Genomic DNA, 115,343 nt, shown 5'->3' with positions numbered 1-115,343 from the left:
CCGCACTACTCAGCGGCGAAGGCCGGCGTACTCGGGCTCGCGAAGGCCATGGCGCGCGAGTTCGGCGCTGACGGAATCCGCGTCAACTGCGTCACGCCGGGCCTAATCGGCACCGACATCACGTCCGGAAAGCTCACCGATGAAATGCGCGCAAAGATCCTCGAAACTATCCCGCTCGGTCGGGTGGGAGAGGCAAAAGATGTCGCCGGAATCTACACATTCCTCGCCTCTGACCTGTCCGCCTATGTCACTGGCGCCGTGATCGATGTCAACGGCGGGATGCTCATCCACTAGCTCAGCGAAGGAGAGAAAAATGGATAGCGCGAAAACGCTCGCCAACGCACCAACCCTGGTGCAGCGCGCCCGCAACATTCGCCGCAATGCGTTGCGGATGGGCGAGGTTCAAGGTCAGGGATATATTGCGCAAGCGCTCGACATCGCGGACGTCTTGGCTGTCGCCTATTTTCACGCGATGCGCGTCCGTCCGGAGGACCCGACGTGGGAAGAACGCGATCGTTTCCTTCTCTCGAACGGTCACTATGCGATCGCGCTCTACGCCGCGCTGATAGAAGCGGGCATCGTTCCCGAGGCTGAGCTTCAGACCTATGGGTTTGACGAAAGCCGTCTTCCGATGTCAGGCATGGCCTCCTATACGCCCGGCATGGAAATGTCCGGAGGTTCTCTCGGTTTGGGGCTGGCCATCGCCGTCGGCATGTGCCTCGCTCTGAGGCGCAAGGGCTCTGATAGCCGCGTCTACACGTTGTTCTCCGACGGTGAGCTTGACGAGGGCTCGAGTTGGGAGGCCATGATGTCGGCGACGCATCACGAGCTCGACAATCTGATTGCGATCATCGACGTCAACAATCAGCAGGCCGACGGCCCCTCGAAGCAGATGATGGGGTTTGAGCCGTTGGTCGACAAGCTCGAAGCATTCGGCTGGTTCGTTCGTCGAGTTGATGGGAACGATCTTGATGCAGTCGTGGCGGCCTTCGACGAGGCGCGCGCTCATAGCGGCCCGCAACCGCGCGTGATCGTAGCCGACACGCTGATGGGTAAGGGAGTTCCCTTCCTGGAGCAGCGCGAAAAAAATCATTTTATCCGGGTCGAGCCGCATGAATGGCAGCTCGCGTTGGCGGAACTCGATGCGGGAGACAAGTCATGAAGTCAGCAACCCCAGCCACGCCCGGGAAACCGCGGCTCACCACCTCGGCAATGATCGCATCGATCGCGTCCGAGGGACAAAGGACGAAGCCGGCGCCGTTCGGTCACGCGCTCGTCGAACTGGCCCGCAACCGGCCTGAGGTCGTCGGGCTGACGGCCGATCTCGGCAAGTACACAGACCTGCACATCTTCGCGAAGCAGTTTCCGGATCGCTACTACCAGATGGGTATGGCGGAGCAACTGCTGTTCGGCGCAGCCTCGGGCCTGGCGGCCGAAGGTTTCATGCCGTTCGCGACCACCTATGCGGTGTTCGCGTCACGACGTGCATACGACTTCATCCACCAGACGATTGCCGAAGAAGACCGTAACGTCAAAATCGCCTGCGCTTTGCCTGGCCTTACGTCCGGTTACGGCCCCAGCCACCAGGCCGCCGAGGACCTGGCTTTGTTCCGCGCGATCCCGAACATGACGGTGATCGATCCTTGCGACGCGCACGAAATCGAACAGATCGTTCCCGCTATCGCGGCGCATAAAGGACCGGTCTACATGCGGCTGCTGCGCGGCCAAGTACCGCTTGTCCTGGACGAATACAATTACCGCTTCGAGCTCGGGAGAGCTTCGCTGATCCGCGGCGGCCAGGACGTCCTGATCATCTCCTCGGGGATTATGACCATGCGGGCTCTGGAAACCGCCAAAGTGCTCGCGGATGACAAGGTGGATGCGGCCGTACTGCACGTCCCGACGATCAAGCCGCTTGATCACCAAGCGATCCTAGACGAAGCGAGCAAGCCAGGTCGCCTTGTGGTCGTGGCCGAAAACCACACCGTGATCGGCGGTCTCGGCGAGGCCGTCGCGGCGTTGTTGCTGCGTTCGGGCATCTATCCAGCGTTTCGTCAGATCGCATTGCCCGACGAATTCCTTGCCGCGGGGGCCCTTCCGACGCTGCATGACCGCTACGGCATATCGACTGCTGAAATTGCGCGGCAGATCAAGGGGTGGCTGCGCTAGTCGCGCAGCGCCAATCGTCGAACTCGACCGAGAGAACATCGCTTGCGCGGCATTCGCCGCGGAAAACGATGACCGCTGCCCCGCGCCGGCGCCCGAGAGCCGGCCAGGGCTTCCTGTGCCGATCGACCGATCAATTTGCATCAACAAGGAGGAAGCAATGACCCAACGTAAACCGATTGCCATCTCTCGCCGCAAGTTGCTCCTGGCCGGCGTAGCCGTTCCTCTGTGCGCGGTCCTCACCCGCCCTGCCGCGGCGGCAGAGTTCACCTACAAGCTTGCGACCGGGCAAGACCCGACGCATCCCGTCAACGTTCGCGCCAAGGAAGCGGCAGATCGCATCAAAGAAGCGACCGGCGGACGTCTCGAGATCAACGTTTTTCCGGCCAATCAACTCGGTTCGGACACCGATCTTCTGACGCAGGTCCGCAACGGTAGCGTCGAGTTTTTCAACCTTTCCTCTCTGATCCTCGCAACGCTCGTGCCGGCGGCCGGCACGGTAAATCTCGGCTTTCTCTTCCCAAACTACGATGCCGTCTGGAAGGCGATGGACGGCGATCTCGGCGCCTACATCCGCGCTCAGATCGCCAAGACGCCGATTATGGCCGTATCCAAGCCTTGGGACAACGGCTTCCGGCACATCACCTCGTCCGGCAAGGAGATCAAGACACCGGAAGACCTCAAGGGCTTCAAGCTCAGGGTGCCTGCCGCGCCGAATCTGACTTCATTGTTCCTCGCGCTTGGGGCAGGCCCGGCGCCGATCAATTTCAACGAGGTCTATTCCGCCCTGCAGACCAAGGTCGTCGATGGCCAAGAAAATCCCCTTCCGATCATCGCGACTGCACGACTGTACGAGGTACAGAAGACTTGCAGCCTGACTGGGCACGTCTGGGACAATTACTGGATCCTCGGCAACAAACGCGCCGTCGAGAAGCTGCCGAAGGACGTGCAGGAAATCGTGACGCGCGAGTTCGATCGCTCGGCCAGCGACGAACGGGCGGACATCGCCAAGCTCAGCGAGTCCCTGCGAGCCGATCTGACCGCCAAGGGCATGCAATTCCTCGACGTGGACCGATCCATCTTCCGCCATGTGTTGGCGAAGACGAGCTTTTACTCCGACTGGAAAGCCAGGTTCGGCGATGAAGCCTGGGCTCAGCTCGAGAAAGCTGCCGGCAAGCTGGGGTGACCGCCATGGAACACGGACATATCGAAGGGCCGACTCTCGCCCTTCCGGAACCGGCTTGCGGATGGCGAAAGGCTATCGTGAGCTTGAACAAGGCACTCAAGCCAGTCGTCGCGATTCCTGCCGCGCTACTGGTCGTCGCGGAGGTAATCGTCCTCTTTGTCGGCATCGTATCCCGCTACTTGCTCCACGCACCGATCGTCTGGTCGGATGAACTCGCCGGCATTCTGTTCCTCTGGCTCGCCATGTTGGGATCGGTCGTCGCTTTCCAGCGGGCCGAACACATGCGGATGACGGCAGTCATCGGCATGATTCGTCCGGAAGCAAGGTTGTTCCTCGACGTGTTCGCGACAGCCGCATCTTTGGCGTTCCTGTTGTTGGTCATTCACCCGGCGTACGAGTTCGCGGCCGACGAGGTGTATGTGACGACGCCCGCTCTGGGAATAGTCAATTCCTGGCGCGCCGTGCAGGTTTTCGCGCTCATCGACGGCACAAATTCGCTGCAGCAAGGCAACGCGGACGCCATCGCGGCGCATCTTTTCATCGGTCTGACGGAGCCACATCACAGGCACTCCGGCATGGTCCATCCTGCAAAAGCGCATGGCCACGAGCAAGATAGCGTGCGCTCCGTCGTCGTGGATCTGCACCAGGTCTCATCCGCCAGTGGCGGAGCTCCGTGTTCAAATCGCTGCGTTCATTCACCTCAATTGAGGCCTCAAAAGCCGTCCGCGGACGTCATGCGTGAGCTCTTCAGCAGCTTGCGTTCCTTGGCGGCAGCCTTCGCCTTCACGTCCGCCTGCGAGGCGCCCGGATCACCGCAATAGAATGTTCCGTCAACCCACATCGCATGCATGATCACGGCGAGTTTGCGCCACCGCAACGGTCGCCTTGGCCAGCGCCAGACCCCAGCTCTTGACCTTATCTTTCTTCTTGTAGCGGGTCAAAAGCGCGTTCGCCTCTTCATACAGCGCGCGACGCACGTCGGCGTCGCCAGCCTTGCTGATGCGCCCCTGCACGTCGATCAAGGTGCCGGACTGCCAGCGCCGCTGCGAGGTCAGGCCTTCGCCGCGACGTCGCGCGAGCGCTTAAATCGGGAAGGATCGTCAACCGCCGTCATGAAGCTCCAAGCCGCGATCGGGCCGACGCCGGGAATCTGCATTGCGCGAAGCGCTGCTTGTTTGCGAACTCGAACGCCATCTTCTCATGCGCGCCACCTTGTTTCCGCGCCCCCCGGGACTGAATAGCTCGTTTTGCGCTACAGCGGCATCGCTCTGAAAATGGCCTCGCCCGCGCAACCGGTCGAAGGCGACCTTGTGTCCATTGGACCCTGAAACTCGGACTTATTTGGTCGGAGGGTCTCAGGTCATCCAAGCTATTGAGCTATCTTTGTTCAACCTAATGAATGCTCTTCTTAAGCCTAACCAGGATCGACGACATCCTTTGTTGTGCTTCGCACAATGAGATACATGCAAGCTACGAGATCGTTTTTACAGTGCGGATCACCGCTACGAGTTTCTCGTGACAAGCGCTTGCTTCTGCGCGGTGCCCTCCTCCAGCTCCTGGATAGAAAGAGCGGAATAGCCGGGGCGATCGATCGTGCAGAAGAACCATCGGCACGCTGCCAGCTACCTAAATACCAAGTTCGATTTCCACTCGTCTGTCCACAGGGCGTTCACGTCCTTGTCGAAAGCTGAATGGATGAAAGTGACGATATCCTTATAGCGCTGACTAGTATGTGAGACATGACCCTTATTCGAAAAGACATATGTGTGGGCGGCGACCGCCGAGAGAAAGCGGTTCAAGTCGGCGTGCGCACTGGAATGTTCTTTTGGAAACCATAGATGATGTGGCCATTTCATATAGCCTGCGGACAGCGATCCCGGCGGCAGGGAGACAAGCATCGTCCTCATCGTGCTTGCGCTAATGTCGTCGGTCAAAAGCCAGCTAGTGCCCCTGTTCACGAGTTTGACCACGATCCCAGCATCGTTCGGCTCCTTGCTGTCCAACACATGATGCAGGGTAATTGTTGTATCGTTGCCGGGATAAAGCGTGAAGGTCTCAACTCCATCTCTTTCGACTACATTCTCCAGATTGATCCAAGGCGTGACGCCGTCGCGAACGAAGTGACCGATGGAATCCGTCGACCGGTCGTCGTATCCGGCGCTCTTCAAACGTTTTTGTAGATTGGCAATCATCCCATCGTCCCCCAAGTCTTGAATGGATTTGCCGACTACAATCTCATCAATGCGGAATCCAGCATCAATGAGAGCGTCAAGCCCGCCGATATGGTCCTGATGCGAATGGGTGACGATCAATTTGATCTGCGGTTTCTCATTCCTGTAGTTCCGAGCGAGAAACTTCCTCAATTGTTGGACGATGTCGCGGCTCCGTCCTGTATCGACTATGACGATTGAGCCGTCCTCCAGCTTTATCACGCCTGCATCCCCATTTCCGTCCAGCTCGAGTATGGAGACGTCCGTGGAACGCTCCCCTGCCTGAGCTCGCTGCACGATCTCAACATCGGGCTTTTTGCCCGGCTTTCCTGTCGGCATTCGGACAGAACTTGCGGCGAGCCGCAATCTAGCATTGATGAGATTTTGAGCTTCAGCGCCGGCCGCGCTGAGCAGCTCATCCAGGGCGCCGTCACTTCCGTCTGTGATGAATACGGCGGGCCCGAAGCCTGACACGAAGCGGCCTCCGAATTCCTTTCGCGGTATCTTCTTTGTATTCAGCTTACCATGATCATCGAACCACTGGAAACAAATATGCGTATCGCTGCTCGACACCTTCACCTTGCGCGATTTAGCAAATTCGTCGGCGTAGAAATGCAGTTGACGAGCCAAAGCCTGCAGCGGAACAATTGATGTGGCCGCAGCCTGTTCGTTACGAACGAAAAGCCTGCCGCCAAAAAGGCCGGCAGCTGCATCCTCTCGATCCAATTCAGTCGCGCATTGCAAATCCTGCAGTAGATCGTATTCAACCTGACCGCTTGCCACATCAAGGGGATTGAATCGCTGATAGGCTGCGATCCGAAGCGACCTTGCAAAAGACTGGCCGCCTTGGGTCCGGGTGGCGTAAAACGATGACAGAATGCCTGGACCCGAGGCGAGACCGACCTCGCTGCCAGTAGAAAACATTCGAGAAGGTTGAAGCGCCCGAGCACGATCCAGCGGCATCAGTCTGTTGACGTTGGCAAGCATCGAAAGAGTTTCGGGCTGATCGATGTCATCCGGCAACGCGATTTCCATGCCGATGTCCGACATCACTCGCGAAAGCTGCTCTCGCTCAGAGGCAGGCACATTGCCGCCCCTTGCAAACGTTATCCAGTCGCCACGATCGCGCGCCTTCAACACGGCGCCTCGGGGCGCAAAATCCGCGGTCATTAGCAGGTCGACTGCGGCCCGAACTACAGGCAAATTCATCTTGGCGCCCGCCACATCCGCACCGGACGATTGGCCTCCGAAGAAATGCCACTCCAGCCGCTGCCTCACGTTCTCAATCCTATCGAGAGTCTCGTATGGATCCGGTGCCGATGCAACGATCGTCCTCATTACATCGAAGGCGCTGGAGACCTTCAGAACTCCTTCATTGCCCCTCCACTCCTGGGAGGACTTGGCAACATCGTTGGCGTCGGTCCCTGCAATAGCCAAGCCCTGGACGTGGACGGCGTAGTCGTAGCGATTATCAAGCGGGGTTATCGCAATTCTTCTTGCAGATCCCTCTTTGCCCTCATTATCTTGCCCGGAGACAGAGACCCAGGGCATTGCTCCCGAAATCGCGTCGGCAAATGGCTTCTCTCCGACGAACCGGCCCTTTTCGTACCGCTGAATTCGGATGTCACCATTGAACGCCGTGATCGGGTGACTGCTGTTTGGTGCCGGTCGCCCCTTGTCGATGCAATAGGCGGGCATGCTGAACGCGGAACGCCCGTCGGTATTGGCCGTGCGGTTCAGTCTCAGATGCCCCGAGGGGACGTCGCCGCCTCCGCCGCCCCCAATCCAATAGCTACCGACCGGCAGCCGCATTCGTTGCGGCAGGTCGTTGGCGTATGCTGACGTGGCTAAAATCGGCAACGCTACAAAGATGGACAGAAACACCGCAAGTGGCCCGAAATGGGCCGTGATCCGACCGAACATATGGATTTCCTGAAATCGCAATAAATCGACAAAATGGCTTAGAGTTTATGCTAGGTTGTGCGGGACGCAAAAACAACCCCCGAAATGAATGCAATTGAGGGTACGCGTTGCCACCATCCGATTCTGGATTGCCATGGCCCGCGGTGTCTAACGGGTTAGTGTGGCAGCGGCACTCTCCCTGTTCTTGGCATCTACGACGCGACAGCCCAAGGCTTCTGGAACGCTCCAATCTAGAACAAGCTGGGGTTACGCCGAAATGTAGCTTGGCCATTTCATCATGTCGCTGAGGGGATTCATGATCTCTAGTCCTGACAGACGACATAGCCGTGCGCATTCATTTCCGCGCAGGCTGAGAAAAACGACATCAGAAGCCAGTAGAGTTGAACGAAATAGGGGTCTGCGGCGTGACCAGCCTTAACGCGCGCAAGAGCAGCTTCGACCGCACCTCGGCTGAGCGATGATGTCACGATAAAGACCCGGCGGATTGCATCGGGAGCAGTTCGCGCACGTGCAAACTCGGTGGCGAGCTGACCTACGCTTCCGCGGAGGGTCCGCGGGATCTTGGTTGTTGCGCCGTCGTTGATATAGTTCTTCTCCCACCTGCGGATTTTTGCCCCCATCGCATCTGCCGGCAAGCTCATGCGCTGCAAATTCTTGATAGCTTGGCTGACCGAAATATGAAATGGACCGGCGCCGAGCGAAGGCTGCCCGTGTTTAGCATGATAGAAAGTGATGCGAGGTGGACTGCTCGAATTATTCAACCCAATGAAGTCCGCCCATTCGTCGCCCAAATCATCGCATACAAGAACTTCGTCTCCATCAGCGACACATTTATCGATAACTCCGAACGTTGAGTCGGAATCAAACGTCGTATGTGCAGCCGTAAACTTTCCCTTCTCATCGACAACATCGCCGAGGAGGGTGTTCGCGCGCAAGTAACGTAGCAAAGACGCGCCGCCGTCGGTGAACCCCTCATCCCTGAACAGCGTACCGTCTATATACGCCAGCGAGGGCGTATCGAACAATATGATGAAATAGTCCTCGCGTTCTAGGTAACGTCGAAGCGAGATTCGATCTGGATCTTCGCCCAGCGGACGATCCGGATCTTCAATCTCAACATCGGCGCTAAGAGGCAGGCGTAGGTCACGCAGCGCAATCCGGCCCTGATTGATCGCTATAGCGCCGACCTTGCCGTTGGTAGCGCTATCGACCAGATCCAGCAGCTTACCTTGGCCGCCGACCTTTAGCACGCAGTCCAGCTCCGATAACACCTGGTCGATTTCGGACTTTGAGAGGATGACATATTTCTCGTTGATCTCACGCACCAACCTGATATCGCCTCGCTCGTGGACGGCGTCTGTGAGGCTAGCCACGTCAACCGCAAATGCGGTTGGACTGACGCTTCCTTGGATGCTCGACAGGTCAATCGCACGGGCGAATGTACCGATGAATGTAGCCGGAGCTCCCTGAGCGTCGACCAGCTGATCAATTACCGACGTCGCATAATCGATCAAATCCTCGTGGCCGACACGATCGGATCGTTGACCAATCCGGCCTGTGCGAGGGGTTGTCGAATAGTGGCCGGCATTCGATCGGACTGTGTAACCTTGTGGCGCGTAACGGCTCGCCCCGGCCGGTCCCACGACGTTGCTTAGATCGTTAGCCTCGAATGTCTTGCTTCGCATCACGTCTTTTGAAATCGACATGTTGCGGAGCCGGATCTTTTCGAACACGGCATCATTTCGCGCGACGGCGACGTCGACTCGTTCGGACGGCACCCGCGCGAGGTATCGGGTCGAGAAGTTCGCGGGGAGATCAAGCTTCGATCTGAATATGGCGACGTGGCCTCGGTGCTCGACCAGCAGGAGAAACCCACAAATCCGCTCCTGAATGCCGGCCCCCTCAGACATGAATGCCGCTGGACGCTCGTAAAAAAACGAAATCGCTGACCAATAAGTCGCTCCCACCAAAACGCGGCGGTGGTGGAAAACATTCTGGGACGCGGATGGCTGCCGGGCGCGAATTCGCCGGAAAAGATCGTCAACCGCGGCGTTGCTCAGCGAGCGCTTCAGACTATGAAAATTGGCTGTTTTTGCCACGCGAAGTGCATTGATCATCTAATCCCCAGCAGTCTCAAATAACATTTTCGCAGTCTATTAGCACGGCCGATCACACTCCCATCCTGCCAACCAGGCTGGCAAGGCAAAGGGCCTCAAACATTTCATTCGAGACCTCGCCTAACGGCCATGCTTGCCTTGATCTCATCTCGCTTCAGGCAACAGTCGTGGCGACGCAGCGAGCCCAAGGCGCGGAAGGCCATATCCGCAATGAGAACCTCGAGAAGCCTCCCGCCAATCCGGCCAAAGGCGGCCACGCGCCGTCACTAACAAGGTCCAACTCTACTGTTATTCCCGAGAATTCTCTTCCGCGCCCCCATTTCCTCGCCTTCACGCAATTTGCCGCGCATGCCTTCAAACCCAAATCTAGGCTCAGCCGCTAAGGCAGTTACGACCCCACAAGGCTGTCGATGCGTTTTGTTAAGGCACTCCAGTCAGTTGGCCGAACACCCGGCCATCCCGCACACTCATTTTGCAGGTACCACCGAAAGTAGCCGAAGGCCGACGCAGCTTATCTGCATTTTTTTACACGTATTGATTGAAATCCTCAAGCAACCTATGCAACACTATCGCTGTGGTTGAGCCTTACGCAGCCCCGCATAAGCGGTTTCGTACGTCGACATAATTGATCGAGTCGCATTTTTTACAGCGCTGGAGCCACGGATGTTTGGCGGCACTTGAGCCTTGCGTCACACGTTTTCAGTAAACCATTCAGATGCCACGTCCATTCCGCAGTCTTTCTGATTTGTTCAGTCAATCACTTCCCGTGCAAGGCTCCCCACGCCTCAGATCTGCTGAACGAAATCAAACCAGCGGTTGGACGTGATCCCTCGATTTGCGATTTGACCTTGCGAGGACGCTAGCAGCTGGGATCTCAAATGGAAGAAGTACTTATTGATCCGCATAAGCAGTCTGTAGCTATCGAAGATGGCGTCGCCCTGTCGCTTTCGGGTGGCGGATATCGTGCCATGGTCTTTCACGTTGGAGTCCTTTATCGGCTCAACGAGATCGGACTGTTGGGAAAGCTGAAGAGGATATCCAGCGTCTCGGGCGGATCCATCACTGCAGGTGTGTTGGGATTGCTCTGGGACGAACTGCAATTTAGCAACGGAAAAACAGCAAAGTTCGGTCTGCTTGTTGACCGCATTCGCGCAATGGCAGACACCACAGTCGACGCCGGCGCTGTCATCGGGGGAATATTCTCTTCACTTTCGATTAGCGAAAAGGTCGCTCAGTCGTATGACGACGTACTATTCAAGGGTGCAAAGCTACGGGACCTTCCCGACGATTCGCAAAACAAGGCTCCACGCTTTGTGATCAATGCGACAAACGTCCAAAGCTCGGCACTCTGGCGCTTTTCAAGGCCGTATATGGGCGATTATCTCGTCGGCTTGGTCAAGGATCCAGACGTATCGCTTTGCAGTGCGGTTGCAGCATCATCCGCCTTTCCGCCCATCCTCTCGCCCATGGTGCTGCCTATCAGGCAAAAGGTGGAAGCGCCGCCCGGCAGTCAGCTCAACCATCCTCCATTCACGACACAGGCCGTACTCAGCGATGGCGGTGTCTATGACAATCTCGGCCTGGAAACGACCAAACGTTTCAAGACGCTGCTGGTGAGTGATGCCGGCCAAAAGATTGCGCCCGAAGAGGATCCGCATCATGATTGGGTACGCCACTCCATGCGTATCCTCGACACGATTGATAACCAGGTCCGCAGTCTTCGCAAGCGACACCTGATCGACGCTTACAAGCGCGGTGACCATACCGGCGCGTTCTGGGGGATTCGTACCTCATTTTCAGATTACCAGCTCGCGACTGACCCGCTGAAATGTGCGATCAGAAAACCCGCTGCTTTGGCTGAAGTCGCCACCCGTCTGGAACGGATGCCGCTGAAACTTCAAAATCAGCTCATGAATTGGGGGTATGCGATCTGCGACGCCGCACTGCGTAAGCATATCGCTCCCGGATTGCAGACAACACTTGACATACAGATTGCTGATCCCACGGGCTTTCCATTTCCCGACGAATACTGAGGGTCAAGCGAGATAGCGGCAACGCGCACCCAGCGCAATCCTGCTCTTGTTCTCGCTCATTGTGAGGCAACATAATGAGACGTCCATCTCTTGTTTGCGAGGAAGTCCGCGATCAGGGCGAGAGTGGCGAGCAATCGCAGGCTTTGGCACCTTCCGATATCTATACGTCATCGGAGATACCGACACCGAGCGAGCGTCCGCTAAGCGTTTACGCATTCGACCCAAGCGCAGGTCGCCTTGTTGGAAACTACATGACCGCATCGGTACGCTATGAAGCGGTCCAACCAGGTCCGATCGGCGAACGATTTGCCGTGATCGACTACGACGGAGCGAATAAGACATTTTATCAACCCGTAGACCTAAACGATCCGAGACTCTTGATCCGCGGGGGTCTCTCGCCATGCGAGTCGGACCCTCGCTTTCACCAGCAGATGGTCTATGCCGTGGCAAGCGAAACACTGCAGCGGTTCGAGTTCGCACTGGGACGTCGTATCCATTGGCGTGGCTTCAAACGCTCGGCTGATGCCGCTCCAGTTCCCCATGGCGCGTCTCGTTGCCTCAATCTGTTTCCTCACGCCATGTGCCAGGCGAATGCGTTTTATAGTCCCGAAGCGCACGGAATCCTGTTCGGATATTTCAGAGCCAGTCGCACCAATCCGGGAAGCAATCTACCGGGCCAGACCGTCTTCACTTGCTTATCACACGACATTATCGCTCACGAGACCACGCATGCGATCGTCGACGGTATAAAAAGCTTCTTTACTGAGCCCACCAACATCGACGTTCCGGCATTTCACGAGGCGTTTGCGGACCTCGCCGCCTTGTTCTCGCATTTCTCGCACAAAGAGTTCCTGCTCGATACGCTGGAGAAGACTGGCGGCAGACTGTTCGATTCGCGCCTTAAGCCAGAGGTCGCGATAGCGGCGGATTCGAAGGAACCGGTCATTCAGTTGCAGATCGAAAAAGCCAATCCCCTCGTCGCCCTGGCCACCCAGTTTGGTGAAGCCGCCGGCATGCGCGGCGCCCTCCGCAGCGCGCTAGGCACACCGCCCAATTCCAGTGACATTAATGTCAAGACTGAACCCCACGATCGCGGATCGATTCTGGTCGCTGCGGTATTCGATGCGTACTTCACCGTCTATACCCGCAGGACATCGGATCTCTTTCGAATTCATCGCGCTGGAGGCGGCAATCTCGACCATGACGATCTGCCGACTCCTCTTGCCGAACGCCTAGCGACCGAGGCAAGTCGCACGGCGGAGCAGTTTTTCGTCATCTGTGCACGAGCGCTCGACTATTGCCCTCCGGTCGACATAACCTTTGGAGATTTTCTGCGGGCCGTATTGACTGCGGATCTTGATCTGCATCCGAAGGACCCTGACGGTGTACGGGACGCAGTGATGCAGGCCTTCCGGCTGCGCGGAATCATTGCGGATGGCGTTGCTTCATTTTCGGAAGAATCGCTATTCTGGCCGAAAGTCCGGCGTGATGCGCTCCCGACTGTCGATGGACTTCAGTTCGGTGATCCGAACGGATTGACCAAGTCCGAGAAGGACCACAACGGGGACGTGCTTCGCGCTTACGCGCAGAAATACGGCGACCTGCTCGGGTTTGATCGTAGTCTTGGCAAGATCCAGGCACTGTCATTTCATCCGATGTTTCACATGGGCGAAGACGGTCGTCTGTTTGTGGATATGGTAGCCGAGCTGGTTCAGACCGTGCGAACGCCGTTCGGTGATGCTGGCTCAGGTACTTTTCCAATGCGGAACGGCGTGACGCTCCTGATTTCTCAGGACCCGCCGCAAGCGGACAAAAGGCCGCCGCCGAGAATTCGGTTTGTGATTGCAAAGCTTCACAGCGCTGAACGCGAGGATCGCGTACGGACATACTATGCTTCAAGCGGCCGCGCGATCAGCCAAAAAATTGAAAGGGGCGAGGTCGGTGAAGCGGGAGACGACGCACGCTTCCAGCTTGATTTTGGTCTACTGCACGCCGGAGCTTAATCATGGCCCCCACGAAAAAATCCGCTCCCAAAATTCGGAACAAAACGGTAAAGGCAACCGCCAGAAAGGGCGGCAAGGCCGCAAAGATCCCTACGCGTGGAAACAACACGAGTTCGCCTACGACCGACGCTTCTTCGAACGAAAGCGCCCAAGGTTTACGGGTACGAATGTTTCGAGTTGGTTTTGGCGATTTCTTTCTCTTGACTGTGCCGACAACCGGCGGGGCAAGCGAGCATGTTCTTATAGATTGCGGCGTTCACGCGCAGGACCTGGGGAGCATCCGGGATGCGGTGCAGCAAATGGCCAACGATTGCGGCTCTAAGCTCGCGCTCGTCATCATGACGCATCGACATGCCGACCACATATCGGGCTTTGCGACCTGTAGCGACATTTTTAGCGGCTTTACGGTCGAGCGTGTTTGGATGCCCTGGTTCGAGGATCCAAAGAACGACAAAGCGATGGCTTTTCAAGCAAGCCTCACTGCGATCGCGGATAATCTTTCGGTGAGATTCGCCGCGCGAGGCGGCAATGATTCGTCGATGCTCAAGAATATGGTCGACAATATCACTGGAGGGATGGCAGCCGCGGGCGGTGGGTCAAAAAATCAAAAGGCCTTGGACGTCCTTCACGGCGGCTTCAAGAACGAGGCGAACCACGATTACTACAAGGCCGGCGACCACCCCATCTTGCCCAAGAGTCTCACTGATGCCGGTCTATCCGCCCAGATCCTCGGTCCGCCGATTGATTCCAAGCTCATCTCGCAGATGACCAAAGTGAACCAGCAGTATTTGTCTGACGAGATCGAGACAAATGACGAAGTGGTCCGGCCGTTTCCCAAGGCATTTTACACCGACAAGAACGGCTATCCCAGTGACGCTTTCAGGATTTATGACGATCAAACGATAATCCGCCTGATCGATGGCGCGCAGCCCGATCTCTTAGCGGCTCGCGCCAAGTCCGCGGATAACACCTTGAATAACCAAAGCCTCGTTGTCTTGTTCAGCTTCCGAGGAAGGCATCTGCTGTTTGCCGGTGACGCCCAATGGGGCAATTGGGAAAACTTTCTGTACGGCGGCGCATATGGGACTCCAGGCCATACTGAGCTGACCAAAAATGCCAAGTCGATCCTGGGGAAGATCGACTTCTACAAAGTAGGTCACCATGGCAGTGCCAATGCGACGCCCAAGGATGCGGTAGCAGCTATGAGGCTCGGCTGCGTTGGGATGTGCTCTACGCAGATACACGCATACAACCAGGTTCCTCGAGAACCCTTGCTGGACGCTCTGCGCGGACGAATGGAAGGTCAACTGGCAAGGAGCGATCAAGTGGCCGCGCAAGAGACCAAGGCTGAGAAGACGGCTGGCGAGCTCCCGGATCAGTTCAAGATCCCAGCCACGGGCAAATTGTTTATTGATTACGAGTTTAACTAGCGAGCCGGCATTCCCCCATGAAACTGAACCACTTCTTCCTGCCTGAATGCGCTTTTAAGGTTCCCGGCAGAGTCTACGCGCGACTGATCGAGTGGGATCGGTCAGAGTACGCGCTGTTTGATGCAGTCGACGCCGACTGGTTCGACGGTGAGAACTCCTCATCTCAGGGGCCTCTGACCACCGGCCGTTGGCCTTCGCTCTCAATGCGGGCCCCTGTTTACGCGATCGAGATCAACTCACGGCTCGGCGAAGATCTCGCGGCCCTGGAATGGCTCGACTTTTGGTCGGGCAGACTTCCGACGTGGTTAGAACTTCAAATATTCGAAGACGAACGTGGCCCAGCTAATCTATACGGAAACATAAACGGGCCAGCCGTGCGTGTGCGCTTCTCTCAAAGTGGTATCACACCGCATGTTCTAAGCAGCTTGAAGAGAGTAACCGACTTGTCGCCCTACGCAAAATCAGGCGATGAACTCCGTGAAGCTCTGCCGACCAACAGTGTTGAGAGAGTTTTCGTTCTGGATGTTGGACAAGGCGCAGCCAACGCGCTAGTTACGAAATCGAAGAAGGTATTGGCTTATATTGATCTTGGAGCGGGCGTTCTGGCGGACACCGGCACATGGCCGGCTGCAATGACCGGGATATGTCTGAAGGACGATCCCGTGGTGGTGCTTACTCATTGGCACTACGATCACTTTCATGCCGCCAACAAGTTTACGACAGCGCTCAACAGAACCTGGATCGCCCCTTTTCAGAAGATAGGACCTGGCCCGCAATCCGCTATGGCGAGCAGTATTGCTCAAAATGGAAACCTGTTGATCTGGAATGGAAAAGGCATTCTGAAGAAGGGAGCGATCGAGCTCGAGCGCTGCACGGGATCGACGGGGAACTTCAATCGTTCCGGAATCGCCGTTTGGGTCAATGGGCCGAACGACCAGGACGATCCAATCCTGCTGCCCGGTGATGCCGGATACTCCGACATCCCGTCCCTGAAGCGCTCAGTGCGGGCGATCACGTCATTAGTTGTATCTCACCACGGCGGACGGGCTCCAGGCAAGGCGCCCGCAAAACCAAACCTATCGACGGCCCGCGCTGCAATGTCATTTGGAAACAAGAACAGCTATAAGCATCCGCTTGCGCCGTCTATCGCAAAATTGCAGCGAGCCGGATGGCTGATCGGCTTTCCGAAGCCAGTACAGGACGATCGGCGTACAGAGGATCGAGGCTTGAATGGGCTCGGCACAATCGATCTCCGCTGGAGTGGCTCGGCTATCGGCCCGTATCAGTGCAATTGTGGCTGCTCGATTGAGCCGACGCAGTAGGTTGCTGTGCCGCTCAGTGGTTGCGGTCGCTTGACCGACAGGTCACCTCGCCAGCTTCTTTAGGCGAGAATAGCAATTTCCCTTGGGCGGCCGGTCGCGGCACCTGTCCCCATCGCAACGGCTATTTCTCGTCCAAAGCTCCATGCCGCGCAACAGCACTTTTCGACCAAGCCGCCGAAGAAAGCCGCACCTTGCGTGATTGCGTCTTGATGGTACTCCTCGTACAGTCGCAGCGAGCGGAGGCAAACCTCGCTCTCACGTGCGGTCATATTCCCGCCGCAGGGGGATCGAGAACTATAGGATAACGCATGACGTTCGAGCCAACTTCAGCGGCTATCGGTCAAGCAGCGGGTCGCTCGACAATCCGTGTTCAAGAAAACGGTTGTGACGGCGCACCCGGAAAGGCAACGACTTTCACATGGGAAAGGGTGGAGCCTCTCGGCTATGCCGAGCTGGTCGCTGCCGATCTTAATCACGGCCCAACGATTCCGCTTGTGTTTCAGGGCTGCAGAATCATCGACACGGATACCGAACTGGACCGTGCTCAGGTCCACACCGTGCGACTGACGCTCGAAAGCGCATTTAGGTCACGCACGATCGGTCTGGTCAGGAATGGCTGGCTGCCTTCGGCACTGGCTGCCGATGTTCCGGACACGATCATTTTGCTCGACCGCAATGTCGTAAGCGAAATCGTTGGTCGGTTCGAGGGCGGCAAGATGACGGGCAGTCGGTCGGACTTTCTGGATCTTCTTGCCAGCAAGCCTATGCGGATCAATCCTGTCCTTTTTGCCATGGAAGGCAATGTCAGGGCAATGCCGACGCCGGCACTTGTGCTGCAGCAACTCGAGGAGGTCGCGGCGAAGCTGCGAAGGGCATTGCCGAAAGCTCAGCTTGTGCTCGGCTCGGACAGCCTAAGGGGCGCGATGGGCCTTATTGAAGAGTCCCGTCAAGGCTTTAAGCGCAAGCAAGCGTTCCTGATGCAACTTGCGCCCGCTCTGACCGCACCGGTTGGTCGCAAGAACGCGTCAGCGCGATGGATCGAGGTCTTTGCCGCGGCCGACGCGTGCAAGGTGCCGCGCTCGTCGCTGGTCGTGCTCGCAGCCTTAAGTTCAATTGTTGTCCCGAATGGCCAAGGTCCGGCAAAGCGCCTTCTCAAGTTCAAGACGAACTACACCGAAGAGGACGCCTACAATGCGCTCGCGGATTTGCGTTCGCTGGAGTTTCTGATTTATCTCTTTTCCTGGTTCGCAAGCGTGCCGACGACATTCTTCACGGCAGACAAAGATCTGGCGTTGTTCTGGTGTGGACTGTGCGCATCGGAATTTGAATCCCGAGGTCGCGGCGTCCACTGTAGCCTAGCTCCGGATAAGCTGCTTCCTGGAGAGTATGCCAGTCAATGGCGCTCATGGGTAGCCGAAGTTCCCACGCAGGAAACACCCCTTGATGAGGAGCGGCCATGATGTCACTCGGCGTTTTGCCGCGTCAGCGTTACTCCAGGCAAGTACAACCGGTCAGATAGGACAAAATACCACCTATCAGCTATTTGCAGATCGCTCGAACTCTGTGCGGCGCTCCGTCAGTTCGTCAAATGGCTCGGCGTCATCTGGAAGGATGCCCTCCTCCCAGCCGTTTTCTTGTAGCCGTCCTCGAACTTCTCGCGGGTCTCATCATCAGGCAACAATAGGGCAGCCGGACAACCGCGTGGTAATCGATGGCATTGCCTGTCTCGCGCGAGGCACTTTAGCTTTCCTGTGCTATTGCCCGGGCTGGCGCGGTGTCATTGAACGCGTCCTCAGCAAATCCGTATCGTCGAGCCGCACTGGATCGGATCAGTGGCGCGAGAGTCGGTTGCCAGCCTCGATGACCTTGCAGGCAAGAATACATGTGCGGCGGTCGCTTTTCCAAAGGTGCGTGTGGGCAGCCAAATGCACGGGTGACCTTCAGGGCGCAAAGCGGCTCGGTTCACGACAGTCCTTCCCCCACGTGCGCACGGGGAAGGAAGCCGTCAAGACTTGAGTCGGGAGCTAGATTTCCTCACGCCCATCCATTTCGAGCGTGTAGCCGGAAATCGACAATTTTTCGGCGGCCAACCATCTTGGCTCGACTCATATGTCGGTTCGAGGCTCTCTAGCCGAGCCGTCGGACAGCGCCAACCGCCGTTGCGGAGCAGCAGCAGGCAGCGGGCAATTGACCTGCACGCTTAGTCGGCTGGGCGCATAAATTTAGCGAAAAGAACCTGGATCACGAGCCACCTGGCAGAACGCCGAAAAGCTGCGCAACTATATAGAAGAACGAAGCAAACCTTCCCTATGACATCGTACATCTCTACCCGTCCCTGCCGGCCGCAAGTCGCAGGGCGTACCCAGCACGCGACCATTAGATCCGCACAACCTTTTTGAACATATTTGATTGCTGGGCAGGGGTGACTCGGTTTGACTGCATATAATTTTAAACCCAGGCGATTTCTTGAACGGCTTTACTTTCTTGATGGCGCAAACCCCGTCGATGCCATCTGTTGCGCGGGTTTCGAGCTGAAGGCCTGGCGCTGCATTCCGTTCGCGGAGCATCTGATCGAGTGGCTCCCCGAATATGCCTTGCCTGAAGATGAGCTCGCGATCACGCATGCCAATATGTATGTGAAGCTGAAGAAGGCGGCTGTTCGGGTCTACACGAGCGAGAAGTACGCAAAGCGCGGTGAAGCCGGCGAGATCGCGCTTCATGCGATTTGCCGTGAGTATTTTAATACCACGCCAATTTCAAACCGCGTTTTTTACAAGAGCGCCTCGAATGACGTGGTGAAGGCATTCGACATGGTGCATGCCCGTTTTCCTCAAGCGGGCGGGGTTGAACTTTGGCTCGGCGAGTCAAAGCTATATTTGGACACCATAGACGCCATTACCGAGGCTCTGAAGTCCGTGACGGAACATCTGGATCAAGGATTTCTGAAGGAGCAAAAGCTTCTTCTCGGACCTCAGATACCAAAAACCACACCGCGATACGATGAATTGATGGAGCTCTTCGAGCCTCAAACGAGCCTCGACAAATTCATTTCGTCCGGGGTGTTCGTCATCGGCATTCTGTCCAACAGCAAGGCGTGCGCCGGTGCAACGCAAATCACGGACAGCTATAAGGCCGCTCTCTCGAAGGAATTCGACGGCATTAGCGCGCGACTTGCCAAGTCCGGCCTGACCAAAAGGATACGCATGGTTTTGCTGTACGTACCGCTAGCCGACAAGGATGGCTTTGTCACCGCATTCGATGACAAGTTGAAGGGGCTGCAGTGACGGTTACCCAACAGCAGTGGCACGAGATCGAGAGCCTTCACGGTTCTGAGCTCAAGGAGCGTGTATTTTCCATCCTCCAGGAAACCGCTCGGGATATTCAAACACTTGATGTCGACGATCCCGGCGTTCTCACAGTCGTCCCTCGCCTTGCCAACCTCCTGGAGGCGCGGCCTGAACTGGCTTCCTACCGCGAGGTCTTCAGCGCCCTGGCGCGCGCCGTGGGACTATGGAACTACATCGACAAGGACGCCGCGGACTACCGCGATGCGGCAGTTGCGGACGCAGTCACTTCCGATGAATTGGATGGAATCACGTTCCATAGAGAACAGATAGCAGCATTAAACACGCTTCTATCCGGTAACAACCTGGTCTTGAGTGCACCGACGAGCTTTGGAAAGAGCCTGTTGATTGACGCACTTCTTGCCACCGGCCGATATAAGCGGGTTGCCATCGTCCTGCCGACAATCGCCCTGCTTGACGAATTCCGCCGAAGAATAGAGCGACGGTTTGGCGGCAAGTTCGCATTGATCATGTACCACTCGCAAGAGGCTCCTGCCGATCAAAGCGTAATTTTCCTCGGCACACAGGAACGGCTGATCAACCGCAAGGATCTGGGCACAATCGATCTGGCGGTCGTGGACGAGTTCTACAAGCTCGACCCGACCCGCCAGGACGACCGCAGCTCGACATTGAACGCGGCGGTTTATCAACTCTTGCGACGCTCCAAGCAGTTCTTCTTTCTCGGCCCGAACATTGAGACGGTTCGTTACTCGGCGGATAACCGCTGGAAGTTCGAGTTTCTCCATACGCGCTTCTCAACCGTCGCGGTTGATACGTTCGATCTGACCCGGATCAAGAACAAGGAAGAACGCCTCACAGCGGAGCTAAAGAGCTCAAGCAATTGGCCCTCGCTTGTCTTCATTTCCTCGCCCGATCGCGCGAATCAGCTTGCGAGCACGCTCACGAAAGAAAGCAGTTTCGCAAAGCTTGGCGACATGTCGGCGTGGATCGACGACAATTTCGGCGAGGGCTGGGAGCTGAGCGAAGCTGTTGCCGCCGGCGTGGCCGTACACCATGGACGTATACCGCGGTCATTGGCCTCTCAATTCGTTCGACTGTTCAATCGCGGCGAGTTGCCGATCCTGATCTGCACCTCGACACTGATTGAGGGAGTGAATACAGCGGCGAAGTCCGTGCTCATTTACGACAAGCAAATCGCCCGAAAGGACTACGACTTTTTTACCTTCTCGAACATTCGCGGCCGCGCAGGCAGGCTCGGTCAGCATCACGTCGGCGCGGTGTATCTTTTCCACGCCCCACCGGACCAGGAAGCCATCGAGGTTGAGCCCCCGCTCTTCGGCGATCTTGACCAGGCACCAGACGAACTCGTCGTCCACATCTCCGACGAGGACAGCTCCCCTGCCATAAGCGACCGGGTCGCGGAACTCGCCCGCACGATGGGACTGTCGCCCGATGAGCTCCGTCTCGCGTCGTCCGTCGGACTCGAAGATGCAGCAGCCCTCAAACAGCAAACCCAGATTGCGTCGCGTCAAGGGGCTCGCGTGCACTGGAGCGGACCACCAAAATACGATGATATTCTCGCTGTATGTCGAATCATTTGCGGCGTTCGGAGCGCGAACGAATTTGGTGTTCGCAGTGCGGCACAGCTCGCTGTCTACCTGACAAACTTGCGTACTCACGGGACATTGCGAGGCTTCTTTCGCTGGCACAGCAGCTCATATCGTGGCGCCCCGCGCGGTCAGGACAACGTTTTCCGCTTTCTCCGCTCCTGCGAATACGGGTTGCCACAACTGTTCTCGGTGGTTGAGCTCTTTGCCAAACGCATTCAGCCGAAAACCAATTACGGCCTGTTTGTCGCCGAGATGCCTCGCTGGTTTCGAATGGAGGTCCTCAAGAACCTCGACGAACAGGGAGTACCGGTACAGATCTCGGAGCGCTTCCTTGTGCGCGACGATACCATCGACAGTTTGCGTCGGCGATTGATCCAGGAGGCGCACAGCAGCCGCGATCGGCTTACCCCGCTCGAGAAGCAGTGGGTGCTTGATGCACTAGCCGTTTGAGGCAGCCGGTTCCGCCATTGGCGCCCCACGAGCGACTTTGGCGCGCTCTAACGAAACCTTATGCCGCTCGGCGCGGCGCCCGAGCCCCAAGAAGATACGTGCAGCAGCACCTCAAAGCTCGGCGTCCTCTGCTGGGATCATAGGCAACTTAGGAAGCTTATTGGCATTTTAAGGACGCCGACTTCACACCTGCCGGTACGCCACTGTCCGCTGCGGCCCCAGTGGACTTCGTCACGCAGCTCAAGCTGATGATCGCCGCGCTGCCGGCTTCCTCGGGCGGATCCGACGATGTGCGCTCGTATGACCTCGTCTGGATCCTTCATCTCGTCGGCGACGCCCATCAGCCGCTGCACGCTGCTGCCCGCTTACAGGCATGAGATCCCGGACGAAGATGCCGGAGGCAATGCGGGTTCGGTGATGCCGGCGACTGGCTCCAGCATGGCTCTGCACCCCAACTGGGACGCCATCTTCGGCGGTCACTCCTCGCCCTACGGCGTCATCTTCGATGCCGACGACAAGGACGGGCTGTCGAGCGCCGGCGTCAACGAGGTCGAGGCGCAGATCGACGATCCTGCCATCTGGGCTCAGGAAATCGCGGATCTCGCCAAGCAATACGGGTTACGCTTTGCCGATAAGCACTGGAAAGAATCGCGTACTTCCGACGCGCGACTATGAGACGAAGGCCAAGATCCTGGCGCTCCGGCCCGGGCAGCCCTTGCCGCCGTCCAACTGGCCAGCCTGATCGAGACAGCGCTGAAGTAAAGTTTTTGCCAGATGCCGGCAGACGATAATTTGGAAAACGAAACCAGTCGAGACCTGTCGCATCGATCGCCGGGTCCATTCTCTCTCTCTGTGCGCCGCTTTCGCGGCGTCGCCTTTTGGCGCAGGTGACGTCGAGTTCCGGTACCGCGGTTTTCTTCAATCCCAGGCGCATCAACCGCGTTCACTTCGCTCCCGCCGGTCAACGAGTTCATCGTGAATGCCGAGACGTTCCGCCTTTGGCCGCAGATATTCTTCCCGATGTACGTCCGAATCGATCGATCGCTCCGAAGGCGCCCCTCACGCAGGTGGTAGGCGTCTTCGCGAACTTGATGCCGATCAAGAAATCGGTAGACGACGTTCTAAGGCTGGCTGGGCGTGCGCCTCCACGATCGGGTAGGTCTCCCATGAACTCCCCGCCGCGGCGATTCCCAATGCCGGGAGCTTCGCCGACTCGGCCTTGCGTCCCCTTGTCACCTCGATTTGAAAGAGCACGTCGCGTACAGAGGCCAGAGCGACGACTTCCTCTTAGCGTCATGGCATGAAATCATCGCGGCGGAAGGAAGCCGCGAACTCAGCTTGCAGCGCCTCTGCCGACAGAGGAGAAATCCAGGGCAGTCTCCCTAACCAACGCACCCGGCCAACCTCGCAAATTGCTCTCAGAGCATCCGGATTCTTTTCCCCAACAAAGGCAATTCCGAGCACATCGATCTGACGTCTTCGGAGAGCCTCTATGGATAAGAGTGCGGAATTGGGCGTCCCGAGCGCCGTGCTAGCGCAGAGCACAACAGGGAGCCGCCAACGTTCGAAGATGTCAATGTAAAGGGTGCCGCAGTTCAGCGGCTCCATCAGTCCGCCAGTCCCCTCGATCACCAGCGGCTGCTCACCGGAGGCCGGCACGTCGAGCGAATCCGTGTCGATGCGAACCTCGTCGACCTCTGAGAAACCGTCGGACGAAACGGCCGCCTGCAGGCGATAACGCTCTGGCAAGATTCGTTCGGCTGAAAGACCACCGAGCCGAGCGACGCGCTCCGTATCGGTCTCCCCTTCCAGGCGAGCCTCAATCGGTTTCCAAAACTTCGCACCCAGGAGATTAACGAGCCCTGCGCAGAAAACCGTCTTTCCAACCCCGGCGCCCGTACCCGCCACCACAATCCGCTGCGGGCTCATCGAGCCTGACCTCTTATCCCTTCGTCCAGAATATCCAGTATGGTCCTCACGTCCCCTCCCCCATGACATTCAGCGTTGGTGAAATTCAAAAATACCGCCAGTCGAGAAGGCCGCCTGTCGTTAGTGACGGTCCGGCAGCCTACAATCGGGGTACGGTGACCCCCAATGGAGCACAGGTGGCTCAGTCGCCCTTACACCTCGCCTCTACTGATTTGCACAGCGGCCAGGAGTTAGGCGTCGCATTGGGCCAAAAGGGATTCCCCGTATGACAGATGTTGAGCTTCGAAATTTGTCGCGCTTAGCACCGCCTCTTCCCAGAGTTGAGCTTGCTGTGTTGTGTCAGGTTAAGATTGCTATCGGCCTACAAATATTGTCCGGATCGCACAAAGACATCCACGTGAGGCAGGATGTGTCCTTACAGATGCAGAACGGTACGCTTCGGACATAAGCCCCGCGCGAAAATGGCTGAGTTCGCCTGCTTTAATAGCGAAGACGTGCTGCATGGCCCTGACATTTACAAGTTCGCAAGGGCTCAACGAAGGGATTTGTTGCTCGTTCTCGGCTTCTGCGCAACGACTGTCCCATGAAGAGGCCGAGCCGACTCGCTGGTTCCCCGAATCAACTGCCGCGGTGATCCCCGGAACTACTCGCCTGCGCCCAAAAGAAGACGGGGCGCGATCCCAAGGCAAACTTTCTGTCGCCTTCACAGCGTTGCGTGGGGCTTGATCTCGATATAGGAACGCCCCGAGGCTACTGCGTCACGCTTATCGATCATCATGATTCGTCACATCGTCTTCTTCACAGCCAAGGATGAGGCCGGTATCGACCAGATCGTCGAAGGTCTGTCGATACTCACCTCAATACCTTATGCAAGCCGGCTCGAGATTGCGCTCAACCGCAAGAGCGATCAACTCGGCAACGATATCGACGTCGTTGTGTATGGTGAGTTCGACAGCGAGAGCGATCTGGCTGCATACAAATCGCACGATTTGTATCGAGAAGCGATCCGGCGCGTACGACCACTCCGGGAGCTGCGGCTTGCCGCTGACTACGAGCCATCAACAGATGTGCATTTCGCCCGGACGTCAGGGTTAGGCCAGATAGCACGGCCCAGGCGACCACCTGGCCGGGGATAACCCGATGAGTAGCCTAAGGGCGCCGCAGACGGGTCGAAAACTGCTCATTTTCAGGACGGCATCACCTTTAGTTCGGGCTTCACAACGTGCTGCCCTTGGGTAACCGATAACCTCATGCACGTCCTGGAGATGCCGTGGATCGATCCAGTCAAGGCGTTGCGATGCGCTGCGCAGCGGCCGCACCTTACCTTTCTCGATAGTGCGACAGAGCATGAGGTGCTTGGGCGCTACTCCTATCTGGCCTGCGAGCCGTTCAGCACATATTTTGTGTCGAATGGACAGGCTAGTTGGAACGGGAAGATCGTTGCAGGTGATCCATGGGCCGTGCTCCGCAACCTTCTAGCCAGATATCGAGAGGCGCATCGCCCCGATCTCCCGCCGTTCCAGGGCGGCGCTGCCGGCTTCCTTGGTTACGATCTGAACCGAACGCTGGAGCGGCTGCCGCGGCCGTCGATTGTCGGTCTGCAATTGCCTCAAGCGGTACTAAATTTCTACGACGTGGTGGTCAGCTTCGATCACCGGGACCGCAGGTGCTGGATCATCTCGACCGGATGGCCGGAGCAGGCCTCCGCTCGGCGAACTGAGCGTGCGCGCCGTCGCGCCGACGAGTTTGCGGCGCTGCTAGCCAGGCCAAGGTTGCCGCCGCTCACCATTCCCAGCACGGCGGGCGCATGGCATTCGAACTTTGGCCGAGAAGGCTTCATAGGGGCGGTCCAGCGCGTCGTCGAGTTGATTCTGGCCGGGGATATATTCCAAGCGAACATCGCACAACGCTTCAGCGCCAAGGTATCGCCCCTGTTCGATCCCCTCACCTTCTATTGCCAGCTGCGGTTATCGAACCCGGCACCATTCGCTGCCCTCTTGCGCTACGACAAGATGACGATTGCATCGAGCTCTCCCGAGCGATTTCTAAAACTCGACGGACGACAGGTCGAAACTCGCCCCATCAAGGGAACAATCGCGCGCTCCGCGGATCCGGAGGAGGATCGGCGCCACGCCGAAATCCTCCTTGCATCCGAAAAGGACCGCGCCGAGAACATCATGATCGTCGACCTGCTGCGCAACGATCTGTCACGCGTTTGTACAGACAATTCGGTCGAGGTTACGGCATTATGCAACCTCGAATCCTACGCTTCAGTGCACCACCTCGTCTCCGTTATCGGGGGCGCACTTGCTGCAAATCAAGACGCCGTCGGTCTGCTTAGCGCCTGCTTTCCAGGCGGCTCCGTGACCGGAGCTCCGAAGGTGCGAGCAATGGAAATCATTGCGGACATTGAGCAAGTGGCACGAGAGGTCTATTGCGGGGCGATTGGCTTCATCGGATTCAATGGACAGATGGATACCAACATTGCGATCCGCACCGTGATGATTGACGACGACCAGGCTGTGTTCCATGCAGGGGGCGGAATAACGGCGATGTCGGATCCGGAAGCCGAATATGAAGAGACGCTTGCCAAGGCCCAGCGAGTGTTCGATGCCTTTAATGCCGATCCATCCGGTGTATTTTGATCCTCATCATCGACAATTACGACTCCTTCGTTTTCAATATTGCGCGCTACTTCCGCAAGCTTGGTGCAAAAACGGAAGTTGTCCGGAATGACGCGATCCGCTGCGCCGATCTTGTTGCGTCCAGGGCACGGGCAATCGTCATCTCTCCCGGCCCCTGCACGCCAATGGAGGCCGGGATATCCACAGCGGTTGTCCGCGAACTTTCGGGGCACATCCCAATTCTCGGCATCTGTCTCGGGCACCAGTGTATTGGGAGCGTTTTCGGCGGCCGGGTTGTGCGCGCCCGTTGTCCGATGCACGGCCGGGCTTCCGACATAGCTCATGATGGCCGAGGATTATTTAAAGAGCTCCCGTCTCCACTTTCTGTTGGACGTTACCATTCTCTGGCGATTGAACTCGGTGAGTCGGACAGGTCGCCTCTCATGGTGACAGCCCGTTCAAATGAAGGTGAGATCATGGCTTTGTCCCATCGGCATCACCCAACCCATGGCCTGCAGTTCCACCCCGAGTCAGTGCTTACCGAGCAAGGTGACGCGCTGCTTATCAATTTCTTGCGCTTAGCAGAGAGTTTCCGAGCGTGAAACCGGAGATTTTATCGCGCAAGTGGCGCCTACTCCGCAAGATCGAATGGCAGGCTGCGCGCCTTTCGAATCTAGCTCGGTAAAACGACGAAACAGCTTCGACTTGTTGAAGCTGTAACCGAAAAGCGGAAAGAGCCCAATTGGTACGCCGCGTACGCAACTTTTTCTTTTGCTACAGGCTGAATTGAATTACTTGAAGCCAGCACGCGTATAACTCTTCGCATCACCTTCATTCGGTGAATCGGGATCATCCTTTAGCCAAATTGCAGATTTGTTTTGCGAGATCCGCCAAGAGATTGGCGGTGCCTAAGCGGTATACTCTCCTACCGCTGCCCTAACGGGCGTTTCCTCCCTTGACTTGGCCGCCGGTCCTATGGATCGGCGGCTCACTTCGGTATCGGGTCAACGCTTTAGGATCGAGGGCATCATAGATCAATCTGCAGCTCGACGACGACGGCGCTGGGGGGCCATTGTCTGTCAGGATTGAACTTATTTATGCAGCATAGAGGTGTGCAATTCAGCATTCGCGAAGTATTGCCGGGCGAGTGGCGCTACAGTTTCGAAATCGATGGCAAGACGATCCGTGGCAGAACCCGAACGAGATTGGAGCTTCTCGCGGTTCGTCGGGTCAAGGATCGAATCAATCGTGAATTGAATCGCAGCGCGGAACATGTGAGTTGATATAGGGGGCGCTCTCCTGTCACGATGCCATTGAAGAGATGCGAAGCCGAGGGGGCGGATCCACCCTTCCGCGATCCAGGCAAAACCACTATTTGGGGCGTTTAACTCACCTATATTGAACCAATCGTTTGGCTTCCCTGCAACGCGCGGTCGGTGAAGGCTAAGCTGACTAGATGGAACAAAAAGTGGCGGGCCGAAGCTGCGGAGTAACGCGCATGCCGGCAACAAATCTACTCGAAGCATCCGAAGGCGATGCCCGTGATATTGACGACTGAGGAGGAGGGTAAAGTCTGGATGCGCGCGTCTTGGGACGAAGCGAAGGCGCTGCAGCGCCCACTTCCTGAATGCTTCGTACAAGGGGCAAGCACTCGATCTTCTCGTCTTCGCCAGGGCTGCACGTTCGATCTTATCGACTTTTCCCTGGCTGAAGTTGTCGTCCCGGCCCTGAATCAGCTCTGAGTGAGGTCGCATCTTCTCGAGCATTTACGTCTCGACGATCGCGCGTTTGTCCATGTCTTCAAGCACCGGGATGCTCAGACTGCGGGATGATACTTTCGGCACAGCAATATCGGATGCCGCCAACGCCACATTTCGGAATTCCTACCTGAGCCATCGCTAGAACGATCAAGTGCTTCGCGAAAACGCGGTCGCTTACTGGTTGCATTGGGGAATTAGCTGACAAATGTCCACCATCTGAGTGGGATTAAGAAATGGCGCATTTATCGGAATGGACGAGATGCAGGGCGCACCTGGTTCAATCGATGATGTCTCTGCTTGTCCTCGTGGCCTTCATGTCGACAAACAGCGACGCACAGGACCAAAATGCGCGTTCAATCATGCTGAACCACGTCAAGCAGGCCGAGGCTCAAATGAAAGCCGAGTTTGGGCCGAAGGTATTTCTTGGCCGCGCAGAACTCGACGGACCTCACGGTCACGAAACGATCGGACAAGCGTGGGCGCGGGTTTTGATCGCAGCTGGCGCCCCCGCCACTGTGCGTGGAAGGGAGGAATTGGCAAAGAAGGCAGGGCTCGATCCCCAAGCATCAATGGCATACGCGGCTCCACTGGCAAACTTGGACGCCATCGAATATTTGGAAACTGAACTGGAGAAAGCCCATTGAACGCCGATGAACCAAATGTCTAACGGCTAGGTTGTTCAACGATTTTGCTGCAGGATTCGTTGAATATTGCTTCATACTCTCGACATGCGTCTTGCACGCTCTTTGCGCCGTTGACATTGGTTGAAAGACCGCCCTTGGAAATTGCCTCTTCGTACTTCCAGCGAGCTTGACGCATGACGGAGAGCTGCAACTCGCAATGCTGGGCCTTCAGGGTCTCAGCCATCGTCGGACAATAGTCGGTTTCGGCGGGACTTCGATATGAGAGAATGCCCCCGGTTGATCTACTTCCGAAGAAAACGTTGTGACCTGATTGTTGCATCAAAGGGATCTGGAATCCGTCGGCCATAAGTCGACCGTATCCAGCCTGAGCGCAACCGGAGCTATGGTCGGGGGTGGTTATTGCGGGGAGCGGTCCGCCTGCGCAGACGATTGACCAGTCAATAACATCTCCTCTTTTTAGCGTGAGAGGGTCGCCTCCATCAAACGCAAGTTCGTCATAGCGCCTGTCGATCTTCTCAGCGGGGACCCGCGCGAATCCGGCCATGTTCAAGGAGCCATCCAGGCTAGCTACGAGATAGTCATTTTGCCTTGCAAGCACCTTTAGCTGGCCAATCGAGAACAGCATGCCATTGTGGGCATCCTTGATTTTCTCCTCCAAGCCGCGCTGCGTGGCATCGGCCGTTGCCTTTGAGTTCACGCCATCCGAATAGGTAATCCATTCATTTGTGGCGAGGAGCGCCAAGGTTATGATTGCACAGACGAGTTTTGTGACTCCTGCCGGGGTCAAGCGTTGCCACCACGGCTTTGGATTTTCGAAATCCTTTGGCCGGACGCCCTTGATTTCGGTAACGGCCAGAACAGCAACGATCATCGCGAAAACGCCGACGGCAATTTTCAGAGCCATTTCCCATCCGGCCATCACATGTCTCCAACAGGTCTGTGGTGAGCCTTCGCTGGCACAACCTTGGCGATAATAACAGACTGGGGAAACTTCTTTCAATCGGATGATGCATGGGTCGGCCAAGGCCAGGCTTGCCGCCTCCTATGATGCGATCGTAAAGGCTGCTCGTTAGCCTCGTGCCTGACGCAATGCGGCTTCGAGTCGTTCTTTGTGCTCTTCCCAACGCGATTGTTCGGCTTGCGCCTACTCCTCGAGACGCTCAAGTTGGGCTTGAATGCCCGCAGGGTTATTTTCATGCGCTCGACTGACTGCATCCAATGCGCTTTGCGCTTCTTCAACGGCGCGCTGGCGACACTCGCGCTCCCTTGGTCCGGGTAGCCTCTTCCTTGGCGCGTTCGCGATCGCGATGCTTTCGTTCCTTCTCGAAAGCGAGTGCGGCCTTCCGATCGGCCGCGTGGTCGGCGGCCCTCTTCAGATGCTTCTGCACCTTGCGGCTCGGCGACTTGCGGTATGCCTTCTTCCAACTGTCGTCTATGGCGAGACCAGCAGGCAGCTCGGCGTTTTCTTTGAACTTCCCACTTGAGCCGACGGGACGCTTCAGAGCGACGCCCGGTGCCACCGTGGTCGCTGCGATGACGTCTGGATCCTCGCTTTTCTTCGCCGCGCCCTGATGGAAAAGATTGCTGTCCGCGCCCAGGCTTTCAGAGCCAGTGTTCATCGACGGAGCCGCGATCGCCAAGCCAAAGAGGCCGAGCGAGGTTTGGTAAGCCTTCAGCTTCCTAGCCATGCCTAAAGCGCGGCGGGACTTTTGACGGGAGACAGACGCAGAAAGAGTTGGCACGGGGCGTCATGAACCCGACACTCCATTTCGGGGCGGCCTAAATTCAAGACGCTTATCTAATCCCGGTTCCGACAGAGCAGGTCTCAAAAATAGTGAGGTCATCGGGTTTTACTGCACTGCACAAAAATCGCGGCGCGAAACTTATCCAACCCTCCCTTTCTCCCGGTTGACCTACACGCTCTAAAGTTGCAGGCTGTTCACTTATTGTTCCTTTCTGATTAAATCAGCACCAAGTCCCTCTGTTGCAGCGGCATTCCATGAGAGTTGATGCACGTGAGCTATTCAAACATGTCACCGCCGAAAAGTCCGAACTTTATCGGAAGATCATGGATGCGTTCGCCGCGGCCAAGCGACAGTTCCGTCTCCATCTCAGACCCGACGAAGTTCTTGGTGAAGCGCAGTGGAATGGCGCACCTCCCAAGATCGAAGATCTTCAAGGCGCGTTGGCGCAACTAACCGAATGGGGCAATCTCGAGTCGCAGCCTGACACGGCCCGTGTCGCTAGCATCAGCGATTTCTATCGTGCGCGTTTCCTCTATCGTCTTTCTGAAGGCGGGGAGGCGGTCGAGTCAGCTCTTGCTGTATTCAGCCAAGCACTAAGGCGGCGAGCCGAGCTTCAGAGCGTTGCGCTCGAAGACATTGCAAAGCAGCTGCAGGTTCTACGAAACCTCGCGCAAGAACCGGTGTTCGACGCCGCGAAAATTCATGAGACGCTGCGTGATTTGGTTCGAGTCTTCGAAGGTCTCGCCGAAAACGCCCAAGCATTCATGGTTAGCATCGGACGCAGCATCGAGCTTCAACATTCGGATACAAACGCAATTATCGCCTACAAGAAGAGATTGATTGACTATCTTGATCGATTCATCGGCGACCTCGTCAGCCGCTCGGGTGGTATTGCGCAGCATCTTGTTGCGCTTGATCCAGTCATTCGCCCGCTTCTACAGCAGGCGTCACAACGCGAATCGCGAGACGCGGCTCCTGTACAAGAAAATGAACAGGAAAAGCCTTCAACGCAGTCGCTTGATGCTTGGACAGAGCGATGGAAGGGACTGCGAGGATGGTTTGTCAGCGCGGGAAATGATCCGCCGCAAGGCGAAGTGTTAAGATCGAGGGCTCGATCTGCTATCCCGCATCTGCTCGCGGTCATCGCTGCATTGAACGAACGCCGCAGCGGTCGCAGCGATCGATCCGCGGACTTTCGTGTCCTTGCCCATTGGTTTGCGGATTGCGCCAGCGAGGACGAGGCACATCGGCTTGCCCGCGCTGCGTTCGCACTCAATCCGGCCCGGCACTTCCTGATCGGCGCGGAAACAAGCGATCTACCGGCTACGACGCCTTGGAATGATGCTCCGCCCGTGCGCATACACCCGCGCTTGCGCGAATATGGCGAGATGGCTCCGCGTGGCCCGCTCCCGCGCGTGCAGGACCGTCAAGCCGAGCGAGAACGACTCCAGGCGCAATTGACGGAAGAAGATCGTGAAATCCAGGAGGCGCGCGCGCGGCTCGCGAGCGGCGAGCCCACGCGTCTGTCCGAGTTCGGCGAGCTCGATCGTCACGGGTTCCAGCTGTTTCTCACCCTGCTAGGTGAAACGCTTCCAGCGCAGACGCACCCCGACGAGGTTGTCGAACGACAAACTGGCGACGGCCTGTTGCGGGTTCGCCTGGAGCCGCTCGACGCAGACTCGACTGCAGAGATCGCAACCGAAACAGGACTGTTCACCGGTCGCGACCACCTTCTCACCGTAACGTCGATGGAAGCGCGACATGAGTAGCGTGACGGAACAGCAGGACGATCAAATCCGGCGTGGCGACGCCGGACGCCCGAATGGCAAGGCGACCCGCGTCCAGAGCCAGCACATTGGACTGCATCAAGCACGCTACGTGCGAGAGGAGATTTCAACCGCGCTTCGCGCTCTCTTAATGACACCGTTGATGACGTCAGCGCATCCTGATTTCACGGCCGTACGTCGACATTGCGAAACCCTCAGAGAATGGTTCGCGCGCGAAACGGGATGGATACTGAATGTCGAGCGCGACTGCGCTCGTCTCTTCAAGCGTCCTGCTGATCTTCTCGATTCCACGCGTGGCTTCCCGGATTACGATAGACGCCGCTATATCCTGTTCTGCTTGGCGTGCGCCGTCCTTGAGCGCGCCGATCCGCAGATCACGCTCCGCGTTCTTGGCGATCGGCTGCTTGCATTCGCCGCGGAGCCTTCACTGAATGCCTTTGGCTTCAGTTTCACGCTGCAGACGCACCACGAACGACGCGAACTTGTGGCCGTCTGTCGCCATCTTTTAGACATTGGTGTTCTCGTTCGCGTCGCGGGTGAGGAAGAGGGCTTCGTGCATCACGTTTCCGAGACTTCCGAACATCTGCATGATGCGCTCTATGACATCCAGCGTCGCGTCCTCGCCGGGATTCTTGCCGCAGTACGCGGTCCTTCAACATGGGCCGCAGAAGAAGCGCCGCAGGATGTAGAACAGCGGTTGCAATCGCTTACCGCTGAACATGTGCCGGACAGCGACGACGGCCGCAGGACCGCTACACGGCGTGACCTGTCGCGACGCCTCCTCGACGATCCGGTCGTGTACACCGACTCACTCGATCCAGTGACGCGCGCGTACTTCTTAAATCAGCGTGGCCCGATGGGAGCTCGCCTTGCGGAAGCTGCTGGTCTCGTTCCCGAACAGCGCGCGGAGGGATTGGCGCTTGCTGACGAAACCGGAACACTTACCGATCTTTCCATGCCGGCGGAAGGCACCGAGGCGCACGTCACGCTCCTGGTAGCTGAGCATCTTGCGGGTACGCTCCGCGATGGAGGCGAGCCTGAACATCAGATCTCAACTGAAGTCGACATCACGAATTTCATAGAGAGGGTGCGAGAACGCTATGGCCGTTATTGGCGAAAATCTGCACGGGAACCAGGCACGCAACGTGAACTGGCACGTATCGCATTGGAGCGGTTGCGCAAGCTTCGTCTGATCTCAATGTCGGCGAACGGTGTCCGTCCGTTGCCTGCAATAAGTCGCTTCGCCGTCGGACAGGCGGAGATTCGGGAAGCCGGCACGGCGCGCAAATCAGCCGGCCAGCAAGATCACGATGCGCAATAACGGAGCCCAGCCGGACCTGCCCGCTCCCGCCCGCGAGCGGTGGCAGCCGCTTCGCCTCGGATTGGTCGATCTCTTTCACTACGACAGCGAGGAGTTCTGGTTTCGCGATGGACACCTGCTGCTTCGTGGGAATAACGGGACCGGGAAGTCCAAGGTGCTCTCCTTGTCGCTTCCATTTCTGTTTGATGCCCAGCTGAAATCGTCCAGAGTCGAACCGGACGGCGACGCGACGAAGAAGATGGCTTGGAATTTGCTGCTCGGGAAGCACGAGCGCCGGATGGGTTACACCTGGATTGAATTCGGGCGCTTGTCAGAGGACGGACAGCCACGGTACCTCACTCTGGGCAGTGGTCTGTTGGCGGTCGCGGCACGGCCGAACGTCGATAGCTGGTTCTTCATTCTTGACGGTCAGCGCATTGGTGAAGACGTGTGGCTCACGAGCCCGCAGCGCGTTGTGCTGACCAAGGAGAAGCTTCGAGAGACGCTGGCCGATCATGGGCAAGTCTACGACACGGCGGCCAGCTATCGCCGTGCGGTAGACGAACATCTCTTCCAATTGGGTCATGCGCGCTATTCGGCGTTGATGGACACACTGATCCAGCTTCGGCAACCGCAGCTATCGAAGAAGCCGGATGAAGGTAGTTTGTCGGCCGCGTTGACGGAAGCACTCCCTCCCCTGTCCACCGATCTCTTGACCGACGTGGCCGATGCGTTCAACCAACTTGAGGAAGACCGTCGCCAGCTGCAGGACTACCAAGCGCTCGCTCGTTGCGTCGGTCAGTTTACGGATCGGTATCGGACTTACGCTAGGACGCAAACACGACGACAGGCGCGAGGCCTGCGTAGCGCGCAAACAGGCTTCGACAATGCCAGTCGTGCGGCTAATGAGGCTCGCTCTGAGCTCGCAGCTCTAGAAGCGGCGGAGGAAGAGGCTAATGGCGCCCATGGCGCTGCAGAAGAGATCGTGGCCACAAACCGAACGCGCTGGGAAGTGCTGCTATCTGACCCGGCGAACAAGGACGCAAATCGACTGGATTCTGCCGCAAGAGAAGCGAGCGATCGCAAACGTGAGGCCGAACAGGCCAACGCAAGGTCAGCGGCATCGAAGAGCCGCTTTGTCAGCGAACAAAGCGCTACATTTGAACGGGGCGAACGCGTCGCCAGCATAGGCGGCCAGGTACTTGAGATTAGAAAAGCCGCCTTGCCGCTCGCTCAGCTCAGTGGCACCGACCAACAGTGGAACCAGGGACCTCTGACCGGGTCGGATATCGCCGAGCTCGCTGAATTGAACGAGCTGGCTTGCGAAGCTTCAAAAAGCGATCTGCGGCAAATTATTGAGCGACGTCTTGGACAGGTTGCGCATGTGAGGAGTCTACGGGGAGCCGTCGACGAGGCCGAGCGGGATCATGACGCGAAGGATCGGTCACATCAGGAGCGGCAGGTGGAAGCGAAGGCAGCCCAGGCCCGACGTGATGCAGCGGATCAGGCCGTGGAAAGTGAGGGACGTGCACATCTTGATGCCTGGGCGGCGCACTTTGGTACGCTGCAGCAATTGACGTTGCGAGACGCACAAGGATCGCTGAACTTGCTCGCGACGTGGGTTGTTACCCTGGAGGGGGAGAACCCGGCGCGCGGTTCGTTGCAAGAAGCTCAGCAGGTCGCCAGCGAGCGCCTCGCCACGCGCCGCTCGGCGCTCATCGCTGAACGACGGGCAATCGAGACTGAAGAGGCGGATTTAGCGGCCGAGCGTGAGCGCCTTGAAAAAGGCGTGGACGCTGTACCGTCCATTCCGCCATTTCGCGCGGCGGGGGTTCGAGTTGACCGCAGTGGCGCACCTCTGTGGCAGCTGGTTGATTTCCACGAGCGTCTTGATGCCTCGGAGCGCGCCGGCCTCGAAGCCGCACTTGAGGCATCGGGACTTCTCGATGCATGGGTCGAGCCTGACGGAACTGTGCACATCCCGAGTGGGCCGCGACGGCTCCATGATACGGAACTCGTTGGACGGCCGCGTCAGGTGGAAACGTTGGCGCACTGGCTGCAGCCTGCGGGAGATCAAGTCTCGGCGGACATTGTCACGAGCCTGCTACTTGGCATGAGCTGCACGGAGCAAGATAGCGGCGAGGCGGAGACCTGGCTATCGCCGACCGGATGCTTCCGAATTGGCGCGCTCTCCGGCGCCTGGTCCAAACCCATTGCAATCTACATAGGTTATGCCGCCCGCGCCGCGGCTCGTGCGCGCCGGCTTGAGGCTATCTCGGTCAGGCTTGAGGAGCTCGCTCAAGCACGAGCTGCTCTCGAAGATCGCTTTTCGGAGCAAGCGCGCGACCAAGAGCGTGCCGCGGAGGAGTGGCGTGGTGCCCCTGGAGACGATTCATTGCGAGCCTGCCACGCCGAAGTTACATCGGCTGCCCGTGAATTTACCTCGGCTTCCGGTCGGCTCGAGCAAGCCGCGCAAAGACTGGCGGAATCTGTCGAGCGCCTAAGCGGTGTGCGTTCGATCCTGCATAAAGACGCTCGGGACCTGCATCTTCCCGACGACTACGCTCAATTGAACGCCGTCGACACCACGCTTGCGCAGCTGGCGGAAAAGGTATTAGCGCTCGCTCATGCGGCTCGCGAGTTGCGCCAGGCTCAATCGGAATTGCTGAAACAACAGAACCGTGAACGAGATGCCAAACAAGAAGCGGACGCAAATATTGCGCACGCAGTCGAGCAGGGGCGCAATGCCAGCGAGGCGAGGATACGGCTGGAGACGCTGCAAGAAACCGTAGGCGCGAAGGTTGCCGAATTACAAGCCAAGCTTGAGGCCGCCCGAACCGCGCTCGAGCTCAGCGAAGTTGATTTGAAGAGAAAGGGAGCAATTGCCCGAAGCGCGAGCGAGGAACGGGCGCGGGCGGAGCAAAAAGTGACCTCAGCCGACGAGCTATTGCAGGAGCGGATTGCAGGGCGTCAACAAGCCGTTGCTCGATTGCAGGGATTTGCTGCGACCGACCTTCTGCCGATCGCCCTTCCTGAAATTGACCTACCTGACTCTCGAGTAGCGTGGACGATTGAGCCGGCGCTGACGCTCGCGCGCCGAGCCGAACAGGCCCTATCAGACGTTCCGCATGATGATGAGGCGTGGAAGCGGATCCAAAGTCATCTCTCTGTGGATTACACCGAACTCGGCCGCGCCCTTAGCGCGCTCGGTCACCAGGCCCAGATGGACCAAACGGCCGACTATGGATTGGTGGTCACTGTCGTCTATCAAAATCGGCCGGAAAGGCCGGATCGGCTTACGGAACGGCTCGAGTATGAAATTGCTCAGCGTCGAGAGCTGCTGACGGCACGCGAGCGAGAGATACTGGAAAATCACCTCCAGGCCGAGATTGCCGCGGCGATCCAGCGATTGATGCAGGATGCGGCTCGGAAAGTCGATGCCATCAACGAGGAGCTGTACAAGCGACCAACGTCGACCGGAGTCCGCTTCAGGCTGCAATGGCTTCCGCTGGCCGAGGGGGCCGAGGGGGCGCCCGTTGGATTGGATGCTGCCCGAAAGCGGCTGTTGAACACGAGCACGGACCTTTGGAGTCCCGAGGACCGCAGCGTGGTCGGAGCCATGTTGCAGGATCGAATCGATATCGAGCGGGCGAACGCGGATGCGACGACGGGCGGTAGCCTTCTCGATCAATTGAGCCGAGCTCTCGACTATCGTCATTGGCACGGGTTCACGGTCCAACGTTGGCAGGACAAGCAGTGGCGCAAGCTGTCCGGGCCTGCATCGAGCGGCGAACGCGCGCTTGGCCTGACGGTCCCGTTGTTCGCGGCGGTCGCCAGCTTTTATAGCCAGAGCGGCTCGCCCCACTCTCCGCGCCTCGTGTTGCTCGACGAGGTTTTTGCCGGCATTGACGATTCTGCGCGGGCCCACTGCATGGCATTGATTCGTGAGTTCGACCTCGACTTCGTCGTAACAAGCGAACGCGAGTGGGGGTGCTATGCTGAACTACCCGGCGTCTCGATCTGCCACCTTCAGAGAATTGAGAATATCGATGCAGTACACGTCTCCCGTTGGACCTGGGATGGCCGCGCCAAGCAGCGTGAAAATGATCCAAATCGAAGGTTTGCAGGCGCATGATTGACGGGGACGGCCGTCTCCAGCGTCTGCTCGGCGGCGATGCGCTGGCTCCACTTAGAAAGCGTCTTCGACAGCGCTTCGAGCGAGGCCCCTTGGATGGCAAGATACAGGGGCTTCGGCTTTCGAATCTCAGCAGCGCCGAGCATGCGGCACTTGCCGGGCTGATGGGTCGACCGGCTCGTTTCTCAAGTTCCATGCAGGTCGATGTGCAAATGATCGACGCCACCCTGAGCCGAGCAGGTGTCGCACCATCACTGCGCGACGCGCTGGAATCAATAGACGGTCCGATCATTCACGCAGAGACGGCTCGGGCCGAGTTGAGAGCAGGATGGTCGAAGGCGCTGTCTGGCGCAACCCACCAGGATCTTTCGAGCTTTCTCCAAACGCCCTTCGGGATGGGCCTGGTGAAGCGGCTCTCGCACGGTGACACAGACGTCGCCACCCGACTTTGCTCGCAGGCAGATATTGTGCTCAAGCTTCTACCAGCCAAGGGTATGACCCGGGCGCAGCTGGCGGCGAAAAGCCTTGGCGACGCGCACGCGCTCGACACGGGACAAGCCGTAGCGACGTTGGTACTCGCGATTTGGCGCAAGGTGAATCTTGACCGGGACATTTGCGACGACGCGCCAGCGCTTGAGAGCGCCAGGGTTCGCGACAATGGCGAGGAGCGGGTTCGTGACATTTGGGCCAAGGCAGGCATTCTGGTCAATGAACTCGCACGGCCTGCCCTGTTTTTGAACCTCCAGATCAGCAGCGGCCGCTTGTTGCCGCTGCCGTCAGGCGAGCCAACTTACGCCTCACTTCGCTTTTTGTTGCGGTCCGATCCCCTCTGGATGGTCAAAGGACAAGACATCTACGTTTGTGAAAACCCGAATGTTCTCGCGATCGCAGCCGACGAACTTGGCGTGAACTGTGCGCCCATGGTGTGCACTGAGGGAATGCCTGCCGCCGCCCAACGCGCCATATTGCAGCAACTCGCAATCGCGGGCGCCCGCCTGCACTATCACGGAGATTTTGATTGGCCAGGCTTGCGCATCGCCAATCACGTAATCCGTGAGTTTGGGGCCGTACCCTGGCGGTTCGACGCCAAGGAATATGTGGCGGCAGTGGCACGAGCGCCGCGACCCGGCTTTGCATTAGCCGGCCTCGAGGTCCACGCCTTATGGGACGATGCTTTGACAGCATCGATGCGAACCCACGGTCTTGCGATCGCCGAAGAGAGCCTGACCGACGACTTGTTACGGGATCTGGCTCGATGATCGTCCCGATCTACCCTCGTCGTACACGGGCCATTGGCGACACGAATGCAGCGTCTTGCGGCGGCGCGCCAGGGAAACATCAGACGTGAAATCCTTACCCTTCCACTTGTCGCCCCACGTCTCGCCGGCGGTTTTATAGCCCGGTAACAACTGGAGTTCTCTATCCTGCGATTCAGGCGGCATTGGCCGCCGGAAGTTTCCAGGACCTCGGTAACGTCCCGAGCCTGCCGGGGATGCCCCGCGCCGTTCATCAGGCGCTCGATCGGTGTGGCGTGCGGACATCGACCTTTCATCCCTTCCCCATGACGTCGATCGCTTTGCTGATTTGTTGCTGCTCGAGACCCGCTTAAGGGAACTTCTTCCTTCCTCCAGGAGACTGCCGCGTGATCTGCGTGACGCCGCAATGTCGCGCGTGTTCCGATCGAAGACCTGCTTGGGCCTGTCACACTGGAAGGGATTGTCGAGATCGATGCGGTCTGGCGCCTTTTGCTTAACGAAATCGCTAGGTTCACTGATCTTGCGTGGGATACCCCTGTCCAGAGTGAGAATGCATGGTTAAAGGGCACGGCTCGCCGTAGAGCGTCAATTGCTCCGGCCAACGGTTCGGCTGGCCACATGCTCCAGCTTGATTTCTGGCGCCGATTTCTGAATGCGCATTGCTTCGCGAGGAGACTGGATCTCTATGGGACGCGGCTCGCCCTCATGCACAGCACCGCCCAAGGCAATCCCTTCAGCTCCGCGGCATTCAAGCGACCATCATCGACGATATGCAACCTGCGGATATATTCGGTTTCATCGTGATAAAACGTATAAACGCTGTCGGCTTTGGTTAGTCCATGTAGCCGTATTCCTGCATCTCTCAGCTCATCGATATCCATCCGAATGGTCCTTAGCATAGACGATCTCATCGGGTTTTCGTCCATGAGGCTGGAAGAGCGCAGGGCAGCTGCAGCGGCGCTGATCAACATGGGGAGATCGTCGATGCCAGCCACTTGGCTGAGCTACGCGGGCTGTGCCGATAGTGGCGACGGCAATTACACGACAACCCCCTGATGGCTCCTTTCACAGACGGCTGTTGACAACGCGCTATAGGTATATTACTATAATCAGGTGAATGATCTACTGCGCGCGATCAAGCCCACGGTTTTCGTGGGTTCGAGCAAAAAGGACCTGCGGGCTTTTCCCGCGGCTGTCCGAAGCGAGATCGGCCAGTCCCTTTTTGAAGCGCAGCTCGGTGAACACCCGCGCAATGCGAAGCCCCTGAAAGGCTTCAGCGGGGTTCTGGAGATTCGCGACAATTTCGACGGTGATACCTACCGCACCGTCTACACAACGCGTTTAGAGGGCGTCCTGTACGTCCTGCACGCATTCCAGAAAAAGTCCACCAGCGGCATTGCCACACCGCAACGACACATTGACCTGGTCCGGCAGCGCCTCCGCGACGCCGAGGCTATCCACAAGGCAACAAAGGGAGACCGATGATGAGCACGAAGAAGAAGCTGCCCGCCCATAGCCGGGGCTCCGGCAACATTTTCGCTGATCTCGGCCTGCCGAACGCCGAGGAGCACCAGCTCAAGGCCGCCCTCGTTGTTCAGCTGAAGCGGTTGATGGCGGAGCGGGAGATTACCCAGACCGAAGCCGCCAAATTGGTCGAGATGAAGCAGCCGGACCTGTCCAAACTGCTTCGGGGGCACTTCAAGCTGGTTTCAGTGGAAAAGCTGCTGCGGATGCTGACAGCGTTCGATCAGGATGTCGAAATAACGGTAAAGCCACATCGGAAGCGTGGCGAGGTCGGCCGGATCACATTCATTCCGGCCTAGTACTACTGCTGAACGGGAGGGGTCATGACATTCAAAGCGACCGCGGCTGGGGACGCGCATGAACCCACAATTTACTGTCCCAATTGCGACCACGAGATTCGGCTCACCGAATCGCTCGCCGCTCCCCTCCTCGCGGAGACCCGGCAGCGTTTCCAGGAACAACTTGCCACTAAAGACGCCGAGGTCGCACGAAAGACCGAAGCACTCCAACAGGAGCGCGAGAAGCTCCAAAAGGATCGTGAACAGGTCGAGGACCAGGTCGCCAGCCGACTGGCGGCGGAGCGAAGCCGACTCGTCGCCTCAGAAGCGAAAAAGGCGCGCGAGGCAGCCGCGGCCGAAGTCCAGGCCCGGACGAATGAGGTAGCTGAACTCCGTCAACAGCTCGATGCGAACAACGCCAAATTGGCGGAGGCGCAGCAGGCGCAGGCCGAACTCATCCGCAAGCAACGCGCACTCGATGAAGAGAAGCGCGAGCTTGACCTGACCATTGAAAAACGCGTTCAAGCGCAGATTGACCCGATCCAGATCAAGGCTAGGCAAGAGGCCGACGAGGCGGCACGGCTGCGCGTCGCCGAAAAGGACCAGACCATTGAATCGATGACGCGCACCATCGAGGAGCTGAAACGCAAGGCTGAACAAGGATCGCAGCAGTCCCAGGGCGAGGTGCTGGAGCTTGAGCTCGAGGAATTACTTCGGGGCCGGTTTCCGACCGACACAATCGAGCCGGTCGGAAAAGGCGAGCTTGGCGCCGACGTGATCCAGCAGGTCAACGGGTCGATAGGCCAGCCTGCCGGCATTATTCTCTGGGAGACGAAGCGTACCAAGACGTGGAGCGACGGCTGGCTTGCAAAGTTGCGGGACGACCAGCGCCGCTCCGGCGCCGACGTCGCCTTAATCATCTCCCATGCCTTGCCTAAACGTATCGAGCAGTTCGACCTGGTCGACGGCGTCTGGGTGGCTCATCCGCGTTGCGCATTGCCCGTAGCGGTTGCGCTCCGCCAAGCGCTGATCGACGTGAGCACCTCGCGCCTCGTCCAACAAGGTCAGCACACCAAAATGGAGCAGGTCTACCACTACCTGACGGGAACGAAATTCCGGCAGCGTGTTGACGCCGTAGTCGAGAAGTTTAACGACATGCGCGAAGATCTCGACAAGGAACGCAAATTTATGGGACGCCAGTGGGCCAAGCGGGAGACCCAGATACTGGCCGTCATCGATTCCACGGTGGGAATGGTCGGCGACCTTCAGGCCATCGCTGGAAAAGCCATGCCGGAGATTCCGAGTTTGGAGGTGCCATTGCTGGAAAATGACAACGAACTGGAGCGAAAGCTAGGATAGCACTGCAGCAGCTGGTGCTCCGGAGCTACACTGCTAATCGCAGATGAATTATGTCAGCTTTCGGAGTCGATCGACCAGTTGAGCGTACCCGACACCGTTTCCGCCGGAGAAATGCCCGCACCACGCGGCAAGGAACTGCTTCTCTAAATCCAATCTCTTTTCGCGCCGTAGAATGATGGCAATGCGCCAGGGATAGTACGGCGCCGGGACTTCGGTACTTGGAAAATGCGTCGGCTCCGCCCTTTCGTGAATATAAACCATGATCCGGCCCCTACCACGCGTAGTTTGGGGCTAGTCTCTTAATCTTCAAGGCATTCCAGTCATTTCATGATTAGATTAACGGCATTTATCTCTTCATGCCCAATGCCTTGTACGCAAAGATAGGATGTCTACCCCGAACCGCGGCCTTGCCCCGGCCGGGCCCGCGCCGCCCGGGCGCTGTTGGCATGGTCTCAGCAGGACCTCGCCACCAACGCCAACATCGCCACCTCGACCGTCGCTGACTTCGAGCGGGGACGGCGAACGCCGGTGCCCAGAACGCGGAAGCCATACGGGCCGCGTTCGAGCGTGCCGGAATTTCATTTCCGGAGGGCGGCGCCGTCATGGGGCCGGTACTGCCGAAGCTTGCCGACCTTACAAGACCGGCGTACCGATCCGATATGTGAACGGCACCCGACCTTGCTCAATGGGCGGAGCGGCGCGACGGCCAGGCCTCCGTGCCGACCTTGATCGCCAAGCTGGTCCGCGCAAGGGGAAGCGCGTCGCTGCATTTTCCTTCTGATGAAGCGGTCCAGTTCGCCAGCTGGATGGCACCACCCACGCAACGGCCGCTCCCCCCGAATCCCTCGCCGCGCTTCCCGCTGAGATCGCCAGTTCGCGGGATCTGACAGTGTGCGTCGCCGAGGTCTCAAAGCTGGCACCAGTCGGAACGGAGCTCCAACTCAAGTTGGCCGCGGCAGAGGATGAAGCCCGGCAATTGCGGGCTCTTGCGACTTCGGACGAGCGAGCGCTGCGAGACTTGCGAGAAAACATTGTCGCGACGCAATTCTTTAACGGGCTTGATCCTGCATGTTGTCCGCGATGCGAAACCAAGGTCACGACCGCGCGAATAAAGAGGGAGAACACGGATTCAGCTGCTCACTCTGTTCCGAACATATACCCGTCGATCAGCTGGAGGGGGTTAGCGATTCCATCGAGGAAGCCGAACGGCGCATGACGGCCTCGCGCGCGGCCGCTTCGCGCACCGCGCGTTTGAATGGGAGCGAGAGTTTCGGCTCGCTATCTCCCTGCGTATGGCTGAGGAGTTCGCGGTATCCATGCACGAACGCCTCCTGAGGGCAGGTCTGCGCCGGGCCCGCAACAGCCACCGGAAAAAGATGGGCTTCGCCTGAATTCCCTAAACTTACGCCGCATCCTTTGACCGGATAAGCGGCGTGAACAGGTTCTTCAGCGCCGTATCGTCAAACACATCGTTCGCTTTGGTCTTTGAACCCGGGAATGACGGAGAATCCGAAACTTCGGTCTCCTCCTCAAGCTTCGTTATGCGATCCTTCACTCTCTCAACGGCGCGCGATACCGCCTGCGAGCTCAGTCCCACGCGCTCTCCGAGCTTATTGATCGTAGCGATATGCTCCAGCAGCGTTGACTCTGAATCCATTTCTTCGACGACCGTCCCGACATTCTCGATTTCATACCGGATCGCGTCATCGACGGCATGGAAAAGCTGGTCGGTCAGATGACGTCTCCAGTCATCGACCGCGTCCGATATTTTCTCCAGCTCTTCGGAGGTCAGGTTCGTTTCAAGCATGTCAACCGCGGCCGCTTCGAGATAGTCCGCCATCTCATCGGCGCGTGGCAGCTCCTCGAAGTAATCGCCATCCCTTAGTTTCGCGATCAATTCAATCGCCTCTCCGCCGTCGCGCCAGGAATCGAGGCCGCTGACAGGTGATTGGGACAATTCAAATGCGGCATCGGAAAACCGCGTGTCGTTCGTCTCTCCCCACCATCTGATCAGTAACTTGATACGATCCGTGTTCGAAAGCCCCTTCGCATATCGCTGTGAGATATGCTCTCTTTTGACGACCATCCACGTCGGCAATTTCGGAAACTCCTGCGCAACATCGGCAAAGCAGAGGGCAAACTTGATGAGCGCGTCACCAGCGAGCGCCACCTTGACGCCAAATCGCCAGACGCCTTCAGCCCAGTCGGTCTGGCGGGCGCTCCGCGCAATCTCCAGAAGCAACGGCTCGTCACTTAGATAGCCCGTGAGATAGTCGCGCAAAGAAGGATTGACGAAACCGACGTGAGATCCCCTGATCGCGACGAAGTCACCCTCAAGGGTTCTTAAGGATTCCTCGAAATCCTTGGGGCCATGACTGTTGCCATATTTGGCGCAAAGGCGGGGGTGAAGGCTCTCGTAAGCATCCCGAAGATCCTCGACGGTCATGCCGTATTCGGACCCGAAAAACAGCGCGATCAGGAGATGCTGGCGTGTCTTGGAGATATGCATGCGAAATGCAATGTCCCACAACTGACCGGGATGATCGAGCGCATTAATGAATGCCGCGGGATAGGCGTCGGCCGCACTGTCGCCGATGCGGTTCACATCAGTCATCCATTCGATGATGCGCGGATTGAAGTTCTTGTGATCGACAATTCTTGCAAGCTCACCGCTGCTGATCAGCGACGCGATATGGTCGGAAGGCGTACCCGCTACCAGCAGATGGTTGTAAAGAATGAGGGCCTTGATACGGCGGGTATAGATGCCGACGTCGAGAACATATCTACTAATATCCAGTCGCCGATCCGCCAGATATTCCGAAATCTGGCGCGCCTCTTCGAAAATATACGCCCTCGTGGTGAGGATGAACCGCGCATTCGGCGAATTGCGGACGCGTTTAATGAATCTCGCCAGCTCTGAATCCTTATGCGCCAGCGCGTGGCGGTCGAGGGCGACCTTCCCGAGAAAATCGTCGAATAGAAAGATCTGTTTGGTTTGATCCTCAATCGCGGCGAGCCCGTCTTCCAGGCTGCGGATGGAGATCAGCCCCCATCCCTCGCCGCTATATGCGTAGCAGAGCATTTCGGCCAGGGTTGTTTTCCCTACGCCCGGCGGTCCCGAAATAATGACGACATGGTTCGATTCGAGCGTATCGCGTGCGCCATCGAAACTTGGATTGGGCGCATAAACCCGGACCTTCGCCTCGATCTCCTTCTTTGTCATCCTGTTGAAGGCATGAGCCGCCGACCGGACGATACGATCGAGGACCGCGGCGTCGGACAGCCAGAGCTTGATGTGGGATTTTACGATATCCGGGTATTTCCTCAGCAGCCCGTTCAGGTCACCGGGTCCAAGGATGTCGGCTTCGCTTTTGAGCGCCGGCCCGATAAGGCCGGCAAGCTCCGACTTATTCAGAGGCGTGAGCGGGCAGGATGTGGCCAGGACGTAGCGGTCCGGATTCAGCTTGGCAATCGATGCGCTCTCGCGCTTTATCTGCGCCTTCAGCGAAGCATACGAAGAGCGTGCATAATGTTTGGCCTGAAGTATCGTGGCCGACGCGCCTTTAGAGTGGCGGCCGTCGACTCCGCCGTCGGGTCCCGGCGCAAAGGCCTCGAATCGGATGCCGAATTCCCGCCCAACAAGATCGCGAACAAGATCCTCGAAATCGACGGGCGACAAATTTCCGAAGTCATAAGCCATGCTACAGCTCGGTATAGAGCGGAATAGACGCGGCATGAGCGTCGATGATATCAACGACCTTCTTTTCAAGCGGCAGGTTTTTCTTTTCAGTCGCCCAGAGCGTCTTGAAACGCTGAACCGTCTCTGCGGCCGTATCGAGCACCAGCTTCTCGCGCAGCCTCGCTTTGGCTGCCAGGTGTTTCAGCTCGTCTTTCGAGAACTCGCTCATCTTTTTCGTGCGCGAGTATTTGAGCGCCATCGTGTCATCCGGAATGTAGGGTATCGTCGAAAGCAGGTCATATGCAGGCGACAGGGTCGGCGTCTTCCCATCGGTGTAAATGAGGGACCAGTTCTTGAGGTGCATGTCGGCGTTGCCGATCAGGGTGCTGAACACGAGCCTGCGAACAAACTCCGCGATATCGGCATCGCCAGTCTCAATGCCCAGCACGCCGGCTATGCGGCGGTAGGTGGCGTGTTCGTATTTGCCTTCCGGATAGATGCTGAACACCTGTGCGAAGTCTTCGATGTGGACGGGCCCCTTCTCGCCGCGATCGAACCGCCTGATGGCCATTGCCTGTCCTTTCACCTCGCCGATGCCTTCCGGCAGTCCGTCGATGGCCTCAAGGTCCAGCAACTCAAGGTCGGGGACATCCATGCCCATCGCTTTCGCGAGAGTCATCATGGAGTACTCGTTCTCCGGGACGCCCGGATACTGTTGCGACGGCAGTTTCACGATCCATGAACCGCCCACGCCTTCGACCGGAATAACGAGCCCGCCTCCCCTCTTTCCGTTCTTCAGCGCCGAGAACTTGAGTTGAACGCCGGCGAGAGAAAAGCGCAGCATGTTTCTCCGCTCTTCTGGCGTCGTTTCTGCTTCGACCTGCGGCGGCAGTTCCTCGCCGTCAGCCGGGCGAACGGACACAGCGCCGGGCAAGTCCTGACCGAGCATCCACAGCAGAAAGAACTCGCCGTGCTCTTTTACGCCGGCCCGTTCGGCGAGGTACTTTCGGAGCGGCCCTTCCGGTAGCAGGTTCGAGAAGAACGACGGAACAACCTGACCGACGGGTTTGAAGTCGGTGATAAGGCCGCCATATTGGTCCTTGAAGGACAGGCTCAGGATCGGCCGATTGGCGTCGTCAATATAGGCCTGATCGAATGCGAAGAGGTTGCGATTGCCCTGCACGTGCGTGATCGTGCCGACGGCGCGGCCTCCTAGCTGAACGTTCAAGACGGATACATCAGGCATCGTCGTCCTCATCGTCTACTGCATATGCTGACCTCGGCGCTTCCGAGGGGTTGTGCACCAGGTGATTGCGAAGGTCGCGCAGCTCTCTGGAAATGGCGGCAACGGTGCCTTTCGATTGCGGGCTTGCTTGATACCGCTTTAGCTTGTTGATGGCATCAACCACAATCTTGAGATCATTCTGACGAAGCGGGGCGCGCTTGAAAAACCGCAGACTTTCGGCAATACGGTCGAGGTCGGCCGAGCTGCCGTACAGGTGCTTAAGTTTGATGACGAGACGTTCACCTCGCTCGATTTCGCGCAGCGCGGCCTCGCCTTGCTCGGGAGAAAAGCGATCCTCGGCCGGCTGACGGATGATGCCCTCCACGGCTGGCAGAAATTTCTTGGGCACAAGCACGACTTCGAGATCGAGCGCGCGCGCGATCCGGAGGAAACTCGACAGCCCTGGTTCGAGGCGGCCTGTCTCCATTTGAGAGATGTGCGCTTGCGACAGGCCTGTGCGATCCGCCAGCGCGCGCTGGCTCATGCCGGTTTTGGCGCGCCGGCTCTGGATCTCATGGACCAGTTCCTCAGACTCGTACGACATCGATACAATATCCTGATCAAATTGCGACTTCGATAAGTATAGTATATCAGCGTGTCGTTGTCGAGACATTGATAAGTATATTTATCAAATGCCGACACTGATAAGTAAACTATATCGATAACGGGGAGGGAAATGAGCAAGACCCAGGAAAAGGAACGGCGGCCCGAGCGCCGCAAGCCATTCGCCTTTAGCGCTCATGGACGACCATCTGGCCGCTATCGGTCAGGTCGCGCTGCGCGGTCGTATCAACCTGATCGAGCTGACCGCCGAGCAGTTGATTCAGCGGCAGTCGCCGGTGATCCGGAAGGAGCCGAGCAAGTTTTCAACCGTCAGAAAAATCGAACTGATCAAGAAATCGGTCGGCTTTGCGATCGGGAGCATAGACATAGGCGACGCCCGGCGGATCGGCGCCGCCCCATGGCCGGTCGTCTGCCGCATAGGCCCAGAGCTGACCGGTCTTGGTACGCCCTCGGCCGGGATCGAGCACCGGCATCGTCCTCTCGTCGGCGAACAGCTTTGGCCGTTGCCTGAGCTTGCCGAGGAGGCGCTCATGCAACGGACGCAGGTGGAAGGCGGCTTGTCCTACCCAGTCCGCCAGCGTCGAACGATCGAGCTCAATGCCCTGGCGGGCGTAAATCTGCGTCTGCCGGTAGAGCGGCGAGCGAGTCGCGCGGGGGAACCTCACCCCCGCGCGCTCCCAGAACCGTACGTGAACCTCTCGGCTCATACGGCTCCCAGCATTCGGCCTTGGCCATAGAGAAGCGGCCAATGAGCGAAGAGTTCGGGCTGAGCCCGGACCAACTGCGCCAGCCAAGCCCGAGCGTCGCGGGGACGCTGACGGAAGCGCTTGAACTTGCGAGCCGCCCATCTGAGGATGCGCGTCTATCCGACGCATCGTCGAATAGAGAGCAGATTGTAGAAGTGGCTGTAGTAGTCGATCCACCCCCGGATGTAGGGATTGAACATCCGAGCGAGATCGTGCAGCGCTTTGTCGCTGCGCCGCTGAAGGCCCCAATTACGCAACGTACGCCGGATATCCTTCAGCGCCGTCGGACTTGCTGCCGGCAAGAACGACACTCCATAGAGGCCGCTTCGCCATTTCGCCAGCCTCGGACGGACCGTATATCCGAGGAAGTCGAAGCTGATACATCCGTATTCGCCTTTTCGGTTGGTATCCTTGCAGTAGACCAGTTTGGTCTTCTGCGGATGGAGGCCCAGACCGCAAGCGGCGAACGTTCATCAACAGCACGCCACAACCTCAGAGCTTCAAGTTCAGTCTGGCAGTGACAGATCGTTCGAACAATATGTCAGGCATCTCCCGCACTATCCAGATGTCGAACGCGTAGTGCAGGAACAGGTTCGCGAGTACCGACCGACGGTACAGGAGAGGAAGAGGGGAGCGGCCTTGGCCATGACGGGTTGAGGGTCGTAGAAGAGTCTTCCGGCGCCCGATACGCAGATTGTTGATGCCAGCCGCCCCCCCCAGCTTCGGTTACAGAGTGGATGTGAGCCGCGGCGAGCGCGTTGGTCGGGTGTCCTCGGAGTGGCTCTGTCGTCCGGCGGATGAGTTATCTGTCACTCAACGAATTGGCCTGCACGATGCGCGATTGCCCGAACCGCAGCCGGACGCGCGTGGTTGACAGCGCGCTCATCCATGTCGAGGCGAGCGGTACCGATCCTGATCCCTGGCCTTGATGCTGTCCAGCTCGGACATGCCGCTCGCCCCGACCCACTGGAGCTTCGGCCAGCTTGCAAGCCAGGTTGGCGCGCCGGCCGCTTACCTGCGGCAGCTTCCCGCGGCACTCGCAGCAATCAACCTGCAATATGGCCTGACCGCCGATCGCGTCGAGCAGATCAAAAACGCTCTCGCGCGCGCGGTAATGTTTTTACCAGCACCGGTCACGAGCGTTACTCGCGTTTCGTTTCGAGAGTTTTTGAATCGCAGAACAAGATACTCTGAACGACAGCCCTGCAGAGTGAGCTCGTTCGATCGAAACAATACGCTTTCGAGAGGGAGTATGAAAGACGGCGGCGGGGCAGTTTCTTCAGCAAACGGTGCCGTAGCAGCCGCTGCACCCGGCTCAGTTTTACCCGCATGGGGTGCGACCAGATGTCAGGTCCCCGTATTCCGCGTGGGTGGACATCATGCGACAACGTTGAGAGAGCTATGGCTTGCTGAATTGCGATAGACTGCACGGACCAGTGGAAGGCCCCTGTCTGCTTCGGAAGGTACGCATTTGGTCTCCGAAAGCGACCTTGAGCTCGCTCTTGATTTCGTCCGGGCTCGGGCCGCCGGACCGGTCGAGGGCATTTTTGGTCCAGGGTCGATGACCTGGCGGATCGACCGAGAAGCCATCACCTTTTTGGGCGCCGGTCGTGCTTTGCTGCTTCAGCTGGCGCATCCCTGGGTCGCCGCCGCCGTGGCCGAGCACTCGCGAACCTTCGCGGATCCGATCGGTCGCTTCCATCGAACCTTTGATGTAGTGTTTACGATGGTGTTCGGCTCGCTCGATGCGGCCCTTACCGCCGCCCGGCACCTGCACCACCGCCATACCATGATCTTCGGCCGCCTGCCCGAAGCAATCGGTCCGTTCGAGAGCGGCTCTCCCTACCGCGCTAACGAGGTCGCAGCGTTGCGCTGGGTTCACGCGACCCTCGTCGACACCGCTCTGGCCGTCCACGACCTGATCCTGCCCCCGTTCACGGTCGAAGAGCGCGAGCGCTATTGGGCCGAGAGCCGGCTGTTTGGAGCATTGTTCGGGCTGACGTCGAGCGACTTGCCGGCGGATTGGGACGCGTTCGCCGCCTACACCGCGGCGGTGATGCAATCGGATACATTGTCCGTCAGCACCACCGCGCGCGAGGTGGCCCGACAGATCTTCGCCGGCGGGCGACCATGGTTGCGGCCGCCGCGCTGGTATCAAATCCTGAGTGCCGAGCTGCTACCGGACCGGTTGCGCACCGGCTTCGGATTTGCCTTTGACCAGCGCGACAGGACGGCCGCAGGGCGTGCCGTTGCACGAATACATCGCATCTATCCCAAAATACCGACGCAGCTTCGCTACGTCGGCCCCTACCAGGAAGCTCAAGCGCGACTGCAGGGAACGCCGCAGCTGGGCTGGACAACGCGGTGCCTGAACAGGGCCTGGATAGGACGCCCTAAGTTGGAAGAGCGCTGGAACAGGTGAAGCAGTCCGGTACAGCCGCGGACGTAGCGGCGATCCTTTTATACCGCGATCGCGGTCCTGCACGACCGGACCAGGAGCTCGAGTTCGGCGGAACGCGGCTGGACAGGCCGACGCTGCCCCACCCGCCTATGTTGTCACCTCCCGCAACAGAACTCGCCATGCCGGTCGACCGTCGCCGTTTCCGGGTCAACTTTTACGTCGACGGGACGGAGGAACAGGCTGCACTGTTTTATGAGTTCTTGGTCAAAAGACACGTCCCTACAGACCACTTGCTCCGGTCGATCGACAGGTTTGTGAACTCCCGCCGCCTCTTAGGCCTCCCCTACGGCCGACGAGCGTCGCTTCAAAGAATGCGTCGTTTGCACCAGTAAATCGGCCTCCCGGCTGTCGCCTCGGGTCACGAGCGGCGGTAGAGGACCGCACACGGAGAAGTCCGGTCCTCCCGCGACAACCGACACGCGAAAGACTTACGTATCAGATTCTATTTTCACCAAAACTTCCCCGGCGATGATTTCGGGGTCTCCAAGATTAAGGTCATGCAGGCTTGCTTGAACGAAATCGAGCACTTTATCGTTCGCAGCATTGGCGCTTTCGCGGTCCTCGAATATCATCACAGCGACACCGACGCCATCGCCCCCATCCAATACGTAATAAGATCTGAATCCGGGCGATTCTCTTAGGATCTGACCGATGCCGCTTTTGGCGCGGCGAGCAGCATCCGCAACCGAACGAACCTTGGTGTACTTTCGAATGAAGATGTACATCAGCCACCCATGCGTCTCAGTCCCAACCGGCACATCAAAGCATATTGGGCCTGTACTGGACTAGGACCAACTTCCGCGTTGGTGCGTCGATTTAGTATGGCGCAGCCACGTCCGATCTCCCCCAAAAACAGCCGCGCCAAAGTGAGGGGCACGGTTCAGACACCAAGGGCGAACAGGCGACATGGGTCGAAGCCCTTGCGCCGGAGTGTCACAGACTTATGTGAGAAGCGGTGAGCACTCGCTCATTGCGACTGCCAACCCAGCAATAATCACAAAAAGCCAAGGAGGATCGCATGAAATTCCGTCCGCTTCACGACCGCGTCGTGGTCAAGCGTATCGACGCCGAAGAGAAGACTGCCGGCGGCATCATCATTCCGGACAGTGCCAAGGAAAAGCCCTCGCAGGGCGAAGTCATCGCCGTTGGCCCGGGCGGCCGCGATGAAGCCGGCAAGCTGATCCCCATCGATGTCAAGGTCGGCGACCGTGTCCTGTTCGGCAAATGGTCGGGCACCGAGGTCAAGATCGACGGCGAGGAGCTTCTGATCATGAAGGAGAGCGACATCATGGGTGTTCTCACCGGCGTCGCCGGCTCCAAGAAGGCGGCCTAACGCTGACCGCCGCAAACGCTCGTCCCTGCCTCGCAGGTGAGAGACGAATTTCAATTCAAGGAGGAAAATATGTCAGCTAAAGAGGTCAAACTGGGCGTCGATGCCCGCGATCGCATGCTGCGTGGCGTGGACATCCTCGCCAACGCGGTGAAGGTCACCCTCGGTCCGAAGGGCCGCAACGTGGTGCTAGAGAAGTCGTTCGGCGCGCCCCGCATCACCAAGGACGGCGTTGCCGTCGCCAAGGAGATCGAGCTCGAGGACAAGTTCGAGAACATGGGCGCCCAGATGGTGCGGGAGGTGGCGTCGAAGGCGGCGGATGCTGCCGGCGACGGCACCACTACCGCGACCGTGCTGGCTGCGGCGATCGTCCGTGAAGGCGCCAAATCGGTTGCCGCCGGCATGAACCCAATGGACCTGAAGCGCGGTATCGATCTCGCGGTCGAAGCCGTCGTTGCGGACCTCCAGAAGAACTCGAAGAAGGTCACCTCAAACGAGGAGATCGCCCAGGTCGGCACCATTTCGGCCAACGGCGATGCCGAGATCGGCAAGTTCCTCGCCGACGCCATGAAGAAGGTCGGCAACGAGGGCGTGATTACGGTCGAGGAAGCCAAGTCGCTCGAGACCGAGCTCGACGTCGTCGAGGGCATGCAGTTCGACCGCGGCTACATCTCGCCCTACTTCGTCACCAACGCCGACAAGATGCGCGTTGAGATGGACGACGCCTACATCCTGATATACGAGAAGAAGCTCTCCTCGCTGAACGAGCTGCTGCCGCTGCTCGAGGCCGTGGTGCAGACCGGCAAGCCGCTGGTCATCGTCGCCGAGGACGTCGAAGGCGAAGCCCTCGCCACCCTCGTCGTCAACCGCCTGCGTGGCGGCCTGAAGGTCGCGGCCGTCAAGGCTCCGGGCTTCGGCGATCGCCGCAAGGCCATGCTGCAGGACATCGCGATCCTGACCGGCGGCCAGGCCATCTCGGAAGACCTCGGCATCAAGCTCGAGAACGTCACGCTGCAGATGCTCGGTCGCGCCAAGAAGGTGATGATCGACAAGGAGAACACCACGATCGTCAACGGAAGTGGCAAGAAGGCCGACATCGACGCCCGCGTTGCCCAGATCAAGGCGCAGATCGAGGAGACCACCTCGGACTACGACCGTGAGAAGCTGCAGGAGCGTCTTGCCAAGCTCGCAGGCGGCGTCGCGGTGATCCGCGTCGGCGGCGCGACCGAGGTCGAAGTGAAGGAGCGCAAGGATCGCGTTGATGACGCGATGCACGCGACCCGCGCGGCCGTCGAGGAAGGCATCCTGCCGGGCGGCGGCGTCGCCCTGCTCCGTGCCTCCGAGCACCTCAAGGGCATCCGCACCAAGAACGACGACCAGAAGACCGGGGTCGAGATCGTGCGCAAGGCGCTGTCGGCTCCGGCCCGCCAAATCGCGATCAACGCGGGCGAGGATGGTTCCGTCATCGTCGGCAAGATCTTGGAGAAGGATCAGTACGCGTTCGGCTTCGACAGTCAGACCGGCGAGTACGTCAATCTCGTCAGCAAGGGCATCATCGATCCGACCAAGGTCGTGCGCACCGCGATCCAGAACGCCGCCTCGGTTGCCGCGCTCCTGATCACCACGGAAGCGATGGTTGCCGAGCTGCCGAAGAAGAACGCCGGCGGCCCCGCGATGCCTCCGGGCGGCGGCATGGGCGGCATGGACTTCTAAAGTCCGCGCTCAAGCGATCCAAGAAATGCAAAACCCCGGCAGCGATGCCAGGGTTTTTGCTTGCGCGCAAACTGCCCGAGGTCCTCTGCGTAGCGCAGCCAATGCCGATGATGCTTCGGCACAACCTCACGCCGATACAGGAGCCTTCCGCTGCTCACAGCACGCATGTTATGCACAACACTCTCCATAAATATACGTTGGCTTGATTTGACAATTTCAAAAAATTGTCCGCGAGAGTCGCAAACCGAACCGACAGTCGCGCCTTCGTCCCGCAGAGTAGTGTCGGGGCGGGATCGAAGCTCACCCGAAACTCAGAATCGAACACGGAGCGTCAGCGCTGTCGTGACGCATGCAAGCGTTGCGAGGAATGCTTTCGCGCGAGAAGGGGACTGCGCCTTGAGTGAAAGTGAAATGAAAGTCACGATGAACGGCACGAACATCTTCGGAATGCCGTTGTTGGGTTTACCGAAGATCGCATTGCCCGGAGTGGTTGGCGATCTAACTGTGGAGAGCTTTGCTCGCGCGCGCACAGCCTCTGAACAGATGACCGAGGCGTTGAGCGAAACGTACTCGCGCAACGCGGGCGTCGCGACCGATTACGGGCTCAAGGTGCTCGAAATCTCTCACGCCAATACCGCCTTCGCGTTCGATTTGCTCGCCCATCTGCTTGGCAGCGGGTCGGCGTCCGAGGTCTTGACCTTGTCCACCGAGCGAGCCCGCAAGGCCTTCGACCAGAACAAGGAATTGTGGGAGCTCGGCCAGAGGCTTGCGACAGACATGCGCGGGCAAGTCAAGAAGCACGTCGACAGGGCTCTCCATCACGCCGCCTGAGGAAGGACGGCAGGCCGGCTGGCACAGGAGGCTTACGGCTCCGCGCCGGCTCTAAACCTTGATATAGTTGAACATAAGGTCGGTTGATCGCTACAATTGTTTTCGCGTCTTCCTTGACCCCACTTGGCTGACGCACCTTCCAAGTTGACGGCCCTGGCTTGCCCCGCCGGGGCCGTTTTCTTTGAGTCCGTCCGGGCGCGACAGCGGCAAAAAAGCCGTGCGACGCGCCCGCGATGTTCAGCTTCATTCCGCGTATCGCCCAGCGCGACATCGAATTGGGCGGCGTGCTGATCCCGAAGAATTTCGCCAGCGCGAACCGGACGACGTGGCCGAAGCGGTGCGTGGCGACGGTCCCGCAGGCGCTGCACGCCGCCGTGAGGCTCTCGGCGAACAACGCGCGCAACTTCCCGCCAATCTGCCCCCCTCAGCATCGGCGTCAAGTAGCCGCACCCGATGGCTCAATGTCATCGACAGTCAGATCGAGTAGCGGTTGCCGCACTGAAAAGTCTCCCATGCAGCTTTAGCGCCAGCGATGTCGATCATTGTGGTTGCAAGAGTATCCATCAAGCGCGTTCAATCGAACGGAACAGCATGGCGCTTTGTACGAAACGTGCCGATTTGAAGCCGGGAGAGCCCACTCGGGTAAGAAGCGAGATAGTTCGTTCGTCGCGTACCGTGCTAGTGAGTACGAAGCCCTCAATGTTGCCATTGTGTCAGCGCGCATAGGTCACACCTCAATTCGTGCAGGATCAATCGGGTCGAGATCGCGTAGGCCATGGTGGAAAGGCTGGTAACGCACTATTTTTCAAGATGTCCCCGTTGCGGGAATAGCGGCTCTGACGATGCTATTCATAAATGTCCGAACCGCGGAACAGTTTTTTGCGAAGAATGCGGAAAGTCGCGGCTCGGAGACGTGTGTCCGTACTGTGATGATGGCTTCGCGCCAGAAGTCGGGCAAATAAGATAGAGCGCGATTCTGCAACTGCCCTTTGATCGAGGTGAAACGCGAATGCGCCATCGTGGCCAAGAGGATGGCGACCAGCCTAGGCTTACTTCTCAAAAGTGAAGACCACAGAACTTGGGCATCGGGAAGCTATTGAGTGCGCCGCGCGCCGTTGATCAGCAGCTTGACCTCAACATCAAGGGCGCAGCTAGCACCTAGGCGAGCGGCCCTGCCGTGCAGAGAGCACAACAGGGCCGCCGCCAAGGCAGCAGCACCAAGGGCAACGGCACTGCGAAGTCCACTTAGCCTGCAAGAAGTAAATATACACGGAATCGACTGCTCTAAGGTTGATCTTGATAGCGCAGGCGTATCGTTGGAACTTCTCAGAGAAGACTCGATCCCGTTGAGCCAGATGTATCTACGTACGATCTGTACCGTATTTGCTTGAGCCGATGCTGCAGGATCTGATACCCATCATACAAGTCGCGTTCGCGCGAGGTATTTCGTGCATATCTAGCATCTTCCGACGTCTCGCGGCCGATCTTTTCGAGCGGATGATGTGAAGATGAAAGAAGTACCCGCACCTCACATTTAGTATGACGAGCAAGCCACCGGGCAAGAGCAATTCAAGAAGGTCTTTGATATTATCTTTGAAGAGGTCTTGAGGAGGTGACGTCATTCAACACCAACCGATCTACTCCCATAGAGGAGCATTGGTTTACCCGCGCTCGATGAGGCACTCAAACGTCGGCTGCGGGAGATTTACCGCACGCCCGATCCGGCGGCATTGCTGGCACAGACGCGGGGCGCTCAAAATGAGCTGGTAAGCGTGATCAGCGGACTGGAAAGCTAACGATGGCTGTCGCGCCGGTGCAAAGCTGACTTGGCGAGCTTTGCCCGCGAGCTCGGCGATGGTTGGAAACAGGGTGAGCAGCGAAGTACTCATCGGCGCCGCTACGTGCGGCGCAAACCTGTGCCACGTCGGCCATCGATGCTCGCCCCCTACATTCCCATCATCGAGGAATGGCTCGCCGGCGCTCCGCACTTGTCCGCGGTCGATCTTCTCTCCCGCCTGCAAGCGCATGCGCCCGGTCGGTTCGGCCGCCATCAGCGGCGTACGGTGCAGCGATTGGTGAAGAACTGGCGATCAAAGGCCGCTCGACAGCTCATCAGCAGCACAGAGATCAAACTATCGGTCCAACTTCGTCTCTTGCTATCTAATCCCGACAGGTTCTTTCGCGGAATCACCGCAAGCCGCTCGCTCCGGCGCTCTGGAGGCCGCGCTTCGCGAGCGACTTGCTCCGATTTGCGGCACGCGATCCAGAAGACATCAGGGTGCGCTTCGGTAACATTCTCATCTGAGGCAATATGAGGGAGCAGTTCCGGATGGCGTTTGACACCCCGGCTTTGCTTTTGGAGGGCACTCTGGGCTATCGCAAGTTCGGTGATTACGAGGAGGCGCAACCTCCGCGAAATGAAATCTAAAACGCGAACGGCACTTCTTCTAAGATGCCGTGGCTAGTTACGCGGCGATCAGGGATTGAAGTGTGCAACAAATCGATTCTTGCAATCGATCGAGTGCAACGTACTGATACTGGCACCGTGCATGCCAGTGGCGGAAAGCCTACGCCTCCTTTGTGGGGAGCTGCAGGCGCTTGCAGTGCTGTGACCCAACTGTCGAAGAGCGTCGGTACGGGAAATCCGTACGCCACGTTCTGGAAACCGGGGGCCGGACGCCTCCGGTGACCCGGTGCTGGTGGCAAGAGTTCCCCAGCGTACTCACCCGTGGCACTGCGCAGTTAACGACGAAAACCAGTCTACTCCTATCGGCTAAATCCGTCTGCCCGTCAGCTTCTGGAAAGCTGAGCGCGCCACACCATGAAAGCGCGGATGCCTAGACGGCGATGCCGCCCAGTGAACGCAGTGGACGCGCACCTTTCGGGGTACTCGATGCTCGACCGGAAGCGTGCTTGGCACCATTTTGGCCGTAGCTCGGAGGCCGGCGCTCAACGCGAGCCTTTGAAATAGTTCTCCGCAGGTCGCAACACGAACGACCTTCGTCGAACGAGGGCTCGAGCGGCTCCGTCATTTGAGAGGATAGACAGCATGGATTTCAACCCAATGGACCCAGCGAACACGAGCCCACGGCCCGACGCACCACGGTTCTCCGATTGAGCGGGCTTTGAGCATGAGCCGAGCGCATTGCAGGCGCTGGCCGAAGCCCCCGATTACGACCAGGATCGGATTTGGCAGGAGATCGCACCCGCGCCATCGCGGGCAGAGCCATCTCGAGCTGCGGAAGCTTCCGATTTCGGCAGCGATTCGATCTGGCAACACCTTGAACCCGAACGGATGCGTTATGGGCCATCGCGACCCCGCCCGTCGCGAGCCGGGCCGTCGTCGTGCGGGCGCTGGGCGGCCAGAACTCGAAAACTTCGTCCTGCAAAACGGACGTCGCGCCAAGGAGTACTTGCGCGACTACGACGCGTGACTTTGCGCCGCGACTCTCTGACTTCTGAACGCAGCCAACCATCCGGTCAAATGCGGCCGGTTTCCGCTCGATCAAGAAAGCCGACAATGTTTGAAACACTAAGCCGTAGAGCCAACGATCCCCTGCTTGCGCTGATTGGGCTCTTTGACGCAGATCCCCGACCAGACAAGATCGACCTTGGGGTCGGCGTCTATCGCGACGAGGCCGGCCATTCGCCGATCTTTCGTGCCGTAAAGGCTGCGGAGCATCTGATTTGCGAGACCCAGAACACTAAGGCGTACGTGGCGCCGGAGGGTGATCAAACATTCCTTGATCTTTTGTGGTCGTTGGTTGGCGGGCATACGCCAACCATCCACGCCTCTGGTGTGCAGACACCCGGTGGCTCGGGTGCTTTGCGGCTCGCTGCCGATCTGATTCGCGGGACCGGAACGGGTAAGATCTGGCTAGGTCAACCGAGTTGGCCGAATCATGCAGGAATTTTCTCGGGTGCCGGTCTCCCGGTCGAGACTTATCCATTCTTTGATGTTGCCTCGCAGACCATTCTAGTTGACAGCATGATGAATGCACTACAACAGGCCGAGCCCGGCGACGCAGTTTTGCTCCATGCTTGTTGTCACAACCCGAGCGGCGCTGTGCTGACGGCGGACGACTGGCGTCGGATCACCGCGATGATCGCTGAGCGCGGACTTACGCCGTTGATTGATCTTGCCTATCAGGGTTTCGGTGCCGGGCTCGACGAAGACGTCGCCGCGCTTCGTTCGATAATTTCTGCCGTTCCAGAGGCGCTTATCACGGTGTCCTGCTCGAAATCATTTGGACTGTATCGCGAGCGTACGGGCGCGGTGTTTGCGGTCGCGTCTTTGCAATCAGCTTCAGAGATTGCTCGGTCCAATCTTGTTGCTATCGCCCGCGCCAGCTACTCAATGCCGCCCGATCACGGCGCCGCAATCGTGAAGACCATCCTCAACTCCCCCGAACTATGCCGGGACTGGCGTGAAGAGTTGGAATCGATGCGTCATCGCCTCCTCGCGTTGCGCAAATCTTTCGCCGACGCATTGGGAGGAAGATGGTCGAATGCCGTCGCCATCGGCTCGCAAGAGGGCATGTTTTCCATTCTGCCCCTCTCTCAGACCGAGGTGCTGAAACTAAGGGAAAAGCACGGCATTTACATGCCGACATCAGGCCGCATCAACGTCGCCGGCTTGAAGCGCACCGATGTGGCGCGTGTCGCAAGCGCGATCAAGGGGCTGTGAGTTCCGCACTGGGACATGGACCTTGATAGAGGCCTCAGACCGCCGTCAAAGGTTCGATTCCCTACTGGCCCGCCTGCCAGATCATCCCCTCCAGGCGTATCCGCGAACTCCTGCCTTTGAACTGGCGCCCTCAGAGCATCGCTCACGCCGCCTAATCGCAATCGGCGATCCGCCCAAAGCGACCTGACCAGGGCCCTCGCCGATGCGTACGCCTGACTTCAATCCGATCGAGAATTCCTTCGCCAAGCTCAAAGCGCTCTTGCGTCAAGCCGCAAAACGAACCGTCGAAGGCCTCTGGAGCGCGATTGGTGGCATCATTGATCGCTTCACAGCAACCGAATGTCGCAACTACTTCATCGCCGCAGGATACGCTGTAACATGATCGGCGAATGCTTTAGCTTGCGCCGCGGTCTCCTCCACGTTGGCGAGCTTCAGCTCGAGCTGCTCCAGCAATGCGCGTCGCTCGGAGGACTGTCCGAACTGCTCGTGGCGGAGCTTCTTGATCGTGAGTTTGAGCTTCTCGATCAGCAAGGCCCCCTGGGCTTCGGCTTCCGCGGCCAAACAGGCGGCTCGCTTGGGCGAGCCCCCCGGTGTAGTGTCCGGGAGAGCCACTCCAGCCAGCTCCATTAGCCCAAGCCGGGATGAGCCAGTCGAATCTGGAGGGACCGCCGATTGGCGACGAGGTTGTCAAGGTGCAGCGGCTCGTGCGCTGGCCGCTCTCCTTGGGCCAATCGTCGAACCAGCGCCCGCGTGCCGTCCACCACAAAGACGCCGCAATCATAGCTGTTCCGCTGCTGGGCCATGCTGGGTGACTCCAGGCGGGCACGCAGCCGTCGTGCGAGCTGCGCTGCCGCCTCGTGGTTGTGTCCCCGGACAGAGTCGTAGTGATAGGCAACCGGCTCTCCTTGCGTGTGGCAATCAAGGAGCAGCAGTGACCAATGCGTGCCGGGGCGATTAGGATCCATAGCGTCGTTCACTGGCAGGAACAGGAAGTCGGGACCATTACCATTTGGATCGTAGCCGATGCGCTTCAACGCGCGGCGCATGTCGGGCTCGGCGCCGAAGCGCAGTTGATAGTGAGCTGTCAGGGGGTCTACGAACTGCATCTGGGCGGCGAGTTCCGGACGGCCCCGCCGCAACTCCTCCGCCAGGAGCTCGTAATCCCTGTGGATATGCTTATCGCCCAGCCATTCCTTGGCACCGAGCTCTAGTCCACTGCGGCCGTAGGAGGAGGCTGTCGGATCCATAGCCCCGATTTGAGCACCGGCGGATGTGCGCGGGAAAGGCGCAGAACGAGCATCATCACGCAGCTCCGGCAGCGTGGGCGGATTTAGATCAATCACCTGCGGTCTGGGCGCATCCCGACCAACAAATGATACAGAACCAGCGTAGGTGTCTGAGCGAACCCTGGCAGGATCGGCTGGCGCAAGGTGAGCATCGTCGCGCAACTCGGACGGCGGTGGCGCATTCAGATCAACAAATGGCTCAAGACCAGCGTAGGTGTCTGAACGAACCCTGGCAGGATCGGCTGGCGCAAAGTGAGCATCGTCGCGCAACTCGGACGGCGTTGGCGCATTCAGATCAACAAATGGCTCAAGACCAGCGTAGGTGTCTGAGCGAACCCTGGCAGGATCGGCTGCCGCAAAGTGAGCATCGTCCCGCAACTCGGACGGCGTTGGCGCATTCAGATCAACAAATGGCTCAAGACCAGCGTAGGTGTCTGAGCGAACCCTGGCAGGATCGGCTGGCGCAAAGTGAGCATCGTCGCGCAACTCGGAGGGCGTTGGCGCATTCAGATCAGCAAATGGCTCAAGACCAGCGTAGGTGTCTGAGCGAACCCTGGCAGGATCGGCTGGCGCAAAATGAGCATCTTCGCGCAACTCGGACGGCGGTGGCGCATTCAGATCAACAAATGGCTCAAGCCTGCCCTTAGCATTTGACGCGGGCCAGGATGGTGATCCTGGTTCTTGCAGCTTTTCACTCAACCAAACCCAAGCTCCAGCGCTTAGGCTGGCCGGCGTTGAGGGAAGATCCTGCGAAGAGCCGGAAAACCGATCGCCCTGCACGGCCGGCGAGCTCGGCTGCTCAGGGCCTGGCAGCCCCAGCTCTCGGTTCGCCTCGATGAGTGTCAAATAGCTGCGAAGATGCGACAAATCGGGACCGTGTACTCTGCCTCCAGTCCGTTGGAATGCTACCACGTCATTGTCGAGGGATACCTGCTCCCTGCTGGAGCCGTTTAGCCGCCCGATGATGCTCCCTTTGCCATTCCCTCTCAGCCACGCACTCAGCGCACGAAGACGCCTCGCCCGCTGTTGCGCAGACTGCCTCAGCTTCGCAGTCGGAGTTTTAAGATCTTCCAGAGCTTGGCTCAGCGCGCCCTCGATGAGGGGCGCATCTTCTGGATGAGGAACTAGGCGACGGGGGGCACCGAGGACGCGGGGTTCGGGTGCGTCCACGTCTTCACCCCCACGCAGCAGCCGCCGGAGATGATCCAGAGCCGATCTAATGCGGTTCTGGGGGTCACGGCCCAAGCTCCTGTACTTCGCTAATTCCTCATCGAGCGATGAACCGTCTCGCAGCCGAGAAGCTACAGGGCCCCTATGACTTGCGTTGACCCAGCGGACAAAAGTCCCAAGCCCGGAAACACTGTTGTTGATGGCCCCTGGGGTGAGCTTGCGCCCCTCGGCGTCTACACGAAACCTCGCCAAGAGCTCCGCGTCTTCGGCCGGAAGCTGCTCGCCGATCAGTTCGTCCGGCGACGAGACCGGAGCTTGCCTCTGCGATGGTGACGTCGCTAGTTGATGGGATGAGGTCTGCATCAGCTGCCGCTCAACCGCGTCGCCCTGCGGAGGCGGCGAGGAGCCGGGTCCATCCATCGTCTCCAAAAGCAGATCCTGCTGGTTCGCAGGCAGAGTCTCCGGCCAGCTGACAGCTTCGTTCGACCCGCTGTGCTGCGCAGTCGCGGTGAGGGTCGGCTTCGTCTCGGCGCGAACCGCGTCTTCGAGATCAGGAAGGAGGCGAATATGACGCAGGAGTTCGATCGCTCGAGCACCCGCCGGCGACCTCAGGAGATGAGCCAGTGCGGCTCCGGCTTTTCTGCGGCCATGGGGGTCCGCCTCCTTATACCGACTGACATCTTCATCCAGCGAGTCGTGGCCAAGCCGGGCAGCAATGCTGGGCTTATCGTTTTCACGGAGGTAATCACTGAAATCGATAAGAAGAGTTGCATAGCTCCTGGCGGTGTTGGCGGTGCTTGGAGGTGCTTCTTCCTTGTAGCTTTTGATGAGATCCGCATCCTGGGGATAGGGATTCCGCTCAACCCGGCTTGCAAACGGCGTGATGCCGCCCGGCGATTGGGAGGCTCGAAGATGATCCAGTGGGGTAGCAATGGCCTGCTCCTCCTTCTCGGCAAACTCCTGGGCATCCTTGTCCAGCGAGCTGTCGTAAAGCCGGGAAGCAATGCCCAGCTTGTCGTTCTTCACGAGCCAATGCCCCAAGCTGAGAAGACCACGTAGATTGCGACCGATCGTGCTCTCGGAGGCCCCAGCTTTGATGAGTGCCGGCCTCAGCCCCTCAATAAGAGAGGCATCTTCGCAGTAAACAGGATCTAGGCTGCTACCTGCGAAAACCAATTTTGCGTGGCCGGGCGGTAGCGCCGAGGCATTCAGCATCGTTCCACCGCCTTGACCGTGCGGAGGCGGCGGAGATGGGTGCCCACTCGACCGCATGATGGGAATCTGCTCGCCTGGCATGAGGATGGTGCGGTAACGTTCATCCGTCAGCTCGTCGTCCTGGTGGCGCCAGTTCACGGGATCAGGGGACTCTGTAGGATTCAATGCCGAGCCATGCCGCGGTGGCTGAAGACACGACGATGCAGCGGCTTCGTCGACCGTCCCAAAGAATAAATCTCGATCATCCCCCTCAGCGAGTGCCGCTGGCCAACTGAAGGCGGGCTGCGACCCGCCCTGCTTAGCCGCGGCTTCAATGCTCCCTGCCCGGGCAGTGATTGACGCGACTCCGCCCGGCGACTGAGAGGCGCGGAGACGATCTAGTGCCGTAAGAACGAGGTGCCTCCGACTTTGATCGAAGATCGCAGCGTCGCTGTTGAGCGATTCGTCGTTAAGCCGAGCAGCCACTCCCGGCTCGTTTTTTGCAAAGAGCCACTGGCTGAATCTGCGAAGAGGACGAACATAATTCGTCTTAACGGTGATCTCCTCGTACCCCGCCTTAACGAGTGCTTCTTGAAGTCCGGAAATCAAGGGCTCGTCTTCGGGATGAAAAGGCGGACCGTTGAGTTTTCTCGCTCCATTACGCAGATGATCAAGTGCCGCGCCGATACTTTTGCTACCCCCAGCGTCCTTGTAGCGCTTGATCTCTTCATCGAGCGGTTCGTCCTCGTTCCATTTCTCGTCCTGAAGCCGAGCAGCAATGCCAGGCTTGTTGTTTGCACGAAGGTAGTGGCTGAAATCCGTGAGAATGGATGCATAGGTTTTGGCGGTACTTGAAGTTCCGGCCGCCACTGCTTGCTGTCTGTATTCTTTGATGAGAAGTCCGTCCTTGGGATAAGGAGTGAGGTCAGGGCGGCCTGCGATCGGTACGCCTCCCTCCGTCAATTGAGAGGTCCGCAGATGAGCTAGTGCCCAACGCACGTTCGCCGTCCCACCTTTGGTTATGAACTCCTCGACATCCTTGTCCATCGACTCGTCATGAAGCCGATCAGCAATGCCCGGCTTGTCCTTTGCAAAGAGCCAGCGGCTCAAGCTGAGCAGATAACCGACGTAGCTCGTGGCGGTGCTCTCGGCGGCTCCAAGGAGCGCCTGCTTAAGACCGGAAATAAGGCGAGCATCCTTAGCATAAAGCGGATCCTTGCTGCGACCTACCAAGACCCAATTTGACTGAACGGTCTGGAGCGCTGCCGCGCCCGGCACCGCCTCATCCTTTGCGGCATTCGCCTCAGATCGCGATGCCTCCGCTTGATGGGCGCGGACCTGCATGAGCACAGGAGCGGACGGGACAGCGATCTCGCTCAGCTGCTGCTCAAAGGCCGCCGCATCTGTGGACGGAGCCGGTGAGCTCTCTTGCGGGCCCGCGGTGCCCGATTGTTGACGCACCCAGTTGGTGGATTCGAACTTCATTCGTTCTCACTTTCGGACGATAGGCCAATTTGAAGCCTGAGGTCGGTTGTGATTTGCCACGGAATCGACTCGGCAGCATCGAACCCAGCAGAAAACTATCGTGAACGCCCCAAAATGCCGCGTCGAAGCACTCCGACCGCGCGCTTCAGTCTTCTTGCAGCGATCGCCAGCTATGATCGCCTCTGGAAACCCTGCTCTATGTGCGATATCTGTCGAGAACCTGACGTGGAGCCGCCGACTTCCTGCAGCGGACACGCAGGCTGCCCCCATGGCCGGAAATCGATAAGGAACCTCCCGAAGAACGGTTCTGTGGGCGTTCTTGAGCCTTCTTGTATGATCGTGCCCCGTGGCGTGGTGTAGCTGAGTGCGGGTCACCGGCATGGGCCGGATCGGTCAGTGGCGATAGCCGGAAGGCTGACGGCGGGATCATCGCCCAACGGGGCGATGGTTCCCAGTGTCATGTAGCGTCCACGCTGGACGCCCCACCCGACATTCTGCTCGAACAGGATTGCGCCGACCGGACGGGTGATGGCGTCTTCATCGGGAAAGATGCCGACCACTTCGGTCCGCCGCCTGATCTCGCCGTTGACGAAGCCAGCGCACGCTAGGCTCCCCCCGCAGCGTCGCCGCGGTAGCGGCTGGTCGAGGTCTGGTAGTACTGCGCGCGGATGGCCGCCATGGCCTCGATCAACGCTCCCCAGGGCGCGGGAAAGCGTTCTTTCGCCATCACCCGGTCCAGCATGCGCGTAAGGCCGGCCAGCTCGTCGTTGAGGAACTCCACCACAGGCATAGCCGGATAGCGCTGCAACAGGAGAATCGCCGCGTTGTAGGCCTCGCCGGCCGACCTGTCCTTGTCGCGTCCATGCAGGTCGTTCTGCAGGCGCCCTATCGCGGAAATGAGCCGCAGGACCTGGCGAAACGCCGGACGCGCGCGCAAGGTCGCCATGTCCAGCCCCCACAGCAACGACAGGCAACAGAGCACGTTCGCGTAGGCGATCGAATCGATGCCGTTGTGCAAGTACTCGGTGTAAGACCAGCGTTCCGCTCCCGCCGCTTGCGCGTATCCGGCGCGCAGCGCCGCGCAGTAGCACCGGGTATCGTCGAGAAGCTGAGCATAGTCGCGACGATCGTAGGCGAGCGCGGCCAGCGAAGCGCGCAGCACAGCGCAGCCTTCGAATCCGGGAAGCGCGCACGGCACGCCCTGCCCCAGCGCCTGCTCTACCGCGGCGAGCTGCTCCGGCGCGATCAGGCCAAGATCGTTGCAATCGTCGAGCCAGAACAGCAGCGCCAGTTCGCGATAGAATGCCACGATCAGCGTTTCGTCCCGCGGATCGCGGCCGGTGCGGGCGCTGGTGTCGCGCAGGCTCAGGTGGATGCTCTGCAGGATGTACTGGCCACCCCTGACCGCTTCCACGGCATGCTCGTCGGCGAACCCGGTCAGGGAACGCCCCCACTCCAGCACCTGCTGCAGCGCGCGTTCGGTCTGGATCATGGCGTCGCTCCTGCTTCCTCGGCTGGGATGCGCCGTCCCCAACGAAGCGCCAGCCACAACCCGGCGAGTTCAGCGACGCGCACGACCCGAGTGGGGCAATACAGTTCCTTGCCGATCCACAGCGGCGTCTGCGGCAACGCGTGCGCCGCATGGCGGGCGAGCATCCACTCCAGCGCACGCGCCACTGCCTGCGCGATGCGCCGGCGCCCTGTCGGCTCTTGGCTCCCGTCCATCACGTGCAGCGCGAACAGCGCATAGGCGGTTTCCTCGAACGTTGACGCGCGACCCGCGCCCCAGCCGCCATCGTCGCGCTGCGCCAGCAGCAGCGCCGCCAGCGCGCGCTCATCGCGCCACTGCGCCTTGCCTTGCGCCAGCGCAGCGACCGCATGCGCGGTGGGATACAGCCACGAAACGTGCCATTTTTCGTTGTCCCACAGACCGTTCGGGTTGCGATTGGCCTCGATGTAGGCGCTGATGCCCGCGGCGGGCTTTCCCAACAGTCGCAACGCATGCAGGGCATGGATGTTGGTCGACACCGAGGCATTGCGCTCGCCGGGGAAGGTGACGAAAAGCTCGCCGATTTCGAATTGGCGCAACGCATCGACCGCCGGGTCGCGGCCTGCAAGGCGCAGGACGCACAACGCAACGGCGGTGTCGTCCGCATCGGCCGCAAAGTGCAAGGCCGGGCCCAGACCGCGCACGCCCAGGCGGGCATCGAGCTGCGCGACGATCACGCGCACCGCCTCGGCGAGCGCGGGATGCGCGAACAGCCCGGCCAGATGCAGGGTGTACAACGACCAGCATGGCTCGAACACATTGATCGGCCAGACGTTGGGAATGACACCTTCAATGCCGCTGCGCGTCGCCCGCGATGCCATCTGCAGATACGCATCGGCACGCCCGAGCTGCGGCGTGCTCGTCTGTGTCACGGCGTGCGCACGCCATGCGGCTGTGGCCGCCGGACTGATGCCGATGCTGCCGTCGCCGTCTGGGAATGCGGTGGTCGGCGACGTCCCCCAGGCTTCCCAAGAGTGCAGCAACGGATGGCCGCTCGGCAACGTTGCCACAGTCCCCAGCTTGACCAGGCGCGCTTGCCGCAACGGCAACAGCGCCGGATGGCGCGGAAACGCCACGTCGCCCAGCAAGGATGCAGCCTCGCCGCAAAGCTGCGGCAGGATCAGCTCCGCGCCGATGGGCGCATCTTCCGGCACCGCATGCGCGTAGGGATCGGGCTGGCGCTGGAGGAACTGGGTTGCAGCCTGGACTGCGTCGGCAACGCCGGGAAGAGAATCGGCACGCTGCAATGCCAGCAACGCCGCCCACGTGGGCGCATGGCGGAACCGCGAGAAGTCCGTACTTCCCCAACCGCCGTCGGCCTGTTGCTGCGCGACGAGCCACGCGTATGCGTCCCGCCGACCGCTGACCTTGCCGTGGAAGCGCAGCGCTCGCGCCGTGTCGTAGACGGACGGACCGACGCGGCCACCATCGCTCATCTCGCTCAGCAGGCGGCGCAATTCGGAAAGGATCTGCTCGGACAGCGCATTCACGCGGGATGTTCCTTCTGCAAACGATCGACGGGAACCAGATCGGGCAGACACCGCGCACGTCGCCGCAGGCCCGTCGCGGCCCGGCGCCTGTGCGGCGCCGGACGGCCGCATAGGCTTGCGCGCAGCGCGCCACGTGCGCCGCGGCAATGCTGGGCAACCGCTGCGATCAGCGGCGCGGACTTGGGACACGGTGCAGCATGCACCGCTGCCGCCGGCCGATCGCAACGCCACAGGGGCGACGCCATGCGGACGGGCGCGCTCATGCGGACGGCGCGTGCTTGAACAGATACGCGTTGGCCCGCTGTAGGATTTGCGCCAACCGCTCCGTACGCGGCCCCAGCGGCGCGATAGCCTCCCCGGCATCGCGCAACAGATCCAGCGCGAACTGGCGTGCTGCCTGCAGTCCCATGATCGACGCGCAGGTCGGCTTCTGCGCCGCCACGTCCTTGCCGGGGGTCTTGCCCAGTGCCGCGGTATCCGCTGTCACGTCGAGAATGTCGTCGATCACCTGCAGCGCCAGGCCGAAACAGGCGCTGTAGTGATCGAGCGCACAGTACAGCGCAGCGTGCGCGGCATCATCCGCCACTGCGCATAGCGCGCCCATGCGAACGGACGCGCGCACTAGCGCTCCGCTCTTCATCCGGTGCATCGCCACGATCCTGTCCAGCTCGACGTGCTTTCCAACCAGCGACAGATCCATGGCCTGCCCGCCTGCGGCACCCTCGGCGGATACCGCCTGCGCCAGTTCGCGCACGAGCGCGATACGGTTGTCGGGCGGCGCATCCAGGCTCGCCAGGGTCAGGAAGGCGTGCGCCTGCAGCGCATCGCCGACCAGGATCGCAGTAGCTTCGCCGAACTTGACGTGCACGGTCGGAAGGCCGCGGCGAAGCACGTCGTCGTCCATCGCGGGCAGATCGTCGTGGACCAGGGTACAGGCGTGCATCATCTCGATGGCGGCGGCGACGTCGTCGAGCATGTCCGCCGGCGTGTCGGCCAGTGCGCCGGCAGCCAGACAGAGCAAGGCGCGGGTGCGCTTCCCGCCATGCAAGGTGGCGTAGCGCATCGCCGCCATCAGCTCGGTCTCACCGTCATGTTCGGCGCAGAGAAGACGCGCCAGCTCCAGTTCGACCCGCTTTGCGCCGTCCTGCATCCAGATCTCGGGGAGCAGCGCGCCGGATGCGCCGCGCGCCAGCGTGCGCGATCCGCCGGGCGCGGAATCATCAGCTCTGTCGTCCTGTGGCGTGGAACCGGTCTGCATGTTGTTCATGTTCTTGTCCTTGACAGGAAACCGCCACGGCGAGCGGCGCGCCGCCAGGGTGTTGTCGGCCTCACACCGGGCGCGCGCGCCGAGTGCAGCAATGCCGCGCGTCGCCGGCGCCGCTGTCTCGCCACAGGGGCATGCGATGCCAGCTCATGAGAATCCGATGCGAATTTTCATGGACGGATGTGCGGTCGGGTAATAGCGCCGGCCTTTTTCGACGCCGCTCAGCAACCGCGGCCGCACCCCGGCCTCGTGCATGGTCAGCGCCAAGGCGATACAGAACTGCACCAGTTCCAGCCATGCCAGGTGGTAGCCCATGCAGACGTGTGGGCCGGTACCGAACTGCAGCATGTCCACCGGCCGGATCGGCTCGGTGCGTTGCAGCCAGCGCGTCAGCCGAAACTGATCAGGCGCCTCGTGCAGCAGCGCCGAGGTCGAGAAATGCAGCAGTGGGATGCACAGATCGGTGCCCGCGGGAATGCGCCGTTGGCCGAGTCGCAATTCACGCAGTGCGCGACGCACTAGGAGCGGCGTCGCCGGATGCACGCGCAGCGTCTCGCGGAACAGCGCCTCGGCGACCGGACACTGCGCCAGGTCCGCGTGCCGGGTCGGCACCGTGCCCACGCGTTGCGCCTCCTCGACCAGGGCGTCCCACAGCCCAGGCTGCCGCGCCAGCTCGATCACCATCCAGGCCATCGTCGAGGCGGTGGTGTCGTGACCACCAAGCAGCAGCAAGCGGATATTGGCGACCAGGACGTCATCGGAAAGCGCATCGTCGCTGCGATCGAAGGCGCTCACCATGTCGTTGATCAACCCGGTGCGCGAGGCATGTTCGCGCGCGGCGCGGACGAACTCGCGCAACCGCGCATCGATCCAGTCACGGGCGGTGCGGCCGCGCCGCAAGGGCAGTCCGGGCAGGTCGACCGGGGGCGCGACGATCAACTGCAGCAGTTGCCGGTACTTGCGACGCCATCCCGGCAGGTCCTGCGCGGGGATTCCCATGAGACTGAAGATCAGCTTGAGCATCAGATCGCCGGTTTCGCGCAGGATGGTTACGTCGCCGCGGTCGCGCCACCTCTGCACGCGCGCCCGGATGACCGGCGCGAACAGCTCGCCGATGCCGGCCTGGGTCAGCCCCTTGGGCAAAAGCGCCGCCTGGATCGCATCGCGCGCCTGCCGGTGCGCGATGCCATCCTGGGCGACCAATGTTCCGCCAAACAATTCGGGCGCGATGTCTTCGATCAGCGCCGAGGACACGTCCTTGTGCCGGAGCAGTGCGAGAGCATCCGGATCCAGACTGGTCATCAGGTGTCCGGCAGGACCGAAATCCAGCCAGAAGTGGTTGCCCAGCGCCCGTTCCGCGCGCCGCAGCAGGCGCGGCAGGTCGCAGACGACGGCGGGAAGATGACCGACCAAGGGGAAAGCGCCGGGCACGACCGGGATGTCGTGCCGTAGCCGATGCCGACGGTTCAGCGGGTTGAGCAGCATGTCCATCAGCAGCGCGGCGACGCGTCCGCTTCGGCGGTCTCGCCGGAAGGCCGCGCGGCGCGGCTGTTGCCACCGTCGGCGTACGTCGGCACATGCGCCAGCATGCCGCCGTCGATGCACACGACCTGGCCGGTGACGAACGCAGCATCGTCGGAGAGCAGGAACGCCACCAGCGCGGCCACATCGTCGGGGCGGCCGACGCGCGGCAGGAGCTGGTGCCGCCGCAGATGCCGTTGCGTGCACTCGTCCAGCTTGGCGAGGAGACGATCGGTCATGATGAGACCCGGTGCAACCGCGTTGCAGCGGATCTGCGCATGACCGTACTGGGTGGCGAGCGAGGCGGACAGCATGTTCATCGCCGCCTTCGACGCGGCGTAGGACGTCTGCGCGGTGTCACCGCTGAGCCCCTGGCACGACGACATGTTGACGATCGCGCCACCACCGCGGGCGATCATCCGTGGGATGGCCTGCCGGCAGCAGAGCAACGTGCCGCGCAGATTGGTCGCCAATGTCTGATCCCAGACCGCCAGATCCAGGTCGAGGATCGCGTGGTCGCGCGGAGTCAGATGCATGGCGCTCGCGTTGTTGACCAGCAGGTCGACCCCACCGAAGTGCCGCTCCGCCGTTTCGAACAGCGCTGCCACCGCGTGCGCATCGGCGATGTCTGTGGCCGAGGCCAGCGCGCGGTCCGCTTCGGATGCAATTTGCGCGGTGCAGGCGATGGCCGCCGAGCCATCAATGTCAGCGACCACCACTCTGCCTCCCTCGCGCGCGATAGCGAGGGCGCATGCCTTGCCTATGCCTGCGCCGGCGCCGGTCACCACGGCCACCTTGCCTTCAAACCGTCCCATCGTGTCCTCCTGGATGGCATTGGTCTCTCGCGGCATGGCGCTCGGCCCTCCGCTGGAGAAGGCGCAGGGTCGGCGCTGGCGCGCTCGCCATCGCCAGCGTCGCTTTCGATGACCCGAATGGCGGCGACCGGGCACTGGCTCGCCGCGAGCCTCACGGCGGCGTGCAGCTCCTGCGGCACCGTCGCCACGCACACTTCGGCCACGCCGTCCGGTTCGCGCTGGCGAAAGGTGCCCGGCAGCGTCAGCACGCACTGCCCGCTGGTTCCGCACAGATCCTGGTCGACCACGACGCGCATCTCAGTTCCCGTGCGCATGCAGCCGCACCGGCAGCGCGCGGAACGTCCGAAGGAACGCGGAGGGCTCCCGGGTCGGATGCTCGGCCAATGCCAGCGTGGGGAAGCGGGCCTGGATCCGCGGCAGGCTCTCGGCCAACTGCACCCGCGCCAGTTGCGCACCGAGGCAGAAGTGAATGCCGTGGCCGAAGCTCAGCATGATCTTCCCGTCGGTCGACATGCCTGGACTGGTGCCGTAGAACCGCGCGGGATCGAAGCGATCGGGATCGGCGAAGGCCTCTGGGTCGCGATTGCCGGACGCGATGAGCACGCGCACGTCCGCGTTCTTCGGGATCACTACGCCGCCCAGTTCGATGTCGCGCTTAGCAATACGCGGAATGGAGCTGAACATCGCGGGCGCGTCGCAGCGCAGGACTTCTTCGACGAATGCCTTCACCCCGACGGCGTCTCCCTGCAGCCAGTGCCGCTGCTGGGGATACGCCAGCATCGCCAGGACCGCATGGTCGATGGTCGCAGCAGTGGTGGCGAAGCCGCCCAGCAGCATGCCCCACAACATGCTGATCAACTCGGCATCCGACAGCGTGTCGGCATCATCGTCATGTGCGCCGACCAGCATCGACACGATGTCGTGCCGGGGATCGGTGCGCTTGCGCTGTATGAGGCAGCCGAAGTAGTCCTTCACTCTGGCACTGGCCGCGTCCGCCGCGGCGAGCTGGGCATCGCTAGCGTGCGGGCGCAGGCCTTCCAGAATGGCGCCGATGCCGGCGGCGAGCCCGAACATGTCGTCCTGGGGCATGCCAAACAGTTCGGCGAAGACCAGCATGGGCAACGCCAGCGCAAATTCCCGATGCAGGTCCACCGCCTCCCCGCGCTCCAGCGCGGGCGCCATGCCATCCAGGCGCGCGGCCACGATGCGCGCGATGCCCGGCCGCAGGTTGTCGATCTGGCCCATGGTGAAATCGCGCGAGATCAGCCGGCGCAGATGCGTATGCGTCGGAGGGTCCTTCATCGCCAGCGAGGACCCCAGCAGATTGAGCGACAGGCTGGTCGCCGCACGCGGGAAATAGCGCGCCAGTTCGTCCGGCGCCGGAGCCCGAAACGCATCGCCCGTGGCCTTGAGCGCCCAATAGATGTCGGCGTGGCGGCTCAACAGAAAGAGGCCCGACCCCGCGCGATGCACCGGATCGTGCTCGCGCAACCAGCGCATGAACGGATACGGGTCGTGGATGCACGCTGGCGACGCTAGTTCAGCGAATGCGTCCCCGCATGTCGCCGTGGTTTCTTGCACGTCCATCCTGGTTACCTGTTGACTGGCTGTTCGGCGCGCGCCATGCGCGCCGGCAAATTGCGGAGAAGATCGCGATCCCCGGCGGCGTCCACCACATCACCAGAGCACCGGCAACTTCTCGAACCCGCCAGGATGATCTCCTTCAACTTCAGTTCTTCGGGCGCCACGGTCAGGCGGACCGCGGGAAAGCGCGAGATCGAACCGAACACCGCCTTGAGCTCCAGCTTGACCAGCGCCAGCGCCGTGTCCGTCCCGAAGACCATCGCACTGCGATTGGTGATGATGCGTGAACAGAGCAAATCGCGTGCCGAAGTGATTTCGCAGGCCCAGCAGGCACTCCATAGCGGCGCGTAGTGTCAGGTTTCTGGCGTTGGAGTCTCAATACCGACAACCGGTGCAGCAAGTGCCGACAAAGGCCCGCTCTTGCGCTGAATGTACAGGGCAGCCCTTGCGCGATATTTCGAGCATCCGGATTGGCTGCAGCAGGTGTGGTTCGCCGGAAACCACTTTGATGTCGGCGGCAGCATCCGGAAAACGAAGCCCACCTCTTCGACATCTCGCTGGGTTGGATGGCGCATGCGGCCGAGAACTTTCCCGACTGCAGGACGCTGTCATGGGTCATCTCCACGACAGGAGCCGGAGGTATCTCCTCCGTTCTTAAACCCGTCACGGCGAAGCCAGTCCGCCTCTTACTCTGATGGGGGCGTTGCGGTGTTCTCCCCGCAGAAGGGGTCGGCCGAGACCGCAGGCTTGTCTGCGCGAAATGCGGACATACCGCCTATGCTCCGCGCGAAGGCCGGACCGGCCAGCTCGACTGGAAACACCACCCGGGTGCCCCACAACTTTGTCCCTGGTGGACGGGGACGCCGGCCAGCGTCGATATCGTTAGCGCGCAGCAATTTGACGGAGCGCAGGAAAGCCCGCTGCATGCATTTGCGGGATCGCGTGCTATGGAAAATCGCCTGTGTCTCCACGAAGTCCAGCCGACGGCATGACCGACGGCGGGGCGAAGCCGCAACTCACGGCGTCACCGATTGTCAGCCCGACATGCCGGCCGTCAGGTGTCCGTACCGGGAAGAATGGGTTCTTCGCCGAAGGGGCGGTTAATGATCGACAGCGCGTCGGGCGCGGCGAAGATGCGGTTGCGCGCATAGCCGGTACGCTCGTTCAAGATTTTATTCTCGACCAGTTGCTCTACCGCTTGCGAGGCTGCAGGCACCGTAATGCTGAGAAGCGAGGCTAGACGCTTGACGGTCAGCACCGGATAGTGCGGCAGAACATCGAGTGCTCGCAGGCTTGCTGAGCCCCGGCGAAATTTGCGCCGCTTCCGCCATAGGTCGCCAAGTGCAGACAAAGCGTCGCGGGTCTTCAGCAGCTCATCCGTGGTGCCGACAATCGCGTCCGCCATAAATCCGACCGCTTCATGCCATTCGAGGCGCTGCTGAGCCGCTTTGAGCGATTCATAATAAGCTGTCTTGTGGGCTTCAATGTACGGTGACAGGTAAATCGGCATCATGCCTTCCGCCGCCATCATCAACGGCAGGAGCAGACGGCCGACGCGGCCATTGCCATCACGAAACGGGTGGACTGCCTCGAAATGTGCATGCGCAACCGCCATTCGCACAGTGAAGCTCTGGTACATCGCCTGCATGCCCTCGCAGCGCATGTACTTCATCGTGTCCTCAAGACAGGCGGCAATGTCCGACGGCGGCGTCGGATTGTACGTCGAGTAAGCAATATCGCCCCTGCCGCCGATCCAGACCACAACCTGGCGAAGATCGCCGGGCTTGTCCTTGTATTCTGCGTCGCCGCGCATGACGGCGCGATGCAGATCCTGCACCAAACCGCTTGTGAAGATTTCCAGTTTCTCTTGTCTGGCCCGCGGCAAGAAGTCATCGAGCGCGAGCGCGTAGTCACGCACTTGAACTACCGCCTCGCCCTGCTGGGAATCTTCGCTTTCTTCACCGGACAGCAATTCGTCAAGCGTGCTGTTGGTGCCTTCGATCGCCGAGCTGCTGACAGCTTCCCGCCGTGGCAAGATGCGGCTGATCAGATACGGGTCCTTTAGTTCGGCCGCGAGCGTCTCGGTGCGCACCAAAGCTGCATCCGCCGCCCTAAGCCGGGCAAAGACCGCCCCCACGGCAACGCCGTCCTCAGGCGGGGGCAGCGGAACCACGCCGTAATGCGCCGCATAGGGCGCCGGAAGTCGCTGCAATCGTTCCCGAACGGCGTGGGTAAGATTATCGCGGTTCAAGAGAAACCTTTCGCAGAAGAACCGGCTCCGACACCATAATAAAGGTTATCTGTATATACTTCAATAAAGCAGTCGGCTGGGCCCCCATAATAAAGTTCTTAGGTTTCCTCTTCCAAGGAACCGCTTGCCCGTACTGTCGTTACGATGTATGTGTCGTAACGACAGTACGGAGATATTTCGTGGCCGATCCTACGGTAGTCAGGCGAGTAAAACGCCAGCGCGACGTTCGCCTGGCTGAAGGCTGGCAGGAAGTCCGTGTGTGGGTGCCCACCGAACAAGACGCAAACGACATCAGAACCCTCGCCGCCGATCGCAGGGCAAAAGCCAAAGCGCTCGCCGGCCTTGACGAAGGAATTAAGAGCATGCCCCCAGAAACACTGCACCGCATTGCCGAGGCGATCGCATCCCAGGGCTCGGCAGCTTACACGACCCCCTCCGGTCCAGTACTGGACCTCCTCGCCAAACTCGCGGAAGAGGACGATCTCGCGAGCTTCTCACGGGCTTTCATTCTTCTGGCGCGCGCCGCACCGGCGAATGCCGCGTTTGTCGCGGGCGCGGTGCCGGCAAAGATCTCCAACTTCCTGATCAAGCATCGCGGCGTCAAGGCGACCGCGCTGAGCAAGTGGACCGAGTCCAACCCGGATTGGGCTGACGAGCTCAAAAACGCACTGCGCGATCCCGATCTATTTGTTCGGGTCGTCGAAGGCTTCGCCTCTGCGATCAAGCAAGGTGCCGCCTCTCACTAGACCAGACAAAGAAACCGGCGCCGTTTCAAAAAAAGCGGCACCGATTTATACTCACGAGCGGCATGCTTAGAATGTCGCCTTTCACAGCAGTGAACGATCCTTGGGAAGCAAAGCACTGGTTCGCTGAAGCTGCTCTCAATCCAGGTGAAGATCGGGCAGCGCACGAGTTCATGATACAAACTGCAAGCCCAGCCTGTTCCGCGAGATTATTCTCAGTTCGTCGGATCACAAGGAGATCGGTAGCCCTACCCTTACGGTGAAGCTGTTCATCCTGGACAGCCTAAAGTAAAGCCGGATCCTACACTCAAGGACCAGGTTGATTACGAGCATACCCACAGTCACCGCATAGTTGGTGTCCCGAACTGATCGGCCGATCACTTCATTCGGCATATATGATGATCGTGATGAACTGGATACGGTCATCCAGCAGCTTTTCCGGACCATGAAGAACCTCGCCCGAGAATGTGAATGCATCGCCGGGCTCGATGAGAAAGGTCTTGTCGCCAAAGCGATATTCCATGCGGCCGCTAAGCATGTAGATGAACTCAGTGCCGGGGTGCTGAAACCTCGGATAGCTCTCGCTCTCCTTGTCCATGTTGATGAGGAAGGGTTCGAAGAACTTCTGCGGCCCCTTGTGATATGAGAGCAAGCGATAGGTGTGCCCGTGCTTGGTCCCTGAGCGGACCACCTCCATTTGGTCAGAGGCTTTGATCAGTTGAGCCTCGCCCCTTGCTTGCTCAACTTCGCTAAACAAGCTTGGAAGATCTGTCCCGAGAACCGCACAGATGCGTTCAAGCAGCACGAGGCTCGCTGTCGACTGGCCATTTTCGAACCGGCTGAGCATCGGCACCGAAATGCTCGCCGCCGAAGCAACATCGCTGAGCGTGAGCCCTCGTTCGGCCCTGGCCCGGCGAATGGCAGCGCCTGTTCTCTCGTCGATCGGCGGCTTGGCGACCGCTGTTTCGGCCGGGGCAGGCGCCTGCTCGGGGGCCCGCGCCTTCTTTACATTGCCCCCGCGCTTGTGGTCGGCTCGCTTGCCCTTGCTCAATTCGACGTCTCCTGCACCAAATCACTGTGCAAGATATGCCGTCTTCAGCGTTTTTGCACGCTTCGACCGCACCGCGGTGCCGCTTCGCCAATGCTTCTCCGCCCCGATTCGCCCTCCCGGAAAGTCATTCGTCCGTCCGGACGACCTCATTACGCGTCTAGTCAGCTGTTCGCGACCGCCGCTAGGTCCGAATCGGCCGGAGCTGCAACCGTACCGTAAGAAAGCAATGACTCGCCCTAAGAGGCATCGCGCCCGGCAGCCATTCGTCGGAAGCCGAAAACATTCTCATTCGAACGCCTGTGCGTCGTCGACGCATGCCGTAGGGAAGAAGCGCAATCCGTTACCTCCTCGATAAGATCGATGCTAAACCTACCGCTTACCGCGCGCAGCTGGCGTGTGTAGGGCTGTCTACAATCGTCGGCTCGCGATCAGGATTCCAGCCCACTTTCTTCGCGGCCCGTTGCTAATGCGAGCATGACGGCTCAAGAACCAGCAGCCGTACAATCTGGTCTCGGCAAGGACATGTCCCGAAGCCTGCCCAGTTATGGCAGATAGATCTACTGAACATCTCACCATGTCGTTCGGCGTACTGTCCAAGCTATCACCAGCATGCGATAGATGACATCGGCACAGTGAAGCCCGCTTTAAAGCGATCCAAAACGACCATCGTGTCAACGCGCTTGATATCCGGCGTGTCGTGCACGAGGCGGCGTGTAAATTCCTCGTAGTCTTCCATGCTATGAGCGGTCACCAGCAGGACAAATTCGGCCTGACCGGCAACGTAAAATCCGCTCATCACCTCACTCATCTTGCAAACTGCACGCTTGAAACGATCCAGGATGTCAGCCCGAGAGCGCTCAAAGGAAATCAGGACTAACATGGTCACGTTTCGTCCGATCGCTTTCGGAGAAACGATTGAAACGTCTGCTTCGATCACGCGTCTGGATCGCAGGCGCTTCAGCCGGCGCTGGACCCCGGATGCAGACAAGCCGACCTTTTCACCGAGCGCTTCGCTGCTCAGCCGATTGTTGCGTTGCACGAGATCTAGAAGACGAGCATCCAGAAGGTCGAGTTCCATGGCTACGCTGCCGTCAAAGGAGTGTGGTCGTTTGGTCTTGGCGCACCGGGTCATTCTGGCAATTGGGCCAGTATCTTCTTTCAGCCTCTCTGTTAGATTGCGCAAATTACAGCTGCACAGTTGCGATTTCGCTCCTGCAAGCATTCGCTGCGGAATTCATTTCCGTGGCCGCCGCCAAGGAGCGAGATGCTTGCTGAAATTGCGTCATCGCCATTGCTTCTCCTCGCTGATCCACCACGACCCGGGCAGTGCTCCCGGCCTCACGAATGCGTCCACGACATTTGCCAGGAGCCGAGACACGTTGTTATCGAAATTGTTAACCGGCAGCGCCTGTCCAAAGGCGACTGATCCGGCTGAAAAAACCGCGCCATGGTGCGGCGCCGTGAAATAGGCCATGTCGGCACGCACCCGATAATCGTAGGATCCCGAGAGCCCCTCGAAGGCGTAGTGAATGACCTCAGGGTTCACCAGGTAGCTATCGGTGTGGCCGCCCGAAGAAGCGATCAGCTTTGTATGCGGCGGCGTTCCCAGCGCAGGATCACAGCGGTCGAGCCCGACGCCGGCGGCGCCGCCATAGGCCAAGCCAAAATCCCCGATGATCTCACCGTCGATCCCTTTGGTGAGCCAGGACACCGTGCGGTGGTAGCTATCCGGCATTCGGCGGTAAAACTGGCTCTTTCCATACCCTTCCGAGATGAAGCCGACGCCGACGACCTTTTGTGCCGGCCGCCCCTGTGCGCGCCAGGCACCTCCTTTTTGACCATTGGTGGCCATATAATATTCGCCAGGACGCGCATCCCAGGTTTTCCAGGCCGGCCCGAACTTGCGGCATTCCATCACCCATGGCTCATTGGTTCGAAACGCGACGCTCCAATGAAAGCCATTGCCGCCGAGATAAATGTAACGGCCGCCAGACGCGATGTAATCCTCGGTCGCATCCAGCATGCGTTCGGAATAATACTCCGGATGCGTGCCGCTGATGACGCAGGTATACGGCTCAAGCGCTGATACGCCTTCACGTTCCAGGTCTTCGTCGGTCAGGACCTCGTACTCGTAATTCTGGTGCTCGAGCCATGCGGTCACCGATAGGTCAGCGGGAAATTGCCAAGCAAGATTTGTGCTGGATGAGCGGTATTTCGGCCGCAGATTGATGATCGGGCGATGATAGGAGCTGTAGCAAACCCCCTGCCCGTCGGCCCAGTGATCGCAGGCGGAAAGGCTGAGGTCGGAACGCCCCGCCAGTTCGATGTCGATCTCGGACAATACGGCAGGCATGCCTGTGACGGGCTGGGTGATCGGCGCCTCGAAGCTCTGACGCTCATTGGCATACGCGATATAACTTGCGGTCGGAAACAGGAACGCGATTGCACTTTTCGGCGTCTTTGGACGCACGAAGAACGGGATGTATTCCTCGCTCAGGCCGATTCCTTCTCCTGCTCGCAGACGAATAGCGTAAGCTCCGCTTCGTAGAGTCTCAGGCAGCTTGATCGCCTTGGTCACCTTCCAATTGCAGTCGGTCAGGGCGTCGGCATGGAATTCGATACCGCCATACTCCTGCGGCGCCAGGCGGAAGCAATCATTGCGTCCGCTCCAATTCCAGCCGGTCTGCCCTCGCACCGGCCGGTTGCGCCCCTCGGCGTGCAGCCGAAAGGGACCCGTGTCAGTGACGATGTCGCCGATGCCGCTTTCGGTGTAGCCGGCAGCCGTATCCCAATAGGCGACCATGCCGTGCGAGGATGGCTTTTGGCCGGATCTGATTTGATCGAGTTCCTCGCCTGAAAGGGCGCGATCGAACAGACCAGGTCGGTCGATCTTACCGCAATAGAGCTGCGATACGAACTGTCCGCGGTCATTCTGCCAATCCCGGGAGCCGCCGATCAGAAACGGCGTGTCTGGAAGGTTGCTCTGGCGCGCCTGAAGGCGGCCAGACGCACGAGCGTGGTGTTCGACAAGTGCCACTCGGCTGAGCAGGCTGTTGTAGCGATTGAGGACACCATCCTGGAACAGGCTTGCATGACCTGTTGATCCATCAAGGGTGGCTGCCACGAAATACCACGTGTTTGCCTGCAGAGGGACACTAGCTTCGAGCCGTTCGATCTTTGCACCTTGTCCGACGGTGAACTCAAGCCGCCCGCTTTCGGAGATGCCGAGGAAAAATCCGCAGCCCTCCTTGTTATCCCAGCGACTGATCAGGGACTGCCGCCATCCCGGTTGCGGTCGCGTGGGGCAGATAAAGGCAAACACGGTCAGGCTTGATTCCAAGGCCAAGCGGCGCGCCGGGTCGGCCACTTCCAGGAACGAACCCAGCTGCGTGAACTGCTTTTCGACGCGCCATGTGCCGTTTGCTTCGCAGTTGATCTCCTCCTCCATGAATCCCGGTCCAGAAGGATGCTGATCGCCATGGATCAATCGCACCAAGCGCGCTTCAGCGCGATCAGCGCCTTCGGCATTCACGTAAAGCTGAAGGAGATCGCCCGGTTTCACGGAAAGCTTGTCCGAATAGCCGAAGAGCTTAGGTTTTGTCATTTACAAACTCCAGAATTTTTCCGGCTTCAATTCAGTGCAAGGCGATCGGCGACAGAAATCCAATCGTTGCAACATCCAAGAGGTCTCAGCGACGGTGCGATCAGGATTCAAGCAATTCCTGCACGTTGCGCAGAAAGACGGCGTGCTGCGCGTCGATATGAGAGGGGTATGTCTTGTCATCCACGTCCTTGGGGGGCACGCCGCGTTGCCCAGGAAGAGCCACCACCCGATAGGCCTTGAACGGCTCGACGGTCAGGATGGCATACCTCTCGGAGAGGGGGCGGCGATTGAAGTAGAGGAGCAATCGATCAAGCGGCTCGCTGTGCTGGCCGCAAGGAGCGAGCCGATGTTCCTCCACCACCTCGGCCGTGACGAGGGTTCGCAGGAACTCGCGCTGCTTTGACTCGAACATCTGCTTGAAGAGTTCGTCTCTATCATGGATTTTCGTTGCGTTCGGCACGTTTGTGAGCCCTTTTCGGATAAAGTCTAGGAAGCCGCAGGCTCCGCCTCCGGTGACGTTACCTCGAGGCGCGCCGCATCCGGCAGCGGCCCAGGCTTGGCGAACGCGTTCACAACGTTTGCCAGCAACCGAGAGACGTTGTTATCGAAACCATTGACCGGCAGCGCCTGACCAAAGGCGATCGAGCTGCAAGAGAACACCGCGCCATCGTTTGGCGTGGCGAAATAGGTCATGTCCGCTCGCACGCGGTAATCGTAGCTACCGGTGATGCCTGGATGCTGATGCAGTTGAACCTGCACATGCGTGATGTAGTTATCGGTGTGACCGCCAGATGATGCAATCACCTTCGCATTCGGCGGCGTTCCGAGTGTCAGATCGTAGCGGTCGAGCTCGACGCCGGCTGCCCCATCGTAAGCCAGGCCGAAGTCGCCGATGATCTCTCCCTCTATACCTTCCGTAATCCAGGAAAGAGACGAATCATAACTGTCCGGCATGCGATAGAACGGCTCGCTCCTGCCAAACCCCTCGGAGACAAAGCCGACGCCCATGATCTTCTGCGGCGGCCTGCCCAGGCATTTCCAGGGACCGCCCTTTTGACCCGTCGTGGCCATGTAGTGTTCGCCAGGCCGCGCCTCCCATGCCTTCCACGTGTCGCCGAACTTGCGGCATTCAAGCACCCAAGGCTCTTCCTTTCGGATGGCCACGTTGCAGTAATATCCGTTGGCTCCGAGGTAGATGTAGCGACCGCCGCCCTCGATGTAATCCTCGGTCGCGTCCATCATCCGTTCGGAATAGTATTCTGGATGGGTACCGCTGATCACGCAGCGATATGGCTCGAGCGCAGCAACGCCCTCGAGATCGAGATCTTCATCGGTCAAGACGTCGTAGTCGTAGTTATGGTGTTCGAGCCAAGCGATCACCGAGAGATCGGCAGGATATTGCCAGGTGATATCCATGCTCGAGATGCGGTATTTCGGCCGCATGTTGATCACCGGCCGGCGATAGGAGCTGTAGCAAACACCCTGACCGTCGGCCCAGGAATCGTAACAGCCATGCCCAAACTCGGGGTTCTTGTACATCTCGACGTCGATATCCGTCAGAATAGGCGTCATGCCCGTCATGCCCTGAACGATGGGAGCATCGAAACTGAGATGTTCGTTGGCGTAGGCCAGGTAACTTGCCGTTGGCACCAGGAAGGCGATGCGGCCGGTCGGCACCTTAGGGCGAACGAAGAATGGGATATACTCTTCACCGAGGCCTGTGCCCGGTCCGGCGCGCAAGCGCATGGCGTAGGCACCGCTGCGCAGATTATCGGGAAGCTTCAGAGCTTTCGTCTGCTTCCAATTGCAGTCGATCAGCGCATCGGAGTGGAATTCGACCCCTCCGTATTCGTCGGGCGCCAGCCGGAAGCAATCATTGCGTCCGCTCCAGTTCCACCCGGTCTGCGCACGAACAGGCCGATTGTAGCCTTTCGCATGCAGATTGAAGGGGCCGACGTCCGTCACTGTATCGCCGATTCCCTGATCGGTATATCCATGGGTCGTGTCCCAGTACGCTAGCATGCCTTTGGCCGGCGGCCTGTGTCCGCTCCTGATTAGGTCGAGCTCATCGCGCCCCAGAACGCGATCGAACAATCCGGGTCGATCGATCTTGCCGCAATAAAGTTGCGAGACGAAGTGTCCGCGCTTTTCGTGCCAGTCTCGCGATCCCGCCATCAAAAACGGCGTGTCGGCCAGATGCTTTGGGCGAAAACGAAAGATTTCAGAGACGTGCGAGCTGAGGTCCAGCGGAGCAACCTTGCCGAGCACGCTGTTATACCGGTTGACGACGCCTTCCTGGTAAAGCGTCGCGCGCCCTGTGTTCGCATCAAGGCTCGCGGCGACGAAGTACCACATGTTGGCTTTAAGCGGCACCTCGGCTTCCAGGTAATCCACTTCGTCGCCTCGCCCGACCCAGAATTCCAAGAGCCCATTTTGCTTGATGCCAAGGCCAAAGCCGCAGTTCTTGTCGTTATCCCAACGCCCCAACAGGCACTGCCGCATGCCGACCTGCGGCCACAACGGATGGACAAAAGCAAACACGGTGAAGCTGCCCTCGAGCGCAAGCCGGCGCTCGGTGTCCGCGGCCTCAAGGAAGGAGCCGACCTGCGTGTATTGCTTCTCCACGCGCCAATGACCATTCACCGGACATTCGATTTCCTGTTCGACGTGTCCGGGCCCGGCCGGATGCTGGTCTCCATGGATCAGGCGCACCAATTGCGCCTCGGCGATCTCTGTGCCATCGGCATTGACATAGAACTGGATGACCTCTCCCGGCTTGACCGAAATCTTGTCCGAATAGCCAAAGAGCTTAACTTGCGCCATCTCGTGACTCCTCACTTTCAGCAGTACCGCGCCTCTTTTGCGGCTTTAGGATTCGAGAAGATCCTGCACCCGGCGCAGAAATACGCCGTGATAGGCTTCAACAGGCGACCTATAGATCTTGTCCTCGACGACCCGAGGCGCGACACCTCGGTGACCTGAAAGCGCAACGATTCGGTAGCCATTCGTCGACTGAAGCGCCGTGATCGCGTATTTGTCCGGTTGCGGTTGGTTCCTGAAGTAGATCAGAAGCCGCTCCAACGACTCGCTGTGCTGGCCTTGCGGCGCGCGCCGGTGCTCGTCGATCACCTCGGGGGTCACCAGTCTTTTCAGGAACTCGCGTTGCATTTTGTCGTAGCGACGGCGGTAGACGTCATCCGGATTACGCGCTTCGGTCGCTTCCTCGGGCAGCATTTCCCCGCCCTTCTCGGCGCGAGTGGAGCGACGCTCGCTCTTTTTCTTGTTTCTCCAGGTCCGAAACTGCTGTTTGATGCCGAACAGGCCGTTGCGGAGATAAAGCACAACGAACAGCATGATCAGCCCTATGATGATCAGGCGTATTGGCCCAAGCGTGATCAGGACCTTGTCGAAGAAGACCACAATCAATGTTCCGACCACCGCGCCTTCGGCCCGCCCTATTCCTCCGATCACAAGCATCGCAAGACCAAGCAGCACCGTGTCAAAGCTGAAGATGGAAAACGCCACGCCGCCGTAATTTGCAGAATAGAAGCCGCCGATGAATCCGAGCCCGACCGAGGAAATCAAGAAGACGCGGACGCGCGCCTGACGAAAATTGACGCCGGTGGCTTCGGCAAATGCCTCACGTTTTTCCGGGGCAATTCGTAATATGCGACCGAGCCGCCGTCCATTGATAGAACGATAGAGCAGCAGGGCCAGCAACATCAGCGCGAAACAAGCATAGTAAGCGAGCTGCAGCTGTCCTGTGGAAGACCAGTCCTGCGGTAGATATGTTGCAGCACCATAGAGTCCACCGGTAGCGGAGCCGAATTCCTTGGACGTCACGAAATATACGCGGCATAACTCATTGAGGCCGAGCGTCAACAACGCGTAGTAGAAGCCATCAAGCCTCGTTGCCGGTAGCGCAATGATGCCGCCGAAGATCAATCCGATGATTGCTCCGAGCGGCGGCAACAACCACCAAGGAAGACCTAACATGGTCGAGGCATATGCGGTCATGAAAGCGGCGGTGCCTACGATCGCGTAGGTGGCCAACGAGAAGATGCTCGCGGTGCCGATGACCAGCATCCAACACAAATTAATGGCGGCATAGATCCCGAAGGTCACGCCAGCGGTGAGCAGTGTGTTTTCGAGCCGTTCCGGTGCGATTAGGGGAACCAACGCCAGAGCTATCAGTCCCATCACCCACCAGATCGGACGCTTGTCGACGATGGTCTTTTCGCGCCGCAGGCTCTTGTCATTGTACTCTCCCCGGATGCGGAGCATGCGGCGGCGTGTCGGCCAATAGCGGTTGCGGTGCCAGGTGCTTTGGCCGTGGCCTGCCCATTTATGGTAGTACCGGAGCCGGCCGACCTGAAACAACTTCGTCCTTGAGGAGCGAGTCCTCTCCCAGATTTCCTGGTGACTGACATAGGAGGCAGTCGGAAGCTGTTCTACCTCCTGTGCGCTATCCCACGCGAACAATGGATTTCGCCATGTTCTTTGAGCTTGGCTGAGCTCAGTCATGTTTTAGGCCTCCCTTGCCCGGTCGAGAATTCCCGCGATCCCTCTCGGGCGCACCAGCAGGATCAGGATGATCATCAAGAACTGCGTGATCAGAACGTAGCGGCCGCCGATCGAGACAGTTGTGAGCGCTTCATTCAGTCCGAGCACAATCGCTGCAATGATTGCGCCTTGCACGCTTCCAAGTCCGCCGCACAGTGCAATGCTCACCGCTTTGATCATCGGCGTAAGGCCGCCGAAAGGCGAAATGTAATAGGTCTGCGATAAAAGGACTGCTGCGAGCCCAGCCAAGGCGCCTGTGATCGCCATGACGTAGAACGACGTGCGTCGCACGCCGATGCCCACGATGGATGCGGCATGAGGGTTCATCATCATGGCCCTGATCTCGAGTCCACGCCGGCTTGAGCGCATCCATCTCAGCACCAGCAGAAGCATGACAACTGAGGTGATGACATTGCCCACTTTATCGGCCGTCAGCGTCATTCCAGGAAGCGAGAGCTTCCAGGTCCCAAAGATTTCCGGCAAGCTCTTGGAGCGCGGTCCAAACCACCACAGCAGCGACTGTGTCCCGATCAGGTTGATCGCAAGCGTCGCAATCAAGCCGCGGATGGTAAAGTTCGGCTTGTCATGGATGGGAATGAAGGCGAGCGCGCAGACGAACAATCCGCCTAAAGCCCCGGCTAGAACCCCGCTGGCCAGAACGGCCGGGCCCCAGGTCGAGACATGCTGGGCAAACAGCCAGGCCCCATAGCCTGCAAATGCGAAGATGAACCCATAGGCAAGGTTGAGCAGCCCCAAGCTTGACCATGTGATGGATACACCGATGGCAAGCGTACCGTAAATACACGCCAATAGGATCGTATTGCTGACAACAAACCAGACATCCATCGCTCACGCACCTCCGTGGTCGTGCAGCATCAGCGCGGCAGATGCCTCACCCTTCAGTTTGCCGACATGCATCCCGATAATCCGATCAACGCGTCCCTCAAGCAGGGACACATTCTGCTCTGCGATCACCATCGCAGAACCGCCGAGGTCGAGCGCCATGAGCGCATCGATTACGTTCTTGCCGATCTTTGGCGCGAGCCCCAATGATGGCTCGTCGACCAGAAAAAGTGACGCCTCCCCCATCAAGCCGCGGCCGATCGACACCATTCGTCGTTCGCCACCCGACAGTCGGCCGACGGGAACCGCCATCAGCTTCTTCAGAGGCGGAAAGATCTGCAGGATGCGCTCCTTGCGCTCCTTACGCTCGCGCCAGGAGCGCGGCGTGAAGGCGCCGGAATCAAGATGCTCTTCGACAGTAAGGCCGTGAAAGATCTCGTCGCCCTGCGGGATCAGCGCGAGGCCCGCGCGCACGATCTGGTGGGTGTATCGGCCGGGCCCCTGGCTGCGCGTGCGACCCACCTCGATTCCATTGAGCTTGATCGACCCCCGTTGCCATCCCGTCAGGCCGGCGATGGCGTAGAACAGGGTCGATTTTCCGTGGCCGTTGAGACCCACAATGCCGATGCGTTCTCCGGAACTGACAATCAGGTCAAGGTCGTGAATGACCCTCATGGGACCATATCCTGCCGACAGACCGCAGACATTGAGCACCTCGCGCCGGTGCACCTGGTCATGTAGCGTATGTGTCTTTCGGCTCAAATCCTGCTGCATGACGTTCATGTCAGGCTGCCTCGTCTACGTTTTCAAAGTAGGCTGCGTGAACCTTGGGATCGCTAAGCACTTTGGCCATCGATCCTTCGGAGATCACCTCTCCTGCGTCCATCACCATGACGCGATCCGCAATCGTCCCCAAAAGCTCAATTCGGTGCTCAACGATGATGATCGCGATGTTCATTTCCTTTGACAGCAGGCGGAGAAGGAAGTCGATTTCCTCCACCTCAGAATTGATCAAACCGGCTGCGGGCTCGTCCATCAGCAACAGCGAGGGCCGGCGCATCAGGAGGCAGGCGAGCAGAAGCTTTCTGCGGTTGAGGGTTTCGAGCTGAGCTGTCGGAACATCCTCGTCCACTTTCAAATTGACGAGCTCAGCGCCATATTCCGCGTCGAACTTTGTCAGATAGGGCTGAAAGGCCTGTCGCGCGGCCTTGAAGGTTTCGCCGACGGTCAACTCTTCCGGAATGACCGGCGTCTGATAGGTCCGACCTATTCCGAGCCTTGCTCTTCTGTGCAACGGCAACGTCGTGACATCCTGCCCCTTGAACGTCACTTGACCCGATTTAGGCGCCAGTCGCCCGGACAGCACCTCGAACAGGCTCGTCTTACCGGCGCCATTGGGACCAATGACGCCGAGTACCTCCCCGACCGCGACGTGCACATTGATATCTCGAAGGATTTCTCGCCCACCGAGGTCGAGGTGGATGCCGCTGCACGTGAACAGCGGCCCGGACGGCCTTACACCCGAAGATCGACTCTCGTTCGTGCTCTTCAACATCAGGACCACCAGGGAGCCTTTTGAAGCTTCGAATCGGCGACCTCGTTGGGGAAGATCAGCTTGTGCTCGACGCCCTGAACCTGGAAGTAAAGCTGAGACACACCTTTATCGAGTTCAGACACTTGAAGCGTGTCACCACCATTGTCCGGGAAGTGAAAACTCTCCTGGTATGGGTTGTTCATGTTCATGAACCCACTGACGCCGCGCTGCGGATTGACCCGGATCCAGTCACAGACCTCCTTGAATTTGCGGGGATCGCCGACCGCCTCCCAAGCTCTCTTCAGGTAGTAGGTCTGATCATACGAGATGCTTGGATAGGCAAATCCCATAATTCCGGGGAAGCGCTTCTTGTATTTGCGTGCGAACTCGCGCCCCCTCTCATCTGCATAAAGGCCCATCGTCGTCGACCAGGCGAAGCCGTTTGCAGAGCTGCCAGCGAGCTGCAGAAACTCGGGCTGGGAAGGACCGTACTGGAGGTAGACCAGAGAGTCCGGCACGGGATCGGCAACGAACTGTTTGCAGAACGCCGCGTATTCGGCGGCCACCCAATGATCGACCATGATCGCCGCAGCTCCGACCTCTTTCATCTCGCGGATGACGGGTGCCCAGTCCTGGACTGGAAACTGAATGTCGGTGACGCGCGCCACTTCAAAGTTGCTACCCTTCTTGAATGCCTCTTGCGCCGCCTTGGAAATGGTTTGGCAGTAAGCGACTTGCTCCTGGACGATATGAACCTTGCGGTTCTTCGGCTTCCAGACTCCCCGTTTTTCCTCGTGTTCGAGCCAGATTGGGTAAGTCCAACCGTAATCGACTTCCGAGGGAGGCGTCTGGAAGACGTGGCTGTATTTTTCGGGATTGTTTTTGACCGCCTCGCTCCCGGCGCGTTGTGCGCTGCCGTGGATCCAAGGACACTTGTATTTCACGGAGGCATCCATCGCCGGCACCGGGACCAGCGTGAATGCAAACGACACGGCATCCACCTTGGCGTCGATACACGCTGCAATCGCTTGCTTGCTACTTTCCGGCGAGAGCACGTCAATATCGACTGTGAAGATCTTTAGCTCTCGACCCAACACGCCGCCGGCAGCATTTATTTCCTCGACCGCAAGCGTTGTACCTTGGACGAAGTCCAGATGATCGGCCACGCCCGCGGCCGACGTCTGCGCGGCGGGAATTCCAATCACGATCGGCTGTCCGCTCAGAGCATGCGAGCGCACAATCCATGGCATGGCCAAAGATGCGCCGAGGCCCGCCGTCACCGTCCGTCTGGTCAGCTTTGAAGTCATTTGAAGTCCTCCTCCTGCGCTTAGCGAGATCGGCTTGATGAATCCGGCTGCGCCTGCCGCTGAATAAAACGGTATCTCTGCTTTGCATTTCATGCAAGTTATTTTTACTTGATGCAAGTCCCGCGTTTTGCGTTCGGACTTAGGCAGCCGCATCCGCCTGCCTGCCAGGTCGCTCGAGGGGCGCAGGCGTGATCAGATCATCTGAGAGCGGATGTTTCGCGCCCATCGCCGGCCGAGCAATTGCGCAGGTCCGGCGCGGACCTCTGAGGCTCCCTATCAATTTGCCAGCGAATAATCTGCCGACCCAATCGCCGTCGGCTTGCCGGCGAGCTCTGAAGCGATCAACGCACTTCTTTGAACAAAGCGGGGTTCGCCACGAGTAGTACCGGACGAGACCAAACCTCCCCTCACAGACTGCGCATCGCGTGACTCTGCCATTTCTGAGATTTTCCGAGCAGTTGGGCATGGCTGTCTCCTCTTCGCTTCGTAGCTATTTTCCTCTCATTCTGTCGCTGTCGCACCGACGAGGGGGTGGTGCGCCCTACCGGAGCAATCTTCCTGACAATTCCGTTCCGCAGACCGCGAAATCAAATGCTTCATTGCCAAGCTTCGGACCCGCAACGCCCTGCTTCAATACGTCAGTCGACCGATTTTGCGGGGGAGAGCGGCAGTGACCCGTTGATTAGATCGCGAAAAATCGACCGGTCGGAGGGGGAGTTCTCGACGCAAACACCGATTTTACGTCGATTACGAAACGACTTTACGTTGTTGGTAGAAATGTCGCCGTCAAGGACATCGGGCCGCCCGTTTAAAGCCCTGGAGCAGGTGAATAGCCGGTACTAATCGGTCTTATCTGTCGTAAGCTGCTCAACAAACGAGCCGATTGAGGCCGCCGAGAGCAATAAGGCGGCACGACAGCCGCTCAAAAGAAACTTAGCATACCGAACGCTACCGGCTGGCTCCTTCCGGAATAACATCTCAGGGGGAAGCAGTGAGAACGCACTCGGAAAGTTCGGTGATCGTCGCTTGGGACGCGGCATCCGTCGATCCACGCGCGCAATTGATCGACAGAACGTTGGAGGTGACGCGGCTTATCCGCGATCTCGTGCATTGCTCTGCCTTCACTTTGACCGCTTGGGATCCTCTGTCTCAGACCCACCTTCATCAGACGCTTGCAAGCGACGGCTACTCGGAGAAGCTGCTCAAGCACATCAACGATGATTTCGTGACAGGCAATCCAGCCTTCGCCATTGCGCATCGCGACGATCCGCGTTCTCTCAGGTGGCGGGACTGTGAGCAGGACTGGGATCTTTGGTTTCCCGACACCCTGACGGCCCGAGAATATCTCATTCCGTCAGGATTCCACGAAGGGTCGACCATGTGCCTGCGGTTATCGGATGGCCGTTACGTCGGCGCCTTCCATATGAACTGGACCGCTTCGACTGCCGCAACGGATGAGCGCAGAGAGATCACCCAGCGATTTCGTCCCATCCTGGCCGAACTGTGCGACCAGCTGAGAACACCGCGCCTGCTAGCCGAAGGCGTAGCTCCCAATTGTTTCGCCCTGGTCATATCTTCTGGTGGCGCAGCCTTTAATCTATTGGCACGCGCACCGGGCCCCCATCTCGGTGAAGGGGGCGCCCTCCGCCGACAGCTTCTGGAAATGCTCAGACCCTGGACGCCGCGGCGTTTCCTGTGGAGTGATGATGCGGGCCACTGCCACCGCGTTTCAATCATACCCTGTCAGCGCAACATGGTCCTGGTCACGGAGGAGCAGATTTCGTGGCCATACGAGCTCTCGTTCAGGGAGATCCAAGTCTTGCATCTGGTTGCAACAGGCGCGTCAAATCCGCAGATCGCGGAGCTTCTGTTCATCTCGCCCCGCACGGTCTCGACGCACATCGAGCACATCCTTGCAAAGATGGACAGTGTCTCACGGACCCAGCTCGCGGCCAAAGCGATGTCCGAGGGGTTGTTGCTCGCTCAGACGCCGGGTAGGCGCGCTCATGGCCGCGATGTCTGGTAGAACGTAAGCGCTCCAAGTTCTTGCGTCAGATTCGGCGCAGCACGCGATTGTAAATTGCATCACCGGGCCTAACGAACGAAAAGTTCCTTCCGGCGGCTCTCTAAAGCGCCATCAGTCGATCGACTGATCCTGGTTGCGGGCAGCGGCAGTGTCGATCAAATCCAAGTCGCTGTGGGTCCCACTATTGCTTGGCCGTCCGGACTTTGCCGAACCGGCCGACCTTACGATCCGCCTTGCCGAGAGCCGCGAGCTAGCAGTTAAAGAATTACGACGGCTCACCCGAGAAAAAGGGAGGCGCGCGTGTTTGGCTTGATCTGCCGGACCAGAAGGTCCAGCCATCCCGGTAGATTCGACGCCGATCCCTCGTCATCAACGTCACGACGCGGAAGGTTCGACGATCTCCATCTGGCGCGATCTCGCCTAGCCCTGCGCTCGTTGCAGAGCCCGATCCAAGTCATCCGATCGGTCGGGGAAAGACCACATTGCCTTGCTATCGCCACCGCTGCAGGCCTGACGTGGGGCCAAATTGAAGATCGCCTTGAGTTGGTCACGAGTGGACGGGAAATATGCGCTTGTCGTCCATCCAATATACGCCGGCCATAGCAGCTTTGTATGGCCGGCGAAGTTCGGCTGTCCCATCTAGATCTCGGTCCCTACGGCATTCGATCACGATGGCTTACCGATGTCGTTGGATTTCCTGCTGGGGATTCTAGCGGCCAGGTATCCAACTCGTCCCTGCCAGCGGAAGCTGTGTCATGGCGGCCGCCTCGACGGTCAAGGCGACAAGATCCTCCGGCTCCAGATTGTGCAGGCGGCTTTTGCCGCACGCACGCGCGATGGTCTGCGCTTCAAGCGTGACCACCCTCAGGTAGTTCGCAAGCCTGCGGCCGGCGAGCACCGGGTCGAGCCGCCCCGACAGAACCGGATCCTGGGTGGTAATGCCCGCTGGATCTTTGCCCTCATGCCAGTCATCGTAGCAGCCGGCGGTGGTCCCTAAGGCACGGTATTCGTCCTCATATTGAGGATCGTTGTCGCCTAGTGCAATCAAGGCGGCGGTTCCAATTGCGACCGCATCCGCGCCAAGCGCGAGAGCTTTGGCAACGTCGGCGCCGCTACGAATCCCACCCGACACAATCAACTGAACCTTTCGATGCATGCCAAGATCCTGCAGGGACTTCACTGCGCTCCGGATCGCCGAAAGAATCGGAATCCCGACATGCTCGATGAATACATCCTGCGTCGCAGCGGTACCGCCCTGCATCCCGTCGAGAACCACGACGTCTGCACCAGCCTTGACGGCGAGAGCAACATCGTAATAGGGACGGCTTGCGCCCATTTTCAAGTAGATGGGTTTTTCCCAGCCTGTCAGCTCGCGCAGCTCAAGGATTTTGATTTCCAGATCATCTGCCCCGGTCCAGTCGGGATGTCGACAGGCCGATCTTTGATCTATTCCCTTGGGCAAAGATCTCATCTTCGCCACACGATCGGAAATCTTCTGCCCGAGCAGCATGCCGCCGCCCCCAGGCTTAGCGCCCTGCCCAACTACGATCTCGATAGCGTCCGCTTTGCGGAGATCGTCCGGGTTCATGCCGTATCTTGAGGGCAGATATTGGTAGATGAGCGTCTTGGATTGGCCGCGCTCTTCCGGCGTCATGCCGCCATCCCCTGTCGTCGTCGACGTGCCCGCCAGACTTGCCCCTCTGCCGAGCGCCTCCTTGGCCGGGGCCGAAAGGGCGCCGAAGCTCATGCCTGCGATCGTCACGGGGATCGCGAGCTCAATCGGTTTCTTGGCAAAGCGCGTCCCAAGGACGACGCTGGTCTCGCAGCGTTCCCGATAGCCCTCCAACGGATAGCGCGACATTGATGCGCCCAGGAACAGAAGATCATCGAAATGCGGCACCTTCCGCTTGGTCCCGCCACCGCGGATGTCGTAAATCCCGGTCGCAGCCGCGCGGCGGATTTCCGCAATGGCATGATCGTCGAAGGTGGCGGACCGGCGCGGTGGCATGTAGCCCCACGGCTTCTCAATTGTGTTCATCAATAGGCCCCAGCATTGTCGATGTGGAAGTTGTAGAGCTTGCGGGCAGACCCGTAGCGCCGGAAATCCGACACATCGACCTTGTGAGCCTCGTCAGCCTGCTTCAGGAGCGCAAAGAGCTCGGCGCGATGTCCGTCCCTCAGCTCCTTTTCGATGCAATCGGCGCCAAGACTCTCGACTTTGCCGCGAACATAAATGCGAGCCTCATAGATCGAATCTCCCAAGGCTTCGCCGGCGTCGCCAAAGGCAACCAGACGGCCGCTCTGGCCCATAAATCCCGACAGGTGGCCGATACCGCCCTTTACGACAATATCCGCCCCCTTAATCGAGATGCCGCAGCGCGCGCTTGCATTGCCTTCAATCAAAAGCAGGCCCCCATGGGCGCTCGCGCCCGCACACTGGCTGGCATCGCCCTTGACGTGGATCAGACCGGACATCATGTTCTCGCCGACACCCTGGCCGGCATTGCCCTCGACGACGATGCTCGCCCGCTTGTTCATGCCGCCGCAATAATAGCCGACATGACCGGAAATCTCGACATCGACAGGCGCGTCGATACCGACCGCAATCGCGTGCGCGCCATTCGGGCTCAGCACCCGAAAGGATGATGCCTCCTCGGCCTTCGTACTGCTGCCAAATGCCTGCAAGGTCGCATTGAGATCACGAAGCGGCGTGGTCAGAAGATCGATCTCCCGGCTGTAATCGGACGATCGGAGCTGGGTTAGGTCGCGTTGCGGCGGTTGGTCGAAATCGATCTGGTTCATTGTCTAGTGCTCCCAGAAGTAAGGTGTGGCGGGCTTCGGCTCGAAGAGCTTCGCGCTTTTGATTCTGGGCAAGGATGCCAAGCTCCGATACTCGGATGCAAACGCCACATAATCGTCGGTTTCAGCCATCACCGCGGGTTTGCACGCGATTGGGTCGCGCAGCACGCCAAATCCGTTCTTGGTCCCGACCACAAAGGTGAAGAAGCCATCGAGATCGTCGACGCTCGACGTCAACGCCTGTCCGAGCGTTCTGCCCCGCCTCAACTCGCGGCTCAGGTAGCCTGCGGCGACCTCGGTGTCGTTCTCGGTTTGCGGGACAATACCGTCGCGCTGAAGCTCGCGTCGAACAGATGCATGGTTCGAGAGCGACCCGTTGTGAACCAAGCATTGATCGGGTCCGGTCGAAAACGGGTGAGCGCCTATCGTTGTCACTGCGGACTCGGTCGCCATACGAGTGTGGGCGATACCGTGTGTGCCGGCAAGCGAGGCAATGTCGAAGCTACGTGCGACATCGTCGGGATAGCCCACTTCCTTGTAGATTTCGAGATTGCCCCCCTCGCTCAGAATCCGAACATCCTGAGCGTTCTTGGAGATCCAATCGCGGCACAGCCTCACCAGATCATTCGGCACGGTCACAACGGCATGCGTGTAGCGGCCCGTCACCGAAACCGAGGCACCAACTGCTCGCGAAAGCACAACTGCGAGCGCCTCAAAATCGACACGCTCTGCGACCGAAGTCAGCGTAAGTTTCGCCTTGCCTGGCTCTCCTGCCGTATACACGGCAAAACCGGCAGAGTCGGGTCCACGGCTACATAGGGTCGATGTCATCGACGCAAGCAGCTCGCCTAGTCGCGGCTGAAGCCGGGCTTCCTTGATAAACAGGCCTGCAATTCCACACATCTTGCTCTCCGACACGGGTGAGATCAAAAGAAGCTGAGATATCGTTCGACTTCCCAGCTGGACACGTGGCGGTGATATTCCAGCCACTCCGATCTTTTCAGCGATATGAATTCCTTGATCACCGGCTCGCCAAGAGCAGCTGCGAATAGCTGATCGGATTCGAGAGCGTCGAGCGCCTCAGTCAACGTCTGGGGAAGAAGGTCGACGCCCATCTGCTTGATCGCGTCGAGCGACAGACCGTAGAAGTTCACATTTCTGGGCGGACCTGGCTCCAGCTTGCGCTCTATCCCATCGATACCGGCGGCGATCAGAGCTGCGGTTGCAAGATACGGGTTCATGCTGCTGTCGCCGGTGCGGATCTCGAGCCTGCCGTAGGGTATCCGCGCCATGGCAGTGCGGTTGTTGTCGCCGTAAGCAATAAAGGCAGGAGCCCACGTCGCGCCCGAGACGGTGTGACCCACGACAAGACGCTTATAGGAGTTCACCGTTGGCGCCAGCAACGCTGTCAGCGCCCTTGCATGAGCGAGCACGCCGCCCAGGAAATGATAAGCCAGTCTGCTCAGCCCCATCCCATTTGGATCGGCGTCATCATTAAACAGATTTCGCCCGTCTCGATCGGCTATCGAACAGTGAATATGCATACCACTGCCGGTCGAACTGCTGCGCGGCTTCGGCATGAATGAGCAGATCGCGCCGAGATCATGGGCAATCTCCGAGGCCGCCATCTTGAAAAAGAGAATTTGGTCTGCCGTCCTCAGCGCATCCGCATATTTGAAGTTGATTTCATATTGCCCGTTCGCATCTTCGTGATCGATTTGATAGACGTCGATCCCGACCGCTTGCAGGCATTCCGTCACCCGCTCAAGGAAGCTTCGCCCGCGCATGAGACCGCGATAATCATAGGCCGGCTTGGCGAGCGTATCGGTGCAGTCGAACGGCGACAGCTTGCCGTCCGACTCGCGTCGCAGGAGAATGAACTCGGGCTCCAGACCCGTATTGAACGTCCAGCCGCGCTCGGCAAGTCTTGCGACCTGGTTCTTGAGGACATTACGCGTGTCGACTGGATGCGGCGCGCCCTTCACCGTACCTATGCCCATCATGCGCGCATATCCCGGAGCCCACGGGGTGACCACCAAGGTATCGAGCTCGCAGACCACCATGTATTCGGCTTCATGGGGGAGCAGACCAAGCCCGCATGCGCCCCCGCCCGCAAATCCGGCCCCCTCCTTCAACAGGCCTTCGAGGTGCTGGACTGGAACGGCTTTGCTTTTCGCGACCCCATGCAGATCGACAAATTGCGCAAGCACGTAGCGGACCCCCGCCTGCTTGAGGAATGCCTGGGCCCCAGCAAGATCCAACTCCTTAGGGGTCGCGAGGCTTCCTGGTGAAATTGCGCCCGTCCACGCGTTCGGGAGATGCATTCGGACTTCTCCTTTGATTGGCAGCCTCACCATGTTGCATCAGGCCTAGCGAGTTGCCCATGCCGCGAGCCATGTTGTATTGCCTTATTGCATTTACTGCAAGTTCTTTTTATTATATGCAAGTATGAAAGGCAGGATCACAGGTGTCGAACCCCATCAAGACCACCCACGCAGATGACGAGCCCTTGGGGATTCGCCTGTGGGCACTTGCCGAAGGCTGGGCAAAGTACCGGTCGACACCCGCCGCTCCGTTCTGGTGGCGAGCGGCCCCGCCAATGGTCGGCCCTTGGCCGGCTCCGGCCAAGAAGGCGGATGTTGTTGTGATTGGAGCTGGCTTCACCGGCCTTTCTGCCGCCTTGGTTCTCGCTCGTGCAGGGCGCCACGTTGTACTGGTCGATGCCGGGGCGCCTGGCTTTGGTGCCAGCACGCGCAACGGCGGCCAAGTCGGCAGTGGCAATCAGAAGTTTCCTGTAAAGAGCCTCATCCAAATGAAGGGCGAGCGAAAAGCTGTCGAACTGCTTCGCGAGGGCATCGAAATGCTCGATGGCCTGGAAGCTCTCATCCGGCGAGAGAGCATCGAGTGCTCATTTACGCGCTGCGGTCGTTTCCGCGGCGCGATGCGGCCAAAGCATTATGAACGTATGGCTCGCGAAATGGAGGACGTAAGACGCTATGTCGGCGTCGAGTCCTGCATGATCACTCGATCCGAGCAGCGTAGCGAGATTGGCTCGAATCTGTTCCATGGCGGATCGTTGCTGCCGAACGATGCGTGCCTTCATCCGGGCAAGTACCATGCAGGCCTCCTTGAGCGCGTCATTCAGGCCGGCGTGGCGGTCCGCGGCGATGCACCGGTACTTGGAATCACCAGCGGACGAACCGAGCACACGGTGCACTTCGATGGTTTTACAATTCAAGCCAGAGACGTCCTCGTGGCGACAAACGGCTACACGAAGAATGTGGGCGCCTATTTCAAGAAGCGGATCGTCCCGATCCGCTCGGCGCAGATCGCGACCGAGACAATTCCGACGCAACTGTTTGAGCAGTTGATGCCAAGAAGGCGCGTCTACGGGAACAGCAATCGCGTGTTCTTCTATTTTCGTCCGGCGCCGGACGAAAACCGGCTGATTTGGGGTGGACGCGCAAATCATTTTACCGGCGATACTGCACTCGCCGCGTATTCGCATTTGGCGCGCGATGTTTTGCGCACCTTTCCGGAACTAAGAAACGTAAGAGTTTCCTACGCCTGGAGCGGTCTCATCGGCTACACCTTCGATGAGTTTCCGCACCTGGGCCGGACAGCCGAGGGCATCCATTACGCAATGGGGTACTGCGGAACGGGCGTGTCGCGCTCCACGCATTTTGGACGCAAGATTGCGCTGCGAATGCTCGGCGATAAGGAGGGTCGATCGGCATTCGATGAGCTGACTTTTCCCAGTCATATGTTCCACGCTGTCGCAAGACCGGCCATACCCGCCATTGAAGCATGGTATCGCACGCGCGATTTCACAGGACTTTAAGGGAGATTAGATGACCACTCATGTGAAACGGAAAAACATATCTTCGGGTGGCGCTTACGAGAACGTCTTCGGCTATTCGAGAGCAGTGGCGAAGAACGGTCACGTTCACGTGTCTGGCACGTGTGCGCCGGCTGATTTCGAGCACGACAGCGCCTATCACCAGGCAACAGCCGCGATCAAGACAATTGCGTCGGCGCTCGGGGCGGCCGGAGCGGAGCTCAACGATGTCGTGCGCACGGTTGTGTACGTTCGCGACATGGCCGACGCAGATGAAGTCGCAAAGGCGCACCTCGAAGCATTTGGTACCATTCGACCAGCTTCAACTCTGGTGCAAGTCACGTCGATGTTGCGCACCTGGCAACTGGTTGAAATTGAAGCCTATGCGTTAGTCGGCTGACGTCATCCTTTGATCCTGCGGCGGTCAGATGGTTAAGCGAACATGTCGAGAAGACGTTTGACGCAGCTTGACCGGCCCTCAAATTCGCTCGCCGCCAGCGAGCTAAGTACATCTAGCGAATGGCGGCAGGTGCCCGTTGGGCGCTCCTCCCTCCACTGCCCGGAGCTCAAAAAGCTCCGGGCCTTTTTCGATAATCCTTCGCGCGAGCGGCATTCAAACATGCGGCAGCTTCGCGTCGAGGTCTGCAAATCGCTCCCTCCGTTTTTAGCACCCGGCAATCGTGAGAGCGCCTGGACCTAAGGTACTTCCCTGAACTTCTTGCGGCCGTGGACCAACTTTGGAATCGTCCAGCACAGCTCGCAGAATTGCACGCTGGCAGCCAAGCCGATCGGCAGCTCACACCCTGAGTAGCGGCTGCAATTATATCCGTTCGACAAGCACACAGATGGGCCTCCGGATTTAGAACCGGATACGATACTTCTACATATGCACTGGCGAAGAGCCTCGGTCCCCCTGCAACTCTTCCGCATAGATGATCATCGCGATAAACTGAACGTGATCGTCCAAGAGTTTTTCAGGACCATGGGGAATATGTCCGGAAAACTTCAATGCATCACCCGGCTCGACCAGTAAGATCCTATTCTCGGATCGATATTTCATCCTTCCTTTCAGCATATAGACAAATTCCATTCCCTGATGCTGAAATCGCGGATAAGCCTTGCTCCTCTTATCTATACTGATGAGGAAGGGTTCGAAACTCCTTCGTTGAAGACGGGACAGCAAACGATAGCTGTAGCCATGCCTTGTTCCTCGCCGAACGACCTCAACATTATCGGAGGACTTGATGAATTCAGGCGCGATCCTCGTCCGCTCAACTTCCCGGAACAACGTCGAAAGATCAATACCGAGCGCCGAGCAGATACGTGCAAGAAGCAATGGGCTCGCGCTAGAATGCGCCGTTTCGAAGCGACTGAGCATCGCGACGGATATACCTGCTGCCGATCCGACATCCCCAAGGGTAAGCCCACGCTCGATCCGAACACGGCGAATGACATCGCCGATTCTTTTGTCGATCGACGCCGCTTCTACCCCCCTCACGGTTTGCCACCGCCGCCCCGCCGCGCGTTCTCTTTTGATAGCTCCGCGACGCTTCTGATCCGCATGCCTCACCTTGCTCAAACCAAGATCTCCGACAGCAGTTGGCATTTAAGAACGGCGCCGTTTTGAGTCGACCAGCGACCCCATCGAGAAGACCACACCACGGTTGGCATTCTTGCAATACGTTCTTCCTGGAACTCCCCGTCGCAAAAGATATTGTGAGGCTATCGATCGCGATGTATGCCGTGACATCGGAGATTTGCTCGACCTCATATTCGGCTCCCAGTGACCACTGCAGCATCCTGCCTATAAGTGTCCCACCGCTTTTGCGAAGATCATCGGCTTGTATCGGTGATCGCAGCGACTAGCGCATCGATTTGGCGCTTGGTCGTGCCTGGCGTGACCACCAAATGGCTAACGTCCCGGGTTGCAATTTGCCATTTGGCCTTAATGCTCTCGTCGACAGGCGGAAACACAACAGTGAGCGCATTAGGATTACGCCAGGCTCTGACGCCGCAGGCATTGAGCTCGCCGGCCGTGGAAGCAGCGAGTTGCTCACATTCGTGGAACGTCCGTTTGATGCCTTCGATGCCCAGACTACGGATCGCATACCAAAGAATGATTGGTGTATACGCATTACGCGATCCGCTCAAGGTCGTATCGGAGCTGCCGATATAATCGATTGCGCGCATGATGCGTTGAACGTGCGGCTTGCGCGAGAGGACCACTCCGCAAGGTATCGGCGCGCCAAGAAACTTATGCCCGCTGAGCGTGATAGAGTCTGCTCCATCTGCGAAGTCGAATGCGGGCTTCGGGTCCAGAAGGGGTGCGTAGGGCCCGCACAAGGCAGCGTCCGAATGGATATAGATCTCGCTGATACCCACATCGCGAAGGGTCGCACGAATTCTTAGCGTATCGTCTTTTGCTTCCTTCATTGTGGTGCCGATATTGGCGACGACCACAGCCGGTCGATTTCGCGTGCGGATCGCCTTCTGCGCTAGATCGTCATAGCTCATTTCTCCATTCGCCTGCGAACATACCAAGCAGTGATCCAGGCCGAGCAAACGAACCCCTTTGCTCACGCTATAATGCGTATCGTGCGAGAAATATGCGACAGCCTGCGGATAGAGTTCACGAGCGAGATATAGCCCGTAGATATTGCCCTCGGTCCCCCCGTTCGTGATGTAGCCCCAAAACTCGCCAGGTGGCGCTCGAAACAGCCGAGCAAAGAAATCGACAACCTTCGCATTCGAACTCATGCGAGTTAACGCGATAGGTCCCTGTCTCAAACGGATCACCGAGGTTATTGCCGGTGAGGCTCATGAAGCGCCACAACAGCTCATAATCAAAGCCCCTCGCAAACGGGTAGCCTAGAAAACATCCGTTCGCCTCTTGCATGGAGGCAAATAGTTCTTCCAGTCGTTCCAAATCCTGAGATTCTAGCATGCTACGCGCTCTGCGGCGTCCAGTGGACCCCGCGACCTGTTCTGGTTCTCGTTCACGTTAGGAAAGCCTGCCCTGGCCGCCGCCCTCGAGGCTTGCTCTCAACTAGGATGGTGGAGCATTGGGAAGCACGGCGGCGAACTGCCGACCTGAACCTCACCCACGATTTTCCACCCCAGGCGCTCATACAGACGCGCGGAGCTCGAGCTGGTAGCTTCTGAAAAGGCTAATCCCTTGGCCTCATCCAAGATGGCGAGCCCGTATCGATAGAGAAGCCCTCCCCAGCCAGACCGCTGGTGCATGGGATCGATGCCCAGCATCGTAAAATACCAGTGCGGCTCCTTTGGGTGATACTTGCCCAATTCTTCGAACAACCGTTCGGTCTCCGTCCGTCTGCTCTCCGGAACGCTGCCAACCAGGAACCTCATCATGCGTGCGTCATCGCGGTGAGCCTTATCGGTCAACCACAGAAGTGCGCCTCTGTCTCCACTCTCGAAGTACGCCCCACTTCGATCCGTGTAGGGGTCGCCGGCATAATAATCAAGGAAGCCACTGAAATGACGCAAGTAGCGCTCCGGCTCGGGATATAGCCATCTCAGTAGCGGACATGTCGTAAAGGCTATCGTCAGAATCGCGATGACCTTCGACCGATCTTCAGGGGTAACAATCTTGATTGCCTCGTTCTCTTGTATTGAGGACTGCATATTCACTCTTCTCTCCAGGGATACGCGGTCAGCTTCGGTCCACAACGCCGACGAAGCCGCCGACCAAGTAGCTCCAAACTTCCAAGGCTTGCGACGGCGCTAGCCTGCAATGGCGGACCGGAGCTACTGGCCAGGTCTAGCTTTGCAGAATTCGGGCCACAGCCGGCGGCGGTTGACCCGTGTTTTCGAAGAATGCCATGTCACGTTCGCAACAGAATTGGAGCGCTGCGTCCGCGAAGCTCGTCCGCTTTCCGACGGCCACGTGCAGCTTCAGCACCGCTGGATGCGACCCGGATGCGTGGGCGACTGAGTCACCACAAACTGCGCTCTGCTGCGAAAGAGCCAGGAGAGTAAACTGAGGCGACGCGTGCTTAGCCCCGGCAGCCGGGCACCACGGTCAACCGCTGTTCAGCAAAGACCTACAGAACCCGGGCGTGAGCTTGCCTTCGGTGGATCACGACTTTTTGTGCCAATCGCAGTTCGGGAGCCTGCTAGCATCGATTGTAGCCGCACCGTTCATCGGACTTCACATGACAAGCGGCGAAGTCGGCGTGACCAAGTGTCGATCTTCCCTTCGTAGCTGATCGATATGAACTCAAATATATCGTCTTGAAAGCGCTTGGCCTGACTTAGATCCTAGTCTCAGCGGGAGTTGATCCGCATCGTCGCTCCATGCTGTTCCGAGCGCCCGCCCATCAATCGTCTATGCAGACCCTGCTTTCGCAAAGAGCTTGCCGATCCACAGGTAGCAGTTCAGGGCCTCGAATTGCCCTAGCGTTTGGCTGCGAGCAAGCCGCCCGATCAGACTATGTCAAACTGCAGGTAGCCGCACCCTGCCAAGTTCGGCAGTCAAGGATCACATTGAGCAAACGATTTGCTCCGTGGACGAGTGAGAGCGCTTACCGTGATAGTGGGAGGAGCGTGTCGTGATGAAAGCACCTTAAAGCCATGATGCGCAGTTGCAGAGAACGTTCCCGCGACGACCAGGGCCCCCGCAGGACCACAATTGACAACGGAGACCCGGAGTGCCGAACCACCTTTCGCAAAGACAGCATGTTCTCGCCCAAGATCCGGCCGAGAAGGACGAGCTCAACAGCTACCTGGAGGTTGTCGCCGACCGGTTCGGACTGCATTGGCTTGAGCAGGGCGACAGAAACCTTGTGCCGTCGCTATGGCAGGCCAAGCAAGCACGCTCTTGCGACCCGATGAGCTGGTGACCTTGGGCTATGCCATTCGGAGGCTCGCCAAGGCCGATCTGGACTGGACCCGACATCAAGTCAATAAGATGAAGATCAGGAGCGATGGCGAATACGCCGGCAAAGACATCGCGCTCACCAGCGCGGCGTTCAAGCAGGCCATCCTCGTCGGCCAGGTTTCTGGCCACGGGATCTGGATCGAAGCCAACTTGTCCATTCCGCGCCGTGCGCCGGGCCACGATGGATTGAGCATGCGCATCAAAACTTCACGTTGAAGGTGGCATTCAGTCCGTTCTCGGTGAGGCCAGAACCGAATTGGCCTTGATAGGCGATGCCAAGGGTGCTGTTGCTCGAAATCTGGAAGTCCAGACCGGATTCCACGAGTGCCAGATCCTTGCCAATGGATAGGCCTGAAGCTGCAAAAGCGCTGGAACCTGCAGCAAAGCTGGCTGTCGACAGCGGAATAATGTCACCTAGGGCATGACGCCAGCCAACATCAGCGCGCGCAGTCGTGACAATGTGGCCAAGTTGAAAACGGGTGGTCGCGTAGACGCCAAGCGTGGAGAGCGTCGTACCCATCGTCTCAGCGCGAATATCAAGCGCCGCCCCATTCAATCCCTTTTCGTAGAAACCGTCGGTCGCGACGCGTACATGGGCGAGATTGGCATAGGGCTCGATCAAAGAAGTCTTGCCGAGATGGACTTTGTAACCCAGTTCTCCAAAGATCTGGGAAGTGCCTACACCGTGATCCGAGATCAAGTTGTCGTTGAACCCGGGGAACCGAACGTTGCGGCTCATCTCAAGATCGTGCCATGTATAGGCAATGCCTGAGCGGAATGCGAGGGTTCCTTCCGGCAGGATCCACTCGGTGCCTGCATAGGTCCCGAACGTGTAATTGTCACCGCGGCCTGAAGAAGAAGCAGCGCCAGCCTTGAAGGTGGAGCGGCTATAGCCAGCAAGAACACCGAAGCGCCAGTCCTCAAATATCGGCCTGTCGATACCTGTCATGAAGCCACTGATGGTGGATCTGGTGCTTGCGGCATTGCCGTCACCTGATTGGGTCGTCCATCCGCCAAAGGCAGAAGCCCACGCGGCATAACCCTGCAGGTCATAGGACCGCGGATCAGAAGGCGCCGCGGAGATCGCACCAATGGCAGAGACAGACTCGCTACCCGACCTTTTCTGCTCAAGCCCATAACCGATTGACGCCATCGCTGATGATGGCGCCCCGCCAAACGCCTGTTCCAGGCGGTCGTAGACCGCCGATCGCGCATAGAAGCTGTCATTGATACGTCTGCCCTGCTCGGACGCATAGACGGAGGGCGAGAGCTGTCGCAGCGCAGATGTCACCGCCGTGCCGTCAGGCGAGGAGAAGTCTAGTGCCGCGACGAGCGGGTGCAGCCCCGACGCAGCGTTGCCGGCGACTTGATCGAGCGCCGCGCCCACCTCGCGGCTGTTGGCATCGGCCCCATATCGCGAATAAGCATCGGATGGGCGGGAGAGCGTCAACGCATAGGTGTTGCCGCCCTCGGCTGCAGCACTCGCCAGCAAGGTTGGTGACTGGAGCGACGTCGTCACGTTCGTAAACGAGCCCGTGAGTTTTGCTGCATTCAGCCACTGGTTGGAGGAGAAGCTGAAGCCGCTGCCATACCAGCCGCGCTGCGGGGTGATCGTGAGCGTGCCGTCGAGCGTCGCATTGCCGTTCACCACCAGACGACTGAACGCACCGCTATCATTCACCGCGACTTGCAAGTGACCGGTCGAGGTCTGCAGATAGTCGCCATTCACCGTTATGCTGTTGTCAAGGCGACCGATAAGCGGCGCGACAGCACCGCTATTGGTGAAGCGGCCATCGGTACTGAGCAGATAACTGCCATTGCCGGACAAGGTTGCGCCCTGCGCGACAGTTGCGTCATACACGTCGTGATTGCCGGTCAACAACGTGACGCCGCCTGACAACTGCAGCGACAGGTTGCGTCCAAGGATATTCCCTTCATAACGGGTCGCAAAGCTTTGGTCGGGCTCCTGCGTTGAGTGACCGTTCGCATCAGGCGTCATACCGAATGTCAATTTGGTCAGGCGCAGAGTACCGTTCTCGTCAAGCTGGGCGTAGTCAGACAGGATGTCCCCTGACAGCATTGCGCCACGCATGACATTGATCTCGCCAACATAACCGTTGTTCGACATGTACATCGCTGCATGACTGCCAGCCAGGCGCCCGGTCAGATCGAACTTGCTGACGAGGGGACCCTCGATTTCGTTCAGCATCGGCGCCGCGTTATTGCCAATCGTGCGAATGTACGATCCACGATATTCATAGTCATTGCCCATCGCGTTGTTGCCAAAGTCGACACTTGCTGCGATGCCATGCTCGCCGAGAGCCTGCACGTTTCCACGCTGAGTAAACGTATGATCCTTGCCATAAGCGAACATGACGCCGCGCCCATAGGCGCCGTCGGCGTATACGCGGGTCCCAGGCGGAATTATGATCTGATTGTTTTCGCCATCGACGCGGATGCCAGCGCCCCCTGCTCCCTCCGAAAGCAGGTCGGCATGCTGGACCACAGTATTGCCGCTGCCATAGACGTGCAGCCCAAGTCCAAGCGTGGCCCTGTTGTATGTATTTGGCAGATAGACGGTGCCGTCAGCGTTACGAGCGAAGAAGGGATTGTCGTTTACGAGATTCTGGCCGTTTCCGTAGATTGAATAACCGAAGAATTTGCGCCGATCGATGCTGTAGCCGATATCCTGCAAGGCAGCGATCTCCGCCTCCATCAAAGAGGTGTAGTTACGGTACCCCTGATGGCTCATCAGGCTGTTCTTAAGCTCGATGTGCGAGGCGAAGGGTACATCGCGGCGTTGACCATGCTCGTCCATTACTCGCACCGGAACGCCTGGCATTGCGCCGGCGAGCACTTCACTCACATGCTTGCCGACGAAATACCCCTGATCGTGACGCAGGTCAAAAACGTCGTCAGCTCGCGGGTTCGCGCACACGGCGCAATAGATCGTCTGTCCAGGCTTGGCTTGTTTGCCATTGTCGTCGTACAAATGCTCTGTCCAGGCATTTATCTTTTCCGGGAAATTCGTTGATAGCGGCCCAGGGAAATCCGGGGATGGTTCATAGTCGATAGTACTGCCGATTCCGAGATCATGGCCGAGCTCATGGATCATTACCGGTGTAAGACCGATCTTTGGAGTCATCGGCAATTGCGAAGGGATGTATGCTTCAGATGAAAACCCCATCTGGCCGATTGTAACCATGGCATGCGCGCCGTATTGCAGCTCGCCCGGATCCTGACCCGTGAGTGCCGCCTGCACTTTGGTGCCGCTACCGGGGGACGTATCGAAATTGGCATATGCGGTGTTAGCGCGAATTCCACCGATGTTGACGAGGGCCGGCGACTGCCCCGGTATGACGTTGATGATCTCGGCCCAATGCCGAATCGCCGCAAGCGAATGATCTACTTCCCATTGCGGCAAATTCCGCAGCGAACGCTGCCGGCTGTCACCTTCTCCCCAATAAGGGCCATCGCCGATACCGAATATCCGAGCCCGCATGAAGGGCAGACCGTTCGAATCGCTGACATCGTAAATTTCAACGGCCCTACTGGGCGAACTCAGCAACGCGTTAACCGCAAGTATGATGGTCGTAACTGTCTTCGTCTTCATACTACACTTTCTATTCGAGGCATTGACTGCGGGCGTGCTTTGCCATCCAGCTTCGCCCGCCCGTGTATGCAGATGCGCGAGCGAAGCGCGGCCGTATTGGTCAGACATCGGCCGCGCACCTTCGCGGCCATAACCTGACGGCAGCACGTCAATACGAAAGGAAGGCTATTTCCCTGGGTTGGCCTCGATGAAACCAAGTCCACTCATGGAGGTGGGTCCCCATAGCTGGTGACTTGATTTCAACTTCCTGGAGTTCAAACTCTGGCGAGTCACGCTTTCCATTTGCGTCCCGCCGAGACGCGGCTCGCCTGACCGAATATGACCGCTTGATGCCTGCCGCGCCGCGGCGATGTCGATCGAATTCACGGTACCGTCAACAATGCGACCCCCTATTGTCTTTTGATCGCACGAAGATCCTGCATTCTGCAGCGGACCAATCCCGACAAGGCGGCGACTGCGCGCAACTAACAAGCAGCAGAGCAAAAGCCGGGCCAAATCGCTTGATGCGTCCGCCGTGCGCAACCCGCCGAACGCAGCAACACGCGGTATGAAAAGCGGGCACTGCCTGTTCGGTGCCCGCCAATGTTGTCGCAAACGCGCCATTGCACGGAAGCACAACGACGGGCTCGCCCGACAAATTGCAGCGCGTTCCTTTATTCATGTTCGCTGGTGATTGCCGCGATCAGTTCAAGATTTGATAGGAGCTGCAGCAGACAGGCATTTTTATTGCACTCAACGCCCTGAACCTGCGTCAGGCACATGTGGAGCACCAGGGCGCGTGGCCGGCCACCTCAAGCTAGACGACGTGTAGAGAACGTGGAATGCAACGGGCGCGGCTTGGCCGGTCCAAATGTTCGGGTCAGAGATCGCGCTCGAGACGGATCGAGGATGGCCAGGCAATTTACTCGGAAGAAGCTGGAGCCGGTCCTCGTTGCGACAGACCAACGCTTGACCGGCCGCGCCGTGTTGGGCGCAACGATCGGCAATATTGTCGAATTTTACGACTTCGGGACCTATAGCTTTTTCGCTATCCAGATCGGTCAGGCGTTCTTCCCGGCAAGCGACCCGTTCGCCAGCCTCATGCTGTCGCTCGCAACCTTCGGCGCTGGTTTTGTGACCAGACCGATCGGGGCCATCGTGCTCGGCTCGTACTCGGATCGGGCCGGCCGCCGGCCCGCCATGACCGCGAGCTTTGCAATGATGAGCGCCGCGATCCTTGTGTTGGCGGTCACGCCTTCGTACGAGACAATCGGAATTGCCGCTCCGCTACTGGTCATTTTCGCACGTTTGGTGCAGGGCTTCGCACTGGGCGGCGAAGTTGGTCCGACGACCGCCTATTTGATGGAAGCGGCCCCGGCCGAACGGCGCGGCCTTGCGGTCTCGTTCCAGCCTGCCAGCCAACAGATTGCTGCGACGGCCGGGGCGCTCGTGGGAGAAATACTCTCGCTTACCCTGACAAGCGAGGCACTCAGTGCTTACGGATGGCGGATCGCGCTTTTTCTCGGCGCCGCTGCGGTGCCGTTCGGGCTCTGGTTGCGGAGCGCCCTGCCCGAAACGTTGCACCGGTCCGACGCGCCGGCTCCCGGCGTTCAGCCCGCAAGGAGGCAGCCTGCCGCCCGCCGCATCATGGGCCTGGGATTTGTCATTTTGGCCAGTTGCACGATCATCACCTACGTCACGGGATATATGACGACTTATGCGTTGAACACCTTGCAGGTTTCCGCGCCTCTCGCCTTTGCTGCCACACTCATCAGTAATACGGTAGGAATTGCCGCCGCACTGCTGGGCGGCTGGCTAGCAGACCGCGCGGGCCGCCGGCACATCATGATTTGGCCGCAGATCGCTGCGTTGCTGATGACCTATCCAGTGTTCTTCTGGATCTCGGAGAGCCGCAGTGCTCTCGCACTTCTCGGAGGCCTCGGCGCGCTCACCCTGATCGGAACGATTCCATATAGCGCCTTCTATGTGAGCATGGCCGAGGGTTTGCCCAAGAACATTCGTGGCGGCGCCTTCGCGACGATCTACGCTTTCGCCATAGCGATCTTCGGAGGTACAGCTCAACCCATCGTCACCTGGCTGATCCACCTGACCGGGAGCGCGCTGGCGCCGGCCTGGTACATGCTTGTCGCGAGCGCGGCCGGGCTCTGTGCCATGCTCATGATTCCCGAGACTGTGCCGCTCAAGATTCGGAACGCTGCGCTCAGGTAAAGTCGGTCATAGCACAGCGCTGGACAATTTGGTTGCGGGTCTCTTCCACCTGATGTCGCGCGCTCGCGCCGGTCAGCAAGAATGCAGGTCTCCGCCTTTGACGTGGTCGTTCGCGCGGGCCATCGAGAGCACGGACGGCACAGATGGCCCCGAGAGCAAGCACCCGGGATTGCGTCGATGGTCATTGGCTTCATCAGACTGTCGGGCGCTCGCAGCGGTGAACACGACGCGATCGACGGAGTGCCCGGAGCTGAGAAGCAAGGACGTCCGGCCTGTCCGAAGTACCAAAGCCTAGGTTCGAAACGCGATTCTCAGCGCGCTCAAAGATGGTGCTGGTAAGGTAGATTTCGCCGAGAATCTTCGGTTACATGTCTCGACGCCTGCCCTGTGCCTGGTTCATTGATAGGATCGTGTGATCAGAGGTTACGGCCCGCGGCTAGCCACGGCAGCTAGCCAAAACTCGGTTCCGGCTCACCTCCTAATCGCATCGCATGTCCTTCCAAGAGCTTCCAGCAAAAGGAGCTCGAGGGCATTCGCGAGGGCGGCCGCTTTCAGTCCAGACGGGGTAAGGCGTGACGGTAGCAGGGCAATCGACCGGCCACCTAGCCACGCTTCAGGCTGCCGATCACCTATGGTCGATCCTGGTCTCGGGGACATGGCGGGCATCTAAATACCCCTCGGCCCACTTCTGGGCCTCTTCGTCGCTATGGCTGGTGAGTTCATAGATAGCCCGCGCGGCTCGTGCCGCATCGACCGAGAACGCCACGTGCAATCAAAGTCCTTTGACCATTCTTGTTCATTGGATCGATCGGCAGGACATTCAAACTGGCTTGGAATTTCAAGGAATGATGGATGCAACCAACGTCTCGCGAGACTGCTCGCTCAATCCGATGAGCAGATTCACATAGTACAATTGACTTGCATGCCGATGGCGAGCCTAATTGATCGGTTGCAAGGCTTATAGAGAGAACCAGTGAATTGGAACGCCTGCGCAGGCCAGATTTATCGTTCGAATGGGGAGCTCTGGCTGGATGGTTTATGATCGAGAACGCAAGGGACCAGCTTTGATAAAGGACAGCCGCCTGGACGAGAACTGACAAGGGAACAGGCTGAACACATAGAGAGCCTGACGAATACTCGGGGCAACGACCAAGTTTAGTGCTTCGTTGTCCTGGTGCTCGGTTGGCGCCCGCAATCTAGTAAGGGTCAAATCCTTGAGCCTCGATTGGGCAAACGCAGTCCCGATTCTCGTGATCGCTGTCGGCCTCGCGCTGGTGCTTGTCGGCCTCATCGGCATCATGCGGCGCCGAGGTCCCGAGGGACGCCAAGCAGCGCAAGCAAAAGAAGATGTGTCCGGATCCAGCGAGCCGCCAAAATCCCCGAGCGCCAAAAAGCGGCACAAGAAAGCGCGGCCTGCTGAAAAATCTCCCCCCGAAGGACCTGGAGGCTCGGCCAGCCAATGAAGAAGAAAACTGAATGGCACAAACCATCTAAGCTCTGCACCGAGACCGCCCCGAAAAGATAGGACTTTACAGCTGCTATCGCTGCAATGCTCACGACGCTAGCTTGACTGCACGGACGAGTTCGCATTCGCATACAGCAGGATTCGCCAGGACGCCTGAAGGCAGGACGCGTCGTAAAATCCGCATTGGCCTCATCTGCGAACCCGCCGCACTCAAGCCGACCAGATATCAATGGCGACGCCTAGTAGTGTATTTACGACACGGTGCCGTCGTGGTGTAAGAAAGTGTTGTGCAAAACGGTTCTCATCTCGCCCTGGAGCGATGCTCGGTGAATGACGCCAGATCGAGAATTTTCTTCATGGCTCGAATCCTCACGACGCGGAAGCGTTGAAGCCAGCTTGCACCGCATCTGACAAGCCAATAAGGCCGCCGCCTAAACTGGGCATTTCGCATTGCTCGCACAGCAGCCGAATTTTTCTTCAACGAAGGCATTTGCCGAGAATATCGGGCTGGGCGTCGTCTAAGAACGTACAGGGACAGAAGTGCGCCTCATGTCCGATCCTGCTTGGAGCAAGCTCGCAGGCCGTGTCGGCCGGAGTCCCGGCCCCCCCCCGGGGGGGGTCCCGTTAGCCATCCCGGTCACTTGACGGCGCCAAAACAAAACCCCGGGCCCGAACTTTTCCGCGAGCGCGATGGTCAATTTGTCCAATTGGCTCACGACGAACTCGGCGACGACTGGCAGAGCGATCAGTTGAAAGGCTGATCGAGCTGATGATCGGCGCCATCGCGTAGGATCAACCTCACTGTCCACGAAGGATAGCCAGCCCGAACCAGAACGGTCCGATGATGAGTGGAACGAGGCCGATATGGGGAGATCCGCGCCCAGCTCGAAATGATAGCTGCCGAATGGAATCCCGTAGCAGTGCCAAGGCGTTCCATCGTGAACGCAATCGCGCTGCGCAAAGCAACAGGATTGAGGCTCGGCAAGAGCGGCATGGATCAGCGCGCAGGCGACGAAGTTTGCCGCGAGCGGACTTGGATTTCCGTTGAGAGAATGTGACTGCGCGTGCCGGAGCTCGCTTGTCATCAAGTTCGTCGCCGGCACTACTTCATCATCTCTTCGACCTCTGTGCGAAAAGCTTGACGCGAATTGTCCCGCGAATAGAACATGTGGCCGCCGGGAAAAACGACAAGTTTGACGCGCGGAGCCGAGGCAAATGGCGGCAACTGATCGAGCAGGATTTGTGTTTCGAAATACGGCGTGACGAGGTCAAACAGGCCGTGTCCGACGAGCAATTTCATCTTCCGATCCGTTGCCAGGATTTGGCGTAGCTCCGAGAGCGACTCGGGAGGGCTGCGGCCGAAGTCCCAAGCCTGGACGACGGTGCGGTTGGATAGCTCATAGGAGCCGTCGGGCCGCCAGTTAAGCTTGCGAGTCAGGAGATCGACAGTGGCACTGGTCAGAGGCGCCAGCAGTGTATCGCTCGAGGGATCCCCGGAGAGGTGAAGATCCGACTCCGGATATGGATCTATGCCATGCACCGAGGCGTCATAATTGCCGATTAGCTTTCCGTTCTTACGATCGAATTCACGGCGGAATTCGGCTAGGTCGAAGCGACCCGCGAGCCGGCGGCTGACCGCTTGGTCGATGCCGGTGAGCGCGGCAGCCTTGTCGGCCAGACGCATAGTTGCTTCCTTGTCCGCCTGGCCCTTGATGAGGTCTACCAGATACTCGCCGCGTGCATAAGCTTCCACATCGGCGAGATCGGCTCGCTTTACCGGACCCTCTGCTTCACGCAGGGTAGCGACATAGCTCGGCAGTCTTGCGACGTATTGCAGCACGCTCGTGCGGGCAAACTGGCTGGAGTCGAATCTTGGCGAGACCATGATCAGGCCCTTGACGCCTATGCCCTGCCGCATCTGCAACTCGTGCACCACCTTTGGCCCGCGAATGCCTCCATAGCTTTCACCTACGATGTATTTCGGCGACAACAGCCGGTCATGCTTTTCGAGCCAACGGCGGACCACCAGCGCGAGCGAGTTGACGTCGCCCTCAACGGAGAAGAACCGCTTGCGCGCGTCATCGCTGGTCCCCACGAAACGGCTGTAGCCGGTGCCTACCGGGTCGAGAAACACCAGATCGGTGAAATCGAGCCACGTTTCCGCGTTTGGCCTCGCCTCCGGAAATGTCGATGGCGTGACCTCGTCAGCATTGATCGGCAGCCGCCACGGTCCCGCATTGCCGAGCTGCAGCCAGGCCGATGATGAGCCCGGTCCGCCGTTGAAAAAGAATGTTACCGGGCGCATGCCGCGAGCGGTGCCGTCGAGCTGATAGGAGGTATAGACAATGTCAGCCTGCGGCTCGCCCTTGTCGTCGAACAGGCGGATGGAGCCGGCGGTCGCGACGAAAGCAAGCGTCCGTCCAGGGAGCTCAAGCGTATGCCTGGTGCTGCAGTCCGGCGGCAGGCGATGCGGCTCAGCAGCAGACGGCATACTCGGCGTTTGGCCGCCATCAGTCTTTTGGCCGGACGGCATCGTGACCTGGGCCGGCCGCGGCAGATCGTCGGCTTCCGCGTTCCCCATTACGCAGGCAAACAGAATCAGTGCAAGAGAAGAACGGTACAGAGCGATCAGCTGCATCGGGTTTTCCTGGTCCGGCGCACACCTTGGTACGCGAGACGTGCTGTCAAAACTGACTTACCAGTAACTCGTACCGGGGAACTACAAACCTACTGGATCCGGTAGTGGCGACCACCGTACCGCGAGTCGCGATGGGAATTCCCGAGACGACGTGACGGCTCGAACGTCCCGTTCTGTCCAGCTTTGGCCACCAGATTCGCTGGCCGGGTTGGCAATGGCTTGGTTCGTCTCACTTGCAGACATTCCGTAACCGGCATTCTTAGACCGGCAGACGCGCGGGCCGAGCATCCGCCTTGCCTATGTCTGACAAGCGCAGGGGGTCAGATCGACCACGACGTCGGTTGTAGAGATGACGCCTCTGCGATGCGTAATCGCCAGCACGGTCACATCTTCCGCTAGGCTACGAATATGGTCCATGATGTCGCGCTCGGTTCGCTCGTCAAGGGCGGAGCTGGCCTCGTCGAGAAGAAGGATCGCGGGCTCGCCATAGAGCGCACGGGCAATAGCAATACGCTGGCGCTCCCCGCCTGAAAGCTTCAAACCGCGTTCTCCAACGGTTGTTTCAAATCCTTCCGGCTGCGTCTCGATGAAAGAAAGAATAGCGGCTTTTTCCGACGCGGCACGAAGGCGCACCTGATCGCGGGGCCGACCTAGCAGAATGTTGTCGGCCAGCGACTCATTGAGCAACATCACGTCCTGCGGCACGACAGCAACTGCAGCATACCAATGCGTGCGATCGATACCCGTGATATCGGTTCCATCGACCAGAATACGGCCGCAGTCTGGCTCGATTGATTTCAGGACGAGCCTAAAGATTGTCGACTTCCCCGATCCCGTTTCGCCGACCAAAAAGGTAATCCCGCCGCGTCCAGCCAAAAACGAGACGTTCGTAACGCCACGACCATTTTCGTAGGCATAACCAACGTCCTCGAAAGATAGTTGGCCGGCGGAGGGCGTGAAATCATGAGTATGGGACGTTCGCCGCTCTTCTGGTGCGCCCCACAGTCTGGTGAGAGGAATGAGGTCGGCGCGCGACCTCGATGCGTCCGAGATCGCGCGCGCGACCATCTCGAAGGGCATACTGAGTTGGAGTATAAGCGTGTTGAACAGCACAATGTCGCCGATCGTGACCATGCCAGCCTGGTAGTCAGGAACCAGAAGGAGAAGAGTGACGGCAAATTGTAGCGCGACGGCTAAGCCGAGCACGGCGATGTAGGGCAGTCGTTGAAGCACGTAGGCTCGACAGTTATCCCGCACCTCCCGCGCTTTCACCGTAAAGCGCTGGCTCATCCAGGCATGACTGCCAAAATGGCGCAACGTGTCCATGGCATTCATGACATTGCCGACGAAACGCGCATTCTCTTGTCCGGCGTCGACGGCCCGGTCCAGAAATACGCGCGCCCGACGCGTCGAACTCCAGGTCAATGTAATCGCGGCAGCCCCATAGGCGACGACGATTGCGGCGATCTGAATATTGACAAGCGCACCTAGAGTAGCGATCGTAAGCAAAAGCTGCGTTGCAGCAGGGAAGAAGATCGTAGTTCCAAGCTGGACCATCGTGATCAACGCGCTGCGGCCGCGCGCGGCCGCACTCTGTATTTCCACGGGATTGTGCTCAAGGAAAAAGGCTGCGGTTTTTCTCAGGATTCGATCGAAAAAGCGAGTTGCAGCGATGAAGCCTAGGTTTTCTGCTGTCATAAAGGAAAGATACTGCAGCATACGCTGAAATGCGGAAGCAATGCCAAGCAGGACCGCATAGCCAGCGAGTCCCCAGGCGAGCACCGACGCGCCTTCACTCCGCGGCAGACGATCAATCAGAGACGAAAATACATAGGGGGCTACGACGCTGCTCACGCTTGAGATCAGCACCACCGTGGCAACGACGAGAAGCAGGCACCGATCGGACCGCCAGTACGCATGCAAGATTTCGGAAATCGGCGACAACGCTGTGTACTTTGACATATCTGCGACACATCGAGGGAACGGCGCGCTTTGCTTTGCGCAGAGAGCGGCATGGCCTTGTCGCACGGTCTAGATTTCAAACGAACTCGCGTAAAGATGCTCGATGGCTGGCTCACCGAAATTTGCTATCGCTAACCGCCAGTGGGCTTCAAATGAGCTCTGTCCAGCGCTGTCATGCAACCCCGCCAGTCTTGGTAGGTTGTCGCCCGGCGTCTCACATGAAATACGTCGTGTTGTGGCCGACAACTGACGCGCCACACTATCCGGCTTCTTACTGAAGCATAGGATGCCGAGACGACAAGAACCCGCTCCGTAAGTAACACGACATGAAGTGTGCAACTGCAGACACACGCAAACGGCCCGCGTCCGATGCAACTGAACTTCCTCTACCGGTTCTGCCGCCCCCTACTATTAAGACACCAAAGGAACCTCTACCTAACGATAGTGCCACGGAGGGCTGGCTTTAAGATTGATTGCATTATTCTTCACGCTCTGTTGCCGCCCCTCACGCGAGGGGCGGCTCGAGTTTGTATCAAGAACAATGCTCAAGGCTACTCTGAGAATAGGTGATCTGAAAACCTTCGATCCTGCCGTCAGAGACTGCTCAATAGCAATTGGTGAAAGCTACATCCGGCCATTCCAGCATAAGAGCCTTGAGAGCTTGTTGCTAAAGAACTCCGACCAATGGTTCTTCGTCATACGGGAGCGTCAACGAGTAGCAGACGAGTTCGGCACCAACCCCATCGCCACAGCTAACGCTTCTGCGGATCAGCTTCGTCAGCGCTACCAACAATGCATGCACTGGCCGCTCGATTTTGTCGTGATCGAGGCCGCCCGCCGAGGTCCGCGCCTGCAGGTACGAGCTGGCCATATCGGCAGCCTGCCGATCTACTTCCACGTGGAGGAACGCACCCGAACGGTTACACTATCCTGGGATTTCGTCGATTTTTTGGGTACATCGCGAGCGATTGATGCAGAGATCATAGCTCATCACCTGTCGATGAGAACGTTTTACTCTGCGCGGCAGCCCTGCGCGGGGATTAACTTACTGACTGCCGGCGCAACCTTGTACGTCGACATGTCGGAAACTTCTTTTGAGTACGGCTCATTAGATCCGTTCACTAGCACTACTTTGGCAGATTGTTGATTTGGTCGCGTTTTATAGGATTCCCGAATCGACTTTTCAATGATTCATGGGTGGTCGGCTCTTGGAGGGCTGACCATGCCGGGATGGGAAGACGAACTCGA

75 protein-coding genes and 10 pseudogenes (1 of these 85 running past the window's edge) are annotated in these 115,343 nt (G+C 59.0%); 40 read left to right on the top strand and 45 right to left on the bottom strand.

All coding sequences use genetic code 11. The annotated features are described in order from the left end of the window. The 5 genes and pseudogenes from I6F38_RS17160 to I6F38_RS17140 all read left to right on the top strand — a co-directional run. On the top strand, positions 1 to 294 hold the final stretch of the coding sequence (locus tag I6F38_RS17160) for a glucose 1-dehydrogenase (protein ID WP_225161170.1). It extends 456 nt beyond the left edge of the window; only the last 294 of its 750 coding nucleotides appear in the window; the start codon falls outside the window, past its left edge; its stop codon occupies positions 292 to 294. A 19-nt stretch (positions 295 to 313) separates the two neighbouring features. Further along, positions 314 to 1,162, top strand: coding sequence for a transketolase (locus I6F38_RS17155; protein WP_225161169.1), 849 nt, complete (start codon positions 314 to 316; stop codon positions 1,160 to 1,162). Then, positions 1,159 to 2,169 (top strand): transketolase family protein, encoded by a 1,011-nt coding sequence (locus I6F38_RS17150; RefSeq protein ID WP_225161168.1) that lies wholly within the window; start codon positions 1,159 to 1,161, stop codon positions 2,167 to 2,169. Before I6F38_RS17155 ends, I6F38_RS17150 begins: the two co-directional genes overlap by 4 nt. A 157-nt stretch (positions 2,170 to 2,326) precedes the next feature. After that, complete coding sequence (locus tag I6F38_RS17145; RefSeq protein WP_225161167.1) at positions 2,327 to 3,352, top strand: TRAP transporter substrate-binding protein; 1,026 nt, start codon at positions 2,327 to 2,329, stop codon at positions 3,350 to 3,352. Between the two features lie 5 nt (positions 3,353 to 3,357). After that, a pseudogene (locus I6F38_RS17140) lies at positions 3,358 to 3,813 on the top strand (TRAP transporter small permease); the annotation flags it as partial. 251 nt (positions 3,814 to 4,064) lie between these two features. Here I6F38_RS17140 and I6F38_RS17135 read toward each other — a convergent pair. From I6F38_RS17135 to I6F38_RS17125, 3 genes and pseudogenes are all read right to left on the bottom strand, one after another. Further along, positions 4,065 to 4,514: pseudogene (locus tag I6F38_RS17135) on the bottom strand (transposase); the annotation flags it as partial. Between the two features lie 460 nt (positions 4,515 to 4,974). Further along, positions 4,975 to 7,485: an MBL fold metallo-hydrolase gene (locus tag I6F38_RS17130; RefSeq protein ID WP_225161166.1), complete on the bottom strand. Its 2,511-nt coding sequence runs from the start codon at positions 7,483 to 7,485 to the stop codon at positions 4,975 to 4,977. A gap of 302 nt (positions 7,486 to 7,787) precedes the next feature. Beyond that, the gene (locus tag I6F38_RS17125) at positions 7,788 to 9,602 is read right to left on the bottom strand and encodes a hypothetical protein (RefSeq protein ID WP_225161165.1); all 1,815 of its coding nucleotides are present in this window, start codon (positions 9,600 to 9,602) and stop codon (positions 7,788 to 7,790) included. A gap of 878 nt (positions 9,603 to 10,480) precedes the next feature. Here I6F38_RS17125 and I6F38_RS17120 point away from each other — a divergent pair. The 8 genes from I6F38_RS17120 (at position 10,481) to I6F38_RS17080 (ending at position 22,430) form a co-directional block, all read left to right on the top strand. Then, complete coding sequence (locus I6F38_RS17120; RefSeq protein WP_225161164.1) at positions 10,481 to 11,635, top strand: patatin-like phospholipase family protein; 1,155 nt, start codon at positions 10,481 to 10,483, stop codon at positions 11,633 to 11,635. A gap of 251 nt (positions 11,636 to 11,886) precedes the next feature. Then, positions 11,887 to 13,638, top strand: coding sequence for a peptidase M4 (locus tag I6F38_RS17115; RefSeq protein ID WP_225161163.1), 1,752 nt, complete (start codon positions 11,887 to 11,889; stop codon positions 13,636 to 13,638). 2 nt (positions 13,639 to 13,640) lie between these two features. Beyond that, positions 13,641 to 15,068, top strand: coding sequence for an MBL fold metallo-hydrolase (locus tag I6F38_RS17110; protein WP_225161162.1), 1,428 nt, complete (start codon positions 13,641 to 13,643; stop codon positions 15,066 to 15,068). A 17-nt stretch (positions 15,069 to 15,085) separates the two neighbouring features. Further along, complete coding sequence (locus tag I6F38_RS17105) at positions 15,086 to 16,390, top strand: hypothetical protein (RefSeq protein ID WP_225161161.1); 1,305 nt, start codon at positions 15,086 to 15,088, stop codon at positions 16,388 to 16,390. A gap of 308 nt (positions 16,391 to 16,698) precedes the next feature. Beyond that, complete coding sequence (locus I6F38_RS17100; protein ID WP_225161160.1) at positions 16,699 to 17,850, top strand: hypothetical protein; 1,152 nt, start codon at positions 16,699 to 16,701, stop codon at positions 17,848 to 17,850. Positions 17,851 to 18,822: 972 nt separating this feature from the next. Next, on the top strand, positions 18,823 to 19,674 hold the full coding sequence (locus I6F38_RS17095; protein WP_225161159.1) for a DUF1837 domain-containing protein: 852 nt from the start codon (positions 18,823 to 18,825) through the stop codon (positions 19,672 to 19,674). After that, a complete protein-coding gene (locus I6F38_RS17090; protein WP_225161158.1) occupies positions 19,671 to 21,755 on the top strand; it encodes a DEAD/DEAH box helicase in 2,085 nt (694 codons plus the stop codon). Before I6F38_RS17095 ends, I6F38_RS17090 begins: the two co-directional genes overlap by 4 nt. A gap of 300 nt (positions 21,756 to 22,055) precedes the next feature. Further along, a complete protein-coding gene (locus I6F38_RS17080) occupies positions 22,056 to 22,430 on the top strand; it encodes a hypothetical protein (protein WP_225161157.1) in 375 nt (124 codons plus the stop codon). Between the two features lie 618 nt (positions 22,431 to 23,048). On the opposite strand, the gene I6F38_RS17075 is transcribed toward I6F38_RS17080, so the two are convergent. After that, positions 23,049 to 23,684 carry a dethiobiotin synthase gene (locus tag I6F38_RS17075; protein WP_225161156.1) on the bottom strand — a complete coding sequence of 212 codons (636 nt, stop codon included), beginning with the start codon at positions 23,682 to 23,684 and terminating at the stop codon, positions 23,049 to 23,051. Between the two features lie 776 nt (positions 23,685 to 24,460). Here I6F38_RS17075 and I6F38_RS17070 point away from each other — a divergent pair. The 5 genes and pseudogenes from I6F38_RS17070 (at position 24,461) to I6F38_RS17050 (ending at position 28,712) form a co-directional block, all read left to right on the top strand. Further along, positions 24,461 to 24,820 (top strand): Dabb family protein, encoded by a 360-nt coding sequence (locus I6F38_RS17070; RefSeq protein WP_225161155.1) that lies wholly within the window; start codon positions 24,461 to 24,463, stop codon positions 24,818 to 24,820. A gap of 114 nt (positions 24,821 to 24,934) precedes the next feature. Then, positions 24,935 to 26,329 carry an aminodeoxychorismate synthase component I gene (gene pabB / locus I6F38_RS17065; RefSeq protein WP_225161154.1) on the top strand — a complete coding sequence of 465 codons (1,395 nt, stop codon included), beginning with the start codon at positions 24,935 to 24,937 and terminating at the stop codon, positions 26,327 to 26,329. Then, positions 26,326 to 26,910, top strand: coding sequence for an aminodeoxychorismate/anthranilate synthase component II (locus I6F38_RS17060; protein WP_225161153.1), 585 nt, complete (start codon positions 26,326 to 26,328; stop codon positions 26,908 to 26,910). The genes pabB and I6F38_RS17060 overlap by 4 nt, the downstream gene beginning before the upstream one ends. Positions 26,911 to 27,831: 921 nt before the next feature. Continuing rightward, a pseudogene (locus I6F38_RS17055) lies at positions 27,832 to 28,050 on the top strand (hypothetical protein); the annotation flags it as partial. A gap of 302 nt (positions 28,051 to 28,352) precedes the next feature. Next, entirely contained in the window at positions 28,353 to 28,712 is a 360-nt protein-coding gene (locus I6F38_RS17050) for a hypothetical protein (RefSeq protein WP_225161152.1), read from the top strand. A gap of 19 nt (positions 28,713 to 28,731) precedes the next feature. Here the strand turns inward: I6F38_RS17050 and I6F38_RS17045 are convergent, their stop codons facing one another. Both I6F38_RS17045 and I6F38_RS17040 read right to left on the bottom strand, forming a co-directional pair. Further along, complete coding sequence (locus I6F38_RS17045) at positions 28,732 to 29,631, bottom strand: hypothetical protein (RefSeq protein WP_225161151.1); 900 nt, start codon at positions 29,629 to 29,631, stop codon at positions 28,732 to 28,734. Positions 29,632 to 29,947: 316 nt separating this feature from the next. Beyond that, positions 29,948 to 30,400, bottom strand: a complete 453-nt coding sequence (locus tag I6F38_RS17040; protein ID WP_346657115.1) for a cell envelope biogenesis protein TolA — start codon at positions 30,398 to 30,400, stop codon at positions 29,948 to 29,950. Positions 30,401 to 30,711: 311 nt separating this feature from the next. On the opposite strand from I6F38_RS17040, the gene I6F38_RS17035 reads away from it, so the two are divergent. From I6F38_RS17035 to I6F38_RS17020, 4 genes are read left to right on the top strand one after another with little or no spacing between them, the layout of a single operon-like run. Beyond that, entirely contained in the window at positions 30,712 to 32,226 is a 1,515-nt protein-coding gene (locus tag I6F38_RS17035) for a TIGR02677 family protein (RefSeq protein WP_225161150.1), read from the top strand. Then, the gene (locus I6F38_RS17030) at positions 32,219 to 33,565 is read left to right on the top strand and encodes a TIGR02678 family protein (RefSeq protein ID WP_225161149.1); all 1,347 of its coding nucleotides are present in this window, start codon (positions 32,219 to 32,221) and stop codon (positions 33,563 to 33,565) included. Before I6F38_RS17035 ends, I6F38_RS17030 begins: the two co-directional genes overlap by 8 nt. Next, positions 33,555 to 37,679, top strand: a complete 4,125-nt coding sequence (locus I6F38_RS17025; RefSeq protein WP_225161148.1) for a TIGR02680 family protein — start codon at positions 33,555 to 33,557, stop codon at positions 37,677 to 37,679. Before I6F38_RS17030 ends, I6F38_RS17025 begins: the two co-directional genes overlap by 11 nt. Next, a complete protein-coding gene (locus I6F38_RS17020) occupies positions 37,676 to 38,938 on the top strand; it encodes a TIGR02679 family protein (protein ID WP_225161147.1) in 1,263 nt (420 codons plus the stop codon). The genes I6F38_RS17025 and I6F38_RS17020 overlap by 4 nt, the downstream gene beginning before the upstream one ends. Positions 38,939 to 39,618: 680 nt before the next feature. Here the strand turns inward: I6F38_RS17020 and I6F38_RS17015 are convergent. Then, positions 39,619 to 39,906 carry a hypothetical protein gene (locus I6F38_RS17015; RefSeq protein WP_225161146.1) on the bottom strand — a complete coding sequence of 96 codons (288 nt, stop codon included), beginning with the start codon at positions 39,904 to 39,906 and terminating at the stop codon, positions 39,619 to 39,621. Between the two features lie 142 nt (positions 39,907 to 40,048). Between I6F38_RS17015 and I6F38_RS17010 the strand changes: the two genes are divergently transcribed. The 3 genes from I6F38_RS17010 to I6F38_RS17000 are packed head-to-tail and all read left to right on the top strand — an operon-like array spanning position 40,049 to position 42,096. Further along, positions 40,049 to 40,420 (top strand): type II toxin-antitoxin system RelE/ParE family toxin, encoded by a 372-nt coding sequence (locus I6F38_RS17010; protein WP_092088416.1) that lies wholly within the window; start codon positions 40,049 to 40,051, stop codon positions 40,418 to 40,420. Then, on the top strand, positions 40,420 to 40,758 hold the full coding sequence (locus I6F38_RS17005; protein ID WP_035634480.1) for a helix-turn-helix transcriptional regulator: 339 nt from the start codon (positions 40,420 to 40,422) through the stop codon (positions 40,756 to 40,758). Before I6F38_RS17010 ends, I6F38_RS17005 begins: the two co-directional genes overlap by 1 nt. A gap of 24 nt (positions 40,759 to 40,782) precedes the next feature. Then, on the top strand, positions 40,783 to 42,096 hold the full coding sequence (locus tag I6F38_RS17000) for a DUF2130 domain-containing protein (RefSeq protein WP_225161145.1): 1,314 nt from the start codon (positions 40,783 to 40,785) through the stop codon (positions 42,094 to 42,096). 1,402 nt (positions 42,097 to 43,498) lie between these two features. Here the strand turns inward: I6F38_RS17000 and I6F38_RS16990 are convergent. The 5 genes and pseudogenes from I6F38_RS16990 to I6F38_RS16970 form a co-directional block, all read right to left on the bottom strand. Beyond that, on the bottom strand, positions 43,499 to 45,796 hold the full coding sequence (locus I6F38_RS16990) for a restriction endonuclease (RefSeq protein WP_225161144.1): 2,298 nt from the start codon (positions 45,794 to 45,796) through the stop codon (positions 43,499 to 43,501). Position 45,797: 1 nt separating this feature from the next. Beyond that, positions 45,798 to 47,021, bottom strand: a complete 1,224-nt coding sequence (locus tag I6F38_RS16985) for a HipA domain-containing protein (RefSeq protein WP_225161143.1) — start codon at positions 47,019 to 47,021, stop codon at positions 45,798 to 45,800. Beyond that, positions 47,014 to 47,604, bottom strand: coding sequence for a helix-turn-helix transcriptional regulator (locus tag I6F38_RS16980; protein WP_225161142.1), 591 nt, complete (start codon positions 47,602 to 47,604; stop codon positions 47,014 to 47,016). Before I6F38_RS16980 ends, I6F38_RS16985 begins: the two co-directional genes overlap by 8 nt. A gap of 355 nt (positions 47,605 to 47,959) precedes the next feature. Continuing rightward, positions 47,960 to 48,262 (bottom strand): annotated as a pseudogene (locus I6F38_RS16975) (transposase); the annotation flags it as partial. A gap of 224 nt (positions 48,263 to 48,486) precedes the next feature. Then, positions 48,487 to 48,681 carry a group II intron maturase-specific domain-containing protein gene (locus tag I6F38_RS16970; protein ID WP_225161141.1) on the bottom strand — a complete coding sequence of 65 codons (195 nt, stop codon included), beginning with the start codon at positions 48,679 to 48,681 and terminating at the stop codon, positions 48,487 to 48,489. A 389-nt stretch (positions 48,682 to 49,070) separates the two neighbouring features. On the opposite strand from I6F38_RS16970, the pseudogene I6F38_RS16965 reads away from it, so the two are divergent. Together I6F38_RS16965 and I6F38_RS16960 are read left to right on the top strand one after the other, a co-directional pair. Continuing rightward, positions 49,071 to 49,463: pseudogene (locus tag I6F38_RS16965) on the top strand (DUF932 domain-containing protein); the annotation flags it as partial. A 378-nt stretch (positions 49,464 to 49,841) separates the two neighbouring features. Then, a complete protein-coding gene (locus tag I6F38_RS16960) occupies positions 49,842 to 50,792 on the top strand; it encodes an oxygenase MpaB family protein (protein ID WP_225161140.1) in 951 nt (316 codons plus the stop codon). A 467-nt stretch (positions 50,793 to 51,259) separates the two neighbouring features. Here the strand turns inward: I6F38_RS16960 and I6F38_RS16955 are convergent, their stop codons facing one another. Next, positions 51,260 to 51,556, bottom strand: a complete 297-nt coding sequence (locus tag I6F38_RS16955; RefSeq protein WP_225161139.1) for a hypothetical protein — start codon at positions 51,554 to 51,556, stop codon at positions 51,260 to 51,262. 293 nt (positions 51,557 to 51,849) lie between these two features. Here I6F38_RS16955 and groES point away from each other — a divergent pair, with 293 nt between their 5' ends. From groES to I6F38_RS16925, 5 genes and pseudogenes are all read left to right on the top strand, one after another. Further along, the gene (gene groES / locus I6F38_RS16950; RefSeq protein WP_212061794.1) at positions 51,850 to 52,164 is read left to right on the top strand and encodes a co-chaperone GroES; all 315 of its coding nucleotides are present in this window, start codon (positions 51,850 to 51,852) and stop codon (positions 52,162 to 52,164) included. Positions 52,165 to 52,233: 69 nt separating this feature from the next. After that, the gene (gene groL / locus I6F38_RS16945; RefSeq protein ID WP_225161138.1) at positions 52,234 to 53,874 is read left to right on the top strand and encodes a chaperonin GroEL; all 1,641 of its coding nucleotides are present in this window, start codon (positions 52,234 to 52,236) and stop codon (positions 53,872 to 53,874) included. Positions 53,875 to 54,285: 411 nt separating this feature from the next. Further along, a complete protein-coding gene (locus I6F38_RS16940; RefSeq protein WP_225161137.1) occupies positions 54,286 to 54,705 on the top strand; it encodes a phasin family protein in 420 nt (139 codons plus the stop codon). A 3,520-nt stretch (positions 54,706 to 58,225) separates the two neighbouring features. Beyond that, positions 58,226 to 59,392 carry an amino acid aminotransferase gene (locus I6F38_RS16930; RefSeq protein WP_225161136.1) on the top strand — a complete coding sequence of 389 codons (1,167 nt, stop codon included), beginning with the start codon at positions 58,226 to 58,228 and terminating at the stop codon, positions 59,390 to 59,392. 208 nt (positions 59,393 to 59,600) lie between these two features. Then, positions 59,601 to 59,774: pseudogene (locus I6F38_RS16925) on the top strand (IS630 family transposase); the annotation flags it as partial. A gap of 17 nt (positions 59,775 to 59,791) precedes the next feature. On the opposite strand, the pseudogene I6F38_RS16920 reads toward I6F38_RS16925, so the two are convergent. From I6F38_RS16920 to I6F38_RS16860, 12 genes and pseudogenes are all read right to left on the bottom strand, one after another. Further along, positions 59,792 to 59,920, bottom strand: a pseudogene (locus I6F38_RS16920) (hypothetical protein); the annotation flags it as partial. A 98-nt stretch (positions 59,921 to 60,018) separates the two neighbouring features. Beyond that, on the bottom strand, positions 60,019 to 64,527 hold the full coding sequence (locus tag I6F38_RS16915) for a Ulp1 family isopeptidase (RefSeq protein ID WP_225161135.1): 4,509 nt from the start codon (positions 64,525 to 64,527) through the stop codon (positions 60,019 to 60,021). A 371-nt stretch (positions 64,528 to 64,898) separates the two neighbouring features. Beyond that, positions 64,899 to 65,117 (bottom strand): annotated as a pseudogene (locus I6F38_RS16910) (transposase); the annotation flags it as partial. A gap of 14 nt (positions 65,118 to 65,131) precedes the next feature. Beyond that, positions 65,132 to 66,019 carry a hypothetical protein gene (locus I6F38_RS16905; protein WP_225161134.1) on the bottom strand — a complete coding sequence of 296 codons (888 nt, stop codon included), beginning with the start codon at positions 66,017 to 66,019 and terminating at the stop codon, positions 65,132 to 65,134. Continuing rightward, positions 66,016 to 67,566, bottom strand: coding sequence for a hypothetical protein (locus I6F38_RS16900; RefSeq protein ID WP_225161133.1), 1,551 nt, complete (start codon positions 67,564 to 67,566; stop codon positions 66,016 to 66,018). Before I6F38_RS16900 ends, I6F38_RS16905 begins: the two co-directional genes overlap by 4 nt. 259 nt (positions 67,567 to 67,825) lie before the next feature. Further along, positions 67,826 to 68,824 (bottom strand): polyprenyl synthetase family protein, encoded by a 999-nt coding sequence (locus I6F38_RS16895; RefSeq protein WP_225161175.1) that lies wholly within the window; start codon positions 68,822 to 68,824, stop codon positions 67,826 to 67,828. A 153-nt stretch (positions 68,825 to 68,977) separates the two neighbouring features. Further along, positions 68,978 to 70,321 carry a cytochrome P450 gene (locus I6F38_RS16890; RefSeq protein ID WP_225161132.1) on the bottom strand — a complete coding sequence of 448 codons (1,344 nt, stop codon included), beginning with the start codon at positions 70,319 to 70,321 and terminating at the stop codon, positions 68,978 to 68,980. Then, entirely contained in the window at positions 70,321 to 71,166 is an 846-nt protein-coding gene (locus tag I6F38_RS16885; protein WP_225161174.1) for an SDR family oxidoreductase, read from the bottom strand. Before I6F38_RS16885 ends, I6F38_RS16890 begins: the two co-directional genes overlap by 1 nt. After that, positions 71,153 to 71,462, bottom strand: a pseudogene (locus I6F38_RS16880) (ferredoxin). Before I6F38_RS16880 ends, I6F38_RS16885 begins: the two are co-directional and overlap by 14 nt. Before the next feature lies 1 nt (position 71,463). Next, positions 71,464 to 72,753, bottom strand: a complete 1,290-nt coding sequence (locus I6F38_RS16875; RefSeq protein WP_225161131.1) for a cytochrome P450 — start codon at positions 72,751 to 72,753, stop codon at positions 71,464 to 71,466. 90 nt (positions 72,754 to 72,843) lie between these two features. Continuing rightward, positions 72,844 to 72,983: pseudogene (locus I6F38_RS16870) on the bottom strand (cytochrome); the annotation flags it as partial. A gap of 821 nt (positions 72,984 to 73,804) precedes the next feature. Then, positions 73,805 to 75,001, bottom strand: coding sequence for a Fic/DOC family N-terminal domain-containing protein (locus I6F38_RS16860; RefSeq protein ID WP_225161129.1), 1,197 nt, complete (start codon positions 74,999 to 75,001; stop codon positions 73,805 to 73,807). A 179-nt stretch (positions 75,002 to 75,180) separates the two neighbouring features. Here I6F38_RS16860 and I6F38_RS16855 point away from each other — a divergent pair, with 179 nt between their 5' ends. Further along, the gene (locus I6F38_RS16855) at positions 75,181 to 75,747 is read left to right on the top strand and encodes a hypothetical protein (protein ID WP_225161128.1); all 567 of its coding nucleotides are present in this window, start codon (positions 75,181 to 75,183) and stop codon (positions 75,745 to 75,747) included. Positions 75,748 to 76,126: 379 nt separating this feature from the next. On the opposite strand, the gene I6F38_RS16850 is transcribed toward I6F38_RS16855, so the two are convergent. From I6F38_RS16850 to I6F38_RS16805, 10 genes are all read right to left on the bottom strand, one after another. After that, positions 76,127 to 76,795: a helix-turn-helix domain-containing protein gene (locus I6F38_RS16850; RefSeq protein WP_212061516.1), complete on the bottom strand. Its 669-nt coding sequence runs from the start codon at positions 76,793 to 76,795 to the stop codon at positions 76,127 to 76,129. A 601-nt stretch (positions 76,796 to 77,396) separates the two neighbouring features. Next, positions 77,397 to 77,873 (bottom strand): Lrp/AsnC family transcriptional regulator, encoded by a 477-nt coding sequence (locus tag I6F38_RS16845; protein ID WP_212061681.1) that lies wholly within the window; start codon positions 77,871 to 77,873, stop codon positions 77,397 to 77,399. 204 nt (positions 77,874 to 78,077) lie between these two features. Beyond that, the gene (locus I6F38_RS16840) at positions 78,078 to 80,399 is read right to left on the bottom strand and encodes a LamG domain-containing protein (protein ID WP_225161127.1); all 2,322 of its coding nucleotides are present in this window, start codon (positions 80,397 to 80,399) and stop codon (positions 78,078 to 78,080) included. A gap of 100 nt (positions 80,400 to 80,499) precedes the next feature. After that, positions 80,500 to 80,859 (bottom strand): hypothetical protein, encoded by a 360-nt coding sequence (locus tag I6F38_RS16835; protein WP_212061690.1) that lies wholly within the window; start codon positions 80,857 to 80,859, stop codon positions 80,500 to 80,502. Between the two features lie 26 nt (positions 80,860 to 80,885). Next, the gene (locus tag I6F38_RS16830; protein WP_225161126.1) at positions 80,886 to 83,222 is read right to left on the bottom strand and encodes a LamG domain-containing protein; all 2,337 of its coding nucleotides are present in this window, start codon (positions 83,220 to 83,222) and stop codon (positions 80,886 to 80,888) included. A gap of 45 nt (positions 83,223 to 83,267) precedes the next feature. Further along, a complete protein-coding gene (locus I6F38_RS16825; protein ID WP_225161125.1) occupies positions 83,268 to 84,923 on the bottom strand; it encodes a branched-chain amino acid ABC transporter permease in 1,656 nt (551 codons plus the stop codon). A gap of 3 nt (positions 84,924 to 84,926) precedes the next feature. Next, entirely contained in the window at positions 84,927 to 85,808 is an 882-nt protein-coding gene (locus I6F38_RS16820; RefSeq protein WP_212061701.1) for a branched-chain amino acid ABC transporter permease, read from the bottom strand. Between the two features lie 3 nt (positions 85,809 to 85,811). Then, positions 85,812 to 86,588, bottom strand: coding sequence for an ATP-binding cassette domain-containing protein (locus I6F38_RS16815; RefSeq protein ID WP_225161124.1), 777 nt, complete (start codon positions 86,586 to 86,588; stop codon positions 85,812 to 85,814). Position 86,589: 1 nt separating this feature from the next. Further along, entirely contained in the window at positions 86,590 to 87,360 is a 771-nt protein-coding gene (locus tag I6F38_RS16810) for an ATP-binding cassette domain-containing protein (RefSeq protein ID WP_212061703.1), read from the bottom strand. Beyond that, positions 87,360 to 88,646, bottom strand: a complete 1,287-nt coding sequence (locus I6F38_RS16805) for an ABC transporter substrate-binding protein (protein WP_225161123.1) — start codon at positions 88,644 to 88,646, stop codon at positions 87,360 to 87,362. The genes I6F38_RS16810 and I6F38_RS16805 overlap by 1 nt, the downstream gene beginning before the upstream one ends. A 1,015-nt stretch (positions 88,647 to 89,661) precedes the next feature. Here I6F38_RS16805 and I6F38_RS44230 point away from each other — a divergent pair. Beyond that, positions 89,662 to 90,672, top strand: a complete 1,011-nt coding sequence (locus tag I6F38_RS44230) for a helix-turn-helix transcriptional regulator (RefSeq protein WP_225161122.1) — start codon at positions 89,662 to 89,664, stop codon at positions 90,670 to 90,672. 709 nt (positions 90,673 to 91,381) lie between these two features. Here I6F38_RS44230 and I6F38_RS16795 read toward each other — a convergent pair. Genes I6F38_RS16795 through glnT form a run of 4 tightly spaced genes read right to left on the bottom strand, consistent with a single transcriptional unit; the run spans position 91,382 to position 95,795 of the window. Beyond that, complete coding sequence (locus tag I6F38_RS16795; RefSeq protein WP_225161121.1) at positions 91,382 to 92,710, bottom strand: FMN-binding glutamate synthase family protein; 1,329 nt, start codon at positions 92,708 to 92,710, stop codon at positions 91,382 to 91,384. After that, positions 92,710 to 93,474, bottom strand: a complete 765-nt coding sequence (locus tag I6F38_RS16790; RefSeq protein WP_225161120.1) for a protein glxC — start codon at positions 93,472 to 93,474, stop codon at positions 92,710 to 92,712. Before I6F38_RS16790 ends, I6F38_RS16795 begins: the two co-directional genes overlap by 1 nt. Before the next feature lie 3 nt (positions 93,475 to 93,477). Further along, on the bottom strand, positions 93,478 to 94,374 hold the full coding sequence (locus I6F38_RS16785; protein WP_225161119.1) for a glutamine amidotransferase family protein: 897 nt from the start codon (positions 94,372 to 94,374) through the stop codon (positions 93,478 to 93,480). Positions 94,375 to 94,397: 23 nt separating this feature from the next. Next, positions 94,398 to 95,795, bottom strand: a complete 1,398-nt coding sequence (gene glnT / locus I6F38_RS16780) for a type III glutamate--ammonia ligase (protein ID WP_225161118.1) — start codon at positions 95,793 to 95,795, stop codon at positions 94,398 to 94,400. Between the two features lie 143 nt (positions 95,796 to 95,938). On the opposite strand from glnT, the gene I6F38_RS16775 reads away from it, so the two are divergent. Both I6F38_RS16775 and I6F38_RS16770 read left to right on the top strand, forming a co-directional pair. Continuing rightward, entirely contained in the window at positions 95,939 to 97,312 is a 1,374-nt protein-coding gene (locus I6F38_RS16775; protein WP_225161117.1) for an FAD-binding oxidoreductase, read from the top strand. A 10-nt stretch (positions 97,313 to 97,322) separates the two neighbouring features. Then, positions 97,323 to 97,709, top strand: coding sequence for a Rid family hydrolase (locus I6F38_RS16770; protein WP_225161116.1), 387 nt, complete (start codon positions 97,323 to 97,325; stop codon positions 97,707 to 97,709). Between the two features lie 480 nt (positions 97,710 to 98,189). On the opposite strand, the gene I6F38_RS16765 is transcribed toward I6F38_RS16770, so the two are convergent. The 3 genes from I6F38_RS16765 to I6F38_RS16755 all read right to left on the bottom strand — a co-directional run bounded on the left by I6F38_RS16765 (position 98,190) and on the right by I6F38_RS16755 (position 100,960). Beyond that, positions 98,190 to 98,879 (bottom strand): XRE family transcriptional regulator, encoded by a 690-nt coding sequence (locus I6F38_RS16765; RefSeq protein WP_225161173.1) that lies wholly within the window; start codon positions 98,877 to 98,879, stop codon positions 98,190 to 98,192. A gap of 263 nt (positions 98,880 to 99,142) precedes the next feature. Then, on the bottom strand, positions 99,143 to 100,066 hold the full coding sequence (locus I6F38_RS16760; RefSeq protein ID WP_225161115.1) for a histidine decarboxylase: 924 nt from the start codon (positions 100,064 to 100,066) through the stop codon (positions 99,143 to 99,145). 285 nt (positions 100,067 to 100,351) lie between these two features. Continuing rightward, positions 100,352 to 100,960: a GNAT family N-acetyltransferase gene (locus I6F38_RS16755; protein ID WP_346657114.1), complete on the bottom strand. Its 609-nt coding sequence runs from the start codon at positions 100,958 to 100,960 to the stop codon at positions 100,352 to 100,354. 1,019 nt (positions 100,961 to 101,979) lie between these two features. Between I6F38_RS16755 and I6F38_RS16750 the strand changes: the two genes are divergently transcribed. After that, positions 101,980 to 102,171: a hypothetical protein gene (locus tag I6F38_RS16750; RefSeq protein WP_225161114.1), complete on the top strand. Its 192-nt coding sequence runs from the start codon at positions 101,980 to 101,982 to the stop codon at positions 102,169 to 102,171. 2 nt (positions 102,172 to 102,173) lie between these two features. Beyond that, entirely contained in the window at positions 102,174 to 102,425 is a 252-nt protein-coding gene (locus tag I6F38_RS16745) for a hypothetical protein (protein ID WP_225161113.1), read from the top strand. On the opposite strand, the gene I6F38_RS16740 is transcribed toward I6F38_RS16745, so the two are convergent. After that, on the bottom strand, positions 102,409 to 105,822 hold the full coding sequence (locus tag I6F38_RS16740) for an autotransporter domain-containing protein (RefSeq protein WP_225161112.1): 3,414 nt from the start codon (positions 105,820 to 105,822) through the stop codon (positions 102,409 to 102,411). The two genes, I6F38_RS16745 and I6F38_RS16740, sit on opposite strands and share 17 nt — an antisense overlap. Positions 105,823 to 106,710: 888 nt before the next feature. Here I6F38_RS16740 and I6F38_RS16735 point away from each other — a divergent pair. Next, complete coding sequence (locus I6F38_RS16735; protein WP_225161111.1) at positions 106,711 to 108,030, top strand: MFS transporter; 1,320 nt, start codon at positions 106,711 to 106,713, stop codon at positions 108,028 to 108,030. A gap of 2,567 nt (positions 108,031 to 110,597) precedes the next feature. On the opposite strand, the gene I6F38_RS16730 is transcribed toward I6F38_RS16735, so the two are convergent. Continuing rightward, positions 110,598 to 112,133: a peptidase S10 gene (locus I6F38_RS16730; RefSeq protein ID WP_225161110.1), complete on the bottom strand. Its 1,536-nt coding sequence runs from the start codon at positions 112,131 to 112,133 to the stop codon at positions 110,598 to 110,600. A 297-nt stretch (positions 112,134 to 112,430) separates the two neighbouring features. Then, a complete protein-coding gene (locus tag I6F38_RS16725) occupies positions 112,431 to 114,095 on the bottom strand; it encodes an ABC transporter ATP-binding protein (protein ID WP_225161109.1) in 1,665 nt (554 codons plus the stop codon). Between the two features lie 469 nt (positions 114,096 to 114,564). Between I6F38_RS16725 and I6F38_RS16720 the strand changes: the two genes are divergently transcribed. Then, positions 114,565 to 115,242, top strand: a complete 678-nt coding sequence (locus tag I6F38_RS16720) for a hypothetical protein (RefSeq protein ID WP_225161108.1) — start codon at positions 114,565 to 114,567, stop codon at positions 115,240 to 115,242. Positions 115,243 to 115,343 lie beyond the last annotated feature (101 nt).

This window comes from Bradyrhizobium sp. BRP56 (assembly GCF_020194035.1).
Taxonomy (GTDB): Bacteria; Pseudomonadota; Alphaproteobacteria; order Rhizobiales; family Xanthobacteraceae; genus Bradyrhizobium; species Bradyrhizobium australafricanum.
The sequence above is the reverse complement of the archived record's forward strand: the minus strand, read 5'-3'. Positions and strand labels throughout refer to the sequence as shown.

Excerpts from the sequence above, each read along its gene's own strand:
- pabB (WP_225161154.1), top strand. The coding sequence starts at position 24,935 with ATGCACGTCCTGGAGATGCCGTGGATCGATCCAGTCAAGGCGTTGCGA.
- I6F38_RS17000 (WP_225161145.1), top strand. The coding sequence starts at position 40,783 with ATGACATTCAAAGCGACCGCGGCTGGGGACGCGCATGAACCCACAATT.
- I6F38_RS17115 (WP_225161163.1), top strand. The coding sequence starts at position 11,887 with ATGACCGCATCGGTACGCTATGAAGCGGTCCAACCAGGTCCGATCGGC.
- I6F38_RS16730 (WP_225161110.1), bottom strand. The coding sequence starts at position 112,133 with ATGCAGCTGATCGCTCTGTACCGTTCTTCTCTTGCACTGATTCTGTTT.
- I6F38_RS17015 (WP_225161146.1), bottom strand. The coding sequence starts at position 39,906 with ATGTTGATCAGCGCCGCTGCAGCTGCCCTGCGCTCTTCCAGCCTCATG.
- I6F38_RS17105 (WP_225161161.1), top strand. The coding sequence starts at position 15,086 with ATGAAACTGAACCACTTCTTCCTGCCTGAATGCGCTTTTAAGGTTCCC.
- I6F38_RS16875 (WP_225161131.1), bottom strand. The coding sequence starts at position 72,753 with ATGGACGTGCAAGAAACCACGGCGACATGCGGGGACGCATTCGCTGAA.
- I6F38_RS16795 (WP_225161121.1), bottom strand. The coding sequence starts at position 92,710 with ATGAACACAATTGAGAAGCCGTGGGGCTACATGCCACCGCGCCGGTCC.
- I6F38_RS17155 (WP_225161169.1), top strand. The coding sequence starts at position 314 with ATGGATAGCGCGAAAACGCTCGCCAACGCACCAACCCTGGTGCAGCGC.
- I6F38_RS17005 (WP_035634480.1), top strand. The coding sequence starts at position 40,420 with ATGAGCACGAAGAAGAAGCTGCCCGCCCATAGCCGGGGCTCCGGCAAC.
- I6F38_RS16825 (WP_225161125.1), bottom strand. The coding sequence starts at position 84,923 with ATGACTGAGCTCAGCCAAGCTCAAAGAACATGGCGAAATCCATTGTTC.
- I6F38_RS16840 (WP_225161127.1), bottom strand. The coding sequence starts at position 80,399 with ATGACAAAACCTAAGCTCTTCGGCTATTCGGACAAGCTTTCCGTGAAA.
- I6F38_RS16770 (WP_225161116.1), top strand. The coding sequence starts at position 97,323 with ATGACCACTCATGTGAAACGGAAAAACATATCTTCGGGTGGCGCTTAC.
- I6F38_RS17070 (WP_225161155.1), top strand. The coding sequence starts at position 24,461 with ATGATTCGTCACATCGTCTTCTTCACAGCCAAGGATGAGGCCGGTATC.
- I6F38_RS16785 (WP_225161119.1), bottom strand. The coding sequence starts at position 94,374 with ATGTGTGGAATTGCAGGCCTGTTTATCAAGGAAGCCCGGCTTCAGCCG.
- I6F38_RS17100 (WP_225161160.1), top strand. The coding sequence starts at position 16,699 with ATGACGTTCGAGCCAACTTCAGCGGCTATCGGTCAAGCAGCGGGTCGC.
- I6F38_RS16815 (WP_225161124.1), bottom strand. The coding sequence starts at position 86,588 with ATGAACGTCATGCAGCAGGATTTGAGCCGAAAGACACATACGCTACAT.
- I6F38_RS16845 (WP_212061681.1), bottom strand. The coding sequence starts at position 77,873 with ATGGAACTCGACCTTCTGGATGCTCGTCTTCTAGATCTCGTGCAACGC.
- I6F38_RS17145 (WP_225161167.1), top strand. The coding sequence starts at position 2,327 with ATGACCCAACGTAAACCGATTGCCATCTCTCGCCGCAAGTTGCTCCTG.
- I6F38_RS16940 (WP_225161137.1), top strand. The coding sequence starts at position 54,286 with ATGAAAGTCACGATGAACGGCACGAACATCTTCGGAATGCCGTTGTTG.
- I6F38_RS17120 (WP_225161164.1), top strand. The coding sequence starts at position 10,481 with ATGGAAGAAGTACTTATTGATCCGCATAAGCAGTCTGTAGCTATCGAA.
- I6F38_RS16955 (WP_225161139.1), bottom strand. The coding sequence starts at position 51,556 with ATGTACATCTTCATTCGAAAGTACACCAAGGTTCGTTCGGTTGCGGAT.
- I6F38_RS16895 (WP_225161175.1), bottom strand. The coding sequence starts at position 68,824 with ATGCAGACCGGTTCCACGCCACAGGACGACAGAGCTGATGATTCCGCG.
- I6F38_RS17130 (WP_225161166.1), bottom strand. The coding sequence starts at position 7,485 with ATGTTCGGTCGGATCACGGCCCATTTCGGGCCACTTGCGGTGTTTCTG.
- I6F38_RS16915 (WP_225161135.1), bottom strand. The coding sequence starts at position 64,527 with ATGAAGTTCGAATCCACCAACTGGGTGCGTCAACAATCGGGCACCGCG.
- I6F38_RS16930 (WP_225161136.1), top strand. The coding sequence starts at position 58,226 with ATGTTTGAAACACTAAGCCGTAGAGCCAACGATCCCCTGCTTGCGCTG.
- groL (WP_225161138.1), top strand. The coding sequence starts at position 52,234 with ATGTCAGCTAAAGAGGTCAAACTGGGCGTCGATGCCCGCGATCGCATG.
- I6F38_RS16980 (WP_225161142.1), bottom strand. The coding sequence starts at position 47,604 with ATGTCGTACGAGTCTGAGGAACTGGTCCATGAGATCCAGAGCCGGCGC.
- I6F38_RS16740 (WP_225161112.1), bottom strand. The coding sequence starts at position 105,822 with ATGAAGACGAAGACAGTTACGACCATCATACTTGCGGTTAACGCGTTG.
- I6F38_RS16985 (WP_225161143.1), bottom strand. The coding sequence starts at position 47,021 with ATGCCTGATGTATCCGTCTTGAACGTTCAGCTAGGAGGCCGCGCCGTC.
- I6F38_RS17025 (WP_225161148.1), top strand. The coding sequence starts at position 33,555 with ATGCGCAATAACGGAGCCCAGCCGGACCTGCCCGCTCCCGCCCGCGAG.
- glnT (WP_225161118.1), bottom strand. The coding sequence starts at position 95,795 with ATGCATCTCCCGAACGCGTGGACGGGCGCAATTTCACCAGGAAGCCTC.
- I6F38_RS16885 (WP_225161174.1), bottom strand. The coding sequence starts at position 71,166 with ATGGGACGGTTTGAAGGCAAGGTGGCCGTGGTGACCGGCGCCGGCGCA.
- I6F38_RS17150 (WP_225161168.1), top strand. The coding sequence starts at position 1,159 with ATGAAGTCAGCAACCCCAGCCACGCCCGGGAAACCGCGGCTCACCACC.
- I6F38_RS17125 (WP_225161165.1), bottom strand. The coding sequence starts at position 9,602 with ATGATCAATGCACTTCGCGTGGCAAAAACAGCCAATTTTCATAGTCTG.
- I6F38_RS16725 (WP_225161109.1), bottom strand. The coding sequence starts at position 114,095 with ATGTCAAAGTACACAGCGTTGTCGCCGATTTCCGAAATCTTGCATGCG.
- I6F38_RS16810 (WP_212061703.1), bottom strand. The coding sequence starts at position 87,360 with ATGTTGAAGAGCACGAACGAGAGTCGATCTTCGGGTGTAAGGCCGTCC.
- I6F38_RS17020 (WP_225161147.1), top strand. The coding sequence starts at position 37,676 with ATGATTGACGGGGACGGCCGTCTCCAGCGTCTGCTCGGCGGCGATGCG.
- I6F38_RS16830 (WP_225161126.1), bottom strand. The coding sequence starts at position 83,222 with ATGGCGCAAGTTAAGCTCTTTGGCTATTCGGACAAGATTTCGGTCAAG.
- I6F38_RS17050 (WP_225161152.1), top strand. The coding sequence starts at position 28,353 with ATGATGTCTCTGCTTGTCCTCGTGGCCTTCATGTCGACAAACAGCGAC.
- I6F38_RS17035 (WP_225161150.1), top strand. The coding sequence starts at position 30,712 with ATGAGAGTTGATGCACGTGAGCTATTCAAACATGTCACCGCCGAAAAG.
- I6F38_RS16820 (WP_212061701.1), bottom strand. The coding sequence starts at position 85,808 with ATGGATGTCTGGTTTGTTGTCAGCAATACGATCCTATTGGCGTGTATT.
- I6F38_RS16760 (WP_225161115.1), bottom strand. The coding sequence starts at position 100,066 with ATGAGTTCGAATGCGAAGGTTGTCGATTTCTTTGCTCGGCTGTTTCGA.
- I6F38_RS17075 (WP_225161156.1), bottom strand. The coding sequence starts at position 23,684 with ATGAGCCCGCAGCGGATTGTGGTGGCGGGTACGGGCGCCGGGGTTGGA.
- I6F38_RS16735 (WP_225161111.1), top strand. The coding sequence starts at position 106,711 with ATGGCCAGGCAATTTACTCGGAAGAAGCTGGAGCCGGTCCTCGTTGCG.
- I6F38_RS17045 (WP_225161151.1), bottom strand. The coding sequence starts at position 29,631 with ATGGCCGGATGGGAAATGGCTCTGAAAATTGCCGTCGGCGTTTTCGCG.
- I6F38_RS17040 (WP_346657115.1), bottom strand. The coding sequence starts at position 30,400 with ATGGCTAGGAAGCTGAAGGCTTACCAAACCTCGCTCGGCCTCTTTGGC.
- I6F38_RS16805 (WP_225161123.1), bottom strand. The coding sequence starts at position 88,646 with ATGACTTCAAAGCTGACCAGACGGACGGTGACGGCGGGCCTCGGCGCA.
- I6F38_RS17030 (WP_225161149.1), top strand. The coding sequence starts at position 32,219 with ATGAGTAGCGTGACGGAACAGCAGGACGATCAAATCCGGCGTGGCGAC.
- I6F38_RS17080 (WP_225161157.1), top strand. The coding sequence starts at position 22,056 with ATGACCTCGTCTGGATCCTTCATCTCGTCGGCGACGCCCATCAGCCGC.
- I6F38_RS16890 (WP_225161132.1), bottom strand. The coding sequence starts at position 70,321 with ATGGACATGCTGCTCAACCCGCTGAACCGTCGGCATCGGCTACGGCAC.
- I6F38_RS16990 (WP_225161144.1), bottom strand. The coding sequence starts at position 45,796 with ATGGCTTATGACTTCGGAAATTTGTCGCCCGTCGATTTCGAGGATCTT.
- I6F38_RS16905 (WP_225161134.1), bottom strand. The coding sequence starts at position 66,019 with ATGATCCAGACCGAACGCGCGCTGCAGCAGGTGCTGGAGTGGGGGCGT.
- I6F38_RS16790 (WP_225161120.1), bottom strand. The coding sequence starts at position 93,474 with ATGAACCAGATCGATTTCGACCAACCGCCGCAACGCGACCTAACCCAG.
- groES (WP_212061794.1), top strand. The coding sequence starts at position 51,850 with ATGAAATTCCGTCCGCTTCACGACCGCGTCGTGGTCAAGCGTATCGAC.
- I6F38_RS17110 (WP_225161162.1), top strand. The coding sequence starts at position 13,641 with ATGGCCCCCACGAAAAAATCCGCTCCCAAAATTCGGAACAAAACGGTA.